A 115,343-nucleotide genomic window follows, 5' to 3' on the forward strand; every position below is an offset into this window, starting at 1 on the left:
AAACAGCCTTTCATGTCCTGACCCGAAGCCACTGACAGAGAGGAACAACGGAAAATGCAGTGCCAATAGTTGACAAGTCAATCCATATCAGGAGCCTGCTTGCAGGCGAACAGGAACCGAGCTCCGTAGCCTTTTCGCCTGCAAGCAGGCTCCTACAGGGGGATTCCGCTTAAACTTAGTGCCAGGTAAGCAAAAGCTATGCAGGAAAAGGGCGGATGGCTCCGCCCTCAAAGAATAAGCCAAACCACTATCAGTTGCTGCAGCTGCCGCTGAAGCAATCGTCGGAATGGCCAAAGCCGATAACGCCGTTGCAGTGCATGGTTTCCGAATAAGAGCCACCACCACAATCATCGTTGCCGTAGGTCGCGGTGTTGTAGTCCATATCTTCGGCCTGGCGGATTTCGCCGTTGACCAGCACGTAATCGAGAATGACATCCCGGCCGCTGCCATCGTTATCGAAACTCGACGTTAACGTTGCCGAAAGCAGAGCCGATATAGGTGTAGTCCTGGCTGCTGGTGCTCAAGGTCCAGCCCGCAACCACGGTGCCGCCGACGATCAGATTGATGTGCTCACTGCCACTGGTACCGCGGGCGCGAACGGCGATGGTGTCGCCGCCGCAACTGCCGCTAAAGCAATCGCCGGTTCCACCAACCGATAACCCCGTTGCAGTGCATGGTTTCGGAATAGGAACCGCCGCCGCATTCGTCGTTGGCGTAAGTGGCCATGTTGTATTCCATGTTTTCCGCCTCGCGGGTTTCACCGTTGACGTACACATAATCGAGTATGACGTCGCGGTTGCCACCGTCGTTGTCGAACTTTGTGGCTCCCCGCCACCGGATTGTAAACGTTTACATTAAATGATAGCGTTAAAACCAGGTCGACGGCAGACCGAAAAGAATAAAACTGCGGCCGTCCAGCGTTTCCGGACGCCCCGCATTCACAGCGGTGAATCAGGGAGGGGAAACATGAGCGTTCATTCGCCGATGCCGGCGCACACCAGGCCTTTGTGGAAAACCATCTGCGCGGGCGCGCTGGCGCTTGCCTTCGCGGGCCAGGCCCAGGCCGCCGACGGCTGCGGTTATCGGGTCGACAGCGGCACCCACGCCACCTGGCCCGGCGGCTACCAGGCCTGGGTCGAAATCGGCAACCAGTCCGGGGAGACCGCCACCAGCTTTGAGGTGCTGCTGGACACCGGCGGCACCGCGATTACCGACGGCTCCCTGGCGAAATACCAGCCGACGGAAGGCGGTGGCTATCTGGTGAACGAGCCGAACTGGCTGCAGTGGCAACAGATACCGCCGGGCGCCAGCTACCGCTTCCACTTCAACGGCGAACCGGATTACACCGGGGTGACCCCCTACCTGATCTCCATCAATGGCAAGCCCTGCGACCGGGAGCCGCCGGAAGTCAGCCTTTCCGCCAGCGCCCGTTACTTTACCGCCGCGGGCACCCTGACCCTCACCGCAGAGGCGGCGGACAACACCGCGGTGCGCAAGGTGGTGTTCGCGCGGGACGGCGAGGTGATCGCCGAAGACTGGGAAGCGCCCTACCGACTCGAGCTGGCGATAGACGGCAGCGGCAACGGTCGTCACGTCTACACCGCCACCGCCTACGATCCCGGCGGCAACAAGGCGGTCTCCGAACAATCCCGCCTACTGGTCGCCATCGGCGACAAGTTCTTCGGCACCGCGCCGGATGGCGAGCCGGACTACCCCCGGCTGGCCGATTACTTCGACCAGCTGACCCCGGGAAACGCCGGCAAATGGGCCAGCGTCGAGGGCAACCGCGACCAGATGAACTGGCAGAATCTCGACACCGCCTACCAGTTCGCCCGCGATCACGGCCTGCGCTTCAAACTGCATACCTTCATCTGGGGCCAGCAGCAGCCGGGCTGGATCGGCGATCTGGCGCCGGAAGAGCAGCTGGCGGAAATCGACCAGTGGATGGCCGCGGTGGCGGAGCGCTACCCGGACCTGGAAATGATCGACGTGGTCAACGAGCCTCTGCACGCGCAGCCCACCTACAAGGCGGCCCTGGGCGGCGACGGGGAAACCGGCTGGGACTGGCTGATCAACGCCTTTGCCCTGGCCCGCGCGCACTTTCCCGATGCCGAGTTGATCCTCAACGACTACAACATCCTGATCCTCGGGCAGTTCACTAACGACTACCTGGCGGTGATCGAACGGCTGCAGTCCCGCGGCCTGATCGACGGCATCGGCCTGCAGGCGCACTTCCTGGAACGCGCGGAGCTGCCGGTGGTGCAGTCCAACCTGGATGCCCTCGCCGCCACCGGCCTGCCCATCTACATCTCGGAACTGGAACTGAACTTCGCCGACGACGCGCGCCAGGCCAACGCCATGCGCGACCTGTTCAGTATTTTCTGGGAGCACCCGGCGGTGGTGGGCGTCACCCACTGGGGCTACCTCGAGGGCAGAATGTGGCGGGAGAACGGCTACCTGCTGCGCGCCGATGGCACCGAGCGGCCCGCGCTCCAGTGGCTGACCTGCTATCTGGCCGGCGGCGTCTGCGACCACCTGGTGCCGGAATACATTCCCGCCGGCTGGAGCGGCGGCGAATACGGCCTCACCCTGGAGGCGGAACTCTACGACGAAGGCCAGGGGCTGATCGCCTCCGGCAATCAAGTGGCCTTCACCGACGACGGCGACTGGATCGCGTTTCGCGACGTGGAATTCCAGCAGGGCTGGGACACCTTCCAGGTCCACTACGCCAAGGGCAACGAGGCCGTGGGCAGTATCTCCGTTCACCTCGACGACCTCGCCAGCGACCCGGTACTGACCCTTCCCCTGGAGCCCACCGGAGGCTGGGGCAGCTCCTCCACCCTGGAAGTACCCTGGGCGCCGCTTGCCGGCACCCACGATGTGTATATCCGCTTCAACGACACCTGGGGCGTGGCCAACGTCGACTGGCTGCGCATCGGCAAGCCGGAACCGGTGCCCGACACCAACCTGGTGACGGACGGCGGTTTCGAGGGCGATGCCCCCTCCGGCTGGCAGTCCTGGGCCGGCGCCGCGCTGTCGCTTTCCCGTGACCGCGCCTACGCCGGCAAACAGAGCCTGTTGGCCGGCGAGCGCGGCAACAGCAACCAGTTCGCCGTCTACAACCTGACCGGCAAAGTGAACCCCGGCAGCACCTACGCGGTAAGCGCGCAGGTGCTGCATACCGGCGACACCGCGGACACCGTGCGTCTGGCGGCCAAAGTGGAGTGCTCCGTGGAAACGGTGCCGGATGGACACAGCACCTTCCCCTGGCTCGACAACAACACCGCCGTCGCGCCCGGCGAGTAGACCCAGCTGTCCGCCAACCTGGTGATCCCCGACTGCGAACTCGTCGACGTGGCGATCTTTTTCGAGGGCACATCCGCCGGCGTGGATGTGTATCTCGACGAGGTACAGGTACTGCCCCCGCCGGATGGCAACCTGGTGGTCGACGGCGGCTTCGAGGGCACGGCACTGGCGGCCGGCTGGAGCGCATGGTGGACTGGCGGCACCGGCCTGGCGCTCACCGGTGAACAGGCCACGGAGGGAACCCAGAGCCTGCGCGTACACAACCGGGCTGAAAACTCCAACCCGTCCTACGACCTTAGCGGGCTGTTGGAAAACGGCAGCAGCTACGCCGTAAGCGCCCAGGTGCGGCACACGGGTCCGGCGGATACGCGGGTCAGCCTGACCGCCAAACTGGCCTGCAGCGACGGCGACAGCTATATCGGCCTCGCCGACAACAGCGCCGTGGCCGCTGATACCTGGACCCCGTTGTCCGGCACTTTGGAAGTGCCGGCGGACTGCAGCCCCGGCGAAGCGCGTATCTATTTCGAAAATACGCCGCTGGAAATAGAGACGCTGTATCTCGACGAGGTTTCGGTAACCGCCATGTAGGAGCGGGCCATGCCCGCGCCCCTGGGAACGCCGAGCCCCAGCTCGGCAAGCGGGCCCCAGGCCCGCAATCGCGGGCACGGCTACCCCTACAAGGTGTAAAAAACACGATGGATGTATCGATGAAACGCTTTAAAAAACCATTGATTCCACTGCTGATTTCCAGCCTTTTTTCACTGGCAGCCAATGCCGATATCCGCCTGCCAAAACTGATCGGCGACGGCATGGTCCTGCAGCGGAATGCGGAGGTGAAAATCTGGGGCTGGGCCGATCCGGGGGAAAAGGTCTCCGTGCAGTTCAGCGGCCGCCGGCACACTGCAGTCGCCAACCGCGAGGGCGCATGGCAGGTGATGTTCAAGAACCTGAAAGCCGGCGGCCCCCACACCATGGAAATCCGCGGCGACAACGCCATCTCCATCGAAGACGTTCTGGTGGGCGATGTATGGCTCTGCTCCGGCCAGTCAAACATGGAGTACCCCCTGTCCCGGCTCGCCCACCACTACGGGGATGAAATCGCCTCGGCCGACAATCCCTTTATCCGCCAATTCCTGGTGCCGCAACACTACAGCTTCAAAACACCGGAAACGGATCTGGAATCCGGCGAATGGAAAAAAGCCACCCCGGAAAATGTTCTCAAGTTTTCCGCGGTCGCCTATTTTTTTGCAGAGGAAACCTATAAAGAACAGCGGATTCCCATCGGCCTGATCAACGCCAGCCTGGGCGGCTCCCCCGCGGAGGCCTGGCTCAGCGAGGAGGCCCTGAAATCCTTTCCCGGGCACTTCGCCGAACTGCAGCGCTTCAAGAGCGATGAGCTGATCGCGGAGATCGAGCAGTCGGACCGCAAGCGCATCGACAGTTGGTATCAGCAGGCAAACCAGCGGGACAAGGGCCTGCGCGATTCCAAGACACTGTGGCACAGCATGCGCATACCGGGCTACTGGGCGGATACCCAACTGGGCGACACCAACGGCATTGTCTGGTTCAGGAAGGAAGTCGAGGTGCCCCAGCGCCTGGCGGACAGGGAGGCCACCCTGGTCCTCGGCCGTATCGTCGACGCGGACACCACCACTATCAATGGCGAGGAAGTGGGCAGCACCGGCTACCAGTACCCGCAGCGGAGATACCGGGTGCCGGCGGGGCTGCTCAAGGCCGGCGCCAACACCATCGACATACGCGTGACGAATGAGAGGGGCCGCGGCGGCTTCGTGCCGGAGAAGACCTACGCACTGCTTATCGACGACGAACGCATAGAGCTCAGCGGCGAGTGGCAGTACCGCCTGGGCACCGCCATGCCGTCGCTGGCGGGACAGACCTTCGTGCGCTGGAAGCCGGGCGGTCTCTACCAGGGTATGATTCACCCGCTGCTGAACTACCGGATCAAGGGCGCCCTCTGGTACCAGGGCGAATCCAACGCCGGCCGTCCCAGGGAATATGAAGCACTTCTGCCTGCACTGATCCGCGACTGGAGAGACAACTGGAAGCTGGGTGACTTCCCCTTCCTGTTCGTGCAGCTGGCCAACTTTATGCCGGCGAAGGAAGAACCCTCGGAAAGCAACTGGGCGATGCTGCGGGAGTCGCAGCGCAAAACCCTGAGGCTGCCGAACACGGCGATGGCGGTGATTATCGACGTTGGCGAATGGAACGATGTGCACCCGGTGAACAAAAAAGCCGTCGGCGAGCGGCTGGCGTTGGCCGCGCGCAGGGTGGCCTATGGCGATAAAGAAATTGTCTTCTCCGGGCCAAGTTTTGAATCCATGGAAGTGGCGGGCAACAAAATCCAGCTCAGCTTCGGCAATACCGGCAGCGGCCTGGTCGCCAAAGGCGGCGGCCCACTCAAATATTTTTCCATCGCAGGAGAGGACAAACACTTTGTCTGGGCCCAAGCCGAAATAAAAGACGACCGGGTGATCGTCTGGAGCGACAAGGTTCCCGAGCCGGTGGCAGTCCGCTATGCCTGGGCGGACAACCCCGAGGGGGCGAACCTCTTTAACCGCGAAGGGCTGCCGGCCTCCCCTTTCCGTACAGACAACTGGCCATAGAGATAAGGCCTGGCAAAACTGGATAGGAATATTCGAAATAAGGCCCGGCGCACAATGGCGCTAAGATAAGCCGCTTCTCCCTGTAGGATGGGCAAAGGAGCGCAGCGACGTGCCCATCTTCCAAGGCCTTGATGGGCACGCTACGCTTTGCCCATCCTACGAAAATTGCCCTGCCGACCCTTAACTTAGTGCCTTGAGGTCCGGCCTAGTTAACACGCACACTCTCCGGCGGCCCCAGGTAGCTGGGCTGGAGACCGCCGGTGTCGATAACGATTTTCTGCAGGGTAACCGCCGGGTCCAGGGCGTAGAGGCGCAGCCTGTGCAATCCGGGTTTGGTGACCTGCAGGCGGCTTTTCGCCAGGCGCACACCGTCGCTGACTTCCCGAGCCCACTGGCGCTGGTCCAAACCTTCGAGCAGGTTCACAACCTGCGGTTTGCCGCCATCCAGCGCCAGCGCGTAGCGCAGGCCGCGCCCGGGCACGATTGCCTGTGTCGGGGCGAAGTAGCCGCTCACTTCGAATTCACCCGCAGAGAAGAAATAGATGTCGTACTCGAGCCAGGGCGCGTGTTGCGGCTGGTCGAAACTCCCGTCAGTAACCGGGAATATCGACATGGAGGAGCGGGTGCGCCCGTGCCCGGGAATTTCCTCCCAGGCGATGCCGTCCGCCCCGCCCTTGCGGCTGAAGTGGCCGGCCTCGATGGACACATAGCCGTTCGCCTCGACGAAGCCCCTGGCCGCGCGCTCCTGTTGCGGCGATGGATTGAAGGCGCTGACCCCCACGCGGGCGCCGCCCCAGCCGGTGCCGGTGATATGCACATGACCCTCGCTGCGGCCGACGGGCGCCGCATCCCAGTCGATACTCACTTCCAGGGTTTCGCTCACCTTCACACTGCCCTCGACCCGGCTCACGCGAATCCAGGGCGCGCTGCTGTCTATCTTGAAATCGAAAGGCGCGGTGCCGCGGTTGTAGATTTCCAGGCGGCGGCCGGGCTGGCCGTAGGGGCTGAATTCCGGCAATTGGTAATGACCGGGTTCCGGCCAGGCGCGGGCCATCCCCTCCACCGCCACGCCCATATCCGGCTGACCGTGTGGCTCGTAGCTATGCAGCATCGGTAGGGTGTTGGCGGGCGGGTTGTTCCAGTGGGTGTAGCCTATCCTGGGCTGGGACATCATGTGATTCCACTTGCCGCCGGCCAGTTCCCGGTGGAAGTAGTCCTCCAGCAAACTGTCCTGCTGAAACAGTTCCCGGGCCCTGTCGGCCCACACCTGCGCCTCGGCGCGGCCCTGGCGGGCATAGAGGCGGTTGCGCGCGGTGGCGATGTACATTTTGCTGATGGTCTCAGTGGCCTTTACCGGGTGCAGCACCAGTTGATAGAAGGCATCGCGACGGCTTTGCGGCAGCTTGCCATACAGGGCTTCGGCCCTGTCCACCAGTTGGTCCAGCTCCGCCTCGATCCGCTCCGCCTCGCGGTAGTGCAGCAAACTGTAGGTATCCGCATCCTGCTGCTCCGGCTTGCGACGGCCGTTGTGGCGGGTGTAACCACTCACAAGCGCCTCGATTTCCTCCGCATATTCGGCGCCAAATTCGCGCGCGGCCCAGAGGCGGCCGAACTCCCGCAGTCGCTCTCTGGGCCAGGATTCCGGGCTCCAGGCCAGGCGCAGGAAAAACTCGGTGGGAAATTCCATCGGCTTGAGGTCGCCGACGTTGACTATCCAGATCTTCTTCGCCTCGTAGGCCTGGGCCAGGTTCATCTGCTCCCATACCTTGGCGATGGGCACCGTATTGATCCAGCGGTAGGAGCGCGGGCCGCCCACATAGTCGAAGTGGTAATAGACACCGGCGCCGCCGCTGCGCCCACGCTCGTCCGGTGTGGGTAGGCGGCGGATATTGCCCCAGTTGTCGTCGGACCAAAGCAGGGTCACGTCTTCGGGTACGCGCATGCCCTTTTCGTAGAAACCCTGCACCTCCTTGTAGAGGGCCCAGACCTGGGGCACGCGGCGCGGATCGCCAAAAGCCCCCGTGAGGATTTCGCGCTGGTCGTCCACGACCTGCTCCAACAGCGCTACGTTCTGGCCCTCGCTCATGGGCTCGTCTTCCTGGCCGCGCATGCCGAGGGTGTAGATGCTCTCGTAGGGTTTGTTGCGCTCTACCCCATCCTTCCAGAAGTCGCGGATTTTTTCTGCGTTGCTGGAGTACTCCCAAGGCCCCTCGCCGTAGCGGTTCCACTCCTTGTCCGCGCGCATCATCGGCTCGTGGTGGGAGGTTCCCATGACGATGCCGTACTCGTCGGCGAGGATCATGTTCTGCGGATCGTCGTCGGCGAAGGCGTTGTTCCACATGGCCGGCCACAAATAATTGGCCTTCAGACGTAGCAGCAGTTCGAACACCTTTTCGTAGAAGTCGTGGTTGTAGTCGCCGAAGGTTTCTTTGACCCAGCCGCTCAGCGCCGGCGCCTCGTCGTTGAGGAAGATGCCGCGGTATTGGACCGCGGGAGCATCCTGCACAAGGATATTGGCGCGCGCATAGAGGCGCGGCTTTTTCTCGGGCGGCAGGTCCGCCCACCAGTGCCAGGGGGAGACACCTATCTGCTCGCTGAGGTCGTAGATGCCATAGATGGTGCCGCGCTTGTCGCTGCCGGCGATCACCAGCGCGCGTTCCACACCGGGCAGTGGTTGCTGCACGGTCTCGATGTGGTAGCCCTCCCAGCGACCGGAGATGGCGGCGGGGTCGATCTTGCCGCTGGCGATCAGTTGGTCTATCAGTGCGCTCCTGCCGATGGTGCCGGCGATTACCGCGTGTTTTTCGCCGGTTTGCGATGCCGCCTGGCGGATTCGCGGGCGCTGACCTGTGACCCGTTCCAGGTCACTGGCCAAGGTGGCAGCCGCTCGCTGTACGCCCTCGTGATCGGCACTGTCCACATACAGGCCGGCGCCGTGCAGTTGCACTGCGCCGGGTTGCGATTCGGTAGTAACGTAAGGGGCGCCGCCCAGGGCCAGGACGGCGGGAGTGAGCAGAGTGCCGATAAGGAACAGCAGAATTTTGGCGAAGCTCCGGGCTGGTAGCAATCTCACTCGCGGCATTTTTTTCTCCATCTCCGGTTGCGATTTATATTGTGAGCGTTGTTCGCATCGCCGGCACCCGCTCTTCGTTACTAGTGGTGTAAGGTACTAATTGTGTATATCAGCGGGCCGCTAAGCGGCCCGCCCGAAGGGAGCCCCCCAAATCGTCCACAGCTGCGTTGCAGCTCTTGAAAATGGAATGACCATTCCCTGCGAGCTGCGCCTAACTGTGAACAATTTGGGGGGCTCTGATATACACAATTAGTACCTTACACCACACTAGTTGTTGATATACCGTTCACGGGCGAAAATGATATCGCTACCATAAGTATTAACCCCGGCAGTTCGAGGCGTGTCAAGGTTTTGTATAAAAAATCCCCATTTCACTCCTTGATCTCCATGATTCAATACTGCCGGACCCGGCGCGCCGATACAATAATAACAACCGGCGTCCCCAAGCCAGGACTCATCCGACAGCTTGCCTTTAACGCTTGTACCCCGCTCTCCGCGATCGCCGCCGACATCCGGCTGCCACCTGGAGCTTCAGCCAGTTATTTTTTAGAAGGGATAGTCCATGAACACCAGACGACTCGGCAAAACCGGCTATCAGGTGAGTGAGATAGGCCTCGGTTGCTGGCAACTCGGCGGCGACTTTGGGCCCGTCGCCCACAGGGACGCGGAGACGATTCTCGCCGACGCCGAGCGCCTTAGGGTTACCTTCTGGGATACCGCCGATGTATACGGCGACGGCCTGAGCGAGCAGCGTATCAGCAGTTTCCTGCGCAAACAGAAGGGGGGGCAGGAGGGACAGCAGAAGGAACAGATAGTGGCGACCAAGGTGGGACGTTCATCGCTGCTCTATCCCGACAAATACACTCGGCACGGGGTTCGCGAGAGCCTGCAGAACTCCGCAAAGCGCCTCGGGGTCGAAGCCATCGATCTCGCCCAGCTCCACTGCGTTCCCCCCGAAGTTCTGGGGGACGGCGAGATATTCACCTGGCTCGACGACCTCAAATCCGAGGGGCTGATCCGCCACTACGGTGCCAGTGTCGAGACCATTGAAGAGGCTTTTCTGTGCCTGGAGCACGATGGCCTGGCGAGCCTGCAAATCATCTTCAACCTTTTCCGCCAGGACGCCAAGCTGCAATTGCTGGACGCCGCCCGGCAAAGAGATGTGGGCATTATCGTGCGCCTGCCGCTGGCCTCCGGCCTCCTCTCGGGAAAATTCACCAGGGACACCCGCTTCGCCACCTCCGACCACCGCAACTACAACCGCGACGGCGAGGCGTTTTCCGTGGGTGAGACCTTTGGCGGAATCCCCTTCGGGAAGGGCATTGAGCTGACCGAAGGGCTGCGCGAACTGCTTCCCGGCTCCATGGATATGGTTCACTTCGCCCTGCGCTGGATTCTCGATCACGAGGCGGTATCCACGATTATTGCCGGGGTATCGAAGCCCGGACAGATAGGCGTCAACGTGGAAGCAGCAGGACTGCCGCCGCTCGATCCGGCAATCCACGAAAAAGTATTCGACTATTACCAGGATGCAGTTAAACCGTTTATTCGCGGAAAGATTTAGGGATTCCTTAACAACCGCTTCGGACTATAAGACATAATGTTCAGGTACAGATTTTCGCCCACCGGGTTAAACCTCATTGCATTCCTCGTTCTCTCTTTTCTGGTGGGTTCCTGCGGCGCCTCGCCCAAAGAGCAGGGTCTGCAGACCACTGACCAGATCCGATTAAACCAAGTCGGCTACCACCCCTTGCAGAAAAAAGTGGCTGTTGTTTTGTCTGAAGAGTCTCCCGGGTCATTCAGGGTTCTGGACCGGAAGGAAAATGCCGTGGTGCTCGAAGGAAAGCTTTCCGAGAATGCCGCCCCAACCTGGTCGGGTAAAAAGGTGTGGAGCGCGGATTTTTCTGATCTGAAGAGTGAAGGGCAATACACCCTGGAGATCCCCGGCCTGGGCAAGTCCTATACCTTTGCGGTGCAAAATGGGGTATACAAAGATCTGGGAAGGGCCGGCCTAAAGGCTTTCTATTTCCAGCGCGCTTCCACGGATATAGAGAAAGCCTATGCAGGCCGGTGGGCCAGGGAGGGCGGGCACCCGGACGACCGGGTAATGGTCCACGCCTCCGCGGCGAGCACTTCCCGTCCGGAGGGCACCCTGATCTCCTCTCCGAAGGGCTGGTACGACGCCGGCGACTACAACAAATACATCGTGAACAGCGGCATTACCATGGGTACCTTGCTGGCCGCTTACGAGCGGTACCCGGATTACTTCGGCTCGCTGGACCTGAATATTCCCGAATCCGGCGACGATCTCCCGGACATCCTGAACGAGGTGCTGTACAACCTGGACTGGATGCTCACCATGCAGGACCCGGGAGACGGCGGTGTCTACCACAAGCTCACCACCGCTGCGTTCGAGGGCATGGAGATAGCGCCCACCGGCGCCACCAGCCAGCGCTACGTAGTGCAGAAGAGCACCGCCGCCACCCTGGATTTCGCCGCGGTGGTGGCCCAGGCAGCCCGGGTGTTCAAACCCTTCTCCCCGGAGAATTCCGCGGCCTACCTGAAAGCCGCGGAAAAAGCCTGGCAATGGGCCGGGCTGAATCCGCAGGTCCACTACCGGCAAAACGAAATAAACCGGAAGTTCGACCCGGATGTGCAGACCGGCACCTATGGCGATGAAAATCTCCGGGATGAATGGATATGGGCCGCCTCCGAGCTGTATATCAGCACCAAAAACCCCACCTATTGGAAAGAGGTGGAAAAGGGCTCCGCGAAATACACACTACCCTCCTGGCCCGATGTGCAATGGCTGGGCTACTACTCCCTGATCCGCCACGGGGAAAACCTCGAGCATGTGCCCGCGGAGTGGCTCTCCGGACGGAAAGCCACTCTCGTCGCCGAAGCCAAAAGACTCCGCCAAGAAGGCGCCCGGTGGTCGTACCTGGCCCCGATGGGATCGAGCGAGCAAAACTTTATCTGGGGAAGCAATTCGGTGGCATCCAACCAGGGCATACTGCTGCTGGAGGCCTATCACCTGAGCGGAGACAGGGAATTTCTGCAAAGCGCGGAGGACAACCTCGACTATCTGCTGGGCAGAAATGCCACCGGCTATAGCTATGTAACGGGTTTTGGCAGCAGCAGCACCCAGTGGCCCCACCACCGATTGGCCGCGTCCCGGCCGGATCTGCCTCCACTGCCCGGCTTCCTCGCCGGAGGCCCAAATCCCGGCCAGCAGGACGGCTGCGAATATCCCAGCGATATCCCCGACGAATCCTATACCGACGCGGTCTGCAGCTATGCCAGCAACGAAATTGCGATCAACTGGAATGCACCCTTTGCCTACCTGGCCAACGCGGTGAATGCCATTCGCTCTGCAAATTGAATAACGGACACCTGGTGCGCGGAGCGCACCTGCAAATCGCAACCTGAAAAAAATGTACTATCGCGAACAGACACCCCGGGCGGAACTCCGCCCCTATATCAACTGCTTCTGGGCGATTGATTCCGCCGAAGCGGTGACTGTTCGCGACCGCACCCTGCCGGACGGCTGCCAGGAAATCATCTTCAATGTGGAAACCCGGGTGTTGCGCGACGACGGCCACGGGCTGAACACCAACCCCGCGGTGGAATTGGTGGGGCAGATGACCAAGCCCTACGAGGTCGTCACCAGCGGGCGCCAGCGGTATTTCGGCATCAAGTTCTACCCCCATAGTTTCTCACCATTTACCCGCGAATCCATTTGCGACCTGCGGGACCAGTCCATCGATCTGCGCGCGCTGTTCGGCGGCGACTTCGAGCGAATCGTCGACAGGGTGTTCGAGAGACCGGCGTTCGAGCGTTTTGTCCGACTGATGGAAAACCACCTGTTGCGCCGGCTGCAGTCCGCTGAGACCGCCGGAAGCTGTTACCGGCTGGTTGAGCGGGCGGTGCGCAGGCTGTTCCTGCCGGAGCCGCCAACCATCGACAGGCTCTGCGCGGAACTCGGGGTGAGTGACCGCCATCTGCAATCCCGGTTCAGGCGGCATACCGGCCTGTCGCCGAAACAGCTGGCGAAGATGATCCGCTTCCAAAAGAGCTTTCAATACCTGGCCGATCCCCGAATCTCGCTGACGGAAGTTGCGCAGCACTGCGGCTACTACGACCACGCGCATTTCGCCCACGATTTCAAATCCCTCGCGGGCATGAGTCCTTCACAGTACCTGTGCACCGACAGGCCCCTGACCGGCTTTTTCCTCGCTGCGGAAAGCCGTGCCTATCTTTGCAATCTCCGCTAGCCCTGGTTGTTGTAGGAGCGGCCGTTGGCCGCGATCTGGCTCGGATCGCGGCCAACGGCCGCTCCTACAAGGAGTGTTCCCGGCCTGCCGGTTCGGTTTTTTACAAGACCCCCACACCAGAGCCCTCTAAGGTCAGTTCCAAATAACACTGACCTCAGAGGAAGAAATCATGAAATATCTGGCGTGCACCCTGTTGATCGGAATACTCGCCGCCGGCACGGTTCAGGCGGCGACGCCCCGGGCGCTGCTGATCACCGGCAACGGCAACAGCGAGGAGAGAAACCCCGACTACCCACCCTGGGTTCACGAGTTCCACAACGACAGGATCGTGGAAATACTCGGCGATATCGCGGACATCACCGTGACCGAAGATCTATCCGTGCTCAACGACCGGGCGCTGGCGCGCTACGACCTGATACTCAACAACTCGATGTTTCTGACTCCCACGGAAAAGCAGCTCGATGCCTTCTATCGTTTTATCGGCGAAGGGAAATCCTATCTGGCGATGCACTCCGGCCTGGTGACCTTTCTCAACTCGGAGCGCTACCCGGTGCTGATGGGCGGCCGCTTCCTGGGCGGCGCCGATATGGCCGAGCGGGTGGTGTACACCTTCGACTCCTGGTACGGCTACGACTACAACGATCAGGTCCAGCATCCCATAGTCCGCGGCCTGGCAAATTTTCCCATTCGCGACGAACTCTATTTCGTACAGACCAATACCGAGGACCTGGAGGTGATCGCACGCTCTGAACACCTGCCGGTGCTGTGGCAGCGCAGTTGGAGGAAGGGCAGAGTGATGGGGCTGGCCCTGGGCCACGGCAGGGAGGCGGTGGAGAACCCCGGCTACCAGGCACTGCTGCAAAACAGCGTGCGCTGGCTGCTGGGCTACCCGGTGCTGGAGGACATCACCGACGCCGTATTTGCCACCGGTACCGAAACCTCAGTGCACTACGTCGACCTGGATGAAATCGGCCACCACCCGGCGGATGCATCACTTCGGTATCAGATCGCCGGCAATTCCAATACCGACCTGGTCAATGCCAGTATCGACAGCGAAAACCGTATCAGACTGAACTTTGCGCCCAACCGCGCCGGCTCGGCCGTGATCCAGGTGCGGGCGGAGGCTCAGAGCGGGCTGGCGAACACCTCCGATTTCAATATTTCCGTACAGGAGAAAGGCAGCGGCAATCTGGCGCGCTACCATGGCGTTTCCGTTCAAACCTCCTCCAACGAGGAGCGGAAATTCACTTCCGATCCCGGCTACCTGATAGACGGGGATTTCGGCACCCGCTGGTCGAGCGACTACCGGGACCCCAGCTGGATAACCCTGGATCTCGGAGAGGCCTATCCCATAAGCAACGTAAAACTCTTCTGGGAAACCGCCCACGGGCGCGACTATGAAATCCAGGTGTCAAACGATGCCGAAAACTGGAACACCGTTTATAAGCGGAGTGACAGCGAGGGCGGCACCGAAAATATCCGTTTCGAGCCGGTAACTGCCCGCTTCGTCAGGCTCTACGGCAAGAAGCGCGCGACCCGCTGGGGTTACTCGCTGTACCAGTTCGAAGTCTACGGGGAAAGCGCCGGGGCGGTGCAGGCCAGGCATAAGCCTTGAACGATACCTTGTAGGAGCCTGCTTGCAAGCGAATATTGCCGGACTTTGCCCAACCTCCTTATTCGCCTGCAAGCAGGCTCCTACATAGACTCCAACCGCGCGTGGGGGCCCAGGGTGGTACCGACAAAGCCGCCGGCCGCTTCGGTGCTGAGCAGCTCGCCATCCAACCCCGCAACCAGTTTTTTTGCCGGCCCGTCGGAGGACCGGTAGTAAAAGCCTATCTCGGACCGGTCGCCGCGAATTTCCAGCGCTATCGGTTCGCCCGCCTTTGCATCCACGGAAACGCTGTGCAAACGCTGCGGCTCACCACCGGCGGCCCGTTCCAGGAATATTTCGTAGCCATCTTTTCCGGCCGCCTTCACGCCCAGGTAGTAGTGATAATTTTCATTCTGGAAGGCGACGATTCCGGCGGAAACCCCTTCGTCAGCGGGCAGCCGCAACTGGGCCGAGGCCTGAAAACGCTGGTGCTGCTGCCGGCGACCAAGATAAGCGGGTTGTTCCCGCGATGCCATGGACCGGGGCTTGGGGAGCAACTGCAACTGTTTCCCGCGCAGCTGGAGCCAATCCCGTTCGAAATCGCCGCGCAGCAGGTTCCAGTGCGGATTCAATTCCCGCGTCTCGAAGTCATCGCGCCAGATGAAATTGCCGGTAAGCGGTGCGCCCTCCGCGGGCGCGGCGTCGATGGCGGGCGCATCGGGGCGCATGGGAATCGCCTGGCCCGCCGCCAGTATCCGCGGCCAGCCGTCTTTCCAGCTTACCGGCAGCAGGAAGGTTTCCCGGCCGGTGTTGTAAAAGACTTCGTCGTAGGGGCGGGTGGCGAGAAATACCGACCACCAGTCCCCCTCTGGGGTCTGCACCAGGTCCGCGTGGCCCGCGGCCACTATTGGATCGGCCCGGCCGCGGTCCAGGTCCCGCTGGGTCAGTATGGGGTTGCCGCTGTAGGGTTCGAAGGGCTCGTCCAGTTTGCGGGTGCGGAAGACCACCTCCGAGTGGTTGTAGCCGGTGCCGCCCTCGGCACACAGCAGGTAATACCAGCCATTCACCTTGTACAGGTGCGGGCCTTCGATCCAGATGGGCTTCTCACTCAGGTTCACGCCGCCGTTGACAATCACCCGGCCGGAATCCGGCAGCACCCGTTCCGCCTCCGGGTCGTACTCCCACAGCCAGATAGCCCTGTGACCGTCGTACAGCGGTTCGCCCTCCGGCGCATCGTTGTGGGCGATATACACCCGGCCGTCGTCGTCGAAAAAGATATCCGGATCTATGCCACCGATCTCCGGCAGCCAGACAGGATCGGACCAGGGACCCTGGGGATCATTCGCGGTAATCAGAAAATTGCCACCGGCGCCCACCGCGGTGCCGATCAGGTAGAAGCGCCCCTGGTGATAGCGCAACGTGGGCGCGAAGATGCCCTGGGACACCTGCAGCCCGCGCATGTCCACCTGCGATCGGCGCGTCAGCGCGTGGCCCAGCAGCCGCCAGTTGACCAGGTCGCGACTGTGCAGGATGGGCAGGCCCGGCGTATATGCGAAGGACGAGTGGGCCATATAGTAATCGTCGCCCCGCCGCGCGATGCTGGGGTCGGGGAAAAAGCCGGCGGCCACGGGGTTCTGGTATTCCCCCTTCGCCAGGGCCTCTTCGAACAGCGGGTCCATGCCGCGATATTCGAACCAGTCGAAAGCCACCGGTTCCGCTGCCCGGGGTGCGGCGACAACCTGCGCGGCGGCCAGCAGCAGTGCGGTGGGGAATAACCATCTCAAGCGCATCGGATTTATCTCCCTTGTCGGGGTTTATGGTGCAGGAGCCTGCTTGCAGGCGAATAGCGGCGGCAACCGGCGCGTGCCCACCCCACGTACTCTCCGACTCAGAGCCAAACCTAGTTGCCAGTCGCCAGGGAAACTCCGACTACTGCACCTGGATCCTGGCCTTGTCCCGCTCCACCTTCAGCAGTACGAACTCATCGCCCCTTTTCGGGGAGTAGCGCTCGATCGCTCTCTCCTGTTGTTTACAGGGTATGCACCTGTCGGCGTAGAACTCGATAAACACATTTTTGCCCCCGGGCAGGGACTGTAGCGAGAAGTCTCCGCCGTCGCGCTCCTCAAACCGACCCAGGTAATATTCCAGTTCATGGGTGCAGCTCGGCTCGGGATTTATCGATTCCCGCAGTGAGGTGCGAATCGTCGATTCCTTTTGTTCCGGGGGGATGGATGTGTTCTCGTAGACGGCTTTGCGCACCGCCAGTTCCAGGAGCCTGCGCTTCTCAGGACTATCGACGGGTGACCGCTCGATGCGCCCGCCGGCCAGTACTATGTCCAGCTCTTCGAAAAAGTGCTCTTCGGTTGAGAACCCCTGGCTGTGGTAGACACATTCCCCTTCCGGGTTGAAGACCAGAAATTCAGGCAGGCCCCGATCGAAGTCTTCGCTGAAATTCGCTTTTAGCCGAAGTTCCCGCTTGTCCAGTTCACCGGAACAGGCCGACAGCGCAATCAATACAGCCAGGACCAACCATTTTAAATAGTACATACCCACCTCCTTGTGAGTGCTTTTTTATGTATATCTCCGTATTTACTACCGGGCCGGGAGGAAAGAAGCCCCTCTACCTTATCATTGTCTTTTCCCTGCAGGAATTTTCCCGCCTCCCGATCACCACAGGTGTAGGGGAAGTGCGCGGAAAGTAACGGACATTCTATTTAGAACTGAAATAGACACCGGTACCTCCCGCCACTTCAACCCGGACTGCTATTGCACGGGCGAGATGGAGAACTGTTGGCTCCACCAGTTGGAGTTACAGGATGCCGTCACAATACTCGCGCCATCTGCGGTGGAGCTGTCTTCCACCCGCAGGCAGGCACCTGTATTGCGGTCCGCCCTGAAATCACGGATTCAGGTATCACACTGCACCGTCGCGCTGTCCGCGCCGCCAGGCACATATTTGATATTCGCCAACGCCAGGGACAGGGGGCCCTCGCTCTCCAGTACGAAGCTGCTGTCGATCCGCGAGAACTCCGCGCCCCGTTCGGCGAAGCACTGCAGGTCGATGGACAGAGGCGCCCACTGGCCCGGCTGCAGTTTTTGCAGCGACTCTTTAAGCGGCAGTTTGCCCAGGCAGTCGCCGCCGCAGGTCACCGAGGCGTACACCTCGCCGGCGAGCTCGCTGTCCACGCGGACATCCAGGCTGAGGGTACCGCCGGCCTCCAGGTAGCGGCTCAGGTCCTGGGGTTTATCCGCACGCAGGGCCACGCCGCCGGGGCGCAGGCCAGCCCACTCGACCAGGCGCGCGTCCTCCTGGTTGCGCATGTCGATGGCGGACACACGAATATTGTCGTCGTCGCTCGCGGCGAGATTGCCCTCAACCACCAGGGGCGCGTTGCCCTCGTCGAGGATGACCAGGTCCCAGGGCGCGCGCGGGCGCCACACCATCATCCAGGCATCCTCCAGCTTGCCCGAAGCGTAGCTCTCGCCCTGCTCCGGCAGATCATTGGCTATCTCGATATCGTCGGCATAGGTAAGGCCGTAGCCGTAGGCGAAGAGCGGGTCGTAGCCGTCGTCGCCCAGGTTGAGCGGCACCTGGTCCACCAACCGCGGCCAGCTGAAGGAGAGCTTGCCGGTAAAGTCGTACTGGGTTTTTCCTTCCGCGTCCGTGAGGATCACGTCGGCCACGCCGGCGCCCTCGGAGCCTGGCAACCAGGCGGCGACAAAGGCGTCGGAGGCGTTCAGCTCCTTGTTGATCCACAGGGGACGGCCGGAGATGAAAATGCTCACTACCGGAATATTCTGCTGCTTGAGCTTCTTCAGCAGCGCCAGGTCGCGCTTGCTGCCGAACTGGTATTCGAGACTGGTGATATCCCCGTGCCACTCGGCATAGGGTTCCTCCCCGAAGACCACCACCGCCACATCGGGTTTGTCTCCCTCGAAATCTCCATCGACGGAGAGCAGCGCCTCGCCGCCGGCCTTTTCCGTCGCGCTTTTGATACCGGCGTAAATGGAGGTGGCACCGGGGAAATCCGCCGCCGTATTGCCGGTACCCTGCCAGGAAATGGTCCAACCGCCGCTCTGCTTGCCGATATTGTCCGCCGCGTCGCCGGCCACGAGGATTTTCTGTTTCGGGTCCAACGGCAACAGGCCGCCGTTGTTTTTATGGCTATTGTTTTTCAGCAGCACCAGGGATTTGCGCACCGCCTCGCGGGCGATGGCCCGGTGTTCCGGGCTACCCAGAATACCCTTTTTGCCCGCCAGGGGTTTGTTGCGCTCGAACAGGCCCGCGCGCATTTTCACCCGCAGTATACGTGTCACTGCGTCGTCGATGCGGCTCATGGGTATCTCGCCGCTCTGCGCCTGGGCCAGGGTATTTTTGTAGAGTGCCTTCCAGTCCGATGGCACCATAAACATATCCAGGCCCGCATTGATCGACTGGGGACAGCTCTCCAAGGTGCAGCCATCCACGAAGCGGTGGCCGTTCCAGTCCCCCACTACGAAACCGTCGAAGCCCAGCCTGCCTTTCAACACGTCGGTGAGCAGGTGTTTGTGCCCGTGCAACCGCACACCATTCCAACTGTTGAAGGAGGCCATCACCGTCTGTACGCCGGCGCCCAGCGCACCGATATAGCCGGCTGAATGTATGCGCGCCAGTTCCTCTTCACTGGCCAGTGTGTCGCCGCGGTCCATGCCGCGTTCGGTGCCGCCATCACCGATAAAGTGCTTGGTGGCGGAGATCAGTTTCTGGCCGCCGAGAAATTCATCGGAGGACTTCTCCCCCTGAATGCCCTCGACCATGGCGCGAGCGTACTCGCGCACGATTTTCGGGTCCTCGGAATAGCTCTCAAAGGTGCGGCCCCAGCGGTCGTCGCGCACCACCGCCACCGTGGGCGCGAAGGTCCAGTCGATGCCGGTCACCGCCACCTCCCGCGCCGTGGCCTCGCCAATGCGCTGGATCAGCTCCGGGTCGTGCGTTGCACCGAGGCCGATATTGTGCGGAAACAGGGTCGCGCCGATCACATTGTTGTGTCCGTGCACCGCATCCGAGCCCCACATCACCGGAATGGCAACGCCGCCGTGGGAGGTATCCATGGAGGCTTCATAGTAAGCGTTGGCCAGGTCCAGCCAGTCCTGCGGCGTGGCGAACTTGTCGTTGTTCGGATAGGTGCCGCCGCCGTTCAGAATCGAACCCAGATGGTATTGCCTGACGTCTTCCGGGGTGGCGTACTTGATCTCCGCCTGGATCATCTGGCCGACTTTTTCCTCCAGGGACATACGGGAGAGGAGATCGGCGATCTTTTTCTCCATCTCCGGGTCCGCGGGCAGTGCCGGTTGCAGTTTTGGCCAGGGATTTTCCATAGCTTTTGCAGCAGTCTGTGGCGAGGGGTCTTTGCCGCCGCAGGCGGACAGTAGTGACAGAAGGCCAGCGATCATTATTTTTTTATTCAGCATAAATTCACTCTTACGTCGCTTGCGGAGCTGGAGCCTTTAGCGCCCCAATATTGCTCCGCGGTCCCGAGTTACTACATCGGTATTCGTAGGATGGGCAAAGCGTAGCGTGCCCATCCTACAATTCTGCGGGCCTCCGGCCCGCTTGCGGAGCTGGAGCTCCGCGGTCCCGGGATCATTGCATCAGCTTGGCCAGGGTCGGCTCCATGGCCTCGGCCCATATTTCGTAACCCTGTTCGCTCAGGTGCAGGCGGTCCGGCATGATTTCCGCGCTCAGGCGGCCATCTTCCGCCAGGAATCTGTCGCCGATATCCAGGAAGAAAATATTTTCCCCATCGGCGTAGCTGGCGATGATTTCATTGATACCACTGTTGATTTTTCTCATCGGCGTGCCGGGCTGCTCGTCCCGGGGAAAGATTCCCAGCAACAGGATCTTGGTATTCGGCAGCCGGCTGCGCAGTTCGTCCAGCACCTCGCGGATGCCAGCGGCGGTGAAGCGCGGTTCCTCGCGGCGATGGCCGGTGTTGTTGGTGCCGATCATCAGCACCGCGGCCTTGGGTTCTATGCCGTCCACTTCGCCGTGCTGCAGGCGCCAGAGCAGGTTTTCAGTTCTGTCGCCGCCGAAGCCCAGGTTGACCGCGTTGCGCCCGCCGTAGAACTTCTCCCACACGGCCTTGCCCTCCTTCTCCCAGCCCTGGGTGATGGAGTCGCCGAGCATCAGCAGGTTCACATTGCCCTGTTCGATGCGGGCCAGTTTTTCCTCGTGACGGGGCAGCCACCAGTCCCGCGCCCAATAGTGATCGAGTGTCGCCGGGGTGACGGAGAGCTTGCGGTAGTCCGGACAGCTCTGATTGGCCTCGCCTTTGCGATCCAGGCGGATATTGGCCACGGCTACCTGGCCGGTGCCGCCGCCGCGCAGCTCGAAGGGCACGGATATCGCTGAGAAGTCGTCACCGTCGCGGACGAAGCAGCTGAGTTTGACGCTCATGTGCCGCCAGCCCTGTCCGGCCATGGCCTGGGCCTGACTGGAGATATCCAGTTGCCGCTCGCACTCGTCGCCACCCTCTTTACCGCAATGGAGCACCACCCCCAGGCCGCCCTTGTCCAGGTCGTCCACCTTGAGATCGAAGGAAAGCACACCCTCCGGCACATAGGCGGACAGGTCCAGCGGGTCGCCGTTGCGTACGCTGAGGCCGGCGAGCCAGGTGTCCTTCCATGTCAGGGTGAGCGCGTCTTCCTGCACATCCTTATCGCTGGTCATCACGGTGACGCGACCGCTGGGCAGTTTGGCGAAGGCGCCGCTCAGCATCTGGTCCTGCTCGAAGTCGTTGATCCGAACTCCCCAGGGCTGCAGCGGACGGCCGACGTACAGGGCGATGCTGTTGCTTTCGCCACTGGTCAGGCCGGGGACATTTTCCGCAAGCTCTTCCGGTCCCTGTTCCGCGCCCGCGTAGTCGAGGCCGTAGCCGTTGGCGAACAGCGGATCGTAGTCCGGGTGATGGGGATTGAGGCGCGCCTGCAGCGGCAGTTTTGGCCAGGAAAAGGAAAGCTTGCCGGAAAAATCGAAATTCGGCTCGCCGTCGGCCTTGGCGATAATCACGTCCGCCACGCCGGCGCCCTCGGTGCCCGGCAGCCAGGCGGCGGCGAAGGCATCGGAGGCGTTCAGCTCCGGGTTGACCCACAGGGGGCGGCCGGAGAGGAATATCGAGACCACCGGAATGCCTTGGGACTTGAGGGATTTCAGCAGCGCCAGGTTGCGCTTTTTGCCCGCCTCGAATTCCAGGGTATTCAGGTCGCCGTGGCCCTCGGCATAGGGCTGCTCGCCGAATACCACTATCGCCACGTCGGGCTTCTGATCGAAGCTGCCGTCGGCGGACAGCACGGCGCTGCCGCCGGCTTTTTCCACCGAGGCTTTTATGCCCGTGTAGATCGAGGTGGCGCCGGGAAATTTCTCGTTGGGAATACCCGCGCCCTGCCAACTGACGCTCCAGCCACCGGATTGCATGGCGATGCTGTCGGCGCCGTCACCGGCCACCAGGATTTTCTGTTTCGGGCTGAGCGGCAGGATATTGTCGCGGTTTTTCAGCAGCACCAGGCTCTCGCGCACGGCGCGGCGGGCCAGGGCGCGGTGCTCCGGAGAACCGACCACCTCCTCGCGGCCGGCGAGGGCGCGCTCGGAGGGCTTCTTGTCGAACAGGCCGGCGCGCACTTTGACGCGCAGGATGCGCCGCACCGCATCGTCCAGCCGTTCCTGGGAAATTTCCCCGGCGCGTACCTGGGCCAGGGTATTTTTGATCATCGGCTTCCAATCGTAAGTGACCATCAGCAGGTCGATGCCGGCGTTGATCGCCTGCGCACAGCTGTCGTTGGTACAGCCGGGCACCTGGCCGTGGCCGTTCCAGTCGCCCACCACCAGGCCGTCGAAGCCCATACGCTTTTTCAGCACGTCGGTGAGCAGGTAGCGGTTGCCGTGGTTCTTCTCGCCGTTCCAGGCAGAGAAGCTGGCCATGACGGTCTGTACCCCGGCTTCGATGGCCGCGGGGTAGCCCGGATTGTGGATATCCACCAGTTCGCGCTCATCGATGCGCGCGTCGCCCTGGTCGTCGCCGCCGTAGGTGCCGCCGTCGGCGAGGAAATGCTTGGCGGTGGCGATCACGCGGGTCTCGCCGAGATGGTCGCTGCCGCCGGTTTTACCCTGTAGCCCCTCCACCATTGCGGAGGCGTAGTCGCGCACCACTGCCGGATCTTCGGAATAGCTTTCGTAGGTGCGACCCCAGAAGTCGTTCTGAGCCACCGCCAGGGTGGGGGCAAAAACCCACTCGACGCCGGTAGTGCGTACTTCCTCCGCGGTGGCCGCGCCGATTTCCCGCACCAGGTCCGGATCGCGCGCGGCACCCAGGCCGATGTTGTGGGGGAACAGGGTGGCGCCCACCAGGTTGCCGTTGCCGTGCACCGCATCGGTTCCCCAGAAGATCGGGATGGCGGTGCCGCCGTCGGAGGTGTCCATGGACGCCTCCCAGTAGGCGTCCGCCAGTGCCACCCATTCGTCCGGCCCGGCGCCGTCCACACGGTTGGGCATGGAGCCGCCGCCATTCAGGACCGAACCGATATGGTATTTCTTCACTTCTTCCGGAGTGATCGACTGGATCTCCGCCTGCATGATCTGCCCGACCTTTTCCTCAAGGGTCATCTTTTGCAGCAGCGACTCCACCCGCTCCTCGACTTTGGGATCGCCGGCGGGGCTGGACGCCTGCGGCCAGGCCTTGAGGCTGGGGGATTGCGCTTCGCTCCCCTCGCTCCCGGTGGAACAGCCCTGGATCGAGAAGAGTATCGCCGCACACAGGAGTGCATGCAGGGGTTTCGAGGAGAAGTCTTTTATTTTCATGGTAATGGTCTTTGCTCGATACATCTTCTGTGTTTCCCCTGTAGGAGCCTGCTTGCAGGCGAATATTACCGGGCTTCGTATTAACCCTTTTATTCGCCTGGCAGATTTTTGCTCCTGCAAAATCTGCATTTCCGCTGGGCGGCATTCCGCCATCCATGGCGGTCACAATAAGGCTCCTACATACAGTGCCACCAACAGCTAGTGGGAATTCCTCGGCGTGCCGTGGCGCTCCACCAGGCGCAAGTGCTCCTCGTCCATGGCCATATCGCCGCCGTCCTGCAGTTGGGTCACCGTCTTGCGGTAGATTTCCTGCCACGGAGTCTGGTTGACCAGGGGCGGCTGTTGCAGTTCCGCGCGGCGACGCTCCAATTCCGCGTCTTCCAACAGTACATTGACCCTGTTGTTGTTCAGGTCAATCTCCACCGGGTCATTGGTCTGCAGCAGCGCCAGGCCGCCGCCGGCCGCCGCTTCCGGCGAGGCGTTGAGAATCGACGGGCTGGCGGAAGTGCCGCTCTGGCGGCCGTCGCCGATACAGGGCAGGCAGTTGATGCCGCGCTTGATCAGGTAGTCCGGCGGACGCATGTTCACCACTTCGGCGGAACCCGGGTAGCCCAGGGGGCCGCAGTTGCGGATTATCAGTACGCAGCGCTCGTCGACGTCCAGCGACGGGTCGTCGATCCTGTGGTGATAATCCTCGGGACCGTCGAACACGATGGCGCGACCACGCAGCACATTGGGATGTTCCGGGTCGGAGAGATAGTGTTTGCGGAAATCCTCGCCGATCACCGATTTTTTCATGATCGCCGAGTCGAACAGGTTGCCGCGCATCACCGCGAAACCGGCGTTTTCCATCATCGGCTGCGCAAAGGGGCGGATAACCTTTTCATTGCGCGAAACCTGTTCGCCATAATTTTCGCCGATGGTTTTTCCGTTCACCGTGCGGCAGTCGCCGGCCACCAGACCGGCGCGCAGCAGTTCGCCCATTACCGAGGGCACGCCGCCTGCGCGGTAGAAATCCTCGCCCAGGTATTCGCCCGCGGGCTGGCAGTTCACCAGCAGGGGAATTTCCTCGCCGTATTCCTGCCAGTCCTCGATGGATATCTCCACCCCCACCCGGTTGGCGATGGCCTGCAGGTGCGGCGGCGCATTGGTGGAGCCGCCGATGGCGGAGCACAGGCGGATGGCGTTGAGGAAGGCTTCGCGGGTCATGACGTCGGAGGGCTTCAGGTCTTCCCATACCATATCGACGATGCGCAGGCCGGTGTAATAGGCGATCTGCGCGCGCTCCTTGTAGGGAGCGGGGATGGCCGCGCAGCCGGGCAGGGACATGCCCAGCCCCTCGGCCAGGCTGTTCATGGTCAGCGCGGTGCCCATGGTGTTGCAGTGGCCGGGACTCGGTGCGGAGGCGGTGACATTGTCCATAAAGCCTTCGTAGTCGATGTCACCGCGCGCGTACTGCTCCCGCGAACTCCAGATAATCGAGCCGGAACCCACACGCTTCTCCACGTCCCATCCATTCAGCATGGGGCCGCCGGAGAGTACGATCGCGGGAATATCCACCGTCGCCGCGGCCATTATTGTGGCCGGCGTGGTTTTGTCGCAGCCGGTGGTGAGCACCACGCCGTCGAGGGGGTAGCCGTAGAGGATTTCCACCAGCCCCAGGTAGGCCAGGTTGCGGTCCAGCGCGGCGGTGGGGCGCTTGCCCATCTCGTGGATGGCGTGTACCGGGAATTCGAACGGCACACCACCGGCGGCGCGGATGCCGTCGCGAACCCGCTGGGCGAGTTCCATATGGTGACGGTTGCAGGGAGCCAGGTCGCTGCCGGTCTGGGCGATGCCGATAATCGGCTTACCGGACTGCAGTTCCTCACGGGTGAGGCCGTAGTTCAGGTAGCGCTCGATATAAATGGCGGTCTGGTCCGGCTGGCTCGGGTCGTTGAACCAGTCGGTGCTGCGGAGTTTTCTTTTCTTGCTCATCTGTTAAATCTTACAAATAAAATTTTGTCGAGGTTGTCCGTAGCCGGAACGTATCGTTTTAAAGCGAAGCCGGGGTTCCTGTAGTTGGATTTTGTGGCGGCCCTGCTGCCGGTAGCCGCTCGCTCAACAGCCTCATCGGCAAATGTTTCGCGAACGGCTCCCGGCATCAGGGCCTTCGCACGGGCTGCGGTATTCTTCCCTCGGTTCGTAGGATGGGCAAAGGAGCGCAGCGACGTGCCCATCACCAGCTCAGCGCGATGGGCACGAGCCCGCCATGGATGGCGGAGTGCCGCCCAGCGGGAATGCAGAAAACGCAAGGAGCAGTTTTCTGCCTGCGCTTTGCCCACCCTACAAATCTATTCGTAGGTGCGCCGCGCGCACCGCCCAAGCTCCGAGTCAAGCCAGCGTATAGGCCGTCTTCACAACGGTATAGAACTCCCGTGCATAACTGCCCTGCTCCCGCGCACCGAAGCTGGAACCCTTGCGGCCGCCGAAGGGCACGTGATAATCCACACCGGCGGTGGGCACATTGACCATCACCATACCCGCCTGGGCGTTGCGCCTGAAATGGCTGGCGTACTTCAGCGACTGGGTAACTATACCGGCGGAGAGGCCGAACTCGGTGTCGTTGGCGAGCGCCAGGGCGTGGTCGTAATCGTCCGCGCGCAGCACCGAGGCCACCGGGCCGAAAATTTCCTCGCGGTTGATGCGCATTTCCGGGGTGGTTTCGGTAAACAGCGCCGGGGTGAGGAAAAACCCCGGGGTTTCCCGCTCCACCTGCTCGCCGCCGCACGCCAAACGTGCACCCTCTTCCGAACCGATTTTTATGTAGTCCAGGTCCTGCTTCAACTGCCGTGCGTCCACCACCGGGCCGATATGGGTGCCCTCCTTGAGGGCGTGGTCTACCACCAAGCCGCGCATGCGTTCGCACACCGCTTCCACAAAGCGGTCGTGAATACCGGCGGTAACGATCAGGCGGCTGGAGGCGGTGCAGCGCTGGCCGGTAGAGAAAAAAGCGCCGTTGACCGCGCACTCCACCGCGGTGTTCAAATCTGCGTCGTCGAGCACCACCAGCGGGTTCTTGCCGCCCATCTCCAACTGCACCTTGGCCAAACGCGCGGCCGCGGCGGCGGCGATATTGCGCCCGGTGTTCTGTGAGCCGGTGAAGCTGATTCCGTCCACCTGCGGATGGTTGACCAGCGCATCGCCAATCACCCGGCCGGGGCCCATCACCAGGTTGAAAACGCCGCCGGGCACGCCGGCCTCGGCGATGATTTCCGCCAGCGCGTGGGCGGAGCCGGGCACCAGTTCCGCGGGCTTGAATACCACGCAGTTGCCGTAGGCCAGCGCCGGGGCGATTTTCCAGGCGGGGATGGCGATGGGGAAGTTCCACGGCGTGATCAGGCCGATCACCCCCAGGGATTCGCGGGTGACGGAGACATCCAGCCCCGGGCGCACCGACGGTTGCAGCTCGCCGCGCAGCTGCAGCACTTCGCCGGAGAAAAATTTGAAGATCTGGCCCGCGCGCACCACCTCGCCGGTGGCCTCCGGCAGGGTTTTGCCCTCCTCGCGGGCGAGCAGTTCGCCCAACTCGGCGCGGCGGTCGAGAATCATCTGGCCGATGCGATCGAGCAGTTCACTGCGCTGCTGGATGCCGCTTTGCGACCAGGCGGGGAAGGCCTGCCGGGCCGCGGCCACCGCGTCCTCCAGTTGTGCGGGGGACGCCTGGGCGTAGTCTGCAATCAGGTCGCCGGTGTCGGAGGGATTGATGTTGGCGAGGGTGCCCTGGCCCTCCACCCATTCCCCGGCGATGTAGTTGCGTTTGGTGGTCATGGTTACCTCTTTATCTTTTTTTGCGGGCGTGGCCCGCTTGCGGAGCTGGAGCTCCGCGGTCCCGGGTCACAGCAGACCGCGAGCCGCCAGGTTGCGCATCAGGGCGGAGAAGCCGAAAGTCCAGGGGGCTGCCTTGTCGCTGGTGGTGACGGAATTGATCAGCGCGCCCAGCTTGGGGGAGCGGATCATCACCCGGTCGCCGGGCTTGTGAGTAAAGCCCTGGCCCGGCTGGTCGCGATCCTGGGTGGGGGCGAACAGGGTACCGGTAAACAGGGCGATGCCGTCCGGGTACTGGTGGCTGGCGCCGATGGTCTGCGTCACCAGGTCCAGCGGGTCGCGGCTGATGGCGGACATGGGGCTGACCTCGCGCAGCTGGAAGCCGTCTTCCCCCTCCATCTCCAGGGTGACCTCGGCGCTGCGCACGTCGTCGATGGAGAAAGTCTCGTCGAACAGGCGCACGAAGGGGCCCAGGGAACAGGAGGCGTTGTTGTCCTTGGCCTTGCCCAGCAGCAGCGCGCTGCGGCCCTCGATATCCCGCAAATTGACATCGTTGCCCAGGGTGGCGCCCACCGCTTCACCGCGGCTGTTCACCACCAGCACCAGTTCCGGCTCCGGATTGTTCCAGTTGGAGATGGGGTGCACGCCCACTTGGTCCCCCAGCCCCACGGAGGACAGCGGCTGGGATTTGGTGAACACCTCCGCCAGCGGGCCTATGCCCACCTCCAGGTATTGGGACCAGATGCCCTCTTCCTGCAGCGCCGTCTTCAGCGCCTCCGCCTCCTCGGAGCCGGGGACGACCGAGCCGATATCGCCGCCGATCTTCTCCGCCAGTTGTCCGCGTATTTCCTGTGCGCGGGCGGGATCGCCGCCGGCGCGCTCCTCGATCACCCGCTCCAGCATGCTGCAGGCAAAGGTGACGCCACAGGCCTTGATCGCCTGCAGGTCCACCGGCGCCAGCAGGTAGGGGCTGCGCGGGTCGCGCTTCTGTCCCAGTATGGGAGCCATGGTATTGCGCAGCAGTTCGTTCAGGCCGCCGATGCGTTGCACCCGGTCCATGTCCGCGGTGCGAGGGGAAAAACCCTGCTCGATAAGTTCGGCGATGGTCGGCGCTATGGCGCTGAGGTCGAAGACGCCGTCCTCGCACAGCCACACCGGGCTGGGGCCGGGCACTTTCGACAGGGGCTCAGGCACCCAGGCGCGGCCAAGCAGGGTTCCGGCCAGGCCGTCTTCCGGCAGCAGTGTCGCGCGCAAATCCCGTGGTTCAATCATGGTCAACTCTCACAAATCGTTAGCCGTAAACGTTTACATTCGAGTACAGGGGGAGACTCAGCCCCCGAACAGCACCGGCGCCGGGCCGCGTACGCCGGGGCGGCAGCGGAACAGGCCGCCAGCCAGGGGCTGGTCCGCCAGTTCCGCGTCGCTCAGGCCCTTGCGGGCGGTGGTGATATACAGGGTGTCCAGGTCCGGACCGGCGAAGGTGCAGCTGGTGACATTGGCCACCGGCAGTTCGATGCGGCCGATGGCCTCGCCCTCCGGGGAGAAGCGGGTGACGCCCCAGCCGCCCCAGTGGCAGACCCACAGGCAGCCCTCGGCGTCCACGGTCATGCCGTCCGGGTAGCCGGATTCCTCCGGCAATTGCAGGAATACCTGCTTGTTGCGCGGGCTGCCATCGGTCTCCAGGTCAAAGGCGTAGACGGTGCGCTTCAGGGTATCCGTGTGGTAGAGGATGCGGTTGTCGGGGCTGAATGTCGGGCCGTTGGTAATCACATAGTCCGCGTCCAGCCGCTGCCAGCTCAGGTCCGGGTCCAGGCGGTAGAGGGCGCCGGTGGGCTCCTCCTCGCCGTCGTCCATGCTGCCGGCCCAGAAGCGGCCGGCGGCGTCGACTTTGCCGTCGTTGAAGCGGTTCCCGGGGATATCGCTCTCCGGGCCTCCCAGAGGTTCAATTCCCACTCCGTCGCCGTCCGGGAACAACAGCGCGAAGCCGTCGCGGATCGCGCCTACAAAGCCGCCGCCAGCGCGGGGGGCGATTGCGGACAGCTGGCTGTCCAGCTGCCAGCTGGATCGTTCATTGCACCCTTTACTATTCTCGGGGGGACAGTAGCGGTGCAGCACGCTGCGCTTGATATCCACCCAGTAGAGGGCCTGCTCCCGCGCCACCCAGACCGGCCCCTCGCCGAGGGTGGCGGCGGCGGGCCAGACGCATTCCGGTTCCATTTGCAGCTGCTGCACGGCTCAGCCCTCCATCTGCTCCAGTTCGCGACCCTTGGTCTCGTGCACCATGCGGGAGACGAACAGGATCGAAATAAATGCGCAGAGGGCGTAGAGGCCGTAGCTGCCGGACAGCTGGATGCTCACCAGCAACATGGGGAAAGAGGCGGTGATCAGGAAGTTGGAACCCCACTGCGCCAGGCCGCTGACCGCGAGACCGGAACCCCGGATCTGGTTGGGGAACATCTCTCCCAGCATCACCCACATCACCGGGCCCCAGGAGGCGTTGAAGAAGACCACATAGGCGTTGGCGGCGAGCAGCGCGATGGTGCCCACGCCGTCGGACAACTGCAGGGAGCCGTTCTCATCCAGGGTGGCCTGAGAGAAGGCCACGGCCATCACCGCCAGAGTGACCGCCATGCCCACCGAGCCCCACCACAGGAGCGGCTTTCTGCCCACCTTGTCGATCAGCAGCAGCGCGGTGATCACCGCGGCGATGCTCACCGCGCCGGACACCACGTTGATCAGCAGCGCGTCGCTCTCGGTGAAACCCACCGATTGCCAGAGCACGGCGCCATAGTAGAAGACCACATTGATCCCCACCAGCTGCTGGAAGGTGGCGAGGCCGATGCCCACCCAGACGATCTTGCGCAGTCCGCCGCCGGGCGCTTTCAGGTCGGAGAGTTTCGGACTGTGATCCGCGGAGAGGGAGCGCTCGATTTCCGCCACTTTTTCCCCGCCCGCGCGTTCGCCAAACAGCTTGCCAAGTACCGCGCCGGCCTGCTCTTTTTTCCCCTTTGCCACCAGGAAGCGGGGGCTCTCCGGAATAAAGAAGAGGCCGACCAGGAAGACCAACGCCGGCAGCAATTCCATCCAGAACATCCAGCGCCAGGTTTCGAAGCCCAGCCAGAATTCGGCGGTGGAGGCCCCGGCCCAGCGGGCCAGCAGGTAGTTGCTGACAAAAGCGCCGAACAGGCCGCTGATGATCGCCACCTGCTGCACCGTGGCCAGGCGGCCCCGGTAGGCGGCAGGCGCCACTTCGCTGATATAGGCGGGGGTCATCACGCTGGCAGCGCCCACGGCGAGGCCGCCGAGGATGCGGTAGATCACGAATTCCACGGAGCCGGTGGCGATGCCTGAGCCCCAGGCACTGATGATAAAGAATACCGCGGCAGCCATCAGCAGCGTGCGGCGCCCGTAGACGTCCGCCAGCCGCCCGGCGAAGAAGGCGCCGACGGCGCAGCCCAGCAGCATGGAGGCCACGTTGAAGCCGGTGCCGGCACTATCTGAGTTGAACGCCGCCTGCAGGCCGTCCACGGTGCCGTTGATCACACCGCTATCGAAGCCGAACAGGAAGCCGCCGATGGTGGCCACCACACTGATGGCGATCACCAGGAAGTGGTTGGTCTCGGAAGCGCTGGAGACGCCTTGCTCCAGTGCTGCACTGTCTAGGGTGGGATTCATTATATTATTCCCTCACTCGCTGTATGGCCGGGGGCGGCCTGTCTGTTTTTTGTTCTGCCCATTGTCGCCGCAGATTGCACATCAAGCCAAGCGACTTTACACCACATTAATGTAAACGTTTACATTCAGTCAAGGGGAAGGGCGAACGGTACGCGTTAACGCGGGCCTTGTGTTCGTCCCAGCGGGCCTGCGGCCCGCAATGCCGAGCTGGAGGCTCGGCGCTCCCGGCACTCAGTCCGCCGGCGGCGCCCCGGTGGACTCGCGGATCACCAGGCGGTGGGGCACGATTTCCGGCTCGCCGCCAATATCGTCCCCGCCGATGGCGCGGCACAGCCGCTGCATGGTGTGCTCGCCAATCTCTTCCGCCGGCTGGGCGACAGTGGTCAGCGGCGGGTCGAGGACCTCCGCGTAGCGGATGTCGTCGAAGCCCAGCACGGAGATATCCTCGGGAATGCGCAGCCCGGCGCGGCGCAGCTCGTGCATCGCGCCCATGGCCATTTCGTCGTTGGCACAGAAGATGGCGGTGGGCCGGGGGCTCTGCGCCAGCAGGTAGTGCACCGCGCCGCGGGCGCCCTCAATAGTCTGGCGGCCCTCGGCAATCCAGTTGTCGGCCACTTCCAGGCCGGCCTCGGTCATGGCCTGACGGTAGCCCTGTTCGCGGCCACGGGTGAGCAGGGAGGTGTGCAGCCCGGAAATAAAACCGATGCGCCGGTGGCCCAGGCGAATCAGGTGCCGGGTGGCCTCAGCCGCGGCGCTCTCGTTGTCGACCCGCACACTGGGATAGTGGCTCAATTGCGGTGCAACCGTCTCACAGCCGATCACGATGGGCGGGAGCTTCTCGCCCTTGTGGCCGCCGTTTTTCCCCAGCTTTCCGTTCCCTTCCTTCATGAACGGCGAAGTACTCGCCAGCAGGATGATGCCGTCCGCCTGCTTGGAGAAGACGATATCGCTGTATTCGTCGAACTCCAGAGTATTGAATTGGGTCTCGCGGATCAGGATGCTGTAGCCCTCCTCCCGGGCCACCCGCCAGATGCCGCGCATCACCCCGGCGAAGAAGGGATCGCCCACCGAGGGCAGGATCACCACCACCAGGCTGGTGCGGCCGCGGCGAAAATTGCGCGCCAGCGCATTGGGGGCGTAACCGGTCTGCAGTATCGCCTCCTGCACCTTGCGCCGGGTCTTTTCCCGCACGTGCTCAGGACTGTTGAGATAGCGCGAGACGGTGGCGATGGAAACCCCGGCAATTTTGGCCACTTGTTTGATCGACACCTGTGATGTTCCTGTACCAGCAATTGAAACCCGGCGATACTAACCTAGAAACCGCAGTTGGATCACGAAAGTCCAGGCAAGCTCTTGGCGCGCCTAGCAAATTTAAAAATCGACTCATCACCAATAAGGTGACCACACGATTTTTAAATTCACTATGCACATCAATATCTTACCTGTCTTTTTCGCGCCCAACTGCGGCTCCCGGGTTAACGCCTCCTGCATGAAATTTCCCGGTTCGCGGGACTCACTCTGCCGCATAGCGAAGAAATTGTAAACGTTTACATTTTGTGTTAGCGTTGGTGTCTTAGAATGACATACAGCCGGCAGAAGAAAATGCCGCGCGCTTTACACGAGAAGAAGTAGAAATGGCCAATAACAACAAACTGGCGGTAGTGACCGGAGGCACCACCGGTATCGGCAAAGGGATCTCCCTCCGCCTCGCCGAGGCAGGCTGGAAGGTGGCGGTCAACAACCTGGAGGCGGAGAGCGAATCGGCGCGCGCACTGCAGTCGGAAGTCGAAGCCCTGGGACAGAATCTTTACTTCGCCCCCTGCGACGTGGGCGACAGTCGCTCTGTGGACCGCTTCTATCAGGGAGTGGTCGATCACTTCCAGCAGGCTCCCGACCTGCTGGTCAACAATGCCGGCGTCCAGACCTGGGCGCCGCTGCTGGAACTGAACGAAGACGACTGGGACCGGGTAATCCGCACCAACCTGAAGGGCTGCTTCCTCAACACCCAGCGGGTGGCGCGCCTGATGGTGGAAGCGGGCGTGCCCGGCAGTATCGTCAATATCGGCTCTGGCTGTAACAAGCTGGCCTTCCCCCGCCTGGTGGATTACGCGGCGAGCAAGGGGGGCATCGAGATGCTCACCAAGACCTCCGCAGTGGAACTGGGCGAGTACGGCATCCGCGTCAACTGCGTGGCGCCGGGGGGCATCCTGATCGAGCGTACGGAAAGGGAAGCCCCGGACTACGCCGCCGCCTGGTCGGCCATCACTCCTCTGGGTCGGGTCGGCTACGCCCGGGATATCGCCGACGCGGTGCTCTTTCTCGCCGATGCCAAGGCATCGTTTATCAGCGGCCAGACTCTCTGGGTGGACGGCGGCGCCTTCAGTAAGGCCAACTGGCCCTACGCCAAAACCGAGGAGACGGTACCGGATCTGGCACAGGGAGAGGTTGCGGACAGCTAGGCGGCTCGCACACAAGCGGTGTCCAATTGCCCCTATTGCGGATAGAAACAAAAAGCTCCTCGTCGAGGGGCTTCTTATCAGTTGGCAAACGTATCCCCTTTGAGATGCCCGTCTCCTATAGGCGCTGGCTTTGCTGGCCGGCAGCGAGTTGCACAGTATCGCGCAGGGTATAGGCAGGATCCAACCAGGCGATGCCGTCACCGACCATCGGCAGCAACAGGCCGGGCGCACGCCATCTCGGTAATCCACAGGCCCACCCGCGTCTGCTCCCAGCCCTGGAACATCAGCAAGCTGATACCGCTCAGGCGCCGATAAAGCGTAAGTGCCCGTACGGCCCTCGCAGCCACGCTGACGCATGTTCTTCAATCCACAAATGCAAATGATCGCCAGTGAACCACACAGCGCGTCACAACCGAAAAGCGCGCACCGTCTCGACTGCTTGAACAGTTCGGCATTCTACGGCGTAAGCTGATCCAGCGGGACAAGTTAGAAACAGGGAGAGTTAATTTTCATGTCGTTGACTGATACTGCATGCATACTGCGACAAGCTTGGATTACCTTGCTTATATTCGCTTCCTGTGTCCCGGCATTGGCTGCCGGCAACTCTTTTCACACTCTGCGAATCATGCCCGAAAACGATATTGTCGGGGCCTATACCGAAGCGCAACGCTTGAGGTCTGCATTGGATGATACGGCCACAGAAACTGATCGCGTGCACCTGCTTAACCTTCTGGCTCGCATTGAATTCCTATTAGGATCAAGTGAGCAAGCAGAAATACACAACCGCCAGGCAATGGACCTGGCCACTCAAATCGCTGATCGTGCCGGCCAGTCCGAAGCCCTGCTGAATCTGACTAAAATTGCGCTGAACCAAGGGAAAATTGAACAATCCATTGAGTTCGCATTCCGCAGTTACCACCTGCTTGAAGAAGATACTGAACACCCTGAACTGCTTGGTGAAGTCATGTTTTGGCTGACTTCGGCTTATCGCCGAAGGAAACTGGAGTCGCCGTTCTCACTCAATATAGGATTGTTGTCATTTGCTCGCATGCTAAGCAAGCAGGGCCGTCAGGCCGAGCGCGTGGAATTATTGAACGATGTGATCAGTATTTACGAGAAGCACCCGAACCCTGGGCTTTGGTATGCGCTGGCGGCTCGCAGTGAAGGCTATCAGCAGTAAGGAATCCCTTACCAAGGTGGCGCGGCATGCCGATGCCAGCAAGGTAGAAATAAAAATGACAACAAAAGATCAGCATTTAACCCTGCAGATCCATGACAATGGTAAAGGCTTTCATGTCGACGACAACAAAGGCACATCATATGGCTTAGCCGGCTTGCCAGAGCGCGCCATAATGCTGGGTGGATAGTTATACATTGATAGTGCTTTAAATAACAGTCAGTTTTCATGTGCAAATACCGAAGGAAAAACAACTGCATGATTAATATTCTATTGGCAGATGATCACGGAATAGTGCGTGAAGGTATTAAACGCCTGCTTGATCTAACCGCAGATATTTGTGTGACAGCGGAAGCAGAGAACGGCAGCCAGGCACTTAAGTTATTAAAGGAAACCGAGGTTGACTTAGTATTGCTTGACATGTCAATGCCCGGAGTCAGCGGCGCCAACCTAATTGCTCGCTTGGTGGCGCATTTCCCGGCAATCCCAATCCTGGTGTTAAGCATGCACAATGAACCGCAAATCGCCCGCCGTGCGCTGGCCGCCGGGGCTGCAGGCTATCTGACCAAAGACAGTGAACCCGAAATCCTGCTGACCGCTATTCGCAGAATAGCCCGGGGAAAACGTTATATTGATCCCGATCTGGCAGAGCAACTGGTTTTTCCAATCAGCGATGGAAAATCCGGCTTACCGCACGAGCAACTGTCCGAGCGGGAACTTGAAGTTATGATATTACTGGCCAAAGGCACCAGTTTGAATAGGATTGCCGAGCAGTTGTTGATCAGCAGTAAAACCGTAAGCACACATAAAATGCGTTTAATGAGAAAGCTCAATGCAAAGAGCAATGCCGACATCATCCGCTATGCAATCGCACACCAGTTGATAGCCTGACGATTTTTACTGGAAGCGGTTTTACAACATAACGAACGAATGGCTGGCAGCACCCTCCAGGGCGCAGACACCGGAGTGCGCAAGTAGTACATGGGGGGGGGCCGGCCGGGCTGGCACACCAGCGCCGTCAAGCACACATGCAGCAGTTGTGAAACAGCTTCCAGCATTTATCATCGGGATCGTTAATTGGTACTGTATTATTCAAAGTTAACCCTCTCTGCTTCTTTCAGTTTCTTGTTACCGCTGGCCACTCCCAACTGATTCCAGTTTGATCGCGCCTACTCGTGGTGCAATATCCTCAGTAACTTGTCAGTTTATCCCTACACAAGTAAGCCCAAGCCCACCTTGATACCAGCGAACACCGATAGCCTGCATGCCTTGCTGACATTTAGAATCGTTGCAATTGTTGGCGGCTTATCCCGCCCGCAGGTATTCACAGCGCGTATTGAAAGAGAGACTTCCCTAGAGTCCCGACAATAAAGAAGCAATACAAAAGCCTGAATAATGTCGGGAAATAAATCATGGCAGCCTGGAATAATCGTTCCAATGCTCTGCACAAGATTCCCCTGCTTGATGATTTTGTTCTGGGAGAACAGTAGATGAATACAGAAAACACATCGACTTTTAAGACAAGCCAAGAGGAAAGCCGACATTTTATTCCTGGAAATTATTTGATCAGGGTATTCCAGGATTCCTTGAGAAAAAAGAAAGATATCAGAGTCAGCAATCGCAACCTGGGCAATATAATATTCCTGGGAAAACGCGGCGAATATTTCAGCGATAGCGAGGATCTGGAATCCCTGCTGCGCCTGCCCGAAGAAAGCCTGTCGATCGCGCCACTCACTCATGATGACAAGCTCCCGGCCGGACGCACAGGGCGGCAAGCCATGGAATTGATTTGGAATGTAGCATTCTACTTGACATCGGGTCGACTCATGGAGGGCCACCATCTCCATGACGTTGTCCAACTGGTGAGCTGGCCAAATCTTACGCGGCTTCCGGTAACTCCGAACACATTTCGCATACTGTCACTTTTTTCACGCCGCCCCACGTCAGTTTATTTTGCTGCCCGCCTATTAAAAGTTTCACAGGAAGAAATGAACCGGGTGTACAGTGCATCGATAGCGGCCGGCCATATCAAAGCCATCAATCGACCTGCCGAGAAACCGGAAATATCGCCACATCGGAGTCGCACATTACTGTCATCTTTTCTTAAAAAATTGCGGCCAGGTAAGAGCACCAATGGAGCATAAAATAATCTTTTCAGGGCCTGTCGGCGCAGGAAAAACCACAGCAATAAAAACCATCAGTGACATCCCGGTTGTCGATACTGAAAGTCGCGCAAGCGACCAAGTGGCATTGTGCAAGGAAACAACAACCGTAGCCATGGACTATGGAGCAATCTCACTCCCTGGCGGCGACAAGCTGCACCTGTATGGCACGCCCGGGCAGGAGCGATTCAGTTTTATGTGGGAAATAACCGCCAGCGGAGGACTGGGCCTGGTATTACTGATTGACAACACCAGCAATGATCCTTTGGCGGACCTTGCGTTCTATATGAGCGCATTTCCCGAATTCGCACAAAAAAAACAGGTTGTGTTTGGGATTACGCACACAGATGTCAGCGCCTCTCCATCGTTGGATCCGTATCGGGAAAGACTTCTGCAAATGAACATGGTTGTGCCGGTATTTGAGGTGGACCCCAGGAAATACTCAGATGTTTCGGTCTTGTTACAGGCGCTCCTGGCGATACTGGACCCGGGAATTGCACGTTGATCCTTAGTGAAAGGCAAGTGGCCGACGACGCTGCAATCTTGTCCCTGTGCGGCTTTGGCGTGGCGTTTGGAAAAAAAACCGTGTTGGCCAGCATCGATTTACGTATCCCTGATAGAGGTATTACGGTGCTGCTCGGGCCCGGCGGCAGCGGTAAGTCAACCCTGTTGAGAACGCTGGCCGGCTTCAATGATTCCAATCCCAGGCTGCGCAGCTGGGGAGATGCCGTTTACCTGGGAAGAAGGCTCGGGAAGACGGGACGCCCTGCGCTGACTATACAGAATGCACGATTGATGATGGCCAGTATCCAGGAAAATATCGTTTCGGAGTTACCCGAACGTCAGGTCCTGTCACCTATACAGCAGCGCGATCTGGTGGCCCGGCTTTTAAAATCCTGCGGTCTTGAAGAGCTGGTGGAAAATATTGACCAACCGGTGGTTCATCTTACCCTTGCGCAACAGCGCCACTTGGCCATTATGCGCCTGGCGGCGACGTCGCCACGACTGCTGCTTCTGGACGAACCGACAAACGGACTTGATGACAAGGAGTCGGATCGGCTCTTGGACTATATCTCAACTGAAGGACGGCGCCGCTCAATCTTGATAGCGCTGCATAACCAGCTCCACGCCAAACGCCTTGGCGGTGACAGTATGTTGTTGGCAGGCGGGACTATTGTCGAGGCGGCAGCGACTGACCAGTTGCTAAGCCGGCCACAAACCGACGCGGGAAAGTGTTTTGTCCGCACCGGCTCCTGCTCCTTGCCGAGTCCCGATTCCGATCCCGGCACGCTGGAACCGGGCGCGCCGGCACCGGTTACCAGCCCCGGTCCGGGCAAAGATTATGTAAGCGACAGTTTTGGCCCCAGGGGGTTTCTGTGGCTGAAAAAGGGCGAGCTCGCGGGAACCCCTCGCCCAGGCATAGTCCTCGATATCGACTACGACCTGAAAGCACTGCGGCGTGTCGGCGTGACGACCCTGATTACCTTAACCAAAAGTACACCAGACACTGAAGCCATGTCGCGTCACGATATGACAAATATCTGGTCGCCTATTGGCGATATGGAGGCGCCCTCCTTTACCCAGGCATTCAGTTTGTGCAGGCAGATTCGCGTTATTTGTCGTGACGGTGGCTGCGTCGCCGTGCACTGCCGCGCGGGTCTTGGTCGAACGGGAACCATTCTTGCTGCTTATCTCATTTATGAAGGTAAGGAGGCTCTGGAAGCACTTGAAACTGTCCGTCGAGTCGAGCCCCGTTGGGTGCAGTCAAAAATGCAGGTGGAGTTTCTGGAAAAGTTTTCCAAAATCCTTGACAAAGGACGGCAAAAACAAGCCATGCTCACGGCTTGATTTATTTATCAAAATATTAGAAAGGAAAAAGTATGTCTCAACTTGACACCGTAATCCAAAAGTCGATCTCCATGGTCCCTGAATGCCTGGCTGCAGGCTATGTTGACTTGAGTAGCGGGATGCTGCTGGCCATAAAAACCGTTGATTCCCATCCCCAGGACGTTATGGAAATGCTGGCGGCCGCGACGGCAGACCTGTTTCAGGGGCCCAATGTGGTGACCATTGAAAACATGTGGAAGAAGTCCCGTGGTCTGCCAATGGATGATTACCATTACTTTCAGGAAGTCATCGTGAACAGTGAGAACCTGATTCACATATTTATGCGCACAAAGGAGTACCCTAACCACGTGGTCACATTTGTGTGTCGCAAAAGCGCCAACCTGGGAATGGTGTTGACCAAGGCGCGCATCGCTCTGCCGCAGATTTCTGGGGCCCTGTGATACAACGAGTAACGTTGAAGCGGATGTGCCCTCATTGTGGTCCCGTCGAGGATGTTTAGGTGAATGCGAAACCCGAACCTGGTAATCCGACCCCGAAAGGCAGGGCTGCCCGCTCTATTCTCAGGGCGCTGAATGTCAATTCCAGCGACATTGAAGCTTCAGCCATTATAACCAGGGACGGCCATATCATCGGAGCCGTTTTGGCTGAGAATACCGATGAAGGTCGATTTGCTGCCATGTGCGCTTCCTTGCTGGCGCTCGCAGAAAGAGCTGCCAGCGAAATTTCCAGGGGGCACATGAGGCAACTGCTGATCGAGGGCACACAGGGACTGATGTTATTGGTCGGTGTAGGGGATGACAAAGTTCTGGCAGTGGCCGCAAAGCCAACAGTTAACCTCGGTAGAGTTTTCCTGGAGGCGCGGCGATGTGCCGAGAAAATCGATCAGGTTATCGGTGACTTGTCTTGATATTAACGACGCTATGGGAAGCCACATAAAGTAAGCCTCGACCGACCTGTAGATCAGCAGCTGCCGATGGCGTCGAAATCCCATCTATACGGCTATTGCGATCGTGACTGCAGAGTTGATCGAGGTTGCCGGACTTGTTCACAGCTCGAAAGGCCGCTTCACAGCTCACGCAGGGAATGCTGCAGTTGCGCCACACATCGTGTGCAGCATAGAGGCTCCGTCCTCTACTTTCAGGAAAAATCAACAATGAATCCGGTGCACAGCCCCGACCAGGGGCTGCTCACATTCACCAACCAAGGAACTAAAATGAATAAAACTCTCTCACAGGGAATCAGGCTGTGGCTGGCCGTTCTGTCCGCACTGTTTGTCAGCCTGGCTGCCGCCCAAAGCCATGCGGCCAACTGCACCCTGGCCCCGGTGTCGGGCCAGTCGTACAACATCACTAACCTCGGCAGCGGCTACAACCTGGATGTGGCCGACGCCTCCAGGGAGGGCGGCGCCAATGTGCAGCAATGGAGCAGCAATGGTTACCCCAACCAGCAGTTTCTCCTCAACGACCTGGGCGACGGCTACTGGAGTATCATCGCCCGGCACAGCGGCCACTCCCTGGATGTTTGGGGGTGGAGCGAAGAGGACGGCGGCGATGTCCGCCAGTGGGAGCCCACTGGCCGCGAAAACCAGCAATGGCAGCTGAAACAATCCGGCAACGGCTCCTGGAATATCGTCAACCGCCATAGCAGCAAATCCCTCACTGCAGAGAGCAGTGCACAAGGGAGTAACGTTTATCAGTACAAGGACGGCGCCAACTCACTGCAGCGTTGGTATTTCAACCCCGTGAGCGGCGATTGCGGAGAATCCCCCGACAGTGGCACCACCCCCGAAAGCGGCACCACCACCGACATTGGCCCGGCCATCGTGGGCTTCGGCGCGGGGACGACCGGCGGAGGTGTCGGCGCCCAAGTGGAGGAGGTCAGAACGCCCGATGAGCTGAGAAAAGCGCTGTGCGGCACGATCGAGGGTGGGTATTGTAAGGATGGTACGCCCCGCATCATCAAGGTGCTGGGAACGATCGATTTCACCAGCGACCCCAAGAAAACCGAACAGTGGGGAGAGGTAGATGCCTGCCATGCCACCAGAATCTGCAGCGCGCCATACAAAACCGAGACAACGCTGTTGATGCACTCCAGCTTTAAACACTGCGACGGCAAGACAATCTTCACAGCCAAGTATGACAAAGCCGGGCTCAATCCACTGCTCGTCGGCTCGAACAAGACCCTCATCGGCGTCGGAAACGATGCCGGCATCAAGGGCAAGGGCCTGATACTGGACAATGTGGAAAACGTCATCATCCGCAACCTGTCGTTCACCGACATCAATCAGGGCCTGGTCTTCGGCGGCGATGCGATTCGCCTCAATACCTCCAAACGGGTGGTAATCGACCACAACTACTTCGCCCGCATCGGCCGCCAGATGATCAGCAGCGGCCACACATCGGGAGTGAGCGTGGACGAGGTGACGATCTCCTGGAACAGGTTCGACGGCAACAACGTCTACTCCCCCAACTGCAACGGCAAGCACTACTGGAACTTGCTGCTGCAGGGCGACGGCAATGTCACTTTCGCCAACAACTGGCTGCACGACTTCGATGGCCGCGCTCCGAAGATGGTGGGCAACACTTTCTACCATGCATACAACAACTACTTCGAGAACAGTCCCGGACACGCCTTCGATGTCGGCCTAACGGGTGACAACCGGCCTATTTCGTATGCGCTGTTGGAAGGCAACTATTTCGCCAACGTGCGCTACCCCAGCCAATGGAATGAGACCAAGTCCGGACACATCTACGCGGTCAGCATGAACCAGCCGAGAGAGCAGCTCCTGGAGGCGAGCCAGCAGTGCATCTCCTATCTCAACCGCGGATGTGCGGGCAACATGATCCACGGCGCCACCAGTGAAGGCTTCGCGGAGGACACGCGCGTGCTCGACAAGGCCATACCGCTACGCGCTTCGCTGCCGAGGCCGGTGTCTTCCTCTCTTGTGCCCGATCTCGTGCGCGACGGCGCCGGTGTCGGCAAACTCTAAAGCCTGTCTGGAGTTTTGCACAAAGCGCGCGGACGCATTAACCCGGCAATTCAATATTGCCGGGTTAGTACGGCACAGGGATGTGCCGCCGCCGAGTTCAGTTGATCAGAGGCTCCTTAGCCACTGAACTCTCCCTCCTCTCAAACCGAGTCGCCGGGAATTTTCAATCAATTTTCTGTTTGGTGAATTTCCCATTTCGCTGGCAGTAATTGATACGCCTTTCGCACTTCTGTATTTGAATCGTTGAGTCCCGGCAAGCACCTTACCAGGATGAACGCGGGCTGGATCTCCGTGATTTGCGATTTGCCTTATCGCAATTAGCTTATCAAGGAACCAGCCTTTCTTCATGCTTTGAAGCACTTACGCTTAAGTCGGTGCCTTTCCGATATGAGGCTAACATGTCTATTCAATCTCTCTGGCGAGCCTGTTCACTCGTAGGTACCTGCGCTTTCCTGGTGCTGAATTCACCCGCTTACGCGCTCGAAAATGGCACCTACACCATCACCTCCAAGCACTCCGAAAAGCTTGTCGAGGTCGGTAACGGCGATACCGCCGAAGGTGCCAACATCAATCAATGGCCCGCCAATGGCCACCCTACACAGCATTGGATCATCACCCATATCAGCGATAGCAACTACTCTGTCATTAATGGCAAACAGCAACCTTGCCATGGAGGTTTACAACCTCGATACCAGCGATGGTGCAAACGTCGCTCAGAGGACCTATGAAGGCATTGACTCCCAGATATGGACTATCACCGAAAAGGAAAACGGCTACTACTCGTTCATAAACAAGCACTCGGGCAATCTGCCAGGGATGCATTAAAGAGGGCGCCCGGCCCGTGTCCCAGGAAGAGGTACCCATGCCGACCCGGCACTGTTCAGAGCAGTTCATAAGGCAGCTTCGCAGCTTTCCTGTCGGCATTCCCTTACACGAATAAGGCTTTTCCCACCTAAAAATCAGCGAACGCCGATGGTGCCGACACCCTGTATGCACAATCATTGCAATCTCAGGTGCAGAGTCGATTAATCCTCAGCATTGTTCACGGCAGCTCGAGACCGCTTCCCAACTCGCGTCTCGACTTCTGTGAGGCGGCTGAGAACGAAAGCTGTTTTGGCCTGCGTCTGTCGAATTCGATAGGAAAATGAATAGCGAAAGGGTTGTACTTATGAAAATCTGGTGCACGCACCTCGTCACACATTTTCCGCAATACCTGAGTTAAATCCTCACCTTCCTCCTACCTACCCCATAGGTAGATATTTCCCGCACCTGGGGCCCCATCCGGGCGCGGGCCTTTTTCTAAATTTGCGAAGGTGTTTCATAAACATGCAGCCAAAACAGCAGGGGTTCACGCTGGTCGAATTGATGGTAACCATAGCTGTCCTGGCAATCGTCGTCGGTATCGCGGTACCGAGTTTCTACACCCAGATTCAGAACAACCGCTCCCTCGCCTTGGCGGAAGACTTCGCCGGTGCTCTCAATTACGCACGCAGTGAGGCCGTGAAACGTGGAACTCGAGTCTCCCTTTGCGCCAGCGCCGACGGAAAGAAATGCGGCGGCGATTGGAAACAGAGTTGGATAGCCTTCGTCGATTCCGCCACCTCGGACGACTCGGCCGCCCCGGTTATAGAGAATGGCGAGGCGGTACTGCAGCGCTGGCAGGTACCGAACGGCAAGGCATCACTTACCGTCACGCAGGGAGGCAAGAGCGCAGGCTTTATCCGCTACAACCGCCTCGGCATTCTGGGGCGCGCCGGCGGCGGCGACATCTCCGCCACACTCAGCTACAGAGGGTGCGCCGGCAACACCGCGCGCACCATCACAGTCGGCCCGGCGGGAATGGTGAGTGTCGCCCGCACCAATTGCAGCAAGGAAAAATAGGGATGAACTCCACAGCCAGGCAGACCGGCTCCAGCCTGATCGAAGTCATGGTCACGGTGCTTATCCTATCCACCTCCCTTCTGGGTATGGCGGCACTGCAAAACCGTTCCCTCCAGTACAACCACAGCGCTTACCTGCGCTCCCAGGCCAATATCCTGGCCTACGACATCCTCGACCGCATCCGTATCAACCGCGCCAATACCGACAGCTACAAACTGAAATTCGGTGCCGATGCGCCGGCCGGCAACAGCCTGGTGCAAAGCGACCTCCGCGAATGGCGGGAAATTGTCGCCGCCGCGCTGCCGGAAGGCAACAGCGCGGTTTCCTGCACCACATCCAAGCACGCCTGTACCGTCATTATTCAGTGGACGGAACAGAACAGTTCAGGGGAGGAGAGCGAAGATTCCTCCACCTTCGAATACACCACAAAAATCTGAGGACTGCCGGTTATGCGCAAGCAGCGGGGCATATCGCTGGTGGAGCTGATGGTTTCCATCACACTCGGCCTGATACTAATGACCGGCGTGGTACAGCTGTTTCTCTCCAGCCGCGCCACCTTCTCCACCCAGCAGGCCGCTTCCGGGGTCCAGGAGAGTGGCCGCCTGGCCATGGAATTTATCAGCCAGGATATTCGCATGGCCGGCTTTATGGGCTGCATGAGTCGCCACACCAGCCTCACCAATACCCTGAAACAGAACGACTCCCTGCTCTACCGCTTCGACGTGGCGATCGAGGGCGCCGATATCAGCAACGATGGCGGCGGCAAGGCGCCGGCGGGCTATCCGAAGGATATCGTCGACGGCACCGACGTTCTGGTGGTGCGGGGAGCCACCGGCAACAGCGTGGGTGTCACGCAGAACAATAACGGGGCGGAATTGTTCGCCGAATTCACCAACCGGGAGGCCCGGGCCTGCGACGGCGGAGCCGACCGGCTCAGCGGGCTGTGTCCGAACGACGTACTGGTGGTATCGGACTGTGCCAAGTCCAGGATTTTCCAGGCCGTTCAATTGACGGCAGCCGACGGCGACACTGAAGTCAATGTTGTTCACTCGGGAAAATCCTCGGCCGCCCCCGGCAACGCCAAAGCGAGCTGGGGAGGCACATCCCTTCCTCCATCGGCGATTTTCGGCCCCGGGTCCCAGATCATCCAGATCCAAACCAGCATCTACTACATCGCCGAAGCCACTTCCGGCCGTCCGGCGCTCTGGCGGCAGGTAGGGAACCAGGACCCGCGGCAACTGCTGGTGGGAATCGAAAATATGCAGCTGGAATACGGCGAAGACACCTCTGGTGACGGCATTCCCGACAATTACCGCAATGCAAAGGACATCGCCGACTGGAATTGCGTGACCGGCGTGCGCATCCAGTTGCTGGTAGCCAGCGTGGACGACAACGCACTGCCCGAGCCCCAGGCCTACACCTTCGCCGGCACCGAGGAAAAAGATCCCGGAGACCGCCGCCTGCGTCACGTATTCGTCAGCACTGTCGGCATCCGCAGCCGCCTGCCCTGAACGTCGAGGAGAAAACCATGAGAGGACCAACCCGTTACCCCACACCCATCCGCACCCAGCGCGGCGCCGTGCTGCTGGTGGGCCTGGTGATGCTGCTGCTGATGACGATCGTGGGCCTGGCGGCCGTGCGCAGCAGCAAAATACAGGAACTGATGGCGGGCAACATGCGCGACCGCAACCTCGCCTTCCAGGCCGCGGAGGCCGGCCTGCGCGCCGGGGAGCAGGCGCTGGAAGGAATGACCCTGCCTTCCTTCGACGGCTCCGCGGCCGGTTACCTGAAAGCCGACAGCAAGGCGATGAAAGGTTCCTCTTCGATCGATTTCTGGGACAGCTACCCCTGGGAAAGCGCCTATGCCTCGGTGCAGACCGACCTGGACCTGCAGTGGGTGCTGGAAGAGCCGCGCTATGTGATCGAGGAAGTCACAGCCACCACCGTTACGGGCGCCGACGGCGGTGCCATTGATTTTGAAAGCAGCCTCGTGGCGAAAGAGACGGTTTTTTACCGGATCACCAGCCGCGGCGTCGGCGGAACGGAAAATTCCGCGGTGGTTCTCCAATCCACTTTCAAACGCTAGGAAGCTCCAATGTCGCAAAACAGCAGTAAACTGGGCTTTGCCCTGGGCGCAGCACTGCTCAGTGCGGGCGTGGCGCACAGCGCCCACTCCCTGGAACTCGCCCAATCTCCCCTGTTCCTGGCGCAGCCTGTGCGCCCTCTGGTGATGTTGAATCTCTCCAACGACCACCAGTTGTTTTTCAAGGCCTACGACGACTACTCGGACCTGACCGGGGACGGTGCTCCGGATCCCACCTACACACACAGCCACAGCTACTACGGCTATTTCGATAGCGGGAAGTGCTACGTCTACCGCAACGATCGCTTCGAGCCCGAGCGCGCGGCGGGCGCCGACGGCTACTGCGGCGGAGAGGGAGAATGGAGCGGCAATTTCCTCAACTGGGCGGGCATGACGCGCATGGACGCGGTGCGCAAGATCCTGTACGGCGGTTACCGCTCCACCGACACCGGCTCGGAGACCGTGTTGGAACGGGCATTTCTCCCCCACGATGCGCACGCCTATGCCAAGTACTACGACGGCGAGGATATCCGCAAGCTCACGCCGTTCAAACGGAAAGAGAAGGAAGAAACCGGCATCACTATCTGCAACACCACCGCGGGGGACGGCTTGTCGCAGTCGGTGAACAGCCCGCCGCTGCTGCGCGTGGCCAGGGGCAACTTCTCCCTCTGGGCCAGCAACGAGCGCTGGCAGTGCACCTGGCTCGACGGCAACAACCCCCGCGTATCGAGCGGCAACGCCAACAAACCGGAGCAGAGCGGTATCGATGCCCATTCCTTTTACCCGAACATCTGGGACCACCAGCTCCGCGAGGGGGACTATATCGCGCGGGTAAAGGTCTGCGTCCCCGGGCTGGAGGAGGACAACTGCCGTCCCTATCCCAAGGGCAATACCAAGCCCGCCGGCCTGCTGCAGAAATACGGTGAGAAGGGCGAAATCCTCTTCGGCCTGGTCACCGGCTCCTACGGCAAAAACAAATCCGGCGGCGTGCTGCGCAAAAATATCGGCGACCTCACCGACGAGATCAATGCAAAGGCCGACGGCACCTTCGACACCTCCGCCACCGACAGCATCATCAAGACACTGAACCTGCTGCGCATTTACGGCTACAGCTACGCCGGCGGGGACTACGGCTCCAACAACTGCTACCTCGGCCGGACCTCCTTTGCCGACGGCGAGTGCAGCAACTGGGGCAACCCCCAGTCGGAGATCTACCTGGAATCCCTGCGCTACCTGGCGGGACTCAACGCCACCCCCGCCTACAGTGCCGACGACAGCGCCTATATACCCGGCCTGGCGGGCGCAACCTGGAAAGACCCCCTGAACGAGAAAAATTACTGCGCACCGCTCAACATCATCCAGTTCAATGCCTCCACCAGCTCCTACGACGGCGAGGTGTCCGGCCCCGCCGCCGGCCTCGGCATCGACAGCGTGGCTGCCTGGACCGACAAGGTGGGTAAGGGCGAGGGCATCCACGGCGGCTCCTACTTCGTAGGCACCAACGGCACCGACAACAACCAGCTGTGCACCGCCAAGACCGTGAGCGCGCTCTCAGCGGTTACCGGCACCTGCCCGGACGCGCCGCGCCTGGACGGCACCTACCATATTGGCGGCCTGGCGCACTTTGCGCGCAGCGCCGGCATCCGCTCGGACTTCGCAAGCCAGCGCAAGGTGCGCACCTACGGTGTCGCCCTGGCGGCGGCCATACCCAAGGTGGAGATCCCCATTCCCGGCTCGAAACAGAAAGTGACCCTACTGCCCGCCTGCCGCAATACGACAACCACCCCGAGTTCGAACTGCGCCATCGTGGATTTTAAGATCGTTGCGCAGGACTCCGGGGCCGGCGTCAACAGCGGCAAGCTGTACGTCAACTGGGAAGACAGCGAACAGGGCAACGACTACGACCAGGACATGTGGGGCATCATCGACTATACCGTCACCGGCAATTCCGTGTCGGTGACCACCAATGTGATCGCCCAGTCCACCCCCCACCAGATGGGATTCGGCTACGTCATCGGCGGCACCACCGCCGACGGCTTCCAGGTGCACTCGGGCATCAACGGCTTTACCGCCGGGGACTGCGACAACTGCCAGAGCGGAGACGATGCCACCAGCAGGACTTTTGCCGTGGGCACGTCCAGCGCCTCTGCCCTGGAACCGCCCCTCTACTACGCCGCCAAATGGGGCGGGTATGACGACGACGGCGCCACCGCGGCAGAAATCGCCGCCGCCTCGCCAAATACCTATTTCTACGCCGTAGACCCCGCACAACTGGAGGAAGACCTGGGCAAGGCGCTGGCCCAGGTGGCGGCGAGCGTGGGCTCCGCCTCCGCCGTGGCCACCAACTCCACCCGCCTGGACACGGACACCGTCGTCTACCAGGCGCTGTTCAACAGCGGCGACTGGAGCGGAGAAATCCGGGCAGTCGCCCTGAACAACGACGGCAGCCTGGGCGCCACCCAATGGAGCAGCAGAAACAGCGGCACCTTCACCTCTCCCGCGAACCGCTCCATCGTCACCTACGACGGCTCCAAGGGCGTTGAATTCCTCTGGAACAAGCTGAGCGATTCCCAGCGCACCCAACTGGCCGGCGATGCCGGCGAGGCCGTCGGCAAGACCCGGCTCAACTGGCTGCGCGGCCAAAGCGCGGCGGGCCTGCGCGAGCGGGAAACGCCGCTCGGCGACATCGTCAACTCCAGCCCGGTGTTCGCCGGACCCAGCAGCCTCGGGTTCGAGCGCCTGCCGGAAGGACTGGGCGGCAGCAGCTACACCGCCTATGTGACCGCCAAGGCAAAACGCCGGGAAATGCTCTATGTCAGCGCCAACGACGGCATGATGCACGCCTTCGACGCCAAGACCGGCAAGGAGACCTTCGCCTATGTGCCCTCCTCCATCTTCGGCAAGCTGCGCGACCTGACCGCCCCCAACTACGGCGCGCCCGCCAATCCGCACCGCTACAACATGGACGGCCCCCTGTTTGTCGGGGACGCCTATTTCGGCGGCAAGTGGCACACGGTAGTCACCGGCACGCTGGGTGCCGGCGGCCGCGGCATCTTTGCGCTGGACGTTACCACCCCCACCGCCTTCGGGCCCGGCAAGGTGCTGTTCGAATTGACCGAAGACGATATTCCCGGCCTGGGCAATGTGGTGGGGCGGCCGCTGATCGCCCCAACCACAGATGGCTGGAAGGTGATTTTCGGCAACGGCTACAATTCCGACGGCGGCAAGGCGCGCCTGCTGGCAGTGGACCTGCAAAAGCCGAAGGAAAAGAGCAGGGTGATCGCCGCCGACAACGGGGACAACGGACTCGCTGCCCCCAGCCTGCTCACCGACGACACTGGCGTGGTGACCGCGGCCTACGCCGGCGACCTGCAGGGCAACCTGTGGAAATTCGACCTGAGCGACGACGATCCGGACAAATGGAGCCTGGCATTCCCGGACAAAAAGCCGCTGTTCAAGGCGCGGGACAGCAGCGACAGAGTGCAGCCGATTACCGCGGCGCCGACCCTGGGCCGGAACGCGCAGCTAGACAACGCAGTCATGGTCTACTTCGGTACCGGCCGTTACCTCAGCAACAGCGACAACGCGGCGGGCGAGACGGTGCAGAGTTTCTACGCCATCGCCGACCAGGGGGAACCCCTGGGCACCGCGGACAGCCGCAAGGATCTCAAACAAAAGAAAATCACCTCCGAAAGCGGGCAACGCGTAGTGGAGAGCGACGGCGACCTCGACTGGTCGAGCGATATAGATGGCTGGTACCTGGACCTGATTTACGCGGACAAAAAGACCGGAGAGCGGGTTATCAGCAGACCCCTGCTGAAATACGACCGCTTGCTGTTCCCGACCCTGATCACCTCCAGCGACCCCTGCGCCTTCGGCGGCAGCGGCTGGCTGATGGAACTGGTCGCGGTAGGCGATTACTACCAGGGGCACTCGATATTCGGCGACAGCGAGCAAAGCGGCCTGATGCTGGACAGTGCGGTGATGGGCCTTTCCGCAGCCATTACCGACGGCAAACACATCTACCTGCCCACCGGCAACATCAAGGGCGAAATCACAGTCACAAAAGGCAACCTGCCCGCCGGCGTGGCGGGCCGCATGTCCTGGCGCCAACTGCGTTAACGATCGAGGCTCATTTATTTATGCGCAAAACAACTATGTACAAGACAACGAGGCCAATGCGGGGATTTACCCTGATAGAAGTGATGGTTGTAGTGGCAGTTATCGGCATCCTCGCCAGCATCGCCTATCCGTCCTATATGGAATCGGTGCGCAAGAGCAACCGCTCCGATGCGAAGGCGGAACTCAGCGACGTGGCGCAGCGCCTGCAGCGCTGCTTTACCACCTACAACGCCTACAATCACGATAGCTGCGCCGTGTACAAGGCGGTAAGCGGGGGCAAAAAAATCACTTCCCGAGAGGGTATGTACCTGGTCTCCAGCGACGTGAAAGCCATAACATTCACCCTTACCGCCACCCCTGTGCCGGGCGGCGTCCAGGCCAAGGACAGCAAGTGTGCCTCCCTCAATCTGGACCACGTGGGAAACCGCGGTTCCAACGGCTCCCTTCTGGATGTCAACGACTGCTGGTGACTTTCCGTGGAGTGCGGGCCTGTCAGGCTATGGCCGGCTCCGTCTCCACGCCGTCCCCTTCCACCTGCTGTTCCCTGACGAAGAACACCGAGACCGCCCCGGCCAGCATGCACACCCCGGCCAGCACGATAATGTAGATAGCCTGGTTGTCGAATACCCCCTTCAATATCTGCCCCGCCACCAGCGCTGAGACAATCTGCGGCGCGGCGATGGTGAAGTTGAAGATCCCCATATACACACCGGTTTTACTGGGCGGCAGTGAGTCGGACAGTATCGCGTAGGGCATGGCCAGTATCGCCGCCCAGGCGATACCGACTCCGATCATCGGCAACAGCAGGGCGAGGGCGCCACCGGGCACCGTCACCTCGGTAATCAGCAGGTTCACCTGCGTCTGCTCCCCGCCCTGGAACAACAGGAAGCTGATATAACCCAGGCCGCCCAGTGCCAGCGACAGGGCGTAGGTGGGCCTGCGGCCGATAGTGTTGGCGATTTTGGTAAGCACCACGGAAAAGAGCGCGGCGAATAGCGAATAGGCGGCGAAGAGTATCCCCACCCAATCCCCCGCGGCGCCCTTGGCCGCGGCGATATGGGCGGGTATCTCACCGATGCTCTCCAAATAGCGGGGATCGAACCACTTGGCCTCCACGCCCCACACATGCTGGGTGATGGCCGGCGTGGTGTACACCCACATGATGAAGAGCGCGAACCAGGAGAAGAACTGCACCACCGCCAGCTGGCGCATGGTTTTGGGCATGGTGAACAGCAGATTGAAAAAGCCCCTGAGTTTCTGCGCCGGGGATCTGAGCTGCGCCTGCTCCCGCGCCAGCTGCTCTCCATCGATACCCTTAAAGGCGTTGTACTGCTCCGGTGCATATTCTTTTGTCCGCATCACGGTCCACAGCACGCTGCCCAGCAGCATGGTGGCGCCGATGTAAAAAGCCCAGATCACCGAAGGCGCCACCTCGCCGGTCCGCGCGGTATTTTCCAGGCCGATCACATTGGTGAGGACAAACGGCAATATGGAACCGCACACGGCACCGATATTGATCAGCAGCGACTGCACCGAGTAGCCGAGAGTGCGCTGCTCCGAGGGCACCATATCGGACACCAGGGCGCGGAACGGCTGCATGGTCACATTGAAGGCCGCATCCATCAGCGCCAGCATCACACCGCCGAACAGGATCGGGGCGATAAAGGCGACCACAATGCCCGCATTGGGCATAAACGCCATGCCCAGGGCCGCGGCGATGGCGCCGAACAGGATATAGGGGTTGCGGCGCCCGAAGCGGTTCCAGGTGCGGTCCGAAGCGGAGCCGACGATGGGCTGCACGATAAGCCCCATCAGCGGCGCGACTATCCAGAACAGCGACAGCGAGTGCAGGTCGGCCCCCAGGTCGGAGAGAATGCGGCTGGCATTGGCGTTTTGCAGGGCGAAGCCGAACTGCACCCCCAGGAAACCGAGGCTGACGTTCCACACCTGCCAGAAGGGGAGTCGGGGCTGCTTTTCCCGCGGCGCGGCCGCGCCGGATGCTGATTTGGTCATGGGGTCACCGCTGATCAATGGTTATGGTTATACGGCGATTGTGGCAGGCGTGTCGAGGGGGGCCCTCCTCCCCCGGTGGGGGGGAGGGGAGTTGGTGGAAAGCTCTGTGGCAGCCCTGATGCCGGGGGAGCTTGTTCCCTCTCCCCTTGGGGACAAATCGGCAGGATTGCCGATTTGGCAGCTTCCGCTGGCCGAAGGCCGAGCGCCATGGATGGCGCGAGCCACTGGGGGCCATCGGCATTGCCGGCGAATGCGGAGCTGGAGCTCCGCGGTCCCGGGGATCAGTGCAAAACAATCACCTCCAACAGATTGTTGGACAATTTGCTCTTCCGGCCAGGCCTCGGCTACAGGCGGCGCCCGGAGGCGTCGGCGCCGCCGACGACCCTATCGCCCTCCGCATAGACTCTACACGGCGTTTCCACACTGAATTCAGCCCGCCGGGCCTCGCACACTTCCAGCGCCCGGTCGTTGGCGGCATCCTGGTCGGGCGAGTCGAATACATAGCCGAGTGCATAGGCGCCCTTGTAATCGAACGCCAGGGCGAGCGCCTTGTAGGCTGAGTAGTTCCGGTATTTGGTAAAAGTGCCGCCCAATGTATCCCCGGCCCGCTCTGCCTGGCGCACTCCATCGGCCGGCAGGTCCACCAGCATGGACTGCAACTGCTCGCGGAATTTCTGCCCGCTTGTCTGCATAAGCAGTGGGCGCGCCACAAAGGCAAAGCTCTCGGCGTCCCTGTCCAGATAGAGTTCATGGGCATACCACCAGGCGATCTCCCGCTCCCGCGGCACGCGCAGATAGGCCTGCTCCAGCATTTCCAGGTATTCACCCCGGAGGTACCCCAGTTTCTGCATGGCGATGGCCAGGCCGAACCAGTGAGCCGACAGGTCCCGCGCCAGATCCTTCACCATTCCCTGTTTCTGTCAATGCTGCCGAATTGTTCAGCCGACGGCTACCCCTACATCTGTCGGGTACCCGGCCGGCTCTTCAAGGCCTATGGTGACGTAGATAGCTTATGTTGCGCCGGGAACGACAAAATGCAGATTTCGGGGGCAACCGCCCGCCAGTGGCCTTTGGCTTGGCTGGAGGCCCTGCCAGCGGGCCGAGGAGGCGGAAGAGATCGCTTCTCGGTGGGAGGGGTTCTCGCAGACGGCGGCGGCGGCCGTCGGGCTGGTGGGCACCCGGAAATGCTGCCAATATAGGCGCCATAATTGCACAGCACAGCAGCAAAAGTATGTTCGGATACACCACAAAGATAGCGCTGGTCAACAATGACCGGGGCCCGGATGGTGTATTCAACAGTGGCAATACTAATTCTTGAGGAAAGTACCCATGCCGTGGTTACCAGGAGATATCTGGGATTATGGAGATGAAATAGCAAATCAGCGTTTGCGTAAAATTCGAAAATTTGATGCACCGATTTCAGTCATTCCTGTACTGGAAACCTTGGTTGACTGGCGACGCAACGACTTGGCGCGTGATCTGTTATTGAATTTACCACCGACAACAAGAGAAAGAATTCTATTCACGAACCGTGGAATTTTTGGTGTGGCCGACCAACATAATGTTGTGAAGGAGCCCGTAACGATTGGTCGCCGCAAAGGCAATCAAGAAAACATTGGTGAATACGAACAAGGCCCGACACCAACGGGCCTAAACGCTTCGCTCTATCTACCTTCTTTAAAAGCCTTCCTAAGGGGATCAATGGGACATGTCTACACCGGAATTTTAGTTTGCCCAGGTGCTTTCAATGTGATGAAAGGAGAGGTGAGAAACCCCAACCTCGCACTGCCGGAGCAAAGAGAGCGTGAAATGATTTTTCTAGCGGCGAACGACCCGCCGTCGGCGGCGGAGCAGGAAGCCGACTCCATTGCTGAGCCCTACCTAAACAGGAGCTTCACCACTGCAGAGGTCGCGGGTCATTCCGGCCAGGTTAGGGGGCGAACTCAACCGGGATCGTCCGGTTATCAGTCCTGGAACCCGGCCACCCAGACAATGAATCTCAACCAAAACGCGATCGTGCACGGACGCGCAAATAATGGCAATATGGATCCCAACGACCCAAGGTTAAGAGCCGCCGATGAGCAAAGTCACGCGCAGTTGCGGCGCATGATCGTGGCGTCCAATCGGTATCAAGGCATTATCCCGGACATTCAAAGACCAGATGGTGAAGGGATGTTTATTGGCTTTACTGTGATGAAGGGGGGGCGAGATACGGACGGCAAAATCTTAAACAATGTTTATGGATGGACATCCAACTCGATGAATAAAAATGCTTTTCAAACCCCCACGGGAAATTACTTGGCACGGCTTAAAGCCCAGGAAAAAGCAATTACGGATCAAATAGCTAGCGCCCAAGGCGAGGAATACGATAGGCTGCTCAGAAAACTTCTCAGCCTCAAGGGGCGAAACAGAGCCCAGGTCTCGCTAGAGTATGCGCAAATCATTAAAAAAGCACTCGACAGGCTTCTTGATTTACAGATGAAAGACAATACCAACGATCCATACTTCCGTTCGATAATTAATCAGTGGGGACCGTATATCTAACCTCCTCGATACCGTGCTGGACAAATTAGAATGCGCCCATGCTGGGCGCACACAATGTTGTCAACCTGATGCATTTTGCTTCGCTCCATTTTTCGATGGCTACGCCACTTTACCGTAAAACCTCTCTACGCAAACTACACAGGTTACAACGGCGTTAGAAGTTTCCGAGAAAAATGCAAAGAAAGAGAGTGGCGTTCTTGGCGTTTTCGCTCGGAAGATGCTCCGGCGCAAGTTTCTCGGCCTATGGCTGATGATGCTTCGCCTCCAGAGCGTGTCGCCCCCTAATTATCGTCGATTCGTTCGCGGCCAGTGTGGAACAAGGATATGAAAAATAGAAGATGAGCGAGAAAGACGCGCGGCTCTCATTGTTCTAAGCCGCCAAGTGGATGTCGACCTGCCCCCTGTAGAGATACTCTCCCACGCCGACAGAATGGCAAGTGCCGAAATCAATCGCAATATGCTGGTGTATATAAACGGGGATGAAGGAGGACATGCAATGGCCTACAGATCACTTACTGGTAGAGTCCGCTTCTTTGACCCCAATTTTGGTGAATACAACTTTAATTCGTCGGGAGGCGAAGTCGGTAATAAAGGTGCCCTCCTTGTACAGGGCGCCGTACTCGTACTGGTCGTCCTGGACCGAGAATTCGTCACCGCCCCAGCCGCCGTCCGGAAGCGCGGGCCGCCGGTCTCGTCGCCGGAGGTAAAGTTGCGGCAGGCCTCGTACTGGTTGGTGCCGGCCACCTGGGTCATCAGGTCGCCCTCGGCCCAGCCGTTATGGGTGCCGCGCAGGTGATACGCCGCCGGCCCCGTCGTGGAAGCGGTAATTTTGTAGTCGTGGGTATCGGTGTAGAACTCTATATCCCAGGTTCCGGCATCGATGGGAATATTGGCTCCATCGAGCTCGCCATTTAATCCGTAATTCTCACTCCAGTCGCCATAGCGGTCGAATTTGAATTCACCGTTTACGGCGAACACCACATCGTCCGCCAGCATGGTGTTGTTGCCGACGTCCTGCATCGGGTCCGCCTGCCAGTCGTTGTGGGTGCCGCGCAGGTACCAGTCCGCCTGGGTGCCGAGGCTCGCCGCCATCAGCGCCGCCATCAGAGGGATTTTTTTCATGGTGGTCTCTCTTTATTTTTTTCATCGCTGCATTGCCCGCGCGGAACGACCTCTTCCCCACGGCCCGCGTCAGGTATAAACCGGTACGCGCACGCGGACATCCTCCCCCGCGGGGGTGTGGATAATCTGCGCGCCATTCCCGACAGCTTTCTCCCCCTCGGGCGGGGGGATACCGGGGATGGCGGAAGGCTGCACAATAAGAATCTGGGCATTGCGAATAATGAAAGAGGAGCCCGTTATGAAACGCCTGTCAGCGCTGATCATTGCACTTGTCTGCGCCTCCGCCGCCGTGGCGGAGCCCGCGGTAGAGCGAGTGGAGCCGCCCAACTGGTGGACCGGCATGGCGGTGCCGGATCTGCAACTGATGCTGCACGGGCGGGATATCGCCGGCCTGCAGGCGCAGCTGGACTATCCCGGCGTGACCCTGCTCGGCAGCGAGCGCACGGAGAACCCCAACTACCTGTTCCTCGACCTGCAGTTATCGCCTGAGACCCGCCCGGGCACGGTGGAAATCGCCCTGCGAAACGGAGGCGAGACCAAGGCGGTCATCCAGTACCAACTGCAACAGCACGCTACCGGCTCCGCCCTACGCCGCGGCTTCGATTCCTCCGATGCCATCTACCTGATCACCCCGGACCGCTTCGCCAACGGCGACCCGGTCAACGACAGCACCCCGGACACCCTCGAGGGGCCGGACCGCAAGCATCCGGGCGGCCGCCACGGCGGCGATATCGCTGGCATGCGGCAGCAGCTGGACTATATCGCCGAACTGGGCTTTACCCAGGTCTGGCCCAACCCGCTGGTGGAGAACGACCAGCCCGAATACTCCTACCACGGCTACTCCGCCACCGATCACTACAGGATCGATCCCCGCTACGGCAGCAACGAGGAATTCCGAGAGTTTGTCGCCGCCGCGGATGCGCGGGGCCTGGGCGTTATCCAGGACGTGGTGTTGAACCATATCGGCAGCGGCCACTGGTGGATGGGGGACCTGCCGTCCCGGGACTGGCTGAACGGCAGCGGCACGGCAAAAGGTGAGTATGAGATCACCAACCACAGCCGCACCACCCACATCGATCCCTATGCCAGCGATCTCGACAAAAAAGGCTTTGTGGATGGCTGGTTCGTCAACTCCATGCCGGACCTGAACCAACGCAATCCGCTGCTGGCCAATTACCTGATCCAGAACAGCCTCTGGTGGATAGAGTACGCGGGGTTGAGCGGCATTCGCGCCGCAAAACGGAACCTATGTGTATTTCCGCTACGACGACAGGGACAAGATTATGGTGGCCTTCAACAAATCCGACGAGCCGCAGAAGCTGGAGATGGAGCGCTTTGCCGAAGTGATCGGAGACGAGGCCCGGGGCACCGATGTGGTCAACGGCCATCGTTATTCCTTTAAAAATTTGACGATTCCCGCTCGCGACGTGCTGGTGCTGGACCTGAATTGAACTCGTATTTTGTAGGAGCCTGCTTGCAGGCGAAAAGAACAGTGCTCCGTAGCAATTCGCCTGCAAGCAGGCTCCTACACCGATAGAAAGATTCGAGAGCACATGAACTGATGAAGAAATTCCAATTTATTTTTTCCGCTGTCCTGCTCGCCACCATCGCGGCTGCGCAGAAAAAAAAGAAAGCATACCTGCACCCAAAGCCGTGGAAAAGCCGGTTATCTACCAGGTCCTCCCACGCCTGTTCGGCAACACCAACCCCACTAACAAACCTTGGGGCACGGCCGGGGAATCCGTAGTGGAACTGGGCGAGTACGGCATCCGCGTCAACTGCGTGGCGCCGGGTGGCATCCTGATCGAGCGCACGGAAAAAGAGGCCCCGGACTACGCCGTCACCTGGTCGGCCGTCACCCCCCTGGGCCGGGTCGGCTACGCCCGGGATATCGCCGACGCGGTGCTCTTCCTCGCCGATGCGTAGCGACGTGCCCATCAACCAGCGGAGTGATGGGCACGCTCCGCTTTGCCCATCCTACGGCGCTGTTCACGGTAATGGACGCGCTGCCGCCGCGATTTACTGCCACCATCACCACGTCGCTGCCGGACTGGCGCTCGAACACCAGGATATCCCCGTTGACCCAGCGCTGGATGTAGCTGCCGTTTGGCCAGCGCTTCGCTCTCCGCGCGCAGCCCGGCCAGGGCACTGATCAGTTGGAGGGCCTCGGCTACAGGCGGCGCCCGGAGGCGTCGGCACCGCCGACGACTCTATCGCCCTCCGCATAGACTCTGCACGGTGTTTCCACATCGAATTCGACGCGCTGGGACTCGCACTCCGCCAGCGCCCGCTCGTTGGCGGTGTCCTGATCGGGGGAGCCGTATATATAGCCGAGTGCACAAGCTCCCCTGTAATCAAACGCCAGAGCGAGCGCCTTGTAGGCTGAGTGGTCCCGGTACTTGGAAAAAGTACCGCCCAAAGTATCTCCAGCCCATCGCATCGGGGGTGCGCCATCGGCCGGCAGGTCCGCCAGCATGGACTGCAACTGTTCGCGGAATTCCTGCCCGCTTGTCTGCATAAGCAGCGGGCGCGCCACAAAGGCAAAGCTCTCGGCGTCCCTGTCCAGATAGAGTTCATGGGCATACCACCAGGCGATCTCCCCCTCCCGCGGCGCGCGCAGATAGGCCTGCTCCAGCATTTCCAGGTACTCTCCCCGGAGGTGCCCCAGCTTCTGCATGGCGATGGCCAGGCCGTACCAGTGAGCCGCCACTTCGTCGTTGTCGTTGATCAGGGAAACGAACTTGTCCCGCACCGCGGCCATCTGTTTTAGATCACTCTCAGTCCCCTTCTGCAGTTCCCGTCTCAGCCATAACCAGGCCTCGGCACTGCGGTACCAAAACTCGCCGTGCAGGTCGGCGGGAATGGTTGCGAGAATTTCCTCCGCCCGCTCAAAGGCACCGCTTCCCGTTTCGGCGACAGCCATCACCGACGTCAGTTCGTGACTGTTCGCCCCCTCGGCGCGGGCATATTGCACCAATTCCTCCAGGGACTCCGACTTGCGCCCGGACATCACCATGTAGCGGGCGATTTCGGCCACAGCGCGCTGCTGGGACATGGGCCGCGGTTGCGGGTCCGCCGGCCGGTAATCATCGGGTAACTGCCCCTTGCCCTTGGGGAAACGGCCCTCTGCCTGTTGCAAATAGGCCCGTTCCAGATCCTCAAGCGGCATGTCCAGAGCATTGGTCAGTGCATCTACCGGGTCGGCGCCGCGATTGTAGGCATCGATATAATCTCCAATCTTTCCCCCTTTGTCGCTGCTCATGATCAGCCAGTGGGTCAGCATCCAGCCGCCGGCATAGACTTTGAGGCGCTGTTTCTTATCCACCGTTGCCGGCGTAGCCCGCAGCAAATCCTCCAGCGGCATGGGGCGGTCGTGGATCAGAGAGTTGGCGCGATCCACCGGAATAGCGCCGAACATATACGAGCCGTCGCCGGGAAACTCGGCTGTCGAGAAAAACTCCGCGAAGCCCTCACTGTACCAGAAGGGAAATTGCACCGGGCTGCTGCCGTAGGTCAGAAAATGCGTGTACTCGTGAAACAGGAACTCGCGGGCCGGGTGCTCGCGCATAAACCGGTAGCGCTCAAGATTGACCAACGCAAAACTGCCGTAGCTGGTGTGATTGAACATCCCACCGGTCTGCCTCGCCTGCTCTTCGCCCACGATCCCCGCGTAGCTGCTCCTGTTGGCCAGCGCAAAAACGGTCAGCCGCTGCTGATCGCCGCGCACCCGCAGAAGCTGGGAAGTTGCCGCGCGAAACCGCTCCAGGTCCCGCGCCAGATCTTTTACCATCGCCGGCCTGCCATTGGTCACTATACGAAAATGGGGCGTTTCCACCTGATACCAATCTGCATTCACCAGGCTCCTCGGAGCACTACACCCGACAACCAGTATCGATAGAAAAGCAAAAAGCCTGAAAATCCTGGTTTTCATTGTTATTTCCTATACCCCAAAATTCTATTTAAAGGTCTATTTGTCCCCTGCAAATCTCAAGGCCTGCCCCCGTCACCCCATTTTGCCCTAACACCCAACAAGCTTTTGATCAATCAACAGTTCAATCAGAGCATCAATTCTCATATCCAAAGCATTCTTTTCAACGTTCCGCAATATTTTTTTCAATGGAACCACATCACACTCAGTATACACAAGGGAATCCCCTACTGATGACTTAAAATAAGGATTATCATTTGGACTCAAAAAAAGCAAATAAGCCTCTTTTAGATAAGTAGCCCCGTAATTTTCTGAAAACTGCTTAACCGGCAAGATCTCCCCTTCACGAGCTTCACCTTTGTAGGATTTAACCACTAAGAATTGATCCAACTTCGATTTATTATTAATCCTCTTCCAGTAATCCAACAACTCTTCATCTTCTACAAACTCAGAAAATAAATTCTTGTACTCACGAACACCTATCGTCCCACCGACTTTTATAGCCAACACAACAGTATCCTTATCTTTTAAATACTCACGAACCTCATCACTTTTATACGCCGGCTCAAAACCAATAGCAGGAAGAGCTCTTATCAACAAACAAACTAAAACAAAAAACATACTAGCTTTCATTACCCTGCCCTCAATACTTATACACTGTTGTTCGACCAGACACCCATCGAGATCCACGGTATACTTCAAGATTGTATGTAATTACACCGCTATACCTTGCATACTCATCATAATTACTAAATTTACCACCAATACCTGCTGCCCCAGCACGCATAACTGACAGCTCTGTCCCGGAAGCAAAAATAGAATGTGCCTCAGCACCCCACGCACTATTAAAATCCCCTCCATGAACCATGCTTCCAGAAGGGTGAGAATGCCAAACACTATCACCGTCATTGAAGGTCCCCTCATAAATACCTATAGCTAGACCATTATGAAACCCTGTGCTGACTTCTTTGATTCTATGACTTTCTTTATCTATTACGGCCCAAAATTCAATCTTAAGCTCCTTAGCATAAGCCATCAATTCTTTATTATTATGTAGCGCCAAGGCTGCCTCCTTAGCCGAATCATAAGTTCCTAACATAGTATCAGCGGCTAATACATTTATTTTGTTCAAAACCTTCTCCGTAATTGCCTGCTCCTTCGCCTTCTCCGTAAATACATGCACCCGAGGCCGGTCGCACGCTAACTTCCGGGTTTTCCCTGTGCTTTCAGCGGCTTAGCGCCCGTTTTGCCCGGCGCCACCGGCCGCCTCTCGGTTTTTGGCCCCGACGCGGGTTTTACCTTAGCGGGATGTGCGAACGGTGGCAACGCGCTTTTCCGCTTAGCCGCTCTCCGGGCGCGCCAGCGCCCGAAGGGCCGCCGACAGGCGGCCGGGGCCGCTGCAAGCGGCCACTCTCCCCTTTGTTTGGACAGTTGGCTGGCATGAGTATCAGGACGATCACGACAAGGTACATGATTATTTTGCGCATTTTTTGTTCACTCCCACGGCTTTTTTCTCCTCTTTATTAGAGTGGAAGTGAGGCGCAGGGCCGCCACCATGCGGCTAAAGCGGAGGGGCATTTGCCCCTCCTGGTTGGCCGCTAGAACGGTGGCGCGGCTTCTTCGATGGCTTCGATCAAGTGCCGACAGTCTTGGCGCAGGTGCTTGATGTACATCTGCCATTCGATATCCAGGCGCTCCCAGGCCTCAATGACGCCCCAGCCTTGCGGCAGGTACTCGATGCGCTCCAGGGTGAATGCGGCGGCGATCAGTTCGCCGGTGCTGGCGCCGGTGGTGCCGCTTTGGCGCAGGCTGTTCGCGGTGTTGAGGATTTTGTCCAGCGGATACGGCAGCTGGTTTATTTCATCTTGGATTGGCTTTGGTATGGCCATGCCTTGCCTCCTTTGAGTGGCTGTTGTGTGGCCACTTGGCAGAACCCCGCGCGCAGGCCTGTCAAGGCTGCGGAGCGCTGTTCAGCGGAGCACCGCGTAGCGGCTTGGCCTTGACTGGTTGAGCACGGGGTTATGCTGAGGGGACACACAGCAGACACGGGGTTTCCGGGTGGCACGGACCCCCAAGGTAAAAAGCTTTCGCGGCTTCGCCGCGGCCTTTTGTGTTCCCCCCTTGGGGGGCTAGGGGGGTAAAAAACCAGACATGCGACCAGCCCGGCCTGCCCGCTTTAAAGACCTGACGCTGGCACAGTGTTTATTGGGGCCACTGGGCCCCCAGCCGGCGTAGGGCTCGCCCACGCCGGCGGGCAGGAGTTTTTCGGGCGGGGAGGCGAACGCTTTTTGTGAGCCGGGGGAGGCATGGCTGGGGAAGCGGCCGCTAAAGGGGGATGGGGGCTGGCGCGGGCCTTGCGCTTTTTTGCAAGGGCCGTGACAGGCCCCAGCCCGCTTTTGCAGCCACCTTTTTGCCTGTGCCGTGCGCAACAACGTGGAGCGCGGCCCGCCGCGCCGTTTGCGGCGGCTGGAACGAACGGTTTGCCCTCTCCGCCGGCACGGGGCGAGCCTGGCGCCTTGGCTTGCGCTGTTTTTTTGCAAGCCATGTGACAGGCGGATAAGGGCTCAGTCGGTCGGGTCCTGTTCCTCCGCGCTTTCCGCCTCCAACTGGGCCAGCAACGTGTCCTCGGTCGCTTCGGGCTCTTCTCCACCTTTCTGTCTTCTGTTCCCTGCCTTCTGCCCTCTGGCTGTTGGATGGGTGGCGGCGTGGATCTGTTGCAGCTTGAGGATGGAGACGTGGGTGTAGATCTCGGTGGTGGACAGTTGTTTGTGGCCCAGCAGTTGCTGGATAAAGCGCAGGTCGGCGCCGTTTTCCAGCATCAGGGTGGCGGCGGTATGCCGGAACAGGTGGCAGGAGCCGGTTTTGCCGAGGTCGGCGCGGGTGATGTATCGGGCTACCAGGCGGCTGAGTTTGTCGCTGGTCATCGGCTGGCCGTTGGGTTCCAGGAACAGGGTTTCCGGCTCTGGTTCGATCACCCAGTCGAGGCGCACTTGAGTGAGGTAGTGTTGCAGCCATTCCAGGGCGCGGGGGCCGATGGGGACGAAGCGGTCTTTCTGGCCCTTGCCCTGACGCACGGCGAGCATTTGCCGGGCGCCGTTGACGTCGGGTCGGGTGAGGTTGAGCAGTTCCATGCGCCTTATGCCGGTGCTGTAGAGCACTTCCATCATGGCTCGGTCGCGGATGCCTTCGTCGGTCTGGAGGTCGGGCTGGGCGAGGACCTGTTCGGCTTCCTCGGCGGTCAGGGGCGCCCTGGGTAGCGCTTTGGCCACCTTGGGCAGTTGCAGTTCACTGGCGGGGTTGTACAGCAGGTAGTTCTGCTGGGTGGCCCATTTGAAGAAGCTGCGCAGGGGCACCAGCCGCTTCAGTTGGTTGTTGGCGCTGATGGGATTGCCGCGGGCGTCGCGGCTGTGGTGCAGGTGTCTTCGGTAGCGTTCCAGGATCGGCTTGGTCACGCTGCTGGCCTTTACAATGCCGCGCTCCTGGCACCATTCGCTGAACTGCCGCAGGGTGGTTTCCCGATGGCTGATGGTGCGCGGGGAGTAGTTCATGGCCCGCAGGTAGTCGAGATGCAGGCGGCTGAGGTAGGTGAGGCTTTGGTTGTCCATCGGTCGCCTCTCCTCACGCCCGGACTGCTTCAACTACGGTACGGCCGTTGAAGTTTTTCGCTATAGAAGTGCTTTTCGGTTTTCCCCGACCGGTTTCTGCGGAAGCCGCGTCGCTGCTGGGCTCCGGGGATTTTTCCAAGTCCGACCGCCCCCCGACTTGGCCCCGACCGGGGGCCGACTTCTCGGCTTTTAACCCCGACTTCTTTTTGTCGTAGTCCAGTTTTTGCGGGTCAATCAGCCCCATCAGGCGGTTTTCGTCTTCGCCCTGGCCGTCGAACAGCAGTTCGTATTCGTAGCTCTGGCCGCGGCCGCCGCGGTGGGTCAGCAGATATTCCATTTCTTCCAGACGGTGCAGGTGCACTTTTAATTGGGTGTTGCCCCAGCCGGTACACTCGCGCACCTGGCGGCGGCTAAAGCGGTAGTCCTTTTGTTCGATGCGCTGCCGCTGGCATTCATCCGCTACCATCTGCTGGATCAGTTTAAGCAGCTTCCGCGTCTGCGCCGGCAGTTCGTCCAAGGTGCGGCCCAGCACTTCGTGGGCCAGGCGGTTAGCAGTTTCGATATCCGACAGGGTGACCTCGATATATTCGATGGCTCTGCCCGTGTGGTGCACGGTTTTTATCTCGCGCTGGTACTGATGCAGCAGCGCGATGCTGTCGATCAGGGTGAGATACTTTTCATGGTCTCTTCGGGTTCTAGTTTTGTCGTCCAGGAAGGTGAGGCGGTCAGCGTAGGGGTTGATTACCGGGAGCGGCTTTAACAGGCGCTGGGCGTTTCTGTGCAGTTGGGTGAGCTGGGTTTTCTCCAGTTTGGCGGTGAGGCCTTCGAGGGTTCGGCGCTTTCTCTGTGCCTGGTGGATGGCTCTTGTCTGCTCGCGGGATTCGTTGACGGTGAGAACCAAACAGCGGTTCAACAGTTCTTCGTCGATGTCTATCGCGGTGGTGGTCAGGAACAGCATCACCGGGCCTTCCACGCGATACTCCCGCGTCACCAGCTCGCCGGTGGTTTCGTCTTTGCCGGTGCTGGCGATAGTGATTTCGCCTTCACTTTGGAGCAGCTTCAAGGCATAGCTGGCATTGCTCGCGCCTTCCTCCTCGGCAATGGCCAGTATCTTGTGTTTGAGATTGGTTTCGCCCATGTAGAACAGGCTCTGCCCGGTCATGGCCGAGTAGTGCACCCGCTCTTCCTCCGGCATCAGGTTCAAGACCGCGTCCATCAGCGAGCTTTTGCCGGCGGCTGAGGTGGATTGGATAATCACCGCCAGCGGCCGCTCCAGCTTGCGGCTGGCGCTGGCCAGATAACTCACCAGCTTGTTGCTCTCCTCGCCCACTACGCCGCAGCGGTCGAAGTCGGACAGGATGCGGTCCAGCAGGTCCGGGGATTGCAAGAGCTCCAGAGCCTCGCGCTGTTCGCTCTCGCTCAGCTCCGGCGCCAGGCTCTCCGGGGTTTTCTGCAGGCTGCCTTGGATCAGTTTTTCCTGCAGCTCCTCCAGCTTGAGCAGGATTTTGCTCAGGTCGGTTTTTAAGGTGCGCTCCTCCTGGGCCAGCTCCAGCGCCGCCAGTTTGATAAAGCCGGCCCGCGCCTTGGCGGCGTAGAAGTCGAAGCTGTCCACGTGCAGGTTGTCCCCGCAGCTCGCCAGCAGGTTGATCTTGAGCACTTCGTAGTTCTTGTTTTTTTCCAGACCGCGCACCCGGTACTTTCTGTCGCCGAAGGTGAAGTGCACTTCGCGTTCGGAGACTTCGGCATCGGGCACCGGATCGCTGGGGGCTTCCGGTACAGCCGCCGCCGGTGGCAAGGGCTCCGGCTCGGGTTGCGGCTGTGGCGGCGGCTTGGGGATCGGCGTCGGCTCCCGGGCGTTCTGATTGAGGGTATCTATCTGCCCGGCCAGGCTTTTGGCCTGCTGCTCGAAGCGTTCCCGGGCGGGATCGGCAGCTAAAGCGGAAGGCGCCTGCTGCTCCAGCTCCAACTGGCGCTCCGGCGGTTTGCCCTGTCCCATCCATTCGGCCGAACGGATTACCACGCCCAGGCTCTTGCCGGCCGGGGTGACTTCCCGCGCGTACTGGTTGGCATCCATGCCCTTGGGGAACAGCAGCCGGTAGCAGTCGAAGCCTTCCGCCTGCAACTGTGCCGCCAGCTTCTCGGCAGCGTTGTTGCCGGCGGTATCGCGGTCATAGGCAATCAGAACACGCTGGATGCCGGCCTCCTTGAACAGCGCCAGGTGATCACCCGTGAAGCCGGAAGTGCCGTAGCTGGCGGTCACGTTGCGGTAGCCCGCCGCCCAGAAGCTCAGGGCATCGATCAGGGCTTCGCACAAGATCACTTCCTTCTGGCCTTCCAGGGCGGCCGCATTCCACACGCCAGCGTGTGGACCCGGCAGGTACAAGTGTTTCGGGGTGCCTTTGCGCAGGTCGTCGCGGATTTTGCGGCCGTAGGCCTCCACCACATTGCCCGCGCTGTCGAAGACGGGAACGACTATGGAGCCGTTGAAGTGCTCGTGGCCGCTGTCACGCAGCACGCCAACCTGTTGCAGCTTGCCGCGCACCTCGGCGCCCGCCTTGCGGCTCTTGGCCGGCAGGCGGTAACCCAAGGTGCGGTTAGCAAACCCCAGCTTGAAGCGCTCGATCAGTTCCCGGTCACCAAGGCCCCGACCGGCCAGATAGTCCAGCGCCTCCGGGCTCTGCAACAGGGCCTCGTGGTAGAAGTCCACCACCTGGTTGAGCAACTGCTGGGCCTCGTCATCCTCCGACAGCAACACTTCCATTTTTTGCGCGGTGCTGTGCTTGACCGGCTTGCCGGCCGGCGCAGCCAGCGCCGGGATATCGTCCCGCAGTATCTCCACCGCGTGGCGGAAGCTGATGCCCTGGGTCTTCATCACCCAGTCAATCACGCTGCCGCCGGTATTGCAGGCACCGAGGCAGTGCCAGAGATTGGATTGCGGACTGACCACCAGCGACGGGGTCCTGTCGTCGTGGAAGGGGCAGCGGCCCACCTTGTCCTTGCCGTGCTTCTTCAGTTCGACCCCGAAGGTCTCCACCAGCCGCTCCAGGGACACCTCCGCCTTGATCCGCTCGATCACCTCGTCTGCGATGCGTGCCATTGCCTTTCCCCCGACTTGGCCAAAATCCTGTCAAGACCCATATACAAAAAATGTATGGTTTATTTGCCGGCCGGAAGCATATACACTTGATGTATATAAGGTCAAGCAACTGGAGAAGGGTCATGCAAAACCGGGGTTACACTCTCCCGCACCATAGGAATGCGGGAGCCCCATTCATGCCCAAGCAGAACATCGAGCAGCTAACCGGCTTTGGTCGGCGCCTGGCGGATTTGCGGAAGCAGGCCGGATATACCCAGGTGGAACTGGCCAATGAGCTGGGCGTCTCGCAACGGATGATTTCCTACTACGAGGGCCACAGCGATTTCCCGCCCTCGAACCTGCTGCCCGCCATGGCCAAGCTGCTGGGGGTCAGCGCGGATGAGCTGTTAGGGATCAAGCCGCTAAAGAAGAGTCGCCAGCCAGATTCCCGACTGCTACGGCGGATGCAACAGATCGACAAACTGGACGCTGCCACCAAGCGGCAGGTGATCCAGGTGATCGACACGTTTATCGAGAATGCCAAACTCAAGAAGCAGGCTTGAGCAACCAACCTAAAACGACAAAGCCCCGCCGGAATCACCAGCGGGGCTTTGTGTGGGGGTTCACGGGGCTGCAAACGTTATTTTCTTTTTCCCTGCAACTCTAGCAATTTACCCTTCAATAGAGAAACATTTTTACCCTCTTTGCCATCAGAAAATCTAGACAAGTCAAAAATTAATTTCTCCACAATCTCGCAAACTTTTTGCACGAAAACCTTAGAACTAACAACAACCTTCTCCCCCTTATAAAAAAAATCAAATTTTTCATCCTTATAAATAACATCTATAGCTTCAGGCTCTTCCAGAACTTCGATTCTATTCTGTCTACCCCCAGAAATAATGAAATCAGACATTTCCATTAACCATGCATCAACATATGTACTTTCAATAGTAATAGATTTCCCATTATCCCCCACTATATATACGTTACCTATGGGATCATCAGGGTCTACCCCACCGCTCACATCTAAAGCATAGAAAATATCTGTCAATTTCTACTCCTCATAACACGGGATATACGCTTCTTAGATTTCCAGCAGCATTTAGAACAGCCCTTACTTGGACGCTATTTCCACCAACATTAACGACCGCTTCAAATCCTCGACTCCCATTCCTAACATTGACCAAATTAGCTGGATTTCCTGCTATTTTCTTACCAAGCTTAATTTGATCTTTCAAAGTAAAATTACTATCAAGTTTCTGAAAATCCTTTAAATGTTTTTTAAGATGTTTAAGTCCCTTCTTACTAATTCCAATAGCAATCTTTTCACCCTTCAGAAAGCTTGTTGCTTTAGCTCCAGATAGCCATTCTGCAAGGTAAAAGAGAGCACCTAGTTCCGAATCTACCGGATGCCCATAGCTGTCCCGAGTAATAAAACCACTAGAATCCCCAATCAAAGAAGAAGTAGCTCCTTGCGTGGCCGTAACTTCTACACACTCGTACTCAACCCCGCAATTTTTATCTGCCTGCCCCTTCGCCTTCTCCGTAAATACATGCACCCGAGGCCGGTCGCACGCTAACTTCCGGGTTTTCCCTGTGCTTTCAGCGGCTTAGCGCCCGTTTTGCCCGGCGCCACCGGCCGCCTCTCGGTTTTTGGCCCCGACGCGGGTTTTACCTTAGCGGGATGTGCGAACGGTGGCAACGCGCTTTTCCGCTTAGCCGCTCTCCGGGCGCGCCAGCGCCCGAAGGGCCGCCGACAGGCGGCCGGGGCCGCTGCAAGCGGCCACTCTCCCCTTTGTTTGGACAGTTGGCTGGCATGAGTATCAGGACGATCACGACAAGGTACATGATTATTTTGCGCATTTTTTGTTCACTCCCACGGCTTTTTTCTCCTCTTTATTAGAGTGGAAGTGAGGCGCAGGGCCGCCACCATGCGGCTAAAGCGGAGGGGCATTTGCCCCTCCTGGTTGGCCGCTAGAACGGTGGCGCGGCTTCTTCGATGGCTTCGATCAAGTGCCGACAGTCTTGGCGCAGGTGCTTGATGTACATCTGCCATTCGATATCCAGGCGCTCCCAGGCCTCAATGACGCCCCAGCCTTGCGGCAGGTACTCGATGCGCTCCAGGGTGAATGCGGCGGCGATCAGTTCGCCGGTGCTGGCGCCGGTGGTGCCGCTTTGGCGCAGGCTGTTCGCGGTGTTGAGGATTTTGTCCAGCGGATACGGCAGCTGGTTTATTTCATCTTGGATTGGCTTTGGTATGGCCATGCCTTGCCTCCTTTGAGTGGCTGTTGTGTGGCCACTTGGCAGAACCCCGCGCGCAGGCCTGTCAAGGCTGCGGAGCGCTGTTCAGCGGAGCACCGCGTAGCGGCTTGGCCTTGACTGGTTGAGCACGGGGTTATGCTGAGGGGACACACAGCAGACACGGGGTTTCCGGGTGGCACGGACCCCCAAGGTAAAAAGCTTTCGCGGCTTCGCCGCGGCCTTTTGTGTTCCCCCCTTGGGGGGCTAGGGGGGTAAAAAACCAGACATGCGACCAGCCCGGCCTGCCCGCTTTAAAGACCTGACGCTGGCACAGTGTTTATTGGGGCCACTGGGCCCCCAGCCGGCGTAGGGCTCGCCCACGCCGGCGGGCAGGAGTTTTTCGGGCGGGGAGGCGAACGCTTTTTGTGAGCCGGGGGAGGCATGGCTGGGGAAGCGGCCGCTAAAGGGGGATGGGGGCTGGCGCGGGCCTTGCGCTTTTTTGCAAGGGCCGTGACAGGCCCCAGCCCGCTTTTGCAGCCACCTTTTTGCCTGTGCCGTGCGCAACAACGTGGAGCGCGGCCCGCCGCGCCGTTTGCGGCGGCTGGAACGAACGGTTTGCCCTCTCCGCCGGCACGGGGCGAGCCTGGCGCCTTGGCTTGCGCTGTTTTTTTGCAAGCCATGTGACAGGCGGATAAGGGCTCAGTCGGTCGGGTCCTGTTCCTCCGCGCTTTCCGCCTCCAACTGGGCCAGCAACGTGTCCTCGGTCGCTTCGGGCTCTTCTCCACCTTTCTGTCTTCTGTTCCCTGCCTTCTGCCCTCTGGCTGTTGGATGGGTGGCGGCGTGGATCTGTTGCAGCTTGAGGATGGAGACGTGGGTGTAGATCTCGGTGGTGGACAGTTGTTTGTGGCCCAGCAGTTGCTGGATAAAGCGCAGGTCGGCGCCGTTTTCCAGCATCAGGGTGGCGGCGGTATGCCGGAACAGGTGGCAGGAGCCGGTTTTGCCGAGGTCGGCGCGGGTGATGTATCGGGCTACCAGGCGGCTGAGTTTGTCGCTGGTCATCGGCTGGCCGTTGGGTTCCAGGAACAGGGTTTCCGGCTCTGGTTCGATCACCCAGTCGAGGCGCACTTGAGTGAGGTAGTGTTGCAGCCATTCCAGGGCGCGGGGGCCGATGGGGACGAAGCGGTCTTTCTGGCCCTTGCCCTGACGCACGGCGAGCATTTGCCGGGCGCCGTTGACGTCGGGTCGGGTGAGGTTGAGCAGTTCCATGCGCCTTATGCCGGTGCTGTAGAGCACTTCCATCATGGCTCGGTCGCGGATGCCTTCGTCGGTCTGGAGGTCGGGCTGGGCGAGGACCTGTTCGGCTTCCTCGGCGGTCAGGGGCGCCCTGGGTAGCGCTTTGGCCACCTTGGGCAGTTGCAGTTCACTGGCGGGGTTGTACAGCAGGTAGTTCTGCTGGGTGGCCCATTTGAAGAAGCTGCGCAGGGGCACCAGCCGCTTCAGTTGGTTGTTGGCGCTGATGGGATTGCCGCGGGCGTCGCGGCTGTGGTGCAGGTGTCTTCGGTAGCGTTCCAGGATCGGCTTGGTCACGCTGCTGGCCTTTACAATGCCGCGCTCCTGGCACCATTCGCTGAACTGCCGCAGGGTGGTTTCCCGATGGCTGATGGTGCGCGGGGAGTAGTTCATGGCCCGCAGGTAGTCGAGATGCAGGCGGCTGAGGTAGGTGAGGCTTTGGTTGTCCATCGGTCGCCTCTCCTCACGCCCGGACTGCTTCAACTACGGTACGGCCGTTGAAGTTTTTCGCTATAGAAGTGCTTTTCGGTTTTCCCCGACCGGTTTCTGCGGAAGCCGCGTCGCTGCTGGGCTCCGGGGATTTTTCCAAGTCCGACCGCCCCCCGACTTGGCCCCGACCGGGGGCCGACTTCTCGGCTTTTAACCCCGACTTCTTTTTGTCGTAGTCCAGTTTTTGCGGGTCAATCAGCCCCATCAGGCGGTTTTCGTCTTCGCCCTGGCCGTCGAACAGCAGTTCGTATTCGTAGCTCTGGCCGCGGCCGCCGCGGTGGGTCAGCAGATATTCCATTTCTTCCAGACGGTGCAGGTGCACTTTTAATTGGGTGTTGCCCCAGCCGGTACACTCGCGCACCTGGCGGCGGCTAAAGCGGTAGTCCTTTTGTTCGATGCGCTGCCGCTGGCATTCATCCGCTACCATCTGCTGGATCAGTTTAAGCAGCTTCCGCGTCTGCGCCGGCAGTTCGTCCAAGGTGCGGCCCAGCACTTCGTGGGCCAGGCGGTTAGCAGTTTCGATATCCGACAGGGTGACCTCGATATATTCGATGGCTCTGCCCGTGTGGTGCACGGTTTTTATCTCGCGCTGGTACTGATGCAGCAGCGCGATGCTGTCGATCAGGGTGAGATACTTTTCATGGTCTCTTCGGGTTCTAGTTTTGTCGTCCAGGAAGGTGAGGCGGTCAGCGTAGGGGTTGATTACCGGGAGCGGCTTTAACAGGCGCTGGGCGTTTCTGTGCAGTTGGGTGAGCTGGGTTTTCTCCAGTTTGGCGGTGAGGCCTTCGAGGGTTCGGCGCTTTCTCTGTGCCTGGTGGATGGCTCTTGTCTGCTCGCGGGATTCGTTGACGGTGAGAACCAAACAGCGGTTCAACAGTTCTTCGTCGATGTCTATCGCGGTGGTGGTCAGGAACAGCATCACCGGGCCTTCCACGCGATACTCCCGCGTCACCAGCTCGCCGGTGGTTTCGTCTTTGCCGGTGCTGGCGATAGTGATTTCGCCTTCACTTTGGAGCAGCTTCAAGGCATAGCTGGCATTGCTCGCGCCTTCCTCCTCGGCAATGGCCAGTATCTTGTGTTTGAGATTGGTTTCGCCCATGTAGAACAGGCTCTGCCCGGTCATGGCCGAGTAGTGCACCCGCTCTTCCTCCGGCATCAGGTTCAAGACCGCGTCCATCAGCGAGCTTTTGCCGGCGGCTGAGGTGGATTGGATAATCACCGCCAGCGGCCGCTCCAGCTTGCGGCTGGCGCTGGCCAGATAACTCACCAGCTTGTTGCTCTCCTCGCCCACTACGCCGCAGCGGTCGAAGTCGGACAGGATGCGGTCCAGCAGGTCCGGGGATTGCAAGAGCTCCAGAGCCTCGCGCTGTTCGCTCTCGCTCAGCTCCGGCGCCAGGCTCTCCGGGGTTTTCTGCAGGCTGCCTTGGATCAGTTTTTCCTGCAGCTCCTCCAGCTTGAGCAGGATTTTGCTCAGGTCGGTTTTTAAGGTGCGCTCCTCCTGGGCCAGCTCCAGCGCCGCCAGTTTGATAAAGCCGGCCCGCGCCTTGGCGGCGTAGAAGTCGAAGCTGTCCACGTGCAGGTTGTCCCCGCAGCTCGCCAGCAGGTTGATCTTGAGCACTTCGTAGTTCTTGTTTTTTTCCAGACCGCGCACCCGGTACTTTCTGTCGCCGAAGGTGAAGTGCACTTCGCGTTCGGAGACTTCGGCATCGGGCACCGGATCGCTGGGGGCTTCCGGTACAGCCGCCGCCGGTGGCAAGGGCTCCGGCTCGGGTTGCGGCTGTGGCGGCGGCTTGGGGATCGGCGTCGGCTCCCGGGCGTTCTGATTGAGGGTATCTATCTGCCCGGCCAGGCTTTTGGCCTGCTGCTCGAAGCGTTCCCGGGCGGGATCGGCAGCTAAAGCGGAAGGCGCCTGCTGCTCCAGCTCCAACTGGCGCTCCGGCGGTTTGCCCTGTCCCATCCATTCGGCCGAACGGATTACCACGCCCAGGCTCTTGCCGGCCGGGGTGACTTCCCGCGCGTACTGGTTGGCATCCATGCCCTTGGGGAACAGCAGCCGGTAGCAGTCGAAGCCTTCCGCCTGCAACTGTGCCGCCAGCTTCTCGGCAGCGTTGTTGCCGGCGGTATCGCGGTCATAGGCAATCAGAACACGCTGGATGCCGGCCTCCTTGAACAGCGCCAGGTGATCACCCGTGAAGCCGGAAGTGCCGTAGCTGGCGGTCACGTTGCGGTAGCCCGCCGCCCAGAAGCTCAGGGCATCGATCAGGGCTTCGCACAAGATCACTTCCTTCTGGCCTTCCAGGGCGGCCGCATTCCACACGCCAGCGTGTGGACCCGGCAGGTACAAGTGTTTCGGGGTGCCTTTGCGCAGGTCGTCGCGGATTTTGCGGCCGTAGGCCTCCACCACATTGCCCGCGCTGTCGAAGACGGGAACGACTATGGAGCCGTTGAAGTGCTCGTGGCCGCTGTCACGCAGCACGCCAACCTGTTGCAGCTTGCCGCGCACCTCGGCGCCCGCCTTGCGGCTCTTGGCCGGCAGGCGGTAACCCAAGGTGCGGTTAGCAAACCCCAGCTTGAAGCGCTCGATCAGTTCCCGGTCACCAAGGCCCCGACCGGCCAGATAGTCCAGCGCCTCCGGGCTCTGCAACAGGGCCTCGTGGTAGAAGTCCACCACCTGGTTGAGCAACTGCTGGGCCTCGTCATCCTCCGACAGCAACACTTCCATTTTTTGCGCGGTGCTGTGCTTGACCGGCTTGCCGGCCGGCGCAGCCAGCGCCGGGATATCGTCCCGCAGTATCTCCACCGCGTGGCGGAAGCTGATGCCCTGGGTCTTCATCACCCAGTCAATCACGCTGCCGCCGGTATTGCAGGCACCGAGGCAGTGCCAGAGATTGGATTGCGGACTGACCACCAGCGACGGGGTCCTGTCGTCGTGGAAGGGGCAGCGGCCCACCTTGTCCTTGCCGTGCTTCTTCAGTTCGACCCCGAAGGTCTCCACCAGCCGCTCCAGGGACACCTCCGCCTTGATCCGCTCGATCACCTCGTCTGCGATGCGTGCCATTGCCTTTCCCCCGACTTGGCCAAAATCCTGTCAAGACCCATATACAAAAAATGTATGGTTTATTTGCCGGCCGGAAGCATATACACTTGATGTATATAAGGTCAAGCAACTGGAGAAGGGTCATGCAAAACCGGGGTTACACTCTCCCGCACCATAGGAATGCGGGAGCCCCATTCATGCCCAAGCAGAACATCGAGCAGCTAACCGGCTTTGGTCGGCGCCTGGCGGATTTGCGGAAGCAGGCCGGATATACCCAGGTGGAACTGGCCAATGAGCTGGGCGTCTCGCAACGGATGATTTCCTACTACGAGGGCCACAGCGATTTCCCGCCCTCGAACCTGCTGCCCGCCATGGCCAAGCTGCTGGGGGTCAGCGCGGATGAGCTGTTAGGGATCAAGCCGCTAAAGAAGAGTCGCCAGCCAGATTCCCGACTGCTACGGCGGATGCAACAGATCGACAAACTGGACGCTGCCACCAAGCGGCAGGTGATCCAGGTGATCGACACGTTTATCGAGAATGCCAAACTCAAGAAGCAGGCTTGAGCAACCAACCTAAAACGACAAAGCCCCGCCGGAATCACCAGCGGGGCTTTGTGTGGGGGTTCACGGGGCTGCAAACGTTATTTTCTTTTTCCCTGCAACTCTAGCAATTTACCCTTCAATAGAGAAACATTTTTACCCTCTTTGCCATCAGAAAATCTAGACAAGTCAAAAATTAATTTCTCCACAATCTCGCAAACTTTTTGCACGAAAACCTTAGAACTAACAACAACCTTCTCCCCCTTATAAAAAAAATCAAATTTTTCATCCTTATAAATAACATCTATAGCTTCAGGCTCTTCCAGAACTTCGATTCTATTCTGTCTACCCCCAGAAATAATGAAATCAGACATTTCCATTAACCATGCATCAACATATGTACTTTCAATAGTAATAGATTTCCCATTATCCCCCACTATATATACGTTACCTATGGGATCATCAGGGTCTACCCCACCGCTCACATCTAAAGCATAGAAAATATCTGTCAATTTCTACTCCTCATAACACGGGATATACGCTTCTTAGATTTCCAGCAGCATTTAGAACAGCCCTTACTTGGACGCTATTTCCACCAACATTAACGACCGCTTCAAATCCTCGACTCCCATTCCTAACATTGACCAAATTAGCTGGATTTCCTGCTATTTTCTTACCAAGCTTAATTTGATCTTTCAAAGTAAAATTACTATCAAGTTTCTGAAAATCCTTTAAATGTTTTTTAAGATGTTTAAGTCCCTTCTTACTAATTCCAATAGCAATCTTTTCACCCTTCAGAAAGCTTGTTGCTTTAGCTCCAGATAGCCATTCTGCAAGGTAAAAGAGAGCACCTAGTTCCGAATCTACCGGATGCCCATAGCTGTCCCGAGTAATAAAACCACTAGAATCCCCAATCAAAGAAGAAGTAGCTCCTTGCGTGGCCGTAACTTCTACACACTCGTACTCAACCCCGCAATTTTTATCTGCCTGCCCCTTCGCCTTCTCCGTAGACTCTGAACTTCTAGCACCCCGGCCACTGCTGCCATGTAACAGCAATGACAACCATGCAGAGCCACTCTTCACCCAGGGACTACTTCCACTGCGACATGTATAGCTACCCGTGCAATTCCCATTAGGTTCGTAACCCCCTCCTCCTCCAGTATCATCATTTTCGTCTAACTCGTATGGGAGCGGCGGGAATTCGGGTACCTCATCCTCCTCAGATTCAAAGCCGCTGGGATCCGTAAAGCTAAGAGGATTGTTGAACGCATAACTATAGCGATTCCAGCTCTGACTGTTTGTCGGCGCCTGTACGATCGGGTCCGGACTCAGGAACCTGCCCAGGGTGGGATCGTATATCCGCCCATTCATATGAATCAACCCGGTCCGATCCAGGTGCTCGTGGCCGGTGTAACCCCGCTTAGTGGTGAAGCCCTGAGACAGCAGCAGTTCCTCCAGCTGCTGCTGGCTGATGTCTCCGCGCCAGTTTGCCTGCCTGCGGCCGCCGTAGGGGTCGAAGGCGGTGTCCAGGATCACTGCGCCGCTTTCGTCGGTAACCTTCTCGACCGAGCCCAGGTGGTCCCGGTGCAGGTACTGGTATTCCGCCGTGGTGCCGGTAAGGTCGTCGATGGCGATATGCTGTACGTTACCGTCGAGGGCTGTCTTCTGGATCTTCTGGATATTGCCGTCGTGGAGCGGAAGGAGTTCTTCGTAGCTGCCGACGATAAAGACCTTTTCGGTTTTGAGCTGGCCGTCTTCCATCCAGCTGGATTCGCGATAGAAGCGGTTGCCGTCGGGGCCGTACTGGAACCTGTCCCTGGCCGTGGGTGTTGATGTGGTCCGGCTGTTGCCAACCACTATCTCGGTGGCCAGTTGGCGGGCATTCCAGGTGATCCATTTATCGTCGCCGCTGGCGGCGTCGTAGCGCTCGATGGCGCCATTCAGGTCGTACTGCAGGCTGTGGGCCATGCCGTTGATGTTGACATTGCTGACGGCATTGGGGCCGGCGTTGCCGAACTCTCCGTACTGGTAGCCGGTGACATCGGTGTCGCCCGCCTGGTTGCTGGTCTTGCTGGTGATATTGCCCAGCTTGTCGTACAGGGTGCTGAGTTTCCGGCTGCCACCGATGGTCATGGTGGCATCCTTGAGGCGGTTGAGGCCGTCGTAGGTGAAGTCCTCCTGCTTCGTTATCTGTGAGCCGCTATACACGAAGCGGCTCTCCAGGGTACCGTTGGTGCGCCAGCGGTACTCGTTGTTCTGGATGTTGCCGCTGTCGGTGTCGATGGTCTCCAGGCGGCCGGTATCCGGGTTGTAGGTGCGGTTGGTCACCAGGTTGTTGCCGTAGGTCTCCTGTTTCACCTGGCCCCAGGCGTTGATGTCGTTGAAGGTTTTGACCGCAACGAGACCTTCCACCGGGTCGTCCTGGGCATTCAACACCGACAGGTAACCGCGGCCGTTGTACTGGTAGTGGGCCTCGACGCCGTTGGGGTAGACGATTTTGTTTAAGCGGCCGCTGCCGTCGTAGTCGTAGCCGTGGTCGTAGGTTTTGCTTATGCCACCGGCGGTGAGTGCGGTGGTAATCTTGTCCAGCTTGCCGTCGTCGGGGCGGTAGCTAAAGGTCTCGTGGAAGACCCGGGTGCCGCCCTCGGTGTAGCTGCGGCTCTCAATACTGCCCTTGGCATAGGGGGCGTCGTAGTTCCATTCCGCGAGGCCGTCCGCGTCCGCCTGCTCCAGCAGGCGCCCCAGCTGGTCATAGAGGTAGGTGATGCTCTGGCTCTTGTTGTCGGTCTGCCGCTCCAACTGGCCGAAGGCGCTGTAGTTGCTGGTGACGGAGCCCAGATTGGGATCGGTCAGACCTGTGCGGAAGCCGGCGTGGTCGAAGGTGAAGCTGGATTCGAAGTTGCGGCTGTCGCCGGTGACGGTCACCGTTTCCGGCAGGCCGCTACCGTAATAGGTGTAATCGGTGGCGACGGAGGTGCCGTTGGTGCCAGCGTCGTCCACGGTTCTGGCCAGGTCGCCGGTGAGGCCGTAGTAGCTTTCCTTGACCTGGGTGCTGGTGCCACTTTCGCCGATCACGGTCTCGGTGACGCTGACCTTGACCTGACGGCTGCCATCCGCGGTGTGATCCGCGTATTCGATATCGACAGTGCCGCCGTTGGCCTTCTGCACCAGGTCCAGTCGGTTGCGATGGTCGTAATCGTACTGGGTGATTGGCTTGTAGCCGTCTACGGCAACGGCACCATCGGCAAAGAAGGGAGCAGTCTCGGTGGCCAGGCGGCCCTGGAGATCGTACTTGAATTCCCGGCGGGAGACGGCACTGCCGGTAAAGGCCTCCATATCCTGCTGTACCAGGCGCCCCAACTGGTCGTAATAGCGCTCAGTCTTTGGAGAGATGGACGAATCGGTCTCCGCCCAGTAAGGAACTTCTATGCCGCCCACCGTGGGGCAGATACCGTGACAGAAATTGTACTGGGTGTTGAAGACTATGTCGTCGGGGTTGGTGCGTCTGACCTCGCGGCCGAAAGGATCGTAGCCGATTTCCGTGGTCCGGGTGTTGGCATCGGTGACCTTGCTGACGGCGCCGAAGCGCGGATCATATTCGAGGCTGATCGACTGATCGAGGGCGTTCTTTATGGTCGTGGCATAGCGGCGATCTAAGAAATCCCCCTCGACCGAAGTGCTGCGGGTCTGGGTGCCGACGCCGTTGATCTCCGTATCCACCTTGCCGGTGGCGCTCTCGCTACTCAGGTTGCCGTAGTCGTCATAGCTATAAGTAACCGCCAAGTGGTATTCCGGATCGTTGGGATACTGGGTGACGGTGTGCACCTTATTGCTGCCGGCTAAGGGAGTGGCGGTCAGGCTTTCCACCTGATCCGGGCTGTCGCTAACCTCTCCTGAGAAATAACGCTGCTCACGGGCTGTGGTGAAACCGATCAGCCAGTTGCCTGACACCCGGTTGTCGAACAGAGTGGTGGTTTCCACGCTGCGCTCCACCTCGGCGTACTCGGTGGCGGGCACCACCTGGCCCCAGACAGCCTGGCTTTCATCTACATCGGCATTACCAAGGGTGCGGCTAGTCTGTAGGCTGCCGGTGATCAGGTCGCCGGCCGTACCTTGGGAGAGCGCTTCGGGCAGGTTGTCGGTGACGGCATAGCCCAGCGGTTTTCCGCCCTCGAGCAATGTCTCCAGGCTCTGTGCCACATAGGGGAAGTAGGTGTCGCCATCGCCGGCGTCCAGGGTGAGGGTGGCGTGGCTGAAGCGCTGGCGGGTGAGCAGTTCGCCAAAGTTGTAGTTGCTCTTGTACTGGAGCTGGCGCGCCAGCTTGCCAAAGTAGGGGAAGTCCTGCCGGTACTGGCGGTAGGTGACGATATCCGCTTGCGTGTCGTAGATGCGCTGGGCGGTGTAGCCGAGAAAGCCCCAGTGCTTGTCGCTCTTCAGGCCCACACCCTGGTAGGCATACTCGGTGACGTGCCAGGAGTTACTGTAGCCGTTGGATCGATGCACCTCGGTGACCACGGTGCGGTAGTCGTTGTTCACCGGTTGCAGCGGGCTGGCATCGGGAATGGTACCCACCGGGCCGAAGAGTATTTCACCCTCATCGAAGCGGCCCACCTCCTCCGAGCCGGGTTCATCGGTAATTTTGTCCAGCACAAACTTGGCCTGTGCCCCCAGGCCATCGGTAACGGTTTCGATACCGGTCTCGAAGTCCTCCGGGTTGGCGGAGTCGGTGTACTTCCAGGAGAACACCAGCGGATTGAGGCACTGTCTGCCCGTGTAGCCGTCATCATCCATATCATCCGGATCGTAGGCGCACAACTGTATCTGCTTCAAGCGACGGGTGTGCTCCTCGTCCGGGTCCGCGGGCTCCTCCTCGGAGATCAGCTTGTACTCCCGGTGCAGCGCGCCGTCCAGGTGTACGCGGACATGGTGCAGCAGAACGAGCTGTTTCTGCTGGATTTCCTCCAGCGGGACCGGCGGCGCATCTGTGCGGGTGCCGTACTGGAACTCAATTTTGGCATCACCCTCGTTGCCGTAGGTGATTTCCAGCGGGTAGTTGATACCTTCCACGACGTCGTTATGGTATTTGTATTCCAACGCGTTGCCGAAGGCATCGGTAACCGTTTTCAGGCTCCAGGCAAAATAGGGCGAGTTACCGGCCCTGAGTCGGCTGTCGACGCTGGTGCCGTAGTCGCTCACCCGGCCATCAGGGCCTTTGATCTGGAACCAGCGCCACCCCCCGGCGTCCTCCTTCAGCTCGATAAGCCGGAAGCTGTCGCGCAGGGTGCGATACTGCGCACCCGCCTGCCAGTGGGTGCCAGAGATGAGCACCAAGGGCTCGCCGTCCAAGCACAGGGAGTCACTATCGTTCAGTTGAATTTTGTCCGCCTGCGGACGGTTAACCACGCAACGGCGGATGCTGCTAAATCCACCCACGCGCCAGCCGTAGCCGAGAATATCCTCGGGCAGGGTCTGGTTTATGCGCTGATGAAAGCGAGCGCTGGTGTAATGCAGGAACAGGTTTGGCTGCAGGCCGTTGACGCCGGGGGCCGGCTGCAGGGGAACGGTGATGACCGCGTCGCCCCTGGCACCGACGTCGGCACTGTAGGCGAGAGTCCCCGGAGTATCGGGTGCTTCCGTCTTCACCGCCGGCTTCTCGTCGATGTTTTCCAGGCTGTGCACCTTGATCCAGTGGCTCAGCGTAGAGTCACACTCGAAGTCGTTGCAGGCTTCCAGTTTGTACAGGTATTCCCCCGGGTCGCTGGCACCATCGAAATAGCTGTTAGCGGTGGTGTGCGGCACCGGCGTACTCCAGCAGTAGCCGTCCTCCTCGGTTTCGCAGCCGGGTTCGTCCTGCTCCTTGCGGGTGCGTTTTAGACGGTAGCTGCTGGCCTTCACGCCTTCCTGGGTGGTCGCGTCTTTCCAGGTAATAGTCTGGTCCAGCTTATAGAAGTGTTCGGGAAGGTCTTCGGTGAACGCGGCTTCCGGCGGCATAGGGGGAGTCAGCTGCTTCACTGGATCAGTCCAGTGGCCACAGCCCGACTTGTTGCAGGCACGTGCTTTGAATTTGTAAGCGGTAGCGGTAATTTCGCGCCCGGTGGTAGCCTCGCTGATAGTGACCAGGGTCTTCTTGCCCAGATTGGAGCCATTCAGACCTGGATCGACAAAGGGCACAAAACTGTAGCCACTGCCGCCGATACTCCATTTCAACTGGTAGTGAGTAACAGGGTCCGATGGATCGGGGTCGGCAATGGAGCGCCAGGACAACTGGAAACTGGACCCCGGCAGAGTGCTACCGCCGGGTTCCAGCCAGTTTTGAACCTGGTCGGGATAGTGTTTGACGGTAACCGTGGTGGAATATTTCCAGCCGCTATATTGGTAGTAGCTTCCCGCCCTGGCATAGGCTCGGACCCGATACCGATAGCTGCCACTGGGCATGGTGCCAGTAGCGGGTAGTGACTTTGAGCGTGTACTTTTACCAACCTTTGGGCAACTACTGATAGCAGGCCAGGTACCGTCCACCTGCTCACACCACTGGTAGCCGGTGAACTTTGAAGAGGATGTACTTGATGCAGCCCATTCGATGGTAAATTGGCCATCGGTATCGATACTGCCGTCTACTGTCTTGGGCTTATAGGTAACGTCGCCGGTCGCATTCGGTATGAAAGCGACGTTAACTGTATGCTCACCTATTTTGTCTTTATTGAATTGAGCTGCCGGACAGGAACTGATTTCAGGGGGAGGGGGAAAGGTATATGTTTGGCACCACTCCCGCCAGTGCTCATATCGGTACCGGGCCGTGGCAGATACAGAGATTGACTTACTGCCACCTTCCGCATTCACGGAGATATAGCGCGTAAACTGTCCGTTTTTAAACTCCTTAAGATAGATTGCCATATTACCGAGAAGAGGGGCCGGGTCGTATGACAGCGAAAAGCTTCCGCTATTGTTATTGGCAGGACCGCTGATGTCAGCGATGGCCTGACAGCTGAAAAACAGTACAAGGCAAAAGCTGAGAGCGCTACGAACGAACATCCCTTCCCCCAAAAGCAACCGTTATTAGAATCCCTTCAGGTTTTACCATAGGGAGCGATTACAGATCGATAACACGCCATTACAAGCCATTACAGGTTTGTCCATTTTTTAATCGAATGCCTCGACCATCGTAGGATTCAGAGGTCTTCATCCACGCAACGTTGGTCACTGGAGCCGGTTGCAATCTACTGCGCTTTGCACAATGGCGATTAAGTAGCAGGTAACGCGAACCTTCCAGTCACATCCGTCAATTTCGGTGAGTTTCTGGGCAGGACACTTTCGATTGCGGCGAATGTGGAGAAGAGAAGGCTCGGCTCCCTCTCTCCCGCTTGCGGAGTTGGAGCTTTCAGTGCTCATGGGTAAACAGCTCCGCAGTCCCGCTCTCTCCCCTCCGGGGACAAATCGGCAGGATTGCCGATTTGGGCAGTGTCCGCTGAGGCCGAGCGCCATGGATGGCGCGAGCCACTGGGTCAGGGAGGGGGGCCGCCGGCTATGCCGGCGAATGCGGAGCTGGAGCTCCGCGGTCCCGGGGATCAGTGCAAAACAATCACCTCCAACAGATTGTTGGACAATTTGCTCTTCCGGCCAGGCCTCGGCTACAGGCGGCGCTCGGAGGCGTCGGCGCCGCCGACGACCCTATCGCCCTCCGCATAGACTCTACACGGCGTTTCCACACTGAATTCAGCACGCGGGCCTCGCACACCTCCAGCGCCCGGTCGTTGGCGGCATCCTGGTCGGGCGAGTCGAATACATAGCCGAGTGCATAGGCGCCCTTGTAATCGAACGCCAGGGCGAGCGCCTTGCAGGCTGAGTAGTTCCGGTATTTGGTAAAAGTGCCGCCCAATGTATCCCCGGCCCGCTCTGCCTGGCGCACTCCTTCGGCCGGCAGGTCCGCCAGCATGGACTGCAACTGTTCGCGGAATTCCTGCCCGCTTGTCTGCATAAGCAGCGGGCGCGCCACAAAGGCAAAGCTCTCGGCGTCCCTGTCCAGATAGAGTTCATGGGCATACCACCAGGCGATCTCCCGCTCCCGCGGCGCGCGCAGATAGGCCTGCTCCAGCATTTCCAGGTATTGTCCCCGGAGGTGCCCCAGCTTCTGCATGGCGATGGCCAAGCCGTACCAGTGAGCCGCCACTTCGTCGTTATCGTTGATCAGGGAAACGAACTTGTCCCGCACCACGGCCATCTGCTTGGGATCACTCTCAGTCCCCTTCTGCAGTTCCCATCTCAGCCATAACCAGGCCTCGGCACTGCGGTACCAAAACTCGCCGTGCAGGTCGGCGGGAATGGTTGCGAGAATTTCCTCCGCCCGTTCAAAGGCACCGGTTCCCGTTTCGGCGACAGCCATCACCGACGTCAGTTCGTGACTGTCCACCCCCTCGGCGCGGGCATATTGCACCAATTCCTCCAGGGATTCCGACTTGCGCCCGGACATCACCATATAGCGGGCGATTTCGGCCACGGCTCGCTGCTGGGACATGGGCCGCGGTTGCGGGTCCGCCGGCCGGTAATCATCGGGTAACTGCCCCTTGCCCTTGGGGAAACGGTCCTTCGCCTGTTGCAAATAGGCCCGTTCCAGATCCTCAAGCGGCATGTCCAGAGCATTGGTCAGTGCATCTACCGGGTCGGCGCCGCGATTGTAGGCATCGATATAATCTCCAATCTTTCCCCCTTTGTCGCTGCTCATGATCAGCCAGTGAGTCAGCATCCAGCCGCCGGCATAGACTTTGAGCCGCTGTTTCTTATCCACCGTTGCCGGCGTAGCCCGCAGCAAATCCTCCAGCGGCATGGGGCGGTCGCGGATCAGAGAGCTCGCGCGATCCACCGGAATAGCGCCGAACATATACGAGCCGTCGCCGGGAAACTCGGCTGTCGAGAAAAACTCCGCGAAGCCCTCACTGTACCAGAAGGGAAATTGCACCGGGCTGCTGCCGTAGGTCAGAAAATGCGTGTACTCGTGAAACAGGAACTCGCGGGCCGGGTGCTCGCGCATAAACCGGTAGCGCTCAAGATTGACCAACGCAAAACTGCCGTAGCTGGTGTGATTGAACATCCCACCGGTCTGCCTCGCCTGCTCTTCGCCCACGATCCCCGCGTAGCTGCTCCTGTTGGCCAGCGCAAAAACGGTCAGCCGCTGCCGGTCGCCGCGTATCCGCAGCACCTGGGAGGTCGCCGCGCGAAACCGCTCCAGGTCCCGCGCCAGATCCCTCACCATCGCCGGTCTGCCATTGGTTACGATACGGAAATGGGGCGTTTCCACCTGATACCAATCTGCATTCACCAGGCTCCTCGGAGCACTACACCCGACAACCAGTATCGATAGAAAAGCAAAAAGCCTGAAAACTCTGATTTTCATTGTTATTTCCTATGCTCCGAAACTCTATTTCGGGAAAATAAAACACCCCGCCCCGAATACTCGTGTCAGTAAAACTCGTATTCCACCAACAGGCGCAGTGTCTGGTCCGGACTCTCGTCGGTAACTCCCAGGATCAGCCCCAGTTCCCAATAGAACTGGCGAGCGCCGCTCAATCGCTGCAGTCCACGGGCCACCGGGCCTATGCCCAGCGTGTCCTGGCCGGCATAGAGTTCCACCGCGGGTTCAAAGGCTTCGGAAAGGCGGTAACGGGTCTGCATGCGCAGCTGGGACTCCAGTTCATTGTCGATATCGTCCCCCCATTCATAGATAGCGGCCAGGTTGGCGGTGCCCACCCAGCGCCCCCACTCCCTGGCGACAAGCAGGGTTGTCGCCGCCTCCCATTCGTCTCGGTCGCGCTCCTTTTCCAGTTCAAACAGCAGGCCCCAGTCCGCGGCGTATTCCCCCTGCTCGGTTAACTGCCACTTGGCCTCCAACTCGACTCCTTGCAGACGAAAACTCTCGTCCTCATTCCGCTCGCCGATCAGATAGACTTCCCCGAACCAGCGATCGGAAAGGCTGCGGCCCAGTCCCAGGCGGTGGAGTTGCAGGGAATCCAGCGAATCATCCTCGTCGTCGCGCATCCCCACCGCGCGCCACTCGATCTCGGTTTCCAGCGGCTGTACATAGGGATCGTACACCTTGTCCACCACTACGCCGTCGGCAAGGGCGAAGGGAGTGCAGCCGAGCAACAGCAGTGCCGCAGCGGACCGGCAATTCAAAACACTTTCATCGAGCTTGGGATACATCGCGGACAGTCCTGATTTTTTTCTGGTGGTACCGGGTTAACAACAGCAACAGCGCCATTGTGGCAACGCTGGCGCTATAAATAATCACCTGAAACGAAGTGGGTGTGGCCTCGTAGCCGACCAGTGCATACATCATCTGTCCAGTCAGCGAGCCCTCCGCCACCAGCACGGAACTGTTCCAAAGCGGTACCTGCGCAGGCAGCCAGTCTGCCTGGATCAATAGTTGTGTCGCCTGCAGAACCATGCCGCCCGCCGCCAGGGTGAGCAGCACACAGGTGACGAGCAGCGCACGCCGCCGCGGCATGCCGACCAGCAGATAGTAAAACAGCGCGCCGACACTGAAACCGATCCCCGCACCCAACAGAGCACCGGTCAGCACACCGGACCAGGGTTGCGGACTGTAGCGGAAAGCCGACAGGTAGATAAAAACTTCCGACCCCTCGCGCAGTACTGCCGTCGCAACCGCCACCGTCATTGCAGCAGATAGTATTCCGCGGTAACGCTCGCCGGTATAGTAGTTGACCACCAGCAGCGGCGCGATGACGAGCAACAGGAGGTAGATGGCAATCTGCAACGCGGCGTTAAGCAGTTCCTGGCCCACCCCGTCAAACGCGTCAGAAATGGCCGCCAGTTGCATGCCGTAAGCCACCGATCCGGCGGCTCCCGCCGCGAGCGCGATATAGAACCACCGCAGACGCAAATGCAGGAGGTGGCTCATCGCCAGCAGTATGCTGAGCAGCAGCGCCGCCTCCAGCACCTCGCGCAGAATGATAATCACGCTGGTCAACAGCATATCTGACTCCGCCTGTTCATTGCGCGATGATTTTTCCCTGCGCCGTCTTGGGATTGAATTCCCCGAAAAACGGGTATTCTCCCTGCGTCAGGGGGCCGATAAAGACTATCGCCCGCTGGCCGCCCATGATGATTTTTTCCCGGTTGAGTTCATAGCTCTCGAATTCCTCCGGTGTGGGATCGCGGTTGTAGACGATCAGTTTCACCTTGGTGTTTGCGGGCACTACCAGTTCCGAAGGGTGAAACAGGTGGCCGCGTATTTCGATCTCAAACACCGGGCGCCCCGCCTGTGCCACCGGCGGCAACAGTGCCAGCGCGGCCACGGCCAATAATCGCACCACTCCGCGACATCGATAATCAGTCACTGGAATCTCCATTCGGGAAAAGGTAACCGGGCGACGCCGGCAGACGAACCTGAATCGACAGGCCGCGGCCGAATTTTGATTTATCCAGCTGGATTTCCGCATGGTGCAAGCGGGCGATATGCTGCACTATCGACAAACCCAGGCCGCTGCCGCTGACCGCTACCGGGTGGCGGTCACCGCCCACGCGGTAGAAGCGTTCGAACACGCGTCCGTATTCCTCTTCGGCAATGCCGGGGCCGGTGTCGTCCACACGCAACACTACGCGATCGCCATCCACCCTGGTATTCACTTCCACACGGCCGTTTTCCGGCGTGTACTTGTTGGCGTTGTTCAACAGGTTCTTCAACAAAATGGTGAGTGCGAAGCGGTCCGCCTTGAGCGGCGCGGCACCGCCGGTCAGTTCGATCGCCTGGCCCCGGCCGGCAAAATCTGCGTACTGCTCGGCAATGACCTCGCGCGCCAGCTCGTGCAGGTCCAGCGGCTCGAACTTCGCCGGATAGTGGTCCGGCGTGGTGCGATAGAGATTCAGTATCTGCTCCACCAGGTGCGCCATGCGCTCGATACTCCGCTGCAGCTTCGCCAGCGAAACCGGGGACTGCGGCAGCCGGTACTGGCTCAATTCCCGCTCCAGGTTGTGCGTGTGTACCTTGATCGCGCTGATGGGTGTGCGCAGCTCGTGGGCGGCATCGGCGGAGAAACGCCGCTCGCGCTCGAACGACGCCTCCAGTCGCGCCAGCAGCGCATTGGTGGACTGCACCACCGGCAGCAGTTCTTCCGGTGCATCCTCCAGTGGCAGCGGACTCAGGTCGTCGGCGCGCTTCTGGCGCAGCGCGTCCGCCAGCAGGTGCAGACTCTTCAGGCCGTGCCCCACCACGAACCAGATCAACAGACCGGCGACCGGCAGCCCCAGCAGAATGGGAATCACCGATTCCAGCACCACTTTGTCCGCCAGATGGAAGTGCAGACCTACCGGCTCGGCCACCTGGGTCCAGTAATTGCGCTCGCTGGAGAAGTGGCTGTACACCCGCCATCGCTGGCCGGAAAAATTGACATTCTCATAGCCCTCTTCCAGGGCGTTGATCGGCTGAGGGGGTGCATTGGCGGAGCGCATCAGCAGCCTTCTTCCGGGCGACCAGACCTGGAAAGCCAGGTGCCCGGTCCGCTCCACCACCTTCGGCCTGTCCGCGGACGCGGGCATCGCTGACAGCAGACTGGCAGTATCGGCCAGTTGGCGGTCGAACAGCTGCTGTGCCTCCGCCATACTTGCGCGATAGCCGTGCAGGGCGGAGACGAAGTTGACCAGCGTGATGGTGGACAGCAGCGCAACCACCAGGTAGATGCGGATGGATTTCACTCAGGGCCCTGCCTTTGGTCCCAACTTGTAACCGACACCGCGAATGGTCTGGATAAACTCCGGGTAGAGTTTCTTGCGCAGGTTGTGGATATGTACATCCACAGTGTTGCTGGAAATCTCTTCCCCCCAGCTGTAGAGCTTGTCCTCCAGCTGTTCGCGGCTGAGGATATGCCCGGGGCGCTCCGCCAGCGCGCGCAGCAGGGTGAATTCCCGGCGCGAGAGATTAATCACTTCGCCATTCCTGGTTACCCGGTGGCTGGCGAGATCGATGGTGACATCGCCCAGCCGGATTTCCGCGCTGAGCCCCAGGCCGGCGCGGCGCTCCAGCGCGCGCAGCCGCGCCAGCAACTCGTCCACGGCAAAGGGCTTGGTCAGGTAGTCGTCGGCGCCCGCGTCCAGGCCGCGGATTTTCGACGGCAGGTCATCGCGCGCGGTAAGGATCAGCACCGAGGAATCGACGGATTTGTTGCGCAGCGCCTTCAGCACCTCGACACCGTCCATATCCGGCAGGCCCAGGTCCAGGATAATCGCGTCCGGCCGCGCGGCCCGCGCCAGTGCGATACCCTGGCGGCCGCTGTCCGTGTGGTCCACGGCGTAGCCGGAATGCTTCAGCGCGATGGCGATGCCATCGGCCAGCGACTGGTCGTCCTCTATCAGCAGTATCCGCATTGGCTATCGCATTTTTTTCTCGACCTCGATCATCAAGGTCCGGATTTCCTCGCGCCGCCCCTTGTCCGCCACCGGTCGCTGCGGATCGGCGGGCGCGGCCAGGGCCTTTTGCAGGTAATCCAGCGCCCGTTCGTAGTCCTTCTGGTGGTAAAGATAGTCGGCATAAAAGTAGTTGGCATCTATATCCGCACTGCCGTACTCCAGCCCCTTGCGCAGATATTCATCCGCTTTTTTAGCATCACCGAACCCCAAAGGCCAGCCGGGGACCTGGTAGTAGAGGGAGCCGAGGCTGGTGTAGGCGGCGCCGTCCAGTGCACTGCCGTCTATGGTGACGGCCTGTTCCAGGTCGGCCTTTGCCGCCTTAACCGCGGACAGCGCGCCCAGCCCGCCCTTGGCGCCCGCGTAGGAGGCGCGGATGATGCCACTCCACACCCACACCGGTGCGCTATCGGCAAATTTTGTGGTGGCCGCGTCCGCCTGCTCGGCAAGCTTTGCGAATGCGGCTTCCTGCTGTTTCTCCGGAGTCTGATACTTGGCCTGTGCCCAGGCTTTTTGCAGTTCGGCAACCGTCTCCTCGGCGGGACCGGCCCAGAGCGCCGGGGAAACCACCAGGGCCAAGCCCATGGAGAAGGTTTTCAGTGTGCGGGGAAATTTCATGAGGTTTCTCCTGATGTGCAGTTTTGTCTGGCCCAGTTTTGCTTGGCATAGCGGCGGATCAAGGGCACCTTCTTGCCCAGTGCCCCATCCACCAGGGAGGGGAAGAGCGCATTCAGCTTGATGAAAATACGCTCCGGCCAGCCGATAAAGCGCCGGGCGCTGCATCGCTCTCCAAGCAGGTTCAGCACCTGCCGCGCCACCATCTCCGGAGGGTCGGACTTGTTGCCCAGCGCCCGGTTGAGGCTGTTAACGGCCTCGGTATTGAGTTCGGTGTCCACCGCACGCGGCGCAAGGTAGTGCACTGCAATGCAGCTGTCGCTCAGCTCGCGACGCATCGCCTCGGTAAAGCCGTGCAGGCCGAATTTGCTGGCGCTGTAGACACTGAACCCCGGGTGGCCGATATGCCCGAAGGCGGAGCCGATATTGATCACCGCGGGGTTTTTGCTGTTGCGCAGCAATGGCAGCAGGTTGCGGGTCAGGGCGATGGGCACGAGAAGGTTGGTGTGCAGCATGGCGCCCAGTTCCGTATCGCCAATATCGCCGAGCTCGGCGAAGGTGGAGACCCCGGCACCATTGATCAGCACATCCACGCCACCGGGCAGCGCCGCGCAGGCGGATACCAGGGCGCCCCTCTGAGCGGCATCGAGCAGGTTGGCGGTTATCACGATATGCCGGCTGCTGTTCGCGAGTGTCGCGCGCAACTGCTGCAGCCGCCCGGTGTTCCTGCCCACCAGCATCAACCGGTGGCCCTCCTCGGCCAGCGCCCGCGCTATGGCCGAGCCGATGCCGCCGCTGGCGCCGGTGAGTAATACCGTCACGGGTATGCCGCCCATTTCAGGCCACCTCCGCCGGCAGCGGTACTGTGTCCAGCTCGCGGAAGATATCGCCGTAGAGCCGGTAGAACACCCGCGCACTGTGCACTATGACCTGCCGCTCTTCCTCCGCTTCGATGCGGTTCATCAAACCCTTGAAGAACTCCACGTGGCCGATATCCAGCGCGCCGTGGGAGCGCAGGTAGCTGAACGCCGTATCCGGCAGGCCGAGGGACCGCTGGATCGCCCCCGCGGCACTGTCCGCCAGCTGGATACTGGTGCCCTCGAGGACGTGGACCATCCCGAAGAAGCCGAGCGGATTGCCGCGGGCTATGGTGTCGTAGGCGTAGGCCACCATCAGTTCGGTACTGAGATTGGGCGCGCCGTTGCGAACCGCCTCCGCGTCCGCGCCGCAGGCAGCGATATCGTTTAATATCCACTCCTGGTGGCCGGTCTCCTCCTCGATGTATTCGGCGATGGCGACCCGCAGCCACTCCTGCTTTTCATTCAGCCGGCTGCCGCAGGCCATCAGCAGCGGCACCGTGTGCTTGACGTGGTGGTAGGCCTGGGTGAGGAAGGCCACATATTCCTCCAGTCCCAGTTCGCCGCGCGCGCCGCGCTGGATCAGCGGTATTTCCACCAGCGAATGGCGCGCCGCTTCCGTCTGTTGTTGCAACCGGTCGAAAAACTGCATGGCAGTAACCTCTTAAACTGAATAAAGATTTTCGATGACTTGTGCATAGCGCCCGGCGATGGCATCACGCCGCGGGCGGCCGTTCGCGGTGAGCAGGCCGCCGGCAAAGGTCAGCGGCTCCGGCAGCGGCGCCCAGCGGTGCACGCGCGCGTAGTCCGGCAGGCGCCGGTTAACCGATTCCAGCCATTGTTCGATATGTCCGCGCTCCGTTCCCGGCCGGGGAAAAATCAACGCGCTGCAGTGAGGCCGGCCGTCGCCGAGCAGCACGCACTGCATCAGCAGCGGTGTCAGCAGTATTTCGCTCTCGATCCACTCCGGGGAGATATTGCGGCCGTAGGAACTGATCAGAATGTTTTTTTTGCGCCCGGTGATATGCAGGTAGCCGTCTCTGTCCAGCTCCCCCAGGTCGCCGGTGGGCAGCCACTCGTCGCAGCTGTCCGCGTCGTCCAGGTAGCCGAGATAGCGCGGGCCGCGCACCAGCACTTCGCCCTCGCGCACTTTGATCTCGCAGTGCGGCAGCGGGCGCCCGGCGCTGCCGGGGCGGTCGGCGTCGGGCAGGTTCAGGGCCACCACCGAGCCGCACTCGGACAGGCCGTAGCCCTCGTACACCGGCAGCCCCAGCGCGCGAGCCCGCAGCAGGAGTTCCGCCGATACCTTGCCACCGCCCACGGCGGCAAACACCAGCGAGCGCGGCGGGCGCCAGCCCTTGTGCTCACTCTGTTCCACCAGCATCTTGAGCATCTGCGGCAGCAGGATCAGGCTGTGCGGCTGCCGCTCATCGATGCAGCGGCACAGCTGTGCGATATCCAACTGTGAACTGCCGGACAGGCCGAGGCTCTCCAGCCCCGGGGCGATCACACTGCCGCCGATCAGCCAACTGGCGTAGGCGCCGGCGACGTTTTCCAGCAGCGTGGCCAGCGGCAGTATGCACAGGTGGCGCTCGGGCCGCAGTGCGGCCAGGCTGTCGCGCAGCACCCGCGCGGTGGTGAACTGGGTCCGACTGGAAAGGCAGACACCGCGTGGCGTGCCGGTGGAGCCGGAGGTGAAAGTGATTTTCGCGGTCTGCGCCGGCAGTTGCGGCAGTTGCCCCTGCACAACCTCGATCAGCGCCAGGTCGGCGATCTCCGCCAGCGCCTCACCCACCTGCTCCAGCGCGGTAAAGCGCTCGCAATCGTCGGTCAGCAGCGCCTGCATACCACTGGCCCGCAGGGTGTGCGCCAGCTGCTGCATGGAAAAAAAGCCCGGCAGTGGCACCAGGGTGATGCCCGCGGCTTGGCAGGCCAGATCCACCAGCAGCCAGTTGGGGCCGTTGTCGGCGTAGAGGCCGAGGGTGGAGATGCCCCGCGCGCGCAATTGCTGCGCAGTAGCGTCCACCGCCTGAATTAATCCGGCGTAAGTCAGGCTCACGCTGTCGCCCATCAGCGCGGGGCGCTCCGGGTGCAGCGCGGCAGTGCGGCACAGACTATCGATCAGTTGCATTTATTGCCCTCAAGAAACATCCGGGCCAAAGGTTTTGCCTGCGCCGCACAGTTGCGCAGCAGTTCGCAAACAAGCGGACGCTGCAGCAGGATCTCGCGGGAGGCGGTTACATCGATCGCGGTGACCGCGGGACAGGTGTCATAGTAGCTGCCCCAGTTTTGCAACTGCGCGCCCAGGCGCCCGCCCTCGGCGACACAGAGAACGATCTGGTCGGCGGTGAGCCTGCTCAGCAATTTGTGCACTTCCGGGGTGGCGGTAAAAATCGCCCAGGTCACCCGGGCTTCGGCGAACAGCTCGGCGAGCATCAGGAACAACATCTGACTGCTGCCGCGGGAAGTGGAGACCAGGTTGCCGATCTCGACGATGTCCGAGCGCGCCACCGGCCGCCCGGCGGCAGCGGCCAGTTGCCGCTCCACCGGCTGGTCCAGGTACTGTTCCAGGAACAGGGCACCACTGTCGGCGCGGCGCAGCCCAAGGGCCGCGTCGATGACGCCGCCCCTGTGCAGCGAGAGTAGTTGCGGCAGGAAACTGTGAATGCGCGCGCGGTAGGTCGCGGCAAACTTTTGCGCGACATAGGCCTCCACCGCGGCGCGCCCGGCATCACCGGCAGTGGTTAATTCAAAGCTGTGTGAAGCCGCCGCCGGCGGCCGGAGCGGGTCCCGGGGTTCGCGGTATTGACTGCCTTCCAATGCCATTGCACACACTCGTAGGGAGATTCGATAGAAGGCAGTCTAGGTGGGCAAAATTAAGTGATCCTTAACGCGGGGGGGAATCTCTCGCCGGGAGCGTTTTCTAGGTGAAGCTCCGGATATGGGGGTAGAGGGACCTTAGAACCTGTTTGAAGCCTTTAAAAATCAGCCCCAGTGCGAGGCCTGGAGAGTTCTGTGCAAGAGCCTCCATGCTGGCGCGATAGCCGTGCAGCGCGGAGTCGAAATTGACCAGGGTGATGGTGGACGGCAGCGCGACAAGCAAATAAATACGGATCGATTTCACCTGGCCGGTCCCAGCTTGTAACCGACGCCGCGCACAGCGCAATACCTGCAGGGGTTCGCTGTCTGCGCTTGACCACCAGCCTCGCCGCTGGACTGACGGATTCAGGAAAACAAGCTGGCGGCGCGCTTCTTATTGTCGAAGCACGCCGCCAACTTTTAATGTCCCGGGATCGCCTGCGGCGAAAAAACCGGGCCGGTTACTGCAATACCGGGCGCGCACCCACCACCTGTACCGGGCGGTTGTTTGGATGGTGCATAACGTGTACAAATTTTTCTATCTGGGCTTTCGAGGCGGACACCGGCTCTTTCATGACGAGCCATTCAACCCCCTCAGAACAGGGCGGCGTGGTGAGGGAGCCATTGTAGCGGTAGTAATCGCGGGAGGAAGGCAGAATATCTTCCGCCGCAACGCTGGAAGGCAAGCCATGGCTGTCACCCGACTTTTCGGGCATCTTGGCCCAAGCTTTGGCGAGGACCTTATTCGCTTCACCCTCCTCAAACATCACGGCGATAACGGCGAGATTCCCCTCCCCATCGGCATGCACCAGGTGCGCCTCCATTGGGAAGGATTTGCCGTTTATATGATTCTCGCTCGGGGAATGGAAGTGATACTGCTTGAGAGTAAATTCATGTCCATCAACAGAAATTTTACTGCCGGGGGCATAGTTCACCTGAACACTGTGCCCATTGTTGAGAATCTCGTTCCCGCCCGCCTGGTAGTGAATCCCTATAGGCTTCAGTTCGGACTCGATGAAATTGCTGAGATTGATTGGTGACTGGTTTCTCCCTTCGGAACACGCGGTGAATTTCGGGCTGAGTTCACCCCAGTGCCCGGGGCCCTTGGCTCCGGAATAGTCCCATTGCGCTCCATCGCCAGCACAGGCGACTGCAGACGCAAAAAATAAACCAGTTGCGACCATCAGTTTCTGCATGATTGACTCCAACAGATAAGTGGTGAAAAAGAATGTTTATCGAAGGCTTCGATGCAAAAGCAGAGTCATACGCCTTTGGTATCGGGAATAGTGACAGGGCATTACGGAAGGGGCCCTGACCGCTGGTCCCTGATGCGACCGCCCATAGACAACCACTCCCACAGCGCCACCACTCTATACAGACAGGATTAAGGAAAACTTAAGAGTCACCAAGCTAAACAACGAGTATCGGCTCCCGGGCGATGGAGGCAGTAGACCTTAAGGTTCACTTAATTTCCCCCCCCTATGGTGACGGCCATCAAACTGCCACAGGTCCTGTTGTACCGATGAATCCGTCAAACTCCTCTCTTCCGTATTTCCGGGGCGTACCGCTGCTGGTGTGGTGCGTCAGTTTTGCACTGTTGATGCTGCACGGCCTGCCAGCCCTGAACGGCGCCGTGCAGATCGGCTATTTTACCGCTGCCACCATCGCGCAGGCGGCACTGCTGGCATTGCCCGCCTGGCTGCTGGTGCGGGGCGCCTCGGCCACCCGCCCGGGGTGGCTCAGGTTTTCCCTGCTGGCGCTGCTGCACCTCTACGCCGTGGGAATCGTGCTGGCCATCGACGCCAACTACCAGATCTACGCGCTCTACGGTTTCTATATCAACGGCTTTGTGTGGAATATTATTTCAACGCCCGGCGGTCTGGAGGCCTTGGGTTTCAGCAATTCCTTCTACGTATCCAGTGCACTGCGCGTACTGTTGGTGGCGGCCGTCTACACAGCGGCGGTCCGCTGGCTGCCGCTGGCGCGGATCGCCAATACGCGGCCGGTGCGGGCCGCCGCCGCAGCCCTGCCGCTGGTGTTCCTGCTACAGGGAGGAATCTACGCCTACGCCGACCACACCGGTGAGCAGCAGATACTGCAAAGCGTACAGCGTATCCCCTGGTATTCCCCAGTCACCGCCAAGGGGCTGTTGAGCAAACTTGGGGTGGAGCGCAAGCGTCCGGAACTGGACGGTTCCCTCAGCCGCAGGAAAGGCAAGTTCGCCTATCCGGCAGTCGATGCCCAAAGTATTGTGCTGGACAAGCCCTACAACATCGTCTGGCTGACCTCCGAGTCCTGGCGCGCGGACATGCTGGACCCGCGCATCATGCCGAAGACCTACGCCTTCGCCCGGGACAATGTCCATTTCCTCAACCACTACAGCGGCGGCAACGGCACGCGCATGGGTATGTTCAGCCAGTTCTACGGCCTGCACGGCAACTACTGGTTCGACGCACTGCCCGCAGAGCGGCCGCCGCTATTGCTGGAAACCCTGCGCAAAAACAGCTACTCGCTGATGGCCTACACCAGCGCACGTTTCAGCTATCCGGAATTCGACCGCACCGTCTTCCGGAATTTCTCCCCCGAACAGTTGCACTCCGATCACGAGGGAGACCCCTGGCAGCGGGACATCAGGAATGTCAGCAAGCTGACCACTTTTATAAATTCAGCGAAGCAACCGTTTTTCAGTTTCATGTTCTTTGAGTCGACACATGCCAACTACTCATTTCCAGCGGAGAATGCGTTGGAGACGGACTACCTGGAGGATTTCAACTACCTGGATACGGATATCAAAAGCCAGATCTCACGCATCAAGGCTCGCTATATCAATGCCAGCCACCATTTGGACTCCCAGTTCGCCAGGGTACTCCGCGCGCTGAAGGAGAGTGGCAGGCTCGACAACACCATCGTGGTAATCACCGGCGACCACGGCGAAGAATTTATGGAGAACGGCCGTTGGGGTCACAATTCCACCTTCGTGGAACAGCAGGTCAAAGTGCCGCTGGTGCTGCATATTCCCGGGCAAAAAGCCCGTACGGTCGAGCGCATGACCAGCCACGTGGATCTGCCGATCACCCTGCTCTCCGCCATGAGCCGGTTGCAGGGTATCGACAAACGGCAGGTCAGCTTGGGCCACGACCTGTTGGATGAAAATTACCGCCACGACTACCTGGTAGTCAGCGACTGGCACGGCAGCGGATTGATTGCCGAGGACCTGAAACTGGTGCTGTCGGCCAAGGCCAGCGATGAGCGCGGTCGATTTTTCACCCGCAATGACCAGCCGCTGGCGGAAGCCGATGCAGCCGCACTTTCGCGCCGACTGATCGGGGACTACCTTCGGGAAACGCCGCGCTTCTATAGCCGGCGCGGCAAGAGTGGAGGGCAACCGTCACTGGCGGCGCCCTGATGGGATACCGTAGGAGCGGCTGCTGGCCGGCCGCGAATTTTTTAAAACCAAACCGGGAAAACGCGAGTTCGACTGACGTTATTTGGATATTTCCTTGAAATTTCTTTAGCGACGGTTTCCCTAATCTCGCGCTGTCGTTGTCAACCCGGTTAGGACCGGGTCAGCAGCGCGGCACAGGGAAGTGCAGCCGCCGGCCGAAGGCCGGCGCCACAATCCATAGATCAGGGCCGGAGGCGCCGCGACAGCGGCCGGGCCGAACTATCTGATCGCCGGGTTAATAGCTGCAAAGGTGATTGTTTCGATGTCGACCCTCAGCACAAGACCCCTGCGTTTTCTCGTTTCCGGCGGGGCCGCCACCGCGGTGCACTTCACTGGTATGGGGCTGTTGATGGCGCTGCACGCAGATGCACCCCTGGCCACCGCAGTGGGCGCGCTGCTCGGTGCCGCGGTTAACTATGGCCTGCAGTACCACTGGACCTTCGTTTCGCGACGCGCGCACCGGGACACGATATCCGTATTTCTTCTCGTAACCGCCGCCAACTGGCTGCTCAACCTCACTCTGTTTACCGTCCTCTATCAACTGGCCGCACTGCCGGCTCCGTTCGCGCAATCGGCCACAACCGGGGCGCTCACCCTGCTCAACTACCGTCTTTACGGCAAGGTGGTGTTTACATGAACACGATATCCGCACCCAGACTACACAAGCTGCGCCACCGCCAGCCACTCAAGCTGTCGGTCATTATCCCGTTTTATAACGAGGGTCCCGTATTACCCCTGTGCCTGGAGCGCCTGCTGCGAGTGCTGGATCAGTTGCCGCTCTCCTGCGAACTGTTGTTCGTCGACGATGGCAGCCGGGATGGCGGCGCCCAATACCTGGCGCGGCAGGCCATTATTTATCCCCAGATCAAACTGGTGCGACTGAGTCGCAATTTCGGCAAGGAAGCGGCAATGACCGCGGGCCTCGACCAGGCCACGGGCGACGCGGCGATTATCCTGGACGCGGATCTCCAGGACCCTCCGGAGCTGATACCGCAGATGGTGGGCGCCTGGCGCGAGGGCGCCGACGTGGTGCTGATGCAGCGCCGCAGTCGCGCCGGGGAAACCCTGTTCAAGCGCGCCAGCGCCCACGTCTTCTACCGCCTGCTGAATCGCATCAGCGACTGCGGCATTCCCGCCGATACCGGCGATTTCCGCCTGCTGAGCCGCCGGGCGCTGGATGCGCTGCGGCAACTGCCGGAGCGCAACCGCTATATGAAGGGTCTGTTCGCCTGGGTCGGCATGGAGACACGCGTCATCGAATACGATCGCGCGGCGCGGGCCGGGGGCGTCACCAAGTGGGACTACCTGGCGCTCGCCCGCCTGGCGATCGAGGCTATCACCTCCTTTTCCATCGCTCCCCTGCACTGGGCCACTATCGCCGGCGTGCTGGCGGCGGCGGCCGGCGGCCTGTTCGGGCTCTGGATAGTGATCAAGGCGCTGCTGCTGGGCGACGTGGTGCAGGGGTATCCGTCGCTGATCGCGGTCATCACCTTCTTCGGCGGCATACAACTGCTGACCATTGGCATCCTCGGCGAGTACGTGGGCAAAACCTACCTGGAAACCAAACAGCGCCCCACCTATCTGATCCAGGACATTATCGGCGGCATTCCGGCGATGGGCCTGGCGGGGCAGCGTGCGGAGGCGGTGGGCGATGAATAAATCCCTTTCCCGCTTCACCTGGCTGCTCGGACTGGCACTGGCCTGCCGCCTCGCCGCCATGGTGCTGCTGCCGCTGATGGATACCTCGGAACCGCGCTACGCCGAGATCGCCAGGATCATGGCGGAAACCGGTGACTGGATTACCCCCTATTTTGATTACGGCGTTCCCTTCTGGGGGAAGCCGCCCCTGTCTTTCTGGAGCCAGGCGCTCTCCTTCAAACTGCTGGGTGTGGGCGAGTTCCCGGCGCGCCTGCCATCCCTGCTCGCGACCCTGGGTATCCTGTGGCTGGTCTTCAGTGCGACCCGCGCGCTGGCCGGCCGGCAGACCGCGTGGCTCGCGGTCACCATCTACGGCACCAGCGCGCTGGGTTTCGTGGCGGCAGGCGCGGTGCTCACCGACCCCTTCCTGACTTTCGGCACCACCCTCACTCTGGTCGCGGCGCTGCGCATCGGTTTGTCCGGCGGCTCGCCGCTCTGGGGGTATCTGCTGTTCGCGGGGCTGGGCATCGGCCTGCTGGCCAAGGGGCCGTTGGCGCCGGTATTGGCGCTGGTGCCGCTGGGCACATGGCTGTACCTGGAACCATCCGCGCGCATTCGCCATATACCCTGGGTCGGCGGTACCCTGCTCGCACTGGCGATCAGCCTGCCCTGGTATATCGCCGCGGAGCTGAAGACACCCGGCTTCCTGGAGTACTTCATCGTCGGCGAACATTTTCTCCGCTTCGTGGATTCCGGCTGGAACGGCGATCTCTACGGCAGCGCCCACCGGGCGGCTTTGGGCACTATCTGGTGGTACGCGGTGCAGGCCACCTTCCCCTGGGGCCTGGCCGCCGCGGCGCTGTTTGTCGCGGCCGTTCGACAGCGGGGATGGCATTTCTTTCGGCCGGAGGGCTGGCGCGGCCTGTTGCTGGCCGGGTGCCTTTGGCCGCTGGTTTTTTTCACCTTCGCGGGCAATATTCTCTGGACCTATGTCCAGCCCGCACTGCCGCCCTTCGCCATGCTGCTGGCCATGGCGCTGCAGAAGAGCGACTCGCGCTGGTCCCACCGGGCAGTCGTTGCCTGCGCCGGCCTTATCCCCGTTGTTATCCTGGTGTTCACCCTTGTGGTGCACTACCGGCCGGGAAGCGCGAAGACGGAAAAACAGCTGGTGGAATTTACCCGCAAGAGCGGCGGCGCGCAGGCGGAACTGCTGTACCTGGGAGACCGGCCTTTTTCCGCGCGCTTTTATTCCGCCGGCAGCGCGAAAAGCGTGGACAGGCGGGAGCTGGATAAGCTCCTCGGCGATCGGCCCGCGCGCAATTTCTATCTGGCCGTTCCCAAAGAACACATTGATTCGATATCAGCGCCCCCTGCCGGCCACTTGCAGGAACTCTTCACAAACCGGCGCTATGCGCTGTTCCAGGCCTTCCGCAAACCGGACGCAGATTCGCTGTAGCGGGATGGAGACTCCGGAGCGCCCGCCCGGGATGGGCGGGCGCTGTCTGTGCTTTCCTATTCCAGTGCCTTTACATGAATCGCCGCACCGCCACTGCGAGCCATACGCAGGGTCAATTGATCGCCGCGTCCGACGGTTTTGTTTTCGATCACCAGGTCATAGGGGTTGGTCTTCCAATCCGCTTTGTCTCCATCCCGATAGATCTGTGCCCGATAGGATTTTCCCTCGTCCAGGAAATCCAGGTCGAAGGTGATCTCGCGGGCATCGGCGCCGGTGATTCCGCCGATATACCAGTCCTCCCCGCCGCGCTCCCTGCGCGCGAACACCACGTGGTCGCCCACCTCGCCGGCCAGGGCGATGCTCTGTTCCCAGTCCACCGGCACGTCGACGATAAACTGAAAGGCATCGGGCCGCTCCAGGTAGTTTTCCGGTAAATCGGCGGCCATCTGCACCGGGCTGTAGAGCACCACGTAGAGGGCCAGCTGCTTGGCCAGGGTGGTCTTTACGCGGATATCCGCATCCAGCCCCTTGGGCGCCAGGTCGAAGATGCCCGGAGTGAAATCCATGGGGCCGGAGAGCATACGGGTGTACGCCAGCACCACCTCGTGCTCCGGCGGGTTCGGCGGCTGGCCCCAGGCGTTGAACTCCTGCCCGCGGGCGCCCTCGCGGCTCAGCCAGTTGGGGTAGGTGCGGCGCAGGCCTGTGTCCTTGACCGGTTCGTGGGTGTTGATGCAGATCTTCCGCTTTGCCGCTTCGGTAACGTTGCGCAGGTATTCGTTCACCATAAACTGGCTGTCGTGCCACTCGTAGCGCACTATGCCGTTTTCGTCGATGCGCTTGATGTCCCCGCCGTCGGCCACGTAGCCGGTCTTCACCTGGTTTACTCCCAGGTCCCGGTACAGATCGAGAGCGGCGTCCATCTGCTGCGCGTAATTGCTGACGCTGCCGGAAGTCTCGTGATGGCCGATCAACTCCACGCCGCGGGCCCGGCCGTATTCGGTAACGGCCTTCAGGTCGAAGTCCGGATAGGGCTCGGCGAAGCGGAAAATATCTCCGTTGTGAAACCAGTCTCCGTCCCAGCCTTTGTTCCATCCTTCCACCAGTACGCCGGAAAACCCGTATTTGCCCGCGAAATCCATGTACTCTTTGGTCCGCTCGGTGGTGGCGCCGTGCCGGTCGCCGGAGGCCCAGGTGTATTGGTCCAGGTGCATACCCCACCAGATGCCCATGTATTTTCCCGGTTTCACCCAGGACACATCTCCCAGTTTGTTGGGCTCGTTGAGGTTGAGAATCAGGTCTGAATTGAGCAGACCTATCGCGCCCTGCGATATCTGCACGGTGCGCCAGGGGGTTTTGAATGGGCCGCTCAGCACAACCCGCGCGCCGTGGCTCCAGGGGGTCAGGTCCGCGCGCAGATTGCCGGGGCGCCCCTGGTCAAGCACCATGGCCGCGTAGTCCACCAGCGCCGCCTCGTGGATACTGAGGTGTATACCGGAATCCAGTTTAAGGGTCAGCGGCGTATGTGCGCGGTCAATCTCCGCAAGTGAAGTTTGCCGATAGATATATTCGTAGCGGTTCCAGCCGCGGCCGGGTATCCACCAGGCAGCGGTTTTTTCCGCTGCGGGAATCCGGAATTCGGTCAGCTCGCGGGTGATGACGGCTTGCCGGTCCGGTTCGCGGTTATCGATTTCGTAGCGGAAGCCGACGCCGTCGTTGAATAACCGGAAACGCAGGGCAAATTCGTCCTCTTTGCGCTCCGGGTGCCGAAGCCGCACCAGCAGTTCTTGGTGGTGGTCGCGCACCAGCCGGCGTTCGCCCCAGGGTTGCTCCCAGGTCTGGTCCCGGCTTTTTTTCTCCACCGAATCGATTGCGAATGACGGGCCAAGTGGATGGGTATTTTTGAAGGATATACCCAGGGGCGACGTATCAACCACCACCTGATCGCCATAGGCGATCCGGTAGGTAATGGCGTCACCTTCGTCGGACAGGGTGACGACGATATTGCCGTCGGGGGAGTTCGCGGTAACCGTTTTGGCCTGGGCCGGTGGGGTGGCTGACAGAGCCAAGAGGAAAGCGAGAGAAAGTTGCCGTGCAATTCGGATCATTGTTTTGCCCGCAGTTTGTTGGTTTCCCTTTTTGTTGATTTTCCTTGTAGGAGCGGCCGTTGGCCGCGATCGGCAGTGGTTAAAAACCCGGATTGATCGCGGCCAGCGGCCGCTCCTACAAAAAATTATTCGCGCTTTGTGCTTACTCCCAATAGCAGCAGATCGTAGGCGGTATCGAAGCTGACCCGCCCCTGCTCCACCCGGCTCTCTGTGCCGGAGTAATAGTCCTTCAGCAGGGTGCCGTCGGCAAATAGGTCGTACACCGGCAGGGATTTCTTTCCGGTTTGCTGCCCTAGGGACACCAACACCGGGCTCTCTCCCTCCAGGGTGCGCGCAAAAGTATAGGGTTTGTCCGCGAGTTTTTTGTGCTCGCCGGCACCCAGGGACGGGTTGGCGCGGCGGAACTGCCCCAGCTTCTGCCAGTGGCTGAGGATTTCCCGGGTCTCTTCCTGCTCCAGGTCCTCCCAGTTCATAAAACTGCGCATGGAGGCGTCGCCGATGGCATCTTCCACGATCATCGGCCGGGCGAGTTCGTCGCCGTAGTAGATCTGCGCCGCCCCCGGCGCCAGCATCAGCTTGAGCGCGGCCTCTCTGGCCTGTTCGCGCTCGCGATCGAAGGAGTGGTGGTCGTCGTGGGAGCCCAGATAGTTGAGCACACCCGAGCCGTCCAGAGGGCCGCCGTGCAGGTTCTGCGAGTAGCTGGAGAAGATTTCTTCCGGCGATTGCCCGGCGTGCTGGGCGAAGCCCATATTGATCAGGCTGTCGAAGCCGAAATCGAAGAAATCCACCCGGCGGTCGCCGAAGTCGTAGGCGCGCCCCTCGGTGGACCCGAAGTCGTTGACGCCGAAGTGGTAGACCTCTCCCAGCATAAAGAAATCGCGATCGTCGAGCTTTTTGTCCGGGTTTTGAGCCTTCCATTCCGCCAGCGCCAGGCTGGCCTCCTTTTTCAGCACCGCCCAGACTTCCGGCTCCACGTGCTTGACGGTGTCCACGCGGAAGCCGTCCACGCCGTATTCCCGCACCCAGTCGGTAAGCCATTTGATAATGTAGTACTTGGGTGCGCGGGGGTAGCCGGTGCGTTCGAAAAAGGCGTCCAACTCGCGCTGCTCCCGCTCCAGGCGCCCCTCCTTCTCCCACTTGGCCAGCAGTTGTGGTGGCAGATCCACCGGCTGCTCGTTCTCGGTGCGGATGTCCGGCAGGTTGTCGGTAAGCGCGCAGCTGACATTGGCGGCAAAACTGCTCCAGTCGCACACCGGCCCGGTGCGCACCCACTCCGCGGGCCACACCGGGTCCCGCTCAGTGACCGGACCGGTGTGGTTGACAATGACATCCAGCAGTATGCGAATACCCTGGCTGTGGGCGGTTTCGATCAGCCGGCGCAGGTCCTCCTCGCTGCCGAAGTTGGTGTCCACCGCAGTCCAGTCCCGGGGCCAGTAGCCGTGGTAAGCATAGGTGCGGCCGTCGCCCTCGTCGTAGCCTTGCACCTGCTCCACCACCGGCGACATCCAGATGGCGTTTATCCCAAGATCGCGGAAATAGCCCGCCTCCAGCTTGTCGATCACACCCTGCAGGTCGCCGCCGGCAAACCCCCGCAGTAATTCGGCATCACCCTGCCGGCCGTAGGAGAGATCGTTGTCCGGATCGCCATTGGCGAAGCGGTCCGGCAACATGAAATAGATACTGGCGCTACCCCAGAATGGATCCGGTTGCCCATCGGCCTCCCGCTTGTCCACGGCGGCCGTCCCTTCACCGCCGCATCCCACCAGGCAGAGGGCGGCGGCCACACCGATTAACTTTTTCATTATTCTGTTCTCTCCAGAGCTGCATCTTTCGCTTTGCCCTACTGTAGCGCCGGCACCGGCCGCCGCCTCCTCCCAGGGGGGGCGTAGATTGCAATCCGCTCGCGACTACTATAAACATGCCAGGATATCCGGGAACCAATTGCTTGCCGGCAGTGTCCCCCATATATACATAGGGCGCCGGAACAGGAGGCTGAAGATGGAAGAGAATCGCAATTACGGCTGGATAGCCGTCCTGATTGTCGTCGTCGCGCTGGCGGCTGCGGCCTATCTCTTCTACTCCAGAAAGGGAGAGAAGCCTCCGGAAGCAAAGCTGTTCGAAGTACCGAAGAAGGAAGAGGCGATCCCGGAGCCCAAACCGGAGCTGGAGGAACCCGCTCCCGCGGAGCCTGCACCCGCCCCCGCCGAACCGGAACGGGAACTGCCGCCGCTGGACGAGAGTGACGGCCCGGTGCTCAAGGATCTGCGCAGCCTGGCCCCCGGCGATGCCCTGAGCCGATGGCTGGTATCCGACGAAGTGATCCGCAAGTGGGTGGCAGCAGTCAATACCGCCTCCCAGGGCCAGTTGATCCACAAGCATCGCCCCTTCAAGAATATCAGGGGTTCGATTGCCGTCAGCGAGGAAGGCGCCACCGGGATGGTGCTATCCGAGGAGAACTACCACCGCTACGATGTGCCGGTGCGCCTCTTCGCACAGATGGATACGGACACCGCTGTCAAACTCTACAGATTCTGGTACCCCCGCCTGGCCCAGGCCTACGGCGAGCTGGGGATCAGGAACAAGACCTTCCACCAGGTGCTTCTGCAGGCCATTGACCGGGTGCTGGAAGCACCGCAGGTCGAGCAACCCATCCAGCTGGTGCGCCCGTCGGTGTACTACAAGTTTGCCGATCCCAAACTGGAGAAACTGCCGGGGCTGCACAAGCTGATGATCCGCATAGGACCGGACCATGCGGAACGGGTCAAGGAGAAACTGCGGGAACTCAAGTCCGAACTCCAGTCGCTGCAGATGGATTGACCCAACTCCCCTACCCAGTCCTCCCCCAAAGCCCGCTCCCGCGGGCTTTGTTTTATATCCGCTGGCAACAAAGAAACCGCCGCCTGTGGTAATCTTGGGCAGACCATCTGGTCTGCGCCGGTTGAGTGGTTGAGAGACAGGTGCGGAGCGGGAAAGGTGAGAGAAAACAGAAAAACCGTTCCCACGTGAGGAGGAATGATGCAAGCAGAAAAAGTCATATTCGTGGTCGTGGACCCCAACGATGAAGAGCATGTAGCGCTGAAGCGCGCGCTGATCACCGCAAAAATCCGCACCCCCCAACCCAAGTTGGTTGTATTCGTAGCCGTGGACGGTGAGGCCGTGGACACCCGGGCGGTCAACGATCACCTGTTCCGGGACGAGTTCTGGTTCCGCGACCAGATCCGCCAGCCGGTGGAAGAGGCCGGACTGGAGTACGAACTCATGGTGTGCTGGTCCAGTGACTGGCAGGCCGCCATCATTCAGGAGTCCAAGCGCAGCAACGCCGAGATGGTCTACCTGCCGGTACACGCCAAAGTCAGCCGCCGTTTTACCTTTGCCGAGTCCAAATGGCATGTGCTCAAGGGCGCGAAATGTCCGGCGGTGCTGATCCGTCCAGGCGCCAAAGACCGCCGCAAGGTGGTACTGGCCACAGTGAACTACCAGGCCCAGACCACCCAGCAGCGCCAGCTCAACCGCCAGATCACCGAACGCGCCAACTATATCGCCAAGTGTTACGACGCCGAGCTGCACCTGGTGAACGCCTACCTGGACTCCATGCTCTACCCGGACCGCGGCGCCCTGGCCAAGCTGGCGGACAAGACCGGCGTTCCCACCCATCGCATCCACGTCAAACGGGGCTATACCAACGAAGTCGTGGCCCAGGTGGCAAAGGAAATCGATGCGGACCTGGTGGTGATGGGCACCCTCAACCAGTACGGCGAAACCGGCTCGCTGTTGCGGGGCAATACCGCGGAGCGGGTGATTGGGTCGCTGGAGGTGGATGTGATGGTTTGTAACGAGTTTACTACCACCAAATAAGAGCCGCCGAAAATATGACCAGGATTGAGTACAACGAAATCCTCCCCCAAAGCCCTCGCAACAAATCATTGCGAGGGCTTTTTATCGATTAGCGGCAGTCCCACAAAATTTAACCACCAGACTCGGCCTGTTCTCTGCCGACAAAATCAGTCTTTTGTGACAAAAGTAACCAATGTAATCCATGCAGCTCTCCTTTGGTCAGAAGGTTTATTGGCCATTCAGATCGTGAAATAATCCCTCGTTTACCCTGATAGGGCGCTCATTTGCCATGGAGTGCCGGCCTCACCTGGAATATCAAACTCCAATAAGGAAAAAATAATGAATGTCACCTCGCTTACCCTAGGGAAGTCGATGTCAGTCCTTTTACTGACTGCTCTTTTATCCGCATGTGGCGGGGGAGGTGGTGGTGGCAGTGATTCCGGAGAGCCCGCGCCCGACCCAACACCTGATCCAACCCCGACTCCCGAGGGGTACACATTGACCGGCAGTGCTGTAAAGGGGCCGCTCAAGTTTGCCAGCGTTTCAGTATTTGCCGTTGATTACAACTCGCCACTGCTGAAAGGTTCACCAGTCACCAGTGGAAAAACCGATGCCACCGGCGCATTCCGGGATATCGAATTTGAAAGCACCGGAGCCGATTACTACCTGATCGAGGTCGATGCCACCGCAGAGACCGTGGATATTTCCACCGGGGCCTCGCCAATAATCAGCGGTCTCAAAACCATCGCCAGCGCTCAGGCTTTGGAGGAAGAGCGCCCTGTTTTTGCCACGGTCAGCACAACCCTCGCCCTTGAGATGCTCCGCCTCAACGGCGGCGCCGGTACCGATAGTGGTTTCAAAGCTGCACTGAGTGAGAGTTCAGACACTATCAAGCAGAACTGGGGATTTGAATTGATCGACGGCGTAGACCTTTTCTACTCCGCACCAGTTGTCGACGACACAACACCACTGCTCGATGTACTGGCCTATCGAACTGTCCTGGAGGCCCAGTCTGCCCTGATCTGGCGACTTTCCGCAGAAACCGGCGTCAGTGTAGATAGAGTCATCGAGCTGGTTGCGGCCGACCTGCTCGACGGCAGGTACGACGGCCTCACCTTGTTGACAGCCCAGGACTACCAGAACGGCGCCAGACAACTGTTCGAACACGCCGCCCTTCTGCAGATCGACGCCCTGGACATTCCCCAAACAGGAAGCTCGCGCCAAGGCGGTACCGATTACCTGGTTGGCGAGACAGTTCAACTGCTCACTGCCGAAGCCCCGCAGACCGGAGGCAGCCGGGATGTCCAACTTTTGGAGGATGAGCCCGGCTACATCAATTTGCCGGCCTTTCCCACACTCTCAGATTACGATTACGATGGCGATGGCGCAGGGGATGAAGCGGATGGCTACCCGAAGGACGGAAATTGTTCATTCTCGACGGATGGCGACGGAAAAAGCTGCTACCTGACCCTGCTCGCCGGTGAAGACCTGGAACAGGCCTTTGCCGATTCCGACGGCAACAGCTATCTCGTCGCCCGCGGTAATGAGGGCATCTCGGTTTATCGCTGGAACAGGGCTGGCCGACGAATCGACAAAAAACTCATCACAATAAAAGATGGGCTGCCTGCGACCCAATTCCTGCTTCACGAACAGCACAACCGCCTCTACCTAGCCTATGGCGACGGCAGCATCCACTTCATCGGTAGCAAGTCACCGAACGAACTGCATTATCTCACCACGCTGGATAACCCGGCGGAAAAACTGATCGACGCAGGCAGCTATCTTCTGGTACAAGGCGATGACTCCTGGTCCCAACAGACCATTTCCGCCGACGGTGCCATAACAGAGAGCGATGATTATTTCGCTAGATCCGACTACTACGCCTGGGAAGCCGTTACCGGGCGCCTCTATAAGTTCGATGGTGCCCCTTACCCCTATGACCTCGAGTACTCGGAGATAGACCAGAGCAACGGCACCATCGGTTACGCACGCCATTTCCCCTATGAAAGCGATACGAGACTGCAGGGGCCCATAGTCCTGTTACCGCAACGGAAGGAACTTCTACTGGGCTCCGGGTATGTTTACAGTACCGACTCCCTGCGCCTCGTCGACCGAAGTATCGCACCCTTCAGCCAGGCAGATTTTGATGGCAGCACGCTGATCACGCTAGCCGAAAGTGCCCAGGGCACCACCGCCAAGGCCTATGACAGTGCGGGCCAGATCTTCCACCGCGAGGAATTCCCCGGCACGCCGGAAGCCATCCTCAAGAGTGGCCCGGAATACCTGATCATCACCAGGACCGCCGCAGGAAAATACCTGTTCCTCGACTTTGGACCGAGCCGGGACATAGATGGGGATGGCATCGCCAACCTCGATGATGCCTTTCCCTATGACGCAGCCGCATCGGCAGACACCGATGGCGACGGCTGGCCCGACGCATGGAACCCCGGAATCGACCCCAACAACATCGAAACCGATCTGGAACTGGACGTCTTCCCGGAGGACTCCGCCTGCCAGCGTGAATCCGAGGGCGAAAACGGCCAGTGCAGTATTGATGCGCAAGTCCATATGGCCAGCATCGACGACCAGGCCCAATACGGCGATATCATTTACAATCTCTCTATTCAGGACAGGGCCATCTACCCCTGGAATGCCACAACCGGAAACTTCCTGAACCCCATCCTGCTGAAAAGCACCGATCATTTCGGCACTCCCCGATCCATTGCAGTGGATGCCAACGGAAGCATCCTGCTCGGCACCGAGTTCGGCGAAGTCCTTCGTCTCGGCGATGACCTGCCGCTCACGGTCGAGCGCTTGCTGACCACGCGCCTGCCGGTTACCCACTTGGTTGCCACCGGAGAATCAGTGCTGACGATCTCCGAGAAACACAGCACCAATTACAGGCTCAACTATTACAACCATGAGTACCAACATAGTGCCGCCTACTATCTCCAAGCGAAACCCAATGCCGTCACATACAGCCCGGAGCAACAGCGTTTCTACATGGTTTCCTCTCTCTATGGCCTCAGCAGTTACGGCATCGATGAGGAATCCTCCCGCCTGACCGATCACAGGAGTTATTACTACCCAGGCGCCAGCTTCTCCACGTTTATCGGCGTTTCCGCGGACGGCAAGCAGATACTTACGCTCGGGGATACCATTGTCCGAAGTTTCCTCACAGAACCCTATCTAGACACCCTGGCGCCACCGAAAGGATACTCGTCCAGCGAGACCGACTTCCCGTCCAGGAATGCCTTCTGGTTTGACGATTTCGCCCTTGTCGCATTCGATAGCGAATCCGGCCTCTCCCTGGCCGGCTATACGCCGGATCTGAAGAGCGCGCTGTTTATCCTACCGCTGCAGCGTGACGACATAGAGCGCATAGCAAAAGTCAGCGATGGCCTGGCATTGGCATTGCGCAGCGACACCGGTGATATTGAATTTATCAAGGTCGCCCTGCTTGGCGATCGAGATGAGGACGGCCTGCCATTGTGGTGGGAGGTCCAGTACGGTCTGGACGACGAATACGCCGGCGATGCCGCAAACGATACGGATGGCGACGGCCTGACGGCACTGGAAGAGTTCCAGGCCGGCACATCTCCGGAAACAACCGATTCCGACGGCGACAGCCTGTCCGACTGGGACGAGATATTCACCCACGGCACCGACCCCGCTTCCGCCGATACAGACGGCGATCTGCTGCCGGACGACTGGGAACTGGCAGCGGGTACAAACCCTGTGGACAGCTCCGACATGGAAGGGGATGTGGATGGTGACGGCTATTCCAATTACATCGAATTCCTCAATGGAACCGATGCCAGCGATCCCACTGACATCCCCACCACAGTCTCCAGTGCCTACTTCTCATTTGAAGACAGCGAGCTGCCAGAGCAGTGGCAGGTAAGCGCTAGCGAAGGTGCATTCGCGATCGGCGACACACTCGCCAGCGAGGGGACTCACAGCCTGGAAATCTCTGGGGAAGCCGATATCTCTTGGAATCAATACTTCGCGCCGGTAGAGATTCGCTTCGATTACCGGTCACAGTGCTCCTCGATTTACGACAAACAATTGACGGTGTACCTGGACGATGTCAAATCGCTGTCCGTCAGGCCTGAGCAGACCTACTGGCAGAGCCACTCGCTTCTGCTACCCGCGGGCCAACGGGATATCCGCATCAGTGTCACCAGCGAAAACGACACCTGCGCCCTCCACCTCGACAACTTTGTGGTTTCACCGCTACAAGACACGATTGAAATGGGGGCAAGCTTCGTCACTCAATCTGACGCCAAGCTTACCTTCTACAACAATCACAACGAGAAGATTCACGAGGTGAGCATTCCCGGAAACAGCAGTTCCAGCGGATACTCGGAATCCGCAAGGGATATCGCCATTCTCGATGACGAGCGGATAGCTGTATTCAACGGTACCTTTTCCCCGATCCTGAGTGTCTACTCGCCATCCGAGCACACCTGGCAACATCTCAACGCACCCGGCTGGTCAACCGTCAATAACGGCACCTACGGGGGCATCGACAGTTGGAGATCGAAGGTCTTCACCACCAATATGGCCGTCTCCGGCAGCCCGTCCCAGGGCTTGGTAGTGTTCGACCTGTCGGACAATTCGGTGGAATTTGTCAGCGGCGGGAGCTATATCGACCTGACCGTCGGTAGCGACGGCATCCTCTACGCATTGACCGGAAACTCCGTCGAAAAGTACCGGGCAGACACGCTGGAGCCGCTCGAGCAGATCAGTGTAGATAGCGCCAGGTCCGTCGGCGTGGATACCGATGGCAACCTCTACTTGGCGGACTGGGGCGGAATGCTGAAGAAATACGATGCTTCCGGCACCCTGCAGCAAAGCCTGGAGCTGGGCGGCAACTTCTATGACATCTCCGTGCGGGAGAATGGCGATATCATCCTGACTTCATGGTTCGATAATATTGCCCTCACCAGCACGGATCTCCACCGCTTTGTCCGGCTGTCCGATAGTGCCTCCTTCGTCGACTACACACCGGGAATCGAAAGCGACGGCGACGGCCTGCCAGACTGGTGGGAAAATTACTACGGGCTCGATCCCACCGACCCCACGGACGCGGAGCAGGATCTCGACGGGGACGGCCTCACGGCACTGGAGGAATACGCGCTCGGCACAGCCGAATCCGAACCCGACAGCGACAGCGACGGTGTGACTGACGGCGACGAAGTGCTCGTCCACGGCACGGATCCGCTGCAGAGCGATTCCGACGGCGACGGCCTGAACGATGGTGATGAGGTTTCCATCGGCTCAGATCCCAACAACCCGGATACCGACGGCGATTTGCTCACCGACAGCGAAGAAGTGGAGCTCGGCACCGACCCGCTCAGCGCCGATTCGGACGGGGACGACATGGATGACGCTTACGAAATCGCCTATGGGCTCGACGCCTTGGCTGACGACAGCGGCGACGACGAAGACGGGGATGGCCTGACAAACCTGGAGGAATTCCATTTTGGCTCCTCGCCGATCGACCCGGATACGGACGGCGATAGTCTCACCGATGCCGAGGAATACACGCTCGGCACCTCGCCGGTACAGAAAGACAGCGACGGCGACCGCGTCCGCGACGACTGGGAACTCGCCTACGGCCTGGACCCGCTCGATGCCGCCGATGGACAGGAGGACGGAGACCTGGATCAGTTCAGCAACCTCGAGGAGTTCCTGGCCGACACCTCGCCGCTGGATGGTTCAGACTTCCCGCAGCCGGTGTTGTGGGGAAGCGCCCAGGGAGATGCCGGCCACACCGGCTATACTCCCCTGATCCTGGACGCCTCCAATTTTGCCTTCCGCTGGGATGCCGTATTGCCCGACACCTTCCAGCTGCATCCGGTAGTTGCCGGGGATGGCGGTGTCTACGTATCGAACGACAGCTACTTCGGCACCCACAGATTGTACGGTCTGGACGCGTCTGACGGCTCCATCCTGTGGGAGAAAGACTACAGCGACATCCACAGCATCAACCCGCCGGCCTACGCCAATGGCCAGGTCTATTTCCAGACCGGAGGACACGAGGACTCTTTTATCCGGGGTGTCGACGCCACCACCGGGGTGCTGGATTTCGCCACGGCTTACGGCAATCAATGGTCCACCTTCCTCGCGCCGACCGTCTTTGACGGCCAGCTGTATATGGCCGGTGGCTACTATGGCGGCATCTATTCACACGACGCCGTGACCGGCGAGGAAAACTGGTTTACGAGTACAGCCCAGTACGATGGTTTCACCCCCGCGGTGGACGACCAGTATGTTTACGCATTCATCAAGGATCTGGCCGTTTACGACCGAACCAGTGGCGAGCTCGCCTACCGCATCGATATCCCCAGTTTTGACGGGCATGGCTATTCAGCTGGGATGGCGACAGTGCTGACGCCTCTCGACAATGTTGTTGCCATACAGGCAGGAACTCTGGTTGTATTTGATCTGGAAAAACGGGAGATCCTGTGGGAAAAGAAATCCGGTTATTCCGGACAGCCGTCATCTCACCTCGGGAGAATTTACGTACGGCAAAATAATATCCTCAAAGTGCTGGACGAAATCACCGGCGAACTACTCTGGACTTACGAAGCCGATGAACCCTTGACTTCGAATATCGTTATCACCAAGACTCACCTGTTTGTGGGCGGCGATACTACAACCTACGCGGTAGACCTGGAAAGCCAGGAAACCGCCTGGAGTTATGGCGCACCGGGCAATCTGAGCCTGAGTGACGAAGGTGTTCTTTACATCTCCGGTACCAGCCTGACGGCTATTGATCTGATCCAGCACTGATTCTGTAGCCTGCTGAAATCAGTAAAATCCCCTGCAACAACTGCTCCAGGGGATTTATCCGAACCGCGACCTCTCGTCGCGGTTTTTTTATCAGCCGGAAAAGGTAAATCCAACAGGGTAATCGTGAAAGGCGTCGAAGTCCCGCTTGCCGATAGGAACCCCTTCGACACGAAGTATCGCGTAGGTCATAGAGTAGTGGAACAGAAAGTTAGGCAGTGCGTACAGACTGAGGAAATCCCGACCGTTAGAATCCAGGTCGGCGAAGCCGGCCCTGACGGAAACAGGACGCTCTTCAAAACCTTCATATGCTTCTTGAAGGATCTTCCTGATAAACGCAATGGCCTGCTCAACCAGGCTCCCCTGCTGGGCATAATCCCCCGCTTCAGCCAGCCTGGGTAAATCAATGCGCGCAAGCGGACACAGGGCCCGCAGGGAAAGACTCATCGCGATGCTGACTGTTGTGCCAGAGGAAACATTTCGGCCACCAAGCGCGCCTGCAAAAGGTCTCAACCAAAGCGAGAATTAAAAAAGCCCTTGCAACGGGAAATTGCAAGGGCTCTTCACCTCAATAACCAGCTACTGGAAGTTACAGCTTATAGCTGAAGCCCAGCAGATAGGTTTTGCCATAGCTCTGATAGTCGCGGACTTGCAGGTCGTTGTCGCCGCTCAGAGTAGTGAAAGGTTCATCGGTGAGGTTCTGCCCCTGCAGGAACACCGACAGGCCTTCCAGTCCACTGATACCGGCTTCGCTGAAGTCGTAGCCGATCTGGGCATCCCAGATGGTTTCACCCAATACATCGACTTGCTGGGAATCAAATCCAATACCGTAGACTTCGCCCTTGAAGTCGGAGCGCCTGCGCATGCTGGTGCGGGCCTGGAAGCCGTGGTTTTCGTAGTAGAAGGTGAAGGTTTCGATGCGCTTGGACAAGCCCGGCAGATCGTACTCGTTGCCGTTTATATCTTCGACATCGGAGCTGACGCCGGTGTGGCTGGCCAGCAGGCCGAATCCGTCCAGGCTTTCGCTGAACAGGTTGAATGGCAGTGCAACGGAAACCTCGTAACCCTGCAAAGTACCGCCGCCGCCATTGACTTTGCCGGTACCGGTAGCGGTGGAGGTTTCCGGGATTGTGCCAGTAGCCGGATCGGCAACGCCGGTCAGGTCCACTTCGTAGCTGCCGTCGAAATGCCAGGAATCCAGGTCTTTCCAGAACACGGCCACGGAGAAGTAACCTTCATCGCTGAAGTAATTCTCATAGGACAGATCCAGGCCCACCGCTTCTTTCGGCTCCAGCAGCGGGTTACCGCCGCTGATTTTCCAGAAGTTGCCATTCTCATCGGGTGTCGGGTTGAGAGTCATTTCTACGGAAGCGTTCATCTCGTCAAGACGCGCCCGTGAAATAGTCTTGGCCGCACCGAATCGCACAGTCTGCTGGTCGTCGATGGCCAGGGCCAGGTTCAGGCTCGGCAGGAAATTGCTGTAGTCGTGACTGATGTCAGTGGGTTCGGCAACGACAAGACCGTCGACCACCTGGCCGGCAAAGCCTTCGGATTGTTGATCGGTATAGACGTAACGCAGGCCGGCATTACCGGTCAACTGAAGGCCGGCGACCTCGGTCTCGAAGTCCGCCTGAGCAAAGGCCGCGGTAACGCTCTCGTTCACGAACCAGGACTTGGTCAGGTGCTGGATGCCGGTGAGCGCTTCGTCGGTCAGGTTGTAGTAGCCGTCTTTCAGCATCGCTTCCGCGTCATAGGCGATCATGTCGCCCATGCCGATGAAGTCCAGGGACGCGGTGCCCAGACGGTATTGCTCCGGAACCACCAGCATGCCACCTGTCTCCGGGTCGAAGATGTCCAGGGTCATGTAGTAACCCTTGGACTTCTTCCTCTTCTCGCGGTCGCGGTAAGACACGCCGTAACTGATCTCGTTGACGATGCCGACTTCCACCATCTGGGTCGCAGCCAGTTTCAACGAGGTCAGTTCGTCGTCGATTTCCGGAGCGTTCAGGAAGCCGTCCTGCGCGCTGTTGTAGTACTGATCACCTTCTTCCAGCCCGTACTTGCCGTTCAGTGCCGCACTGGCGCCCCAGCTCAGGGGGCCGCCCATCTGGATCAGGTTCCAGTCGCTGTAATCCAGTTCGTGGCTGAATTTGGCACCGGTGTTGCTGCCGTCAAACACGTAACCAAGATTGTCAGCCTCGCCTTCGCTGTCGCCACGGCCTGTGCCGGAGTAGCTCTCGAAGCTCCAGATATCGCGTTTCACTGCGGAATGGCTGGCGTCAAACTCCAGCTGCAGCGAATCGCTGAAATCGTATTTGGTGTTGAAGCCGAAGGACTTCAGCTCAGCGGCGCGGGTCTCCAGGTCGTTACGCACCACGACGCGCTGACCCTCAGTGGTGGCGCTGGTGATAAAGCCGGTGGCGGGGTCCACAACGGCGCTGTCCTGGCTGATAGATCCCTGGCCCCAGGCGAATGGAATCTCGATGCCGCGCAGGATCTTCTCGTCGGAGAAGTCTACGTACAGAGCGTCGAAAGTGGTGTGCAGCTTCTCGTTCGGCTTGGCCTCAACCACCAGCATGGCGCTGTCGCGATCCAGCACGGAGGAGCGCACGAACGGCTTGGCGCCGCCCAGGATGGAGTAGTTCTGACCTTCGTAGGTGAATTCGGGATAGCCCCAGGTGTTCCAGCGCTCTTCTTGATTCGGTGAGCTCATGGTGTTGTAGGCAAAGGCCACACCGATTTTGTCATCGGCGAACTGGTCGATGTAGGAGATGGTAGCGCGGTGGCCTTGGTCCTCACCATCGGGGTTCAGCTTGTCAAAGCTGGTCATTTCGTACTGGGTGTTCACCTGAATCACGCGTTCACCGCGCTCGAGGGGCTTGACGGTCTGCATGTCAATCACACCGGCAATACCTTCGGCTTCGAGGCTGGCCTGCGGTGTCTTATATACGGTTACGCCGCTCATAATTTCAGAGGGGTAGAGATCGAACTCCACGCCGCGGTTATCACCGATGGACACTTGCTCGCGGCCATTGAAGGTAGTGGCGCTTTCGTTTTCGCCGAAACCGCGGATACTGACGCGACTGGAACGGCCGTCCAGGCGCTGGGAAGTCAGGCCCGGCAGGCGGGAAATGGCTTCGGCAATGGAGGAATCCGGCAGCTTGCCGATATCTTCAGCGGAAATGGCCTCAACAACGGCCTTGGCGTCGCGTTTGGTGCTGATGGAGTCCATCACACTCTTGCGGAAGCCGGTAACGGTCACCTCTTCGAGCGCCGCGGAAGCGGCCTCGTCGTCCGCCGCGAGAACCGGCAGGGAGACACTCGCGGTGGCAGCAATGGCGACGGAAAGCAAAGTGGGCCGGAAAGCCCCTCTACCTTTATTGGATAGACTCATCATCTTCTCCCAGGTCTTATCGTTATGGTGAGACCTTGAATCCTAGGCCTGCCCCTCATCCATAACATCCTCCCCCGAGGGGGAGGAGGTGGGAGAATTGGTGGCGCCTCTGGGCGAAGCGCCAAATAACACCGTAACTCTTTGTTCTCTCTCCTTTTTGCCTTATCCCTGTCAGTCTTCCAGATGCGCCGCAGCGCCGATCAGGGCCTGGTAACCGGCGTTGAGGGCATAGAGGGGTACCGTCTCCATCCAGCTCTCCACCCGCCCCTTATTGAGGAAGCGCTGCTCGAACTGACTCTCCGGCAGCAGCTCGGCAATACGGGGCAATATGCCACCACCGATGAAAACACCGCCACGCGCCCCCAGGTACAGGGCCACGTCGCCCGCGGTGCTACCCAGAAAGTTTAGGAAATCGAGCAGGGTCTCCCGGCACAGGGGGTCGGAGCCATCCAGGCCGCGGTTGCTGATATCCGGGGGAGCGTAGTCCTCCGCGCTGCGGCCATTCAGCTCGCAAACCGCGCGATACAGGTTGACCAGGCCGTTGCCGGATAGCACCCACTCGTTGAACACCGGCTGGCGGGTCTTGAGCAGGACTTGCAGCAACTGCAGTTCCCGCTCCGTGGCCGCGGCCAGGTTGGCGTGGCCGCCCTCGCCGGCCAGCACCTGGTAGTGGCCGTTCTCCACCGCCAGCCCGGCGACGCCCAGGCCAGTGCCGGGGCCGAGTACCGCCATGGCCGTATTCGGCAGCCGGGGCACGTCGCGCAGCACCTGATAGTCATCCCCGCCCAGCAGTGGCAGTGAACGCGCCAGCGCCGCGAAGTCGTTGATCAGTTCCAGATGATCGAGATTGAATTCGTCACGCAGCGCCTCGGCACAGATGTTCCAGCCCAGGTTGGTCATATTCACCCGGCCGCCGGCTTCGGTCTTGTCCACCGGCCCGGCCACGGCGATGCAGGCCCTCTGCGGGCGCGGCTGGTCCAGCCCCTCCAGCCAGTGCTGCAGCGCGGCGTCGAAAGCGCCGAATTGCTTGCAGTCCACTACTTTCAGCGACTCCAGCTGATAGCCCTCCGCCGTTTGCCGGGCCATGGCAAAACGGGCGTTGGTACCGCCGATATCCGCTACGATACTCGTCATCTTTATT

82 protein-coding genes and 2 pseudogenes are annotated in these 115,343 nt (G+C 59.9%); 38 read left to right on the plus strand and 46 right to left on the minus strand.

From position 1 onward, the window contains the following. Positions 1 to 256: 256 nt before the first annotated feature. Positions 257 to 671, minus strand: a pseudogene (locus tag FHS09_RS22900) (carbohydrate-binding domain-containing protein); the annotation flags it as partial. 295 nt (positions 672 to 966) lie between these two features. On the opposite strand from FHS09_RS22900, the gene FHS09_RS15795 reads away from it, so the two are divergent. From FHS09_RS15795 to FHS09_RS15805, 3 genes are all read left to right on the plus strand, one after another. Further along, positions 967 to 3,306, plus strand: coding sequence for an endo-1,4-beta-xylanase (locus FHS09_RS15795; RefSeq protein WP_183461665.1), 2,340 nt, complete (start codon positions 967 to 969; stop codon positions 3,304 to 3,306). 21 nt (positions 3,307 to 3,327) lie between these two features. Then, entirely contained in the window at positions 3,328 to 3,894 is a 567-nt protein-coding gene (locus FHS09_RS15800; RefSeq protein ID WP_183461667.1) for a carbohydrate binding domain-containing protein, read from the plus strand. A gap of 119 nt (positions 3,895 to 4,013) precedes the next feature. Then, on the plus strand, positions 4,014 to 5,930 hold the full coding sequence (locus tag FHS09_RS15805) for a sialate O-acetylesterase (RefSeq protein ID WP_183461669.1): 1,917 nt from the start codon (positions 4,014 to 4,016) through the stop codon (positions 5,928 to 5,930). Positions 5,931 to 6,135: 205 nt separating this feature from the next. Here the strand turns inward: FHS09_RS15805 and FHS09_RS15810 are convergent, their stop codons facing one another. Then, positions 6,136 to 9,012, minus strand: coding sequence for a glycosyl hydrolase 115 family protein (locus tag FHS09_RS15810; RefSeq protein ID WP_183461671.1), 2,877 nt, complete (start codon positions 9,010 to 9,012; stop codon positions 6,136 to 6,138). A gap of 553 nt (positions 9,013 to 9,565) precedes the next feature. On the opposite strand from FHS09_RS15810, the gene FHS09_RS15815 reads away from it, so the two are divergent. The 4 genes from FHS09_RS15815 (at position 9,566) to FHS09_RS15830 (ending at position 14,892) form a co-directional block, all read left to right on the plus strand. Next, on the plus strand, positions 9,566 to 10,567 hold the full coding sequence (locus FHS09_RS15815; RefSeq protein ID WP_183461673.1) for an aldo/keto reductase: 1,002 nt from the start codon (positions 9,566 to 9,568) through the stop codon (positions 10,565 to 10,567). A 36-nt stretch (positions 10,568 to 10,603) separates the two neighbouring features. Continuing rightward, positions 10,604 to 12,385 (plus strand): glycoside hydrolase family 9 protein, encoded by a 1,782-nt coding sequence (locus FHS09_RS15820; protein WP_183461675.1) that lies wholly within the window; start codon positions 10,604 to 10,606, stop codon positions 12,383 to 12,385. Between the two features lie 52 nt (positions 12,386 to 12,437). After that, positions 12,438 to 13,277, plus strand: coding sequence for a helix-turn-helix transcriptional regulator (locus tag FHS09_RS15825; protein ID WP_183461678.1), 840 nt, complete (start codon positions 12,438 to 12,440; stop codon positions 13,275 to 13,277). Between the two features lie 169 nt (positions 13,278 to 13,446). Next, complete coding sequence (locus FHS09_RS15830; RefSeq protein ID WP_183461681.1) at positions 13,447 to 14,892, plus strand: ThuA domain-containing protein; 1,446 nt, start codon at positions 13,447 to 13,449, stop codon at positions 14,890 to 14,892. An 80-nt stretch (positions 14,893 to 14,972) separates the two neighbouring features. Here FHS09_RS15830 and FHS09_RS15835 read toward each other — a convergent pair whose 3' ends face one another. The 10 genes from FHS09_RS15835 to FHS09_RS15880 form a co-directional block, all read right to left on the minus strand. After that, on the minus strand, positions 14,973 to 16,658 hold the full coding sequence (locus FHS09_RS15835; RefSeq protein ID WP_183461683.1) for a glycoside hydrolase family 43 protein: 1,686 nt from the start codon (positions 16,656 to 16,658) through the stop codon (positions 14,973 to 14,975). Positions 16,659 to 16,797: 139 nt separating this feature from the next. Then, positions 16,798 to 17,415, minus strand: a complete 618-nt coding sequence (locus FHS09_RS15840; RefSeq protein WP_183461685.1) for a thioredoxin family protein — start codon at positions 17,413 to 17,415, stop codon at positions 16,798 to 16,800. A gap of 360 nt (positions 17,416 to 17,775) precedes the next feature. Continuing rightward, a complete protein-coding gene (locus FHS09_RS15845; protein WP_183461687.1) occupies positions 17,776 to 20,319 on the minus strand; it encodes a glycoside hydrolase family 3 protein in 2,544 nt (847 codons plus the stop codon). A 172-nt stretch (positions 20,320 to 20,491) separates the two neighbouring features. Continuing rightward, positions 20,492 to 23,701, minus strand: coding sequence for a glycoside hydrolase family 3 N-terminal domain-containing protein (locus FHS09_RS15850; protein ID WP_183461689.1), 3,210 nt, complete (start codon positions 23,699 to 23,701; stop codon positions 20,492 to 20,494). Between the two features lie 198 nt (positions 23,702 to 23,899). Next, a complete protein-coding gene (locus tag FHS09_RS15855; protein WP_183461691.1) occupies positions 23,900 to 25,678 on the minus strand; it encodes an IlvD/Edd family dehydratase in 1,779 nt (592 codons plus the stop codon). Between the two features lie 396 nt (positions 25,679 to 26,074). After that, positions 26,075 to 27,511, minus strand: coding sequence for an aldehyde dehydrogenase family protein (locus FHS09_RS15860; protein WP_183461693.1), 1,437 nt, complete (start codon positions 27,509 to 27,511; stop codon positions 26,075 to 26,077). Between the two features lie 66 nt (positions 27,512 to 27,577). Then, entirely contained in the window at positions 27,578 to 28,780 is a 1,203-nt protein-coding gene (locus tag FHS09_RS15865; RefSeq protein WP_183461695.1) for a fumarylacetoacetate hydrolase family protein, read from the minus strand. Positions 28,781 to 28,837: 57 nt separating this feature from the next. Further along, on the minus strand, positions 28,838 to 29,740 hold the full coding sequence (locus FHS09_RS15870; RefSeq protein WP_221192050.1) for an SMP-30/gluconolactonase/LRE family protein: 903 nt from the start codon (positions 29,738 to 29,740) through the stop codon (positions 28,838 to 28,840). Between the two features lie 3 nt (positions 29,741 to 29,743). Then, positions 29,744 to 31,156, minus strand: coding sequence for a sugar porter family MFS transporter (locus FHS09_RS15875; RefSeq protein WP_425487778.1), 1,413 nt, complete (start codon positions 31,154 to 31,156; stop codon positions 29,744 to 29,746). 258 nt (positions 31,157 to 31,414) lie between these two features. Then, positions 31,415 to 32,452: a substrate-binding domain-containing protein gene (locus tag FHS09_RS15880; RefSeq protein WP_183461699.1), complete on the minus strand. Its 1,038-nt coding sequence runs from the start codon at positions 32,450 to 32,452 to the stop codon at positions 31,415 to 31,417. A 365-nt stretch (positions 32,453 to 32,817) separates the two neighbouring features. On the opposite strand from FHS09_RS15880, the gene FHS09_RS15885 reads away from it, so the two are divergent. The 4 genes from FHS09_RS15885 to FHS09_RS15900 all read left to right on the plus strand — a co-directional run bounded on the left by FHS09_RS15885 (position 32,818) and on the right by FHS09_RS15900 (position 35,710). Then, complete coding sequence (locus FHS09_RS15885; protein ID WP_183461701.1) at positions 32,818 to 33,642, plus strand: SDR family NAD(P)-dependent oxidoreductase; 825 nt, start codon at positions 32,818 to 32,820, stop codon at positions 33,640 to 33,642. Positions 33,643 to 34,153: 511 nt separating this feature from the next. Then, positions 34,154 to 34,822 carry a hypothetical protein gene (locus FHS09_RS15890; protein ID WP_183461703.1) on the plus strand — a complete coding sequence of 223 codons (669 nt, stop codon included), beginning with the start codon at positions 34,154 to 34,156 and terminating at the stop codon, positions 34,820 to 34,822. Continuing rightward, positions 34,803 to 35,009: a sensor histidine kinase gene (locus FHS09_RS15895; protein ID WP_183461705.1), complete on the plus strand. Its 207-nt coding sequence runs from the start codon at positions 34,803 to 34,805 to the stop codon at positions 35,007 to 35,009. The genes FHS09_RS15890 and FHS09_RS15895 overlap by 20 nt, the downstream gene beginning before the upstream one ends. A 68-nt stretch (positions 35,010 to 35,077) precedes the next feature. Then, positions 35,078 to 35,710, plus strand: coding sequence for a response regulator (locus tag FHS09_RS15900; protein ID WP_183461707.1), 633 nt, complete (start codon positions 35,078 to 35,080; stop codon positions 35,708 to 35,710). Between the two features lie 320 nt (positions 35,711 to 36,030). Here the strand turns inward: FHS09_RS15900 and FHS09_RS15905 are convergent, their stop codons facing one another. Beyond that, the gene (locus FHS09_RS15905) at positions 36,031 to 36,558 is read right to left on the minus strand and encodes a hypothetical protein (protein ID WP_183461709.1); all 528 of its coding nucleotides are present in this window, start codon (positions 36,556 to 36,558) and stop codon (positions 36,031 to 36,033) included. A 394-nt stretch (positions 36,559 to 36,952) separates the two neighbouring features. Between FHS09_RS15905 and FHS09_RS15910 the strand changes: the two genes are divergently transcribed. The 13 genes from FHS09_RS15910 to FHS09_RS15965 all read left to right on the plus strand — a co-directional run bounded on the left by FHS09_RS15910 (position 36,953) and on the right by FHS09_RS15965 (position 50,374). Further along, positions 36,953 to 37,486, plus strand: a complete 534-nt coding sequence (locus tag FHS09_RS15910; RefSeq protein ID WP_183461711.1) for a GTP-binding protein — start codon at positions 36,953 to 36,955, stop codon at positions 37,484 to 37,486. Between the two features lie 17 nt (positions 37,487 to 37,503). Further along, positions 37,504 to 38,829: a phosphatase domain-containing putative toxin gene (locus FHS09_RS15915; RefSeq protein WP_183461713.1), complete on the plus strand. Its 1,326-nt coding sequence runs from the start codon at positions 37,504 to 37,506 to the stop codon at positions 38,827 to 38,829. A 32-nt stretch (positions 38,830 to 38,861) separates the two neighbouring features. After that, positions 38,862 to 39,269 (plus strand): hypothetical protein, encoded by a 408-nt coding sequence (locus tag FHS09_RS15920; protein WP_183461715.1) that lies wholly within the window; start codon positions 38,862 to 38,864, stop codon positions 39,267 to 39,269. A gap of 59 nt (positions 39,270 to 39,328) precedes the next feature. Further along, positions 39,329 to 39,736, plus strand: coding sequence for a roadblock/LC7 domain-containing protein (locus FHS09_RS15925; protein WP_183461717.1), 408 nt, complete (start codon positions 39,329 to 39,331; stop codon positions 39,734 to 39,736). Positions 39,737 to 40,042: 306 nt separating this feature from the next. After that, complete coding sequence (locus FHS09_RS15930; RefSeq protein ID WP_183461720.1) at positions 40,043 to 41,818, plus strand: RICIN domain-containing protein; 1,776 nt, start codon at positions 40,043 to 40,045, stop codon at positions 41,816 to 41,818. Positions 41,819 to 42,216: 398 nt separating this feature from the next. Beyond that, positions 42,217 to 42,546, plus strand: coding sequence for an RICIN domain-containing protein (locus FHS09_RS15935; RefSeq protein WP_246395083.1), 330 nt, complete (start codon positions 42,217 to 42,219; stop codon positions 42,544 to 42,546). Further along, complete coding sequence (locus tag FHS09_RS22910) at positions 42,488 to 42,643, plus strand: RICIN domain-containing protein (RefSeq protein WP_246395084.1); 156 nt, start codon at positions 42,488 to 42,490, stop codon at positions 42,641 to 42,643. The genes FHS09_RS15935 and FHS09_RS22910 overlap by 59 nt, the downstream gene beginning before the upstream one ends. Positions 42,644 to 43,144: 501 nt before the next feature. Further along, entirely contained in the window at positions 43,145 to 43,699 is a 555-nt protein-coding gene (locus tag FHS09_RS15940) for a GspH/FimT family pseudopilin (protein WP_183461722.1), read from the plus strand. A 2-nt stretch (positions 43,700 to 43,701) separates the two neighbouring features. Then, entirely contained in the window at positions 43,702 to 44,136 is a 435-nt protein-coding gene (gene pilV, locus FHS09_RS15945; RefSeq protein ID WP_183461724.1) for a type IV pilus modification protein PilV, read from the plus strand. A 12-nt stretch (positions 44,137 to 44,148) separates the two neighbouring features. Next, entirely contained in the window at positions 44,149 to 45,210 is a 1,062-nt protein-coding gene (locus FHS09_RS15950; protein ID WP_183461726.1) for a PilW family protein, read from the plus strand. Between the two features lie 17 nt (positions 45,211 to 45,227). After that, on the plus strand, positions 45,228 to 45,785 hold the full coding sequence (locus tag FHS09_RS15955; RefSeq protein WP_183461728.1) for a pilus assembly PilX family protein: 558 nt from the start codon (positions 45,228 to 45,230) through the stop codon (positions 45,783 to 45,785). 9 nt (positions 45,786 to 45,794) lie between these two features. Beyond that, positions 45,795 to 49,904 carry a pilus assembly protein gene (locus FHS09_RS15960; RefSeq protein ID WP_183461730.1) on the plus strand — a complete coding sequence of 1,370 codons (4,110 nt, stop codon included), beginning with the start codon at positions 45,795 to 45,797 and terminating at the stop codon, positions 49,902 to 49,904. A gap of 35 nt (positions 49,905 to 49,939) precedes the next feature. After that, positions 49,940 to 50,374 carry a type IV pilin protein gene (locus FHS09_RS15965; RefSeq protein ID WP_246395085.1) on the plus strand — a complete coding sequence of 145 codons (435 nt, stop codon included), beginning with the start codon at positions 49,940 to 49,942 and terminating at the stop codon, positions 50,372 to 50,374. A 22-nt stretch (positions 50,375 to 50,396) separates the two neighbouring features. On the opposite strand, the gene FHS09_RS15970 is transcribed toward FHS09_RS15965, so the two are convergent. Both FHS09_RS15970 and FHS09_RS15975 read right to left on the minus strand, forming a co-directional pair. Beyond that, the gene (locus tag FHS09_RS15970; protein ID WP_183461734.1) at positions 50,397 to 51,917 is read right to left on the minus strand and encodes an MFS transporter; all 1,521 of its coding nucleotides are present in this window, start codon (positions 51,915 to 51,917) and stop codon (positions 50,397 to 50,399) included. A 344-nt stretch (positions 51,918 to 52,261) separates the two neighbouring features. After that, a complete protein-coding gene (locus tag FHS09_RS15975) occupies positions 52,262 to 52,825 on the minus strand; it encodes a hypothetical protein (RefSeq protein ID WP_183461736.1) in 564 nt (187 codons plus the stop codon). Positions 52,826 to 53,246: 421 nt separating this feature from the next. Here FHS09_RS15975 and FHS09_RS15980 point away from each other — a divergent pair, with 421 nt between their 5' ends. The 5 genes and pseudogenes from FHS09_RS15980 to FHS09_RS23280 all read left to right on the plus strand — a co-directional run bounded on the left by FHS09_RS15980 (position 53,247) and on the right by FHS09_RS23280 (position 57,509). Continuing rightward, positions 53,247 to 54,461: a hypothetical protein gene (locus tag FHS09_RS15980; RefSeq protein WP_183461738.1), complete on the plus strand. Its 1,215-nt coding sequence runs from the start codon at positions 53,247 to 53,249 to the stop codon at positions 54,459 to 54,461. 496 nt (positions 54,462 to 54,957) lie between these two features. Next, positions 54,958 to 55,257, plus strand: coding sequence for a hypothetical protein (locus tag FHS09_RS23415; protein ID WP_183461741.1), 300 nt, complete (start codon positions 54,958 to 54,960; stop codon positions 55,255 to 55,257). Between the two features lie 564 nt (positions 55,258 to 55,821). Then, a pseudogene (locus FHS09_RS15990) lies at positions 55,822 to 56,802 on the plus strand (cyclomaltodextrinase N-terminal domain-containing protein); the annotation flags it as partial. Between the two features lie 64 nt (positions 56,803 to 56,866). Beyond that, entirely contained in the window at positions 56,867 to 57,034 is a 168-nt protein-coding gene (locus tag FHS09_RS23420) for a cyclomaltodextrinase C-terminal domain-containing protein (protein ID WP_425487776.1), read from the plus strand. Positions 57,035 to 57,236: 202 nt separating this feature from the next. After that, on the plus strand, positions 57,237 to 57,509 hold the full coding sequence (locus FHS09_RS23280; RefSeq protein ID WP_221192051.1) for an SDR family oxidoreductase: 273 nt from the start codon (positions 57,237 to 57,239) through the stop codon (positions 57,507 to 57,509). 244 nt (positions 57,510 to 57,753) lie between these two features. Here FHS09_RS23280 and FHS09_RS16000 read toward each other — a convergent pair whose 3' ends face one another. The 6 genes from FHS09_RS16000 to FHS09_RS16025 form a co-directional block, all read right to left on the minus strand. Beyond that, positions 57,754 to 59,439 (minus strand): hypothetical protein, encoded by a 1,686-nt coding sequence (locus tag FHS09_RS16000; protein ID WP_183461743.1) that lies wholly within the window; start codon positions 59,437 to 59,439, stop codon positions 57,754 to 57,756. A 162-nt stretch (positions 59,440 to 59,601) separates the two neighbouring features. Further along, complete coding sequence (locus FHS09_RS16005; RefSeq protein ID WP_183461744.1) at positions 59,602 to 60,144, minus strand: hypothetical protein; 543 nt, start codon at positions 60,142 to 60,144, stop codon at positions 59,602 to 59,604. 10 nt (positions 60,145 to 60,154) lie between these two features. Continuing rightward, positions 60,155 to 60,643 (minus strand): hypothetical protein, encoded by a 489-nt coding sequence (locus FHS09_RS16010; protein ID WP_183461745.1) that lies wholly within the window; start codon positions 60,641 to 60,643, stop codon positions 60,155 to 60,157. Between the two features lie 466 nt (positions 60,644 to 61,109). After that, positions 61,110 to 61,400, minus strand: coding sequence for a hypothetical protein (locus FHS09_RS16015; RefSeq protein WP_183461746.1), 291 nt, complete (start codon positions 61,398 to 61,400; stop codon positions 61,110 to 61,112). A 675-nt stretch (positions 61,401 to 62,075) separates the two neighbouring features. After that, complete coding sequence (xerC, locus tag FHS09_RS16020; protein ID WP_183461747.1) at positions 62,076 to 63,116, minus strand: site-specific tyrosine recombinase XerC; 1,041 nt, start codon at positions 63,114 to 63,116, stop codon at positions 62,076 to 62,078. A gap of 13 nt (positions 63,117 to 63,129) precedes the next feature. Beyond that, positions 63,130 to 66,213 carry a CHC2 zinc finger domain-containing protein gene (locus FHS09_RS16025; RefSeq protein ID WP_183461749.1) on the minus strand — a complete coding sequence of 1,028 codons (3,084 nt, stop codon included), beginning with the start codon at positions 66,211 to 66,213 and terminating at the stop codon, positions 63,130 to 63,132. Positions 66,214 to 66,389: 176 nt separating this feature from the next. Between FHS09_RS16025 and FHS09_RS16030 the strand changes: the two genes are divergently transcribed. Next, on the plus strand, positions 66,390 to 66,755 hold the full coding sequence (locus tag FHS09_RS16030; protein ID WP_183461751.1) for a helix-turn-helix domain-containing protein: 366 nt from the start codon (positions 66,390 to 66,392) through the stop codon (positions 66,753 to 66,755). Between the two features lie 77 nt (positions 66,756 to 66,832). Here FHS09_RS16030 and FHS09_RS16035 read toward each other — a convergent pair whose 3' ends face one another. From FHS09_RS16035 to FHS09_RS16055, 5 genes are all read right to left on the minus strand, one after another. Continuing rightward, positions 66,833 to 67,243 (minus strand): hypothetical protein, encoded by a 411-nt coding sequence (locus FHS09_RS16035; RefSeq protein ID WP_183461752.1) that lies wholly within the window; start codon positions 67,241 to 67,243, stop codon positions 66,833 to 66,835. Between the two features lie 10 nt (positions 67,244 to 67,253). Beyond that, a complete protein-coding gene (locus tag FHS09_RS16040; protein ID WP_221192052.1) occupies positions 67,254 to 67,751 on the minus strand; it encodes a hypothetical protein in 498 nt (165 codons plus the stop codon). Positions 67,752 to 68,166: 415 nt separating this feature from the next. Next, positions 68,167 to 68,457, minus strand: a complete 291-nt coding sequence (locus FHS09_RS16045) for a hypothetical protein (protein WP_183461746.1) — start codon at positions 68,455 to 68,457, stop codon at positions 68,167 to 68,169. 675 nt (positions 68,458 to 69,132) lie between these two features. Next, positions 69,133 to 70,173 (minus strand): site-specific tyrosine recombinase XerC, encoded by a 1,041-nt coding sequence (xerC, locus tag FHS09_RS16050; RefSeq protein WP_183461747.1) that lies wholly within the window; start codon positions 70,171 to 70,173, stop codon positions 69,133 to 69,135. A 13-nt stretch (positions 70,174 to 70,186) separates the two neighbouring features. Then, entirely contained in the window at positions 70,187 to 73,270 is a 3,084-nt protein-coding gene (locus FHS09_RS16055) for a CHC2 zinc finger domain-containing protein (RefSeq protein WP_183461749.1), read from the minus strand. A 176-nt stretch (positions 73,271 to 73,446) separates the two neighbouring features. On the opposite strand from FHS09_RS16055, the gene FHS09_RS16060 reads away from it, so the two are divergent. Next, on the plus strand, positions 73,447 to 73,812 hold the full coding sequence (locus FHS09_RS16060) for a helix-turn-helix domain-containing protein (protein WP_183461751.1): 366 nt from the start codon (positions 73,447 to 73,449) through the stop codon (positions 73,810 to 73,812). Positions 73,813 to 73,889: 77 nt separating this feature from the next. On the opposite strand, the gene FHS09_RS16065 is transcribed toward FHS09_RS16060, so the two are convergent. The 15 genes from FHS09_RS16065 to FHS09_RS16135 all read right to left on the minus strand — a co-directional run bounded on the left by FHS09_RS16065 (position 73,890) and on the right by FHS09_RS16135 (position 92,728). Continuing rightward, positions 73,890 to 74,300, minus strand: a complete 411-nt coding sequence (locus tag FHS09_RS16065) for a hypothetical protein (RefSeq protein ID WP_183461752.1) — start codon at positions 74,298 to 74,300, stop codon at positions 73,890 to 73,892. Positions 74,301 to 74,310: 10 nt separating this feature from the next. Further along, positions 74,311 to 80,223, minus strand: coding sequence for an RHS repeat-associated core domain-containing protein (locus FHS09_RS16070; RefSeq protein ID WP_183461757.1), 5,913 nt, complete (start codon positions 80,221 to 80,223; stop codon positions 74,311 to 74,313). Positions 80,224 to 81,367: 1,144 nt separating this feature from the next. Further along, entirely contained in the window at positions 81,368 to 83,101 is a 1,734-nt protein-coding gene (locus FHS09_RS16075; protein WP_183461758.1) for a hypothetical protein, read from the minus strand. A gap of 140 nt (positions 83,102 to 83,241) precedes the next feature. Continuing rightward, the gene (locus FHS09_RS16080) at positions 83,242 to 83,982 is read right to left on the minus strand and encodes a hypothetical protein (RefSeq protein ID WP_221192053.1); all 741 of its coding nucleotides are present in this window, start codon (positions 83,980 to 83,982) and stop codon (positions 83,242 to 83,244) included. Next, entirely contained in the window at positions 83,963 to 84,775 is an 813-nt protein-coding gene (locus tag FHS09_RS16085; RefSeq protein WP_183461760.1) for an FTR1 family protein, read from the minus strand. The genes FHS09_RS16080 and FHS09_RS16085 overlap by 20 nt, the downstream gene beginning before the upstream one ends. A gap of 16 nt (positions 84,776 to 84,791) precedes the next feature. Then, positions 84,792 to 85,139, minus strand: a complete 348-nt coding sequence (locus FHS09_RS16090; protein WP_425487777.1) for a cupredoxin domain-containing protein — start codon at positions 85,137 to 85,139, stop codon at positions 84,792 to 84,794. Beyond that, positions 85,132 to 86,493, minus strand: a complete 1,362-nt coding sequence (locus FHS09_RS16095; RefSeq protein WP_183461763.1) for an ATP-binding protein — start codon at positions 86,491 to 86,493, stop codon at positions 85,132 to 85,134. The genes FHS09_RS16090 and FHS09_RS16095 overlap by 8 nt, the downstream gene beginning before the upstream one ends. Next, positions 86,494 to 87,162 (minus strand): response regulator transcription factor, encoded by a 669-nt coding sequence (locus FHS09_RS16100; RefSeq protein WP_183461765.1) that lies wholly within the window; start codon positions 87,160 to 87,162, stop codon positions 86,494 to 86,496. A 3-nt stretch (positions 87,163 to 87,165) separates the two neighbouring features. Then, the gene (locus FHS09_RS16105; RefSeq protein WP_183461767.1) at positions 87,166 to 87,819 is read right to left on the minus strand and encodes a tetratricopeptide repeat protein; all 654 of its coding nucleotides are present in this window, start codon (positions 87,817 to 87,819) and stop codon (positions 87,166 to 87,168) included. Then, positions 87,816 to 88,652: an SDR family oxidoreductase gene (locus FHS09_RS16110; protein WP_183461769.1), complete on the minus strand. Its 837-nt coding sequence runs from the start codon at positions 88,650 to 88,652 to the stop codon at positions 87,816 to 87,818. The genes FHS09_RS16105 and FHS09_RS16110 overlap by 4 nt, the downstream gene beginning before the upstream one ends. Before the next feature lies 1 nt (position 88,653). Next, complete coding sequence (locus tag FHS09_RS16115) at positions 88,654 to 89,325, minus strand: iron-containing redox enzyme family protein (protein WP_183461771.1); 672 nt, start codon at positions 89,323 to 89,325, stop codon at positions 88,654 to 88,656. Positions 89,326 to 89,337: 12 nt separating this feature from the next. Further along, entirely contained in the window at positions 89,338 to 90,804 is a 1,467-nt protein-coding gene (locus tag FHS09_RS16120) for an AMP-binding protein (RefSeq protein ID WP_183461773.1), read from the minus strand. Further along, entirely contained in the window at positions 90,795 to 91,499 is a 705-nt protein-coding gene (locus tag FHS09_RS16125) for a thermostable hemolysin (protein ID WP_183461775.1), read from the minus strand. Before FHS09_RS16125 ends, FHS09_RS16120 begins: the two co-directional genes overlap by 10 nt. Positions 91,500 to 91,596: 97 nt before the next feature. After that, positions 91,597 to 91,797: a hypothetical protein gene (locus FHS09_RS16130; RefSeq protein WP_183461777.1), complete on the minus strand. Its 201-nt coding sequence runs from the start codon at positions 91,795 to 91,797 to the stop codon at positions 91,597 to 91,599. Between the two features lie 196 nt (positions 91,798 to 91,993). Beyond that, on the minus strand, positions 91,994 to 92,728 hold the full coding sequence (locus tag FHS09_RS16135) for a carbonic anhydrase (RefSeq protein ID WP_221192054.1): 735 nt from the start codon (positions 92,726 to 92,728) through the stop codon (positions 91,994 to 91,996). A 326-nt stretch (positions 92,729 to 93,054) separates the two neighbouring features. Between FHS09_RS16135 and FHS09_RS16140 the strand changes: the two genes are divergently transcribed. From FHS09_RS16140 to FHS09_RS16155, 4 genes are all read left to right on the plus strand, one after another. Further along, the gene (locus tag FHS09_RS16140; protein WP_183461779.1) at positions 93,055 to 94,938 is read left to right on the plus strand and encodes a sulfatase-like hydrolase/transferase; all 1,884 of its coding nucleotides are present in this window, start codon (positions 93,055 to 93,057) and stop codon (positions 94,936 to 94,938) included. Between the two features lie 301 nt (positions 94,939 to 95,239). Continuing rightward, positions 95,240 to 95,614 (plus strand): GtrA family protein, encoded by a 375-nt coding sequence (locus FHS09_RS16145; RefSeq protein ID WP_183461781.1) that lies wholly within the window; start codon positions 95,240 to 95,242, stop codon positions 95,612 to 95,614. After that, positions 95,611 to 96,636 (plus strand): glycosyltransferase family 2 protein, encoded by a 1,026-nt coding sequence (locus FHS09_RS16150; RefSeq protein ID WP_183461783.1) that lies wholly within the window; start codon positions 95,611 to 95,613, stop codon positions 96,634 to 96,636. The genes FHS09_RS16145 and FHS09_RS16150 overlap by 4 nt, the downstream gene beginning before the upstream one ends. Continuing rightward, positions 96,629 to 98,071: an ArnT family glycosyltransferase gene (locus FHS09_RS16155; RefSeq protein WP_183461785.1), complete on the plus strand. Its 1,443-nt coding sequence runs from the start codon at positions 96,629 to 96,631 to the stop codon at positions 98,069 to 98,071. Before FHS09_RS16150 ends, FHS09_RS16155 begins: the two co-directional genes overlap by 8 nt. A gap of 56 nt (positions 98,072 to 98,127) precedes the next feature. Here the strand turns inward: FHS09_RS16155 and FHS09_RS16160 are convergent, their stop codons facing one another. Together FHS09_RS16160 and FHS09_RS16165 are read right to left on the minus strand one after the other, a co-directional pair. Further along, positions 98,128 to 100,176, minus strand: coding sequence for a glycoside hydrolase family 97 protein (locus FHS09_RS16160; protein WP_183461787.1), 2,049 nt, complete (start codon positions 100,174 to 100,176; stop codon positions 98,128 to 98,130). Positions 100,177 to 100,301: 125 nt separating this feature from the next. Continuing rightward, on the minus strand, positions 100,302 to 101,978 hold the full coding sequence (locus FHS09_RS16165; protein ID WP_183461789.1) for an alpha-amylase family glycosyl hydrolase: 1,677 nt from the start codon (positions 101,976 to 101,978) through the stop codon (positions 100,302 to 100,304). 196 nt (positions 101,979 to 102,174) lie between these two features. On the opposite strand from FHS09_RS16165, the gene FHS09_RS16170 reads away from it, so the two are divergent. The 3 genes from FHS09_RS16170 to FHS09_RS16180 all read left to right on the plus strand — a co-directional run bounded on the left by FHS09_RS16170 (position 102,175) and on the right by FHS09_RS16180 (position 110,811). Beyond that, positions 102,175 to 102,993 carry a DUF3014 domain-containing protein gene (locus tag FHS09_RS16170; RefSeq protein WP_183461791.1) on the plus strand — a complete coding sequence of 273 codons (819 nt, stop codon included), beginning with the start codon at positions 102,175 to 102,177 and terminating at the stop codon, positions 102,991 to 102,993. A 198-nt stretch (positions 102,994 to 103,191) separates the two neighbouring features. Continuing rightward, positions 103,192 to 104,031, plus strand: coding sequence for a universal stress protein (locus FHS09_RS16175; protein WP_183461793.1), 840 nt, complete (start codon positions 103,192 to 103,194; stop codon positions 104,029 to 104,031). 477 nt (positions 104,032 to 104,508) lie between these two features. After that, the gene (locus tag FHS09_RS16180; protein WP_183461795.1) at positions 104,509 to 110,811 is read left to right on the plus strand and encodes an outer membrane protein assembly factor BamB family protein; all 6,303 of its coding nucleotides are present in this window, start codon (positions 104,509 to 104,511) and stop codon (positions 110,809 to 110,811) included. Positions 110,812 to 110,901: 90 nt separating this feature from the next. Here the strand turns inward: FHS09_RS16180 and FHS09_RS16185 are convergent, their stop codons facing one another. The 3 genes from FHS09_RS16185 to glk all read right to left on the minus strand — a co-directional run bounded on the left by FHS09_RS16185 (position 110,902) and on the right by glk (position 115,336). Then, positions 110,902 to 111,255, minus strand: a complete 354-nt coding sequence (locus FHS09_RS16185) for a DUF1993 family protein (RefSeq protein WP_183461797.1) — start codon at positions 111,253 to 111,255, stop codon at positions 110,902 to 110,904. A 142-nt stretch (positions 111,256 to 111,397) separates the two neighbouring features. Beyond that, positions 111,398 to 114,202: a TonB-dependent receptor gene (locus FHS09_RS16190; protein ID WP_183461799.1), complete on the minus strand. Its 2,805-nt coding sequence runs from the start codon at positions 114,200 to 114,202 to the stop codon at positions 111,398 to 111,400. A 171-nt stretch (positions 114,203 to 114,373) separates the two neighbouring features. Continuing rightward, the gene (gene glk / locus FHS09_RS16195; protein ID WP_183461801.1) at positions 114,374 to 115,336 is read right to left on the minus strand and encodes a glucokinase; all 963 of its coding nucleotides are present in this window, start codon (positions 115,334 to 115,336) and stop codon (positions 114,374 to 114,376) included. Between the last annotated feature and the right edge of the window lie 7 nt (positions 115,337 to 115,343).

The sequence above is a fragment of the Microbulbifer rhizosphaerae genome (assembly GCF_014191725.1).
GTDB lineage: Bacteria > Pseudomonadota > Gammaproteobacteria > Pseudomonadales > Cellvibrionaceae > Microbulbifer > Microbulbifer rhizosphaerae.

Coding starts and splice junctions, on each gene's coding strand:
- FHS09_RS15795 (WP_183461665.1), top strand. CDS start 967: ATGAGCGTTCATTCGCCGATGCCGGCGCACACCAGGCCTTTGTGGAAA.
- FHS09_RS15805 (WP_183461669.1), top strand. CDS start 4,014: ATGAAACGCTTTAAAAAACCATTGATTCCACTGCTGATTTCCAGCCTT.
- FHS09_RS15810 (WP_183461671.1), bottom strand. CDS start 9,012: ATGCCGCGAGTGAGATTGCTACCAGCCCGGAGCTTCGCCAAAATTCTG.
- FHS09_RS15815 (WP_183461673.1), top strand. CDS start 9,566: ATGAACACCAGACGACTCGGCAAAACCGGCTATCAGGTGAGTGAGATA.
- FHS09_RS15820 (WP_183461675.1), top strand. CDS start 10,604: ATGTTCAGGTACAGATTTTCGCCCACCGGGTTAAACCTCATTGCATTC.
- FHS09_RS15825 (WP_183461678.1), top strand. CDS start 12,438: ATGTACTATCGCGAACAGACACCCCGGGCGGAACTCCGCCCCTATATC.
- FHS09_RS15830 (WP_183461681.1), top strand. CDS start 13,447: ATGAAATATCTGGCGTGCACCCTGTTGATCGGAATACTCGCCGCCGGC.
- FHS09_RS15835 (WP_183461683.1), bottom strand. CDS start 16,658: ATGCGCTTGAGATGGTTATTCCCCACCGCACTGCTGCTGGCCGCCGCG.
- FHS09_RS15840 (WP_183461685.1), bottom strand. CDS start 17,415: ATGTACTATTTAAAATGGTTGGTCCTGGCTGTATTGATTGCGCTGTCG.
- FHS09_RS15845 (WP_183461687.1), bottom strand. CDS start 20,319: ATGCTGAATAAAAAAATAATGATCGCTGGCCTTCTGTCACTACTGTCC.
- FHS09_RS15850 (WP_183461689.1), bottom strand. CDS start 23,701: ATGAAAATAAAAGACTTCTCCTCGAAACCCCTGCATGCACTCCTGTGT.
- FHS09_RS15855 (WP_183461691.1), bottom strand. CDS start 25,678: ATGAGCAAGAAAAGAAAACTCCGCAGCACCGACTGGTTCAACGACCCG.
- FHS09_RS15860 (WP_183461693.1), bottom strand. CDS start 27,511: ATGACCACCAAACGCAACTACATCGCCGGGGAATGGGTGGAGGGCCAG.
- FHS09_RS15865 (WP_183461695.1), bottom strand. CDS start 28,780: ATGATTGAACCACGGGATTTGCGCGCGACACTGCTGCCGGAAGACGGC.
- FHS09_RS15885 (WP_183461701.1), top strand. CDS start 32,818: ATGGCCAATAACAACAAACTGGCGGTAGTGACCGGAGGCACCACCGGT.
- FHS09_RS15890 (WP_183461703.1), top strand. CDS start 34,154: ATGTCGTTGACTGATACTGCATGCATACTGCGACAAGCTTGGATTACC.
- FHS09_RS15900 (WP_183461707.1), top strand. CDS start 35,078: ATGATTAATATTCTATTGGCAGATGATCACGGAATAGTGCGTGAAGGT.
- FHS09_RS15905 (WP_183461709.1), bottom strand. CDS start 36,558: ATGAGTGAGTGGCGCGATCGACAGGCTTTCTTCGGGCAGGCGCAGCAG.
- FHS09_RS15910 (WP_183461711.1), top strand. CDS start 36,953: ATGGAGCATAAAATAATCTTTTCAGGGCCTGTCGGCGCAGGAAAAACC.
- FHS09_RS15920 (WP_183461715.1), top strand. CDS start 38,862: ATGTCTCAACTTGACACCGTAATCCAAAAGTCGATCTCCATGGTCCCT.
- FHS09_RS15930 (WP_183461720.1), top strand. CDS start 40,043: ATGAATAAAACTCTCTCACAGGGAATCAGGCTGTGGCTGGCCGTTCTG.
- FHS09_RS15935 (WP_246395083.1), top strand. CDS start 42,217: ATGTCTATTCAATCTCTCTGGCGAGCCTGTTCACTCGTAGGTACCTGC.
- FHS09_RS22910 (WP_246395084.1), top strand. CDS start 42,488: ATGGAGGTTTACAACCTCGATACCAGCGATGGTGCAAACGTCGCTCAG.
- FHS09_RS15940 (WP_183461722.1), top strand. CDS start 43,145: ATGCAGCCAAAACAGCAGGGGTTCACGCTGGTCGAATTGATGGTAACC.
- pilV (WP_183461724.1), top strand. CDS start 43,702: ATGAACTCCACAGCCAGGCAGACCGGCTCCAGCCTGATCGAAGTCATG.
- FHS09_RS15950 (WP_183461726.1), top strand. CDS start 44,149: ATGCGCAAGCAGCGGGGCATATCGCTGGTGGAGCTGATGGTTTCCATC.
- FHS09_RS15955 (WP_183461728.1), top strand. CDS start 45,228: ATGAGAGGACCAACCCGTTACCCCACACCCATCCGCACCCAGCGCGGC.
- FHS09_RS15960 (WP_183461730.1), top strand. CDS start 45,795: ATGTCGCAAAACAGCAGTAAACTGGGCTTTGCCCTGGGCGCAGCACTG.
- FHS09_RS15965 (WP_246395085.1), top strand. CDS start 49,940: ATGTACAAGACAACGAGGCCAATGCGGGGATTTACCCTGATAGAAGTG.
- FHS09_RS15970 (WP_183461734.1), bottom strand. CDS start 51,917: ATGACCAAATCAGCATCCGGCGCGGCCGCGCCGCGGGAAAAGCAGCCC.
- FHS09_RS15975 (WP_183461736.1), bottom strand. CDS start 52,825: ATGGTGAAGGATCTGGCGCGGGACCTGTCGGCTCACTGGTTCGGCCTG.
- FHS09_RS15980 (WP_183461738.1), top strand. CDS start 53,247: ATGCCGTGGTTACCAGGAGATATCTGGGATTATGGAGATGAAATAGCA.
- FHS09_RS23415 (WP_183461741.1), top strand. CDS start 54,958: ATGGCCTACAGATCACTTACTGGTAGAGTCCGCTTCTTTGACCCCAAT.
- FHS09_RS23420 (WP_425487776.1), top strand. CDS start 56,867: ATGGTGGCCTTCAACAAATCCGACGAGCCGCAGAAGCTGGAGATGGAG.
- FHS09_RS16005 (WP_183461744.1), bottom strand. CDS start 60,144: ATGAAAGCTAGTATGTTTTTTGTTTTAGTTTGTTTGTTGATAAGAGCT.
- FHS09_RS16015 (WP_183461746.1), bottom strand. CDS start 61,400: ATGGCCATACCAAAGCCAATCCAAGATGAAATAAACCAGCTGCCGTAT.
- xerC (WP_183461747.1), bottom strand. CDS start 63,116: ATGGACAACCAAAGCCTCACCTACCTCAGCCGCCTGCATCTCGACTAC.
- FHS09_RS16025 (WP_183461749.1), bottom strand. CDS start 66,213: ATGGCACGCATCGCAGACGAGGTGATCGAGCGGATCAAGGCGGAGGTG.
- FHS09_RS16030 (WP_183461751.1), top strand. CDS start 66,390: ATGCCCAAGCAGAACATCGAGCAGCTAACCGGCTTTGGTCGGCGCCTG.
- FHS09_RS16045 (WP_183461746.1), bottom strand. CDS start 68,457: ATGGCCATACCAAAGCCAATCCAAGATGAAATAAACCAGCTGCCGTAT.
- xerC (WP_183461747.1), bottom strand. CDS start 70,173: ATGGACAACCAAAGCCTCACCTACCTCAGCCGCCTGCATCTCGACTAC.
- FHS09_RS16055 (WP_183461749.1), bottom strand. CDS start 73,270: ATGGCACGCATCGCAGACGAGGTGATCGAGCGGATCAAGGCGGAGGTG.
- FHS09_RS16060 (WP_183461751.1), top strand. CDS start 73,447: ATGCCCAAGCAGAACATCGAGCAGCTAACCGGCTTTGGTCGGCGCCTG.
- FHS09_RS16070 (WP_183461757.1), bottom strand. CDS start 80,223: ATGCCCAGTGGCAGCTATCGGTATCGGGTCCGAGCCTATGCCAGGGCG.
- FHS09_RS16080 (WP_221192053.1), bottom strand. CDS start 83,982: ATGTATCCCAAGCTCGATGAAAGTGTTTTGAATTGCCGGTCCGCTGCG.
- FHS09_RS16085 (WP_183461760.1), bottom strand. CDS start 84,775: ATGCTGTTGACCAGCGTGATTATCATTCTGCGCGAGGTGCTGGAGGCG.
- FHS09_RS16100 (WP_183461765.1), bottom strand. CDS start 87,162: ATGCGGATACTGCTGATAGAGGACGACCAGTCGCTGGCCGATGGCATC.
- FHS09_RS16105 (WP_183461767.1), bottom strand. CDS start 87,819: ATGAAATTTCCCCGCACACTGAAAACCTTCTCCATGGGCTTGGCCCTG.
- FHS09_RS16110 (WP_183461769.1), bottom strand. CDS start 88,652: ATGGGCGGCATACCCGTGACGGTATTACTCACCGGCGCCAGCGGCGGC.
- FHS09_RS16115 (WP_183461771.1), bottom strand. CDS start 89,325: ATGCAGTTTTTCGACCGGTTGCAACAACAGACGGAAGCGGCGCGCCAT.
- FHS09_RS16120 (WP_183461773.1), bottom strand. CDS start 90,804: ATGCAACTGATCGATAGTCTGTGCCGCACTGCCGCGCTGCACCCGGAG.
- FHS09_RS16125 (WP_183461775.1), bottom strand. CDS start 91,499: ATGGCATTGGAAGGCAGTCAATACCGCGAACCCCGGGACCCGCTCCGG.
- FHS09_RS16135 (WP_221192054.1), bottom strand. CDS start 92,728: ATGCAGAAACTGATGGTCGCAACTGGTTTATTTTTTGCGTCTGCAGTC.
- FHS09_RS16140 (WP_183461779.1), top strand. CDS start 93,055: ATGAATCCGTCAAACTCCTCTCTTCCGTATTTCCGGGGCGTACCGCTG.
- FHS09_RS16145 (WP_183461781.1), top strand. CDS start 95,240: ATGTCGACCCTCAGCACAAGACCCCTGCGTTTTCTCGTTTCCGGCGGG.
- FHS09_RS16150 (WP_183461783.1), top strand. CDS start 95,611: ATGAACACGATATCCGCACCCAGACTACACAAGCTGCGCCACCGCCAG.
- FHS09_RS16155 (WP_183461785.1), top strand. CDS start 96,629: ATGAATAAATCCCTTTCCCGCTTCACCTGGCTGCTCGGACTGGCACTG.
- FHS09_RS16160 (WP_183461787.1), bottom strand. CDS start 100,176: ATGATCCGAATTGCACGGCAACTTTCTCTCGCTTTCCTCTTGGCTCTG.
- FHS09_RS16165 (WP_183461789.1), bottom strand. CDS start 101,978: ATGAAAAAGTTAATCGGTGTGGCCGCCGCCCTCTGCCTGGTGGGATGC.
- FHS09_RS16170 (WP_183461791.1), top strand. CDS start 102,175: ATGGAAGAGAATCGCAATTACGGCTGGATAGCCGTCCTGATTGTCGTC.
- FHS09_RS16175 (WP_183461793.1), top strand. CDS start 103,192: ATGCAAGCAGAAAAAGTCATATTCGTGGTCGTGGACCCCAACGATGAA.
- FHS09_RS16185 (WP_183461797.1), bottom strand. CDS start 111,255: ATGAGTCTTTCCCTGCGGGCCCTGTGTCCGCTTGCGCGCATTGATTTA.
- FHS09_RS16190 (WP_183461799.1), bottom strand. CDS start 114,202: ATGAGTCTATCCAATAAAGGTAGAGGGGCTTTCCGGCCCACTTTGCTT.
- glk (WP_183461801.1), bottom strand. CDS start 115,336: ATGACGAGTATCGTAGCGGATATCGGCGGTACCAACGCCCGTTTTGCC.